Origin of the sequence: Streptomyces sp. NPDC101191 (genome assembly GCF_044767915.1) — a bacterium.
Lineage (GTDB): Bacteria > Actinomycetota > Actinomycetes > Streptomycetales > Streptomycetaceae > Streptomyces.
On record NZ_JBIWOU010000003.1, the window covers coordinates 643,751 to 735,575 of the forward strand.

At 71.0% G+C, this 91,825-nt stretch carries 77 protein-coding genes, 8 tRNA genes, 1 other RNA gene and 2 pseudogenes (1 of these 88 only partly in view); 39 read left to right on the forward strand and 49 right to left on the reverse strand.

What is annotated here, in order from left to right; all coding sequences use genetic code 11:
• On the reverse strand, nucleotides 1-47 hold the beginning of the coding sequence (locus ACIRQF_RS16155) for a type II toxin-antitoxin system VapB family antitoxin (protein WP_003949502.1). It extends 250 nt beyond the left edge of the window; 47 of the gene's 297 nt are visible here — the first part of the coding sequence; it begins with the start codon at nucleotides 45-47; the stop codon falls past the left edge of the window.
• Between the two features lie 95 nt (nucleotides 48-142).
• Between ACIRQF_RS16155 and ACIRQF_RS16160 the strand changes: the two genes are divergently transcribed.
• Nucleotides 143-1,765: a helicase HerA-like domain-containing protein gene (locus ACIRQF_RS16160; RefSeq protein ID WP_404092658.1), complete on the forward strand. Its 1,623-nt coding sequence runs from the start codon at nucleotides 143-145 to the stop codon at nucleotides 1,763-1,765.
• 9 nt (nucleotides 1,766-1,774) lie between these two features.
• On the opposite strand, the gene ACIRQF_RS16165 is transcribed toward ACIRQF_RS16160, so the two are convergent.
• The 5 genes from ACIRQF_RS16165 to ACIRQF_RS16185 all read right to left on the reverse strand — a co-directional run bounded on the left by ACIRQF_RS16165 (nucleotide 1,775) and on the right by ACIRQF_RS16185 (nucleotide 6,600).
• Entirely contained in the window at nucleotides 1,775-3,328 is a 1,554-nt protein-coding gene (locus ACIRQF_RS16165; RefSeq protein ID WP_376627542.1) for a M28 family metallopeptidase, read from the reverse strand.
• Nucleotides 3,329-3,458: 130 nt separating this feature from the next.
• Complete coding sequence (locus ACIRQF_RS16170; protein ID WP_376627544.1) at nucleotides 3,459-4,055, reverse strand: HhH-GPD-type base excision DNA repair protein; 597 nt, start codon at nucleotides 4,053-4,055, stop codon at nucleotides 3,459-3,461.
• Nucleotides 4,056-4,096: 41 nt separating this feature from the next.
• Nucleotides 4,097-5,056, reverse strand: a complete 960-nt coding sequence (gene pip, locus ACIRQF_RS16175) for a prolyl aminopeptidase (RefSeq protein WP_404092661.1) — start codon at nucleotides 5,054-5,056, stop codon at nucleotides 4,097-4,099.
• Nucleotides 5,057-5,066: 10 nt separating this feature from the next.
• Nucleotides 5,067-5,654, reverse strand: coding sequence for an RBBP9/YdeN family alpha/beta hydrolase (locus tag ACIRQF_RS16180; protein WP_404092663.1), 588 nt, complete (start codon nucleotides 5,652-5,654; stop codon nucleotides 5,067-5,069).
• A 280-nt stretch (nucleotides 5,655-5,934) separates the two neighbouring features.
• Nucleotides 5,935-6,600 carry a TetR/AcrR family transcriptional regulator gene (locus tag ACIRQF_RS16185; RefSeq protein WP_404092665.1) on the reverse strand — a complete coding sequence of 222 codons (666 nt, stop codon included), beginning with the start codon at nucleotides 6,598-6,600 and terminating at the stop codon, nucleotides 5,935-5,937.
• 158 nt (nucleotides 6,601-6,758) lie between these two features.
• On the opposite strand from ACIRQF_RS16185, the gene wrbA reads away from it, so the two are divergent.
• Entirely contained in the window at nucleotides 6,759-7,370 is a 612-nt protein-coding gene (wrbA, locus tag ACIRQF_RS16190) for an NAD(P)H:quinone oxidoreductase (protein ID WP_376627552.1), read from the forward strand.
• Between the two features lie 134 nt (nucleotides 7,371-7,504).
• Here wrbA and ACIRQF_RS16195 read toward each other — a convergent pair whose 3' ends face one another.
• Entirely contained in the window at nucleotides 7,505-7,792 is a 288-nt protein-coding gene (locus ACIRQF_RS16195; RefSeq protein WP_376627554.1) for a metal-sensitive transcriptional regulator, read from the reverse strand.
• Nucleotides 7,793-7,863: 71 nt separating this feature from the next.
• Nucleotides 7,864-8,511: a TetR/AcrR family transcriptional regulator gene (locus tag ACIRQF_RS16200; protein WP_404092669.1), complete on the reverse strand. Its 648-nt coding sequence runs from the start codon at nucleotides 8,509-8,511 to the stop codon at nucleotides 7,864-7,866.
• Between the two features lie 97 nt (nucleotides 8,512-8,608).
• Here ACIRQF_RS16200 and ACIRQF_RS16205 point away from each other — a divergent pair, with 97 nt between their 5' ends.
• Entirely contained in the window at nucleotides 8,609-10,036 is a 1,428-nt protein-coding gene (locus ACIRQF_RS16205; protein ID WP_404092671.1) for an MFS transporter, read from the forward strand.
• An 87-nt stretch (nucleotides 10,037-10,123) separates the two neighbouring features.
• On the opposite strand, the gene ACIRQF_RS16210 is transcribed toward ACIRQF_RS16205, so the two are convergent.
• The 4 genes from ACIRQF_RS16210 to ACIRQF_RS16225 all read right to left on the reverse strand — a co-directional run bounded on the left by ACIRQF_RS16210 (nucleotide 10,124) and on the right by ACIRQF_RS16225 (nucleotide 13,453).
• Nucleotides 10,124-10,558: a YciI family protein gene (locus tag ACIRQF_RS16210; protein ID WP_382477546.1), complete on the reverse strand. Its 435-nt coding sequence runs from the start codon at nucleotides 10,556-10,558 to the stop codon at nucleotides 10,124-10,126.
• Between the two features lie 109 nt (nucleotides 10,559-10,667).
• On the reverse strand, nucleotides 10,668-11,438 hold the full coding sequence (locus tag ACIRQF_RS16215; protein ID WP_404092674.1) for an ATP-grasp domain-containing protein: 771 nt from the start codon (nucleotides 11,436-11,438) through the stop codon (nucleotides 10,668-10,670).
• Nucleotides 11,435-12,631 carry a winged helix DNA-binding domain-containing protein gene (locus ACIRQF_RS16220; RefSeq protein WP_404092677.1) on the reverse strand — a complete coding sequence of 399 codons (1,197 nt, stop codon included), beginning with the start codon at nucleotides 12,629-12,631 and terminating at the stop codon, nucleotides 11,435-11,437. The genes ACIRQF_RS16215 and ACIRQF_RS16220 overlap by 4 nt, the downstream gene beginning before the upstream one ends.
• A gap of 15 nt (nucleotides 12,632-12,646) precedes the next feature.
• Nucleotides 12,647-13,453: an alpha/beta fold hydrolase gene (locus tag ACIRQF_RS16225; RefSeq protein ID WP_404092679.1), complete on the reverse strand. Its 807-nt coding sequence runs from the start codon at nucleotides 13,451-13,453 to the stop codon at nucleotides 12,647-12,649.
• Between the two features lie 126 nt (nucleotides 13,454-13,579).
• Here ACIRQF_RS16225 and ACIRQF_RS16230 point away from each other — a divergent pair, with 126 nt between their 5' ends.
• A complete protein-coding gene (locus ACIRQF_RS16230; protein WP_382477699.1) occupies nucleotides 13,580-14,443 on the forward strand; it encodes a helix-turn-helix transcriptional regulator in 864 nt (287 codons plus the stop codon).
• A 42-nt stretch (nucleotides 14,444-14,485) separates the two neighbouring features.
• Here ACIRQF_RS16230 and ACIRQF_RS16235 read toward each other — a convergent pair whose 3' ends face one another.
• The 3 genes from ACIRQF_RS16235 to ACIRQF_RS16245 form a co-directional block, all read right to left on the reverse strand.
• Nucleotides 14,486-15,547, reverse strand: coding sequence for an aldo/keto reductase (locus ACIRQF_RS16235; RefSeq protein ID WP_376627567.1), 1,062 nt, complete (start codon nucleotides 15,545-15,547; stop codon nucleotides 14,486-14,488).
• A gap of 10 nt (nucleotides 15,548-15,557) precedes the next feature.
• On the reverse strand, nucleotides 15,558-16,412 hold the full coding sequence (locus ACIRQF_RS16240; RefSeq protein WP_404092886.1) for an alpha/beta fold hydrolase: 855 nt from the start codon (nucleotides 16,410-16,412) through the stop codon (nucleotides 15,558-15,560).
• A 74-nt stretch (nucleotides 16,413-16,486) separates the two neighbouring features.
• A complete protein-coding gene (locus ACIRQF_RS16245; protein ID WP_382477557.1) occupies nucleotides 16,487-17,464 on the reverse strand; it encodes a DUF5937 family protein in 978 nt (325 codons plus the stop codon).
• 137 nt (nucleotides 17,465-17,601) lie between these two features.
• Between ACIRQF_RS16245 and ACIRQF_RS16250 the strand changes: the two are divergent.
• Nucleotides 17,602-18,621 (forward strand): annotated as a pseudogene (locus tag ACIRQF_RS16250) (MFS transporter); the annotation flags it as partial.
• A 147-nt stretch (nucleotides 18,622-18,768) separates the two neighbouring features.
• On the opposite strand, the gene ACIRQF_RS16255 reads toward ACIRQF_RS16250, so the two are convergent.
• Nucleotides 18,769-18,993 (reverse strand): DUF4287 domain-containing protein, encoded by a 225-nt coding sequence (locus ACIRQF_RS16255; protein ID WP_376627665.1) that lies wholly within the window; start codon nucleotides 18,991-18,993, stop codon nucleotides 18,769-18,771.
• A gap of 370 nt (nucleotides 18,994-19,363) precedes the next feature.
• Complete coding sequence (locus ACIRQF_RS16260) at nucleotides 19,364-19,993, reverse strand: GNAT family N-acetyltransferase (protein ID WP_376627571.1); 630 nt, start codon at nucleotides 19,991-19,993, stop codon at nucleotides 19,364-19,366.
• 152 nt (nucleotides 19,994-20,145) lie between these two features.
• On the opposite strand from ACIRQF_RS16260, the gene ACIRQF_RS16265 reads away from it, so the two are divergent.
• From ACIRQF_RS16265 to ACIRQF_RS16275, 3 genes are all read left to right on the forward strand, one after another.
• The gene (locus ACIRQF_RS16265; RefSeq protein WP_376627573.1) at nucleotides 20,146-20,463 is read left to right on the forward strand and encodes a hypothetical protein; all 318 of its coding nucleotides are present in this window, start codon (nucleotides 20,146-20,148) and stop codon (nucleotides 20,461-20,463) included.
• Between the two features lie 193 nt (nucleotides 20,464-20,656).
• Entirely contained in the window at nucleotides 20,657-22,468 is a 1,812-nt protein-coding gene (locus ACIRQF_RS16270) for a hypothetical protein (protein ID WP_404092684.1), read from the forward strand.
• A gap of 69 nt (nucleotides 22,469-22,537) precedes the next feature.
• On the forward strand, nucleotides 22,538-23,098 hold the full coding sequence (locus ACIRQF_RS16275; RefSeq protein WP_382477562.1) for a hypothetical protein: 561 nt from the start codon (nucleotides 22,538-22,540) through the stop codon (nucleotides 23,096-23,098).
• Nucleotides 23,099-23,107: 9 nt separating this feature from the next.
• Here ACIRQF_RS16275 and ACIRQF_RS16280 read toward each other — a convergent pair whose 3' ends face one another.
• The 4 genes from ACIRQF_RS16280 to ACIRQF_RS16295 form a co-directional block, all read right to left on the reverse strand.
• Nucleotides 23,108-25,276 (reverse strand): protein kinase, encoded by a 2,169-nt coding sequence (locus ACIRQF_RS16280; protein WP_404092688.1) that lies wholly within the window; start codon nucleotides 25,274-25,276, stop codon nucleotides 23,108-23,110.
• A 237-nt stretch (nucleotides 25,277-25,513) separates the two neighbouring features.
• Nucleotides 25,514-26,935, reverse strand: coding sequence for an ATP-binding protein (locus ACIRQF_RS16285; protein ID WP_404092691.1), 1,422 nt, complete (start codon nucleotides 26,933-26,935; stop codon nucleotides 25,514-25,516).
• A 370-nt stretch (nucleotides 26,936-27,305) separates the two neighbouring features.
• Nucleotides 27,306-27,833: an RloB family protein gene (locus ACIRQF_RS16290; protein WP_404092693.1), complete on the reverse strand. Its 528-nt coding sequence runs from the start codon at nucleotides 27,831-27,833 to the stop codon at nucleotides 27,306-27,308.
• A gap of 43 nt (nucleotides 27,834-27,876) precedes the next feature.
• Nucleotides 27,877-29,214 (reverse strand): ATP/GTP-binding protein, encoded by a 1,338-nt coding sequence (locus tag ACIRQF_RS16295; RefSeq protein WP_404092695.1) that lies wholly within the window; start codon nucleotides 29,212-29,214, stop codon nucleotides 27,877-27,879.
• Between the two features lie 347 nt (nucleotides 29,215-29,561).
• Here ACIRQF_RS16295 and ACIRQF_RS16300 point away from each other — a divergent pair, with 347 nt between their 5' ends.
• Nucleotides 29,562-30,404 (forward strand): PE-PGRS family protein, encoded by an 843-nt coding sequence (locus ACIRQF_RS16300; RefSeq protein WP_404092697.1) that lies wholly within the window; start codon nucleotides 29,562-29,564, stop codon nucleotides 30,402-30,404.
• On the opposite strand, the gene ACIRQF_RS16305 is transcribed toward ACIRQF_RS16300, so the two are convergent.
• From ACIRQF_RS16305 to ACIRQF_RS16315, 3 genes are all read right to left on the reverse strand, one after another.
• The gene (locus tag ACIRQF_RS16305) at nucleotides 30,334-32,031 is read right to left on the reverse strand and encodes a PE-PGRS family protein (RefSeq protein ID WP_404092699.1); all 1,698 of its coding nucleotides are present in this window, start codon (nucleotides 32,029-32,031) and stop codon (nucleotides 30,334-30,336) included. The two genes, ACIRQF_RS16300 and ACIRQF_RS16305, sit on opposite strands and share 71 nt — an antisense overlap.
• 149 nt (nucleotides 32,032-32,180) lie before the next feature.
• Complete coding sequence (locus tag ACIRQF_RS16310) at nucleotides 32,181-32,894, reverse strand: creatininase family protein (RefSeq protein WP_404092702.1); 714 nt, start codon at nucleotides 32,892-32,894, stop codon at nucleotides 32,181-32,183.
• Nucleotides 32,895-32,911: 17 nt separating this feature from the next.
• Entirely contained in the window at nucleotides 32,912-34,075 is a 1,164-nt protein-coding gene (locus ACIRQF_RS16315; RefSeq protein ID WP_404092704.1) for a hypothetical protein, read from the reverse strand.
• A 271-nt stretch (nucleotides 34,076-34,346) separates the two neighbouring features.
• Here ACIRQF_RS16315 and ACIRQF_RS16320 point away from each other — a divergent pair, with 271 nt between their 5' ends.
• Genes ACIRQF_RS16320 through ACIRQF_RS16350 form a run of 7 tightly spaced genes read left to right on the forward strand, consistent with a single transcriptional unit; the run spans nucleotide 34,347 to nucleotide 40,938 of the window.
• On the forward strand, nucleotides 34,347-35,597 hold the full coding sequence (locus tag ACIRQF_RS16320; RefSeq protein ID WP_404092706.1) for a methionine adenosyltransferase: 1,251 nt from the start codon (nucleotides 34,347-34,349) through the stop codon (nucleotides 35,595-35,597).
• Nucleotides 35,597-36,523: a phosphotransferase gene (locus tag ACIRQF_RS16325; RefSeq protein ID WP_404092709.1), complete on the forward strand. Its 927-nt coding sequence runs from the start codon at nucleotides 35,597-35,599 to the stop codon at nucleotides 36,521-36,523. Before ACIRQF_RS16320 ends, ACIRQF_RS16325 begins: the two co-directional genes overlap by 1 nt.
• Nucleotides 36,520-37,236, forward strand: coding sequence for a histidine phosphatase family protein (locus ACIRQF_RS16330; RefSeq protein WP_404092712.1), 717 nt, complete (start codon nucleotides 36,520-36,522; stop codon nucleotides 37,234-37,236). Before ACIRQF_RS16325 ends, ACIRQF_RS16330 begins: the two co-directional genes overlap by 4 nt.
• On the forward strand, nucleotides 37,229-38,521 hold the full coding sequence (gene serS / locus ACIRQF_RS16335) for a serine--tRNA ligase (protein WP_404092715.1): 1,293 nt from the start codon (nucleotides 37,229-37,231) through the stop codon (nucleotides 38,519-38,521). The genes ACIRQF_RS16330 and serS overlap by 8 nt, the downstream gene beginning before the upstream one ends.
• A gap of 1 nt (nucleotide 38,522) precedes the next feature.
• Nucleotides 38,523-39,545, forward strand: coding sequence for a glycosyltransferase (locus ACIRQF_RS16340; RefSeq protein WP_404092717.1), 1,023 nt, complete (start codon nucleotides 38,523-38,525; stop codon nucleotides 39,543-39,545).
• Between the two features lie 50 nt (nucleotides 39,546-39,595).
• Nucleotides 39,596-40,537: a hypothetical protein gene (locus ACIRQF_RS16345; protein WP_404092720.1), complete on the forward strand. Its 942-nt coding sequence runs from the start codon at nucleotides 39,596-39,598 to the stop codon at nucleotides 40,535-40,537.
• Nucleotides 40,534-40,938, forward strand: coding sequence for an NUDIX hydrolase (locus ACIRQF_RS16350; RefSeq protein WP_404092722.1), 405 nt, complete (start codon nucleotides 40,534-40,536; stop codon nucleotides 40,936-40,938). Before ACIRQF_RS16345 ends, ACIRQF_RS16350 begins: the two co-directional genes overlap by 4 nt.
• Nucleotides 40,939-40,988: 50 nt before the next feature.
• Here the strand turns inward: ACIRQF_RS16350 and ACIRQF_RS16355 are convergent.
• The 6 genes and pseudogenes from ACIRQF_RS16355 to ACIRQF_RS16380 all read right to left on the reverse strand — a co-directional run bounded on the left by ACIRQF_RS16355 (nucleotide 40,989) and on the right by ACIRQF_RS16380 (nucleotide 48,343).
• Nucleotides 40,989-41,900 (reverse strand): annotated as a pseudogene (locus tag ACIRQF_RS16355) (IS5 family transposase).
• Between the two features lie 434 nt (nucleotides 41,901-42,334).
• Nucleotides 42,335-42,700, reverse strand: a complete 366-nt coding sequence (locus ACIRQF_RS16360) for a hypothetical protein (RefSeq protein WP_404092725.1) — start codon at nucleotides 42,698-42,700, stop codon at nucleotides 42,335-42,337.
• A gap of 115 nt (nucleotides 42,701-42,815) precedes the next feature.
• Complete coding sequence (locus tag ACIRQF_RS16365; protein WP_404092727.1) at nucleotides 42,816-44,534, reverse strand: mobilization protein; 1,719 nt, start codon at nucleotides 44,532-44,534, stop codon at nucleotides 42,816-42,818.
• Nucleotides 44,531-44,872, reverse strand: a complete 342-nt coding sequence (locus tag ACIRQF_RS16370; RefSeq protein WP_404092730.1) for a plasmid mobilization relaxosome protein MobC — start codon at nucleotides 44,870-44,872, stop codon at nucleotides 44,531-44,533. The genes ACIRQF_RS16365 and ACIRQF_RS16370 overlap by 4 nt, the downstream gene beginning before the upstream one ends.
• 324 nt (nucleotides 44,873-45,196) lie before the next feature.
• Entirely contained in the window at nucleotides 45,197-46,573 is a 1,377-nt protein-coding gene (locus tag ACIRQF_RS16375; RefSeq protein WP_404092732.1) for a hypothetical protein, read from the reverse strand.
• A gap of 249 nt (nucleotides 46,574-46,822) precedes the next feature.
• Nucleotides 46,823-48,343, reverse strand: coding sequence for a DnaB-like helicase N-terminal domain-containing protein (locus ACIRQF_RS16380; RefSeq protein ID WP_404092735.1), 1,521 nt, complete (start codon nucleotides 48,341-48,343; stop codon nucleotides 46,823-46,825).
• Nucleotides 48,344-48,665: 322 nt separating this feature from the next.
• On the opposite strand from ACIRQF_RS16380, the gene ACIRQF_RS16385 reads away from it, so the two are divergent.
• The 3 genes from ACIRQF_RS16385 to ACIRQF_RS16395 all read left to right on the forward strand — a co-directional run bounded on the left by ACIRQF_RS16385 (nucleotide 48,666) and on the right by ACIRQF_RS16395 (nucleotide 51,396).
• The gene (locus ACIRQF_RS16385) at nucleotides 48,666-49,160 is read left to right on the forward strand and encodes a helix-turn-helix transcriptional regulator (protein ID WP_150163650.1); all 495 of its coding nucleotides are present in this window, start codon (nucleotides 48,666-48,668) and stop codon (nucleotides 49,158-49,160) included.
• A gap of 176 nt (nucleotides 49,161-49,336) precedes the next feature.
• Nucleotides 49,337-49,633, forward strand: a complete 297-nt coding sequence (locus tag ACIRQF_RS16390; RefSeq protein WP_404092738.1) for a helix-turn-helix domain-containing protein — start codon at nucleotides 49,337-49,339, stop codon at nucleotides 49,631-49,633.
• A complete protein-coding gene (locus tag ACIRQF_RS16395) occupies nucleotides 49,630-51,396 on the forward strand; it encodes a tyrosine-type recombinase/integrase (protein WP_404092740.1) in 1,767 nt (588 codons plus the stop codon). The genes ACIRQF_RS16390 and ACIRQF_RS16395 overlap by 4 nt, the downstream gene beginning before the upstream one ends.
• 93 nt (nucleotides 51,397-51,489) lie before the next feature.
• Here ACIRQF_RS16395 and ACIRQF_RS16400 read toward each other — a convergent pair whose 3' ends face one another.
• The 4 genes from ACIRQF_RS16400 to ACIRQF_RS16415 form a co-directional block, all read right to left on the reverse strand.
• A complete protein-coding gene (locus tag ACIRQF_RS16400; protein WP_404092743.1) occupies nucleotides 51,490-54,564 on the reverse strand; it encodes a type I restriction endonuclease subunit R in 3,075 nt (1,024 codons plus the stop codon).
• A gap of 3 nt (nucleotides 54,565-54,567) precedes the next feature.
• On the reverse strand, nucleotides 54,568-55,752 hold the full coding sequence (locus tag ACIRQF_RS16405; RefSeq protein ID WP_404092746.1) for a restriction endonuclease subunit S: 1,185 nt from the start codon (nucleotides 55,750-55,752) through the stop codon (nucleotides 54,568-54,570).
• On the reverse strand, nucleotides 55,745-57,316 hold the full coding sequence (locus ACIRQF_RS16410; protein ID WP_404092749.1) for an N-6 DNA methylase: 1,572 nt from the start codon (nucleotides 57,314-57,316) through the stop codon (nucleotides 55,745-55,747). The genes ACIRQF_RS16405 and ACIRQF_RS16410 overlap by 8 nt, the downstream gene beginning before the upstream one ends.
• 370 nt (nucleotides 57,317-57,686) lie before the next feature.
• Nucleotides 57,687-57,774, reverse strand: a tRNA-Ser gene (locus ACIRQF_RS16415).
• A 139-nt stretch (nucleotides 57,775-57,913) separates the two neighbouring features.
• On the opposite strand from ACIRQF_RS16415, the gene ffs reads away from it, so the two are divergent.
• The 6 genes from ffs (at nucleotide 57,914) to ACIRQF_RS16445 (ending at nucleotide 66,295) form a co-directional block, all read left to right on the forward strand.
• An RNA gene (gene ffs, locus ACIRQF_RS16420) (signal recognition particle sRNA small type) lies at nucleotides 57,914-58,012 on the forward strand.
• Nucleotides 58,013-58,049: 37 nt separating this feature from the next.
• Nucleotides 58,050-60,185 carry a DNA polymerase III subunit gamma and tau gene (locus tag ACIRQF_RS16425; RefSeq protein WP_404092751.1) on the forward strand — a complete coding sequence of 712 codons (2,136 nt, stop codon included), beginning with the start codon at nucleotides 58,050-58,052 and terminating at the stop codon, nucleotides 60,183-60,185.
• 61 nt (nucleotides 60,186-60,246) lie between these two features.
• A complete protein-coding gene (purD, locus tag ACIRQF_RS16430; protein ID WP_382477613.1) occupies nucleotides 60,247-61,497 on the forward strand; it encodes a phosphoribosylamine--glycine ligase in 1,251 nt (416 codons plus the stop codon).
• A gap of 272 nt (nucleotides 61,498-61,769) precedes the next feature.
• On the forward strand, nucleotides 61,770-63,677 hold the full coding sequence (locus ACIRQF_RS16435; protein ID WP_404092755.1) for a hypothetical protein: 1,908 nt from the start codon (nucleotides 61,770-61,772) through the stop codon (nucleotides 63,675-63,677).
• A 157-nt stretch (nucleotides 63,678-63,834) separates the two neighbouring features.
• Nucleotides 63,835-65,295 (forward strand): N,N-dimethylformamidase beta subunit family domain-containing protein, encoded by a 1,461-nt coding sequence (locus tag ACIRQF_RS16440; protein WP_376637899.1) that lies wholly within the window; start codon nucleotides 63,835-63,837, stop codon nucleotides 65,293-65,295.
• An 88-nt stretch (nucleotides 65,296-65,383) separates the two neighbouring features.
• Nucleotides 65,384-66,295 carry a phosphoribosylaminoimidazolesuccinocarboxamide synthase gene (locus tag ACIRQF_RS16445; protein WP_376637900.1) on the forward strand — a complete coding sequence of 304 codons (912 nt, stop codon included), beginning with the start codon at nucleotides 65,384-65,386 and terminating at the stop codon, nucleotides 66,293-66,295.
• Between the two features lie 43 nt (nucleotides 66,296-66,338).
• Here ACIRQF_RS16445 and ACIRQF_RS16450 read toward each other — a convergent pair.
• The 4 genes from ACIRQF_RS16450 to ACIRQF_RS16465 all read right to left on the reverse strand — a co-directional run bounded on the left by ACIRQF_RS16450 (nucleotide 66,339) and on the right by ACIRQF_RS16465 (nucleotide 67,233).
• Nucleotides 66,339-66,414: transfer RNA gene (locus ACIRQF_RS16450), tRNA-Gly, on the reverse strand.
• Nucleotides 66,415-66,559: 145 nt separating this feature from the next.
• A tRNA-Gly gene (locus ACIRQF_RS16455) sits at nucleotides 66,560-66,632 on the reverse strand.
• A gap of 81 nt (nucleotides 66,633-66,713) precedes the next feature.
• A tRNA-Gly gene (locus tag ACIRQF_RS16460) sits at nucleotides 66,714-66,785 on the reverse strand.
• 100 nt (nucleotides 66,786-66,885) lie between these two features.
• Nucleotides 66,886-67,233: an Lsr2 family protein gene (locus ACIRQF_RS16465; protein WP_376637901.1), complete on the reverse strand. Its 348-nt coding sequence runs from the start codon at nucleotides 67,231-67,233 to the stop codon at nucleotides 66,886-66,888.
• Nucleotides 67,234-67,560: 327 nt separating this feature from the next.
• Here ACIRQF_RS16465 and purS point away from each other — a divergent pair, with 327 nt between their 5' ends.
• Genes purS through purL form a run of 3 tightly spaced genes read left to right on the forward strand, consistent with a single transcriptional unit; the run spans nucleotide 67,561 to nucleotide 70,732 of the window.
• On the forward strand, nucleotides 67,561-67,806 hold the full coding sequence (purS, locus tag ACIRQF_RS16470) for a phosphoribosylformylglycinamidine synthase subunit PurS (RefSeq protein ID WP_009996980.1): 246 nt from the start codon (nucleotides 67,561-67,563) through the stop codon (nucleotides 67,804-67,806).
• Entirely contained in the window at nucleotides 67,803-68,483 is a 681-nt protein-coding gene (gene purQ / locus ACIRQF_RS16475; protein ID WP_225804323.1) for a phosphoribosylformylglycinamidine synthase subunit PurQ, read from the forward strand. Before purS ends, purQ begins: the two co-directional genes overlap by 4 nt.
• Nucleotides 68,483-70,732 (forward strand): phosphoribosylformylglycinamidine synthase subunit PurL, encoded by a 2,250-nt coding sequence (gene purL, locus ACIRQF_RS16480; RefSeq protein WP_382477620.1) that lies wholly within the window; start codon nucleotides 68,483-68,485, stop codon nucleotides 70,730-70,732. The genes purQ and purL overlap by 1 nt, the downstream gene beginning before the upstream one ends.
• A gap of 75 nt (nucleotides 70,733-70,807) precedes the next feature.
• Here the strand turns inward: purL and ACIRQF_RS16485 are convergent, their stop codons facing one another.
• On the reverse strand, nucleotides 70,808-71,218 hold the full coding sequence (locus ACIRQF_RS16485) for a nuclear transport factor 2 family protein (RefSeq protein ID WP_376637903.1): 411 nt from the start codon (nucleotides 71,216-71,218) through the stop codon (nucleotides 70,808-70,810).
• 67 nt (nucleotides 71,219-71,285) lie between these two features.
• On the opposite strand from ACIRQF_RS16485, the gene ACIRQF_RS16490 reads away from it, so the two are divergent.
• Nucleotides 71,286-72,071 carry a sterol carrier family protein gene (locus ACIRQF_RS16490; RefSeq protein WP_404092762.1) on the forward strand — a complete coding sequence of 262 codons (786 nt, stop codon included), beginning with the start codon at nucleotides 71,286-71,288 and terminating at the stop codon, nucleotides 72,069-72,071.
• A 76-nt stretch (nucleotides 72,072-72,147) separates the two neighbouring features.
• Nucleotides 72,148-72,951, forward strand: coding sequence for an META domain-containing protein (locus tag ACIRQF_RS16495; RefSeq protein WP_404092765.1), 804 nt, complete (start codon nucleotides 72,148-72,150; stop codon nucleotides 72,949-72,951).
• Nucleotides 72,952-72,960: 9 nt separating this feature from the next.
• Here ACIRQF_RS16495 and ACIRQF_RS16500 read toward each other — a convergent pair whose 3' ends face one another.
• Together ACIRQF_RS16500 and ACIRQF_RS16505 are read right to left on the reverse strand one after the other, a co-directional pair.
• Complete coding sequence (locus ACIRQF_RS16500; RefSeq protein ID WP_404092767.1) at nucleotides 72,961-74,370, reverse strand: sulfatase; 1,410 nt, start codon at nucleotides 74,368-74,370, stop codon at nucleotides 72,961-72,963.
• Nucleotides 74,371-74,556: 186 nt separating this feature from the next.
• The gene (locus ACIRQF_RS16505) at nucleotides 74,557-74,655 is read right to left on the reverse strand and encodes a putative leader peptide (protein ID WP_376637907.1); all 99 of its coding nucleotides are present in this window, start codon (nucleotides 74,653-74,655) and stop codon (nucleotides 74,557-74,559) included.
• 275 nt (nucleotides 74,656-74,930) lie between these two features.
• Between ACIRQF_RS16505 and purF the strand changes: the two genes are divergently transcribed.
• Together purF and purM are read left to right on the forward strand one after the other, a co-directional pair.
• Nucleotides 74,931-76,457, forward strand: coding sequence for an amidophosphoribosyltransferase (gene purF / locus ACIRQF_RS16510; protein WP_376637908.1), 1,527 nt, complete (start codon nucleotides 74,931-74,933; stop codon nucleotides 76,455-76,457).
• A 44-nt stretch (nucleotides 76,458-76,501) separates the two neighbouring features.
• On the forward strand, nucleotides 76,502-77,587 hold the full coding sequence (purM, locus tag ACIRQF_RS16515) for a phosphoribosylformylglycinamidine cyclo-ligase (RefSeq protein ID WP_389758558.1): 1,086 nt from the start codon (nucleotides 76,502-76,504) through the stop codon (nucleotides 77,585-77,587).
• Nucleotides 77,588-77,776: 189 nt separating this feature from the next.
• Here the strand turns inward: purM and ACIRQF_RS16520 are convergent, their stop codons facing one another.
• Entirely contained in the window at nucleotides 77,777-78,031 is a 255-nt protein-coding gene (locus ACIRQF_RS16520) for a DUF3073 domain-containing protein (RefSeq protein ID WP_376637910.1), read from the reverse strand.
• A 288-nt stretch (nucleotides 78,032-78,319) separates the two neighbouring features.
• Entirely contained in the window at nucleotides 78,320-79,408 is a 1,089-nt protein-coding gene (locus ACIRQF_RS16525; RefSeq protein ID WP_376637911.1) for a Leu/Phe/Val dehydrogenase, read from the reverse strand.
• 154 nt (nucleotides 79,409-79,562) lie between these two features.
• On the opposite strand from ACIRQF_RS16525, the gene ACIRQF_RS16530 reads away from it, so the two are divergent.
• Complete coding sequence (locus ACIRQF_RS16530) at nucleotides 79,563-80,414, forward strand: hypothetical protein (protein WP_376637912.1); 852 nt, start codon at nucleotides 79,563-79,565, stop codon at nucleotides 80,412-80,414.
• A gap of 545 nt (nucleotides 80,415-80,959) precedes the next feature.
• The gene (bldC, locus tag ACIRQF_RS16535; RefSeq protein WP_003949541.1) at nucleotides 80,960-81,166 is read left to right on the forward strand and encodes a developmental transcriptional regulator BldC; all 207 of its coding nucleotides are present in this window, start codon (nucleotides 80,960-80,962) and stop codon (nucleotides 81,164-81,166) included.
• Between the two features lie 410 nt (nucleotides 81,167-81,576).
• On the opposite strand, the gene ACIRQF_RS16540 is transcribed toward bldC, so the two are convergent.
• Nucleotides 81,577-81,653 (reverse strand) — tRNA-Asp (locus ACIRQF_RS16540).
• Nucleotides 81,654-81,737: 84 nt separating this feature from the next.
• Nucleotides 81,738-85,709, reverse strand: a complete 3,972-nt coding sequence (hrpA, locus tag ACIRQF_RS16545) for an ATP-dependent RNA helicase HrpA (protein WP_382477633.1) — start codon at nucleotides 85,707-85,709, stop codon at nucleotides 81,738-81,740.
• Between the two features lie 118 nt (nucleotides 85,710-85,827).
• Between hrpA and ACIRQF_RS16550 the strand changes: the two genes are divergently transcribed.
• The 3 genes from ACIRQF_RS16550 (at nucleotide 85,828) to ACIRQF_RS16560 (ending at nucleotide 87,885) form a co-directional block, all read left to right on the forward strand.
• Nucleotides 85,828-86,214 (forward strand): hypothetical protein, encoded by a 387-nt coding sequence (locus tag ACIRQF_RS16550; protein WP_382477635.1) that lies wholly within the window; start codon nucleotides 85,828-85,830, stop codon nucleotides 86,212-86,214.
• 70 nt (nucleotides 86,215-86,284) lie between these two features.
• Complete coding sequence (locus tag ACIRQF_RS16555; RefSeq protein WP_404092773.1) at nucleotides 86,285-87,049, forward strand: DsbA family protein; 765 nt, start codon at nucleotides 86,285-86,287, stop codon at nucleotides 87,047-87,049.
• Nucleotides 87,046-87,885: a cytochrome c biogenesis CcdA family protein gene (locus ACIRQF_RS16560; RefSeq protein ID WP_376637916.1), complete on the forward strand. Its 840-nt coding sequence runs from the start codon at nucleotides 87,046-87,048 to the stop codon at nucleotides 87,883-87,885. Before ACIRQF_RS16555 ends, ACIRQF_RS16560 begins: the two co-directional genes overlap by 4 nt.
• Nucleotides 87,886-88,149: 264 nt before the next feature.
• On the opposite strand, the gene ACIRQF_RS16565 is transcribed toward ACIRQF_RS16560, so the two are convergent.
• The 4 genes from ACIRQF_RS16565 to ACIRQF_RS16580 all read right to left on the reverse strand — a co-directional run bounded on the left by ACIRQF_RS16565 (nucleotide 88,150) and on the right by ACIRQF_RS16580 (nucleotide 88,912).
• Nucleotides 88,150-88,223, reverse strand: a tRNA-Phe gene (locus ACIRQF_RS16565).
• A 22-nt stretch (nucleotides 88,224-88,245) separates the two neighbouring features.
• Nucleotides 88,246-88,319, reverse strand: a tRNA-Asp gene (locus ACIRQF_RS16570).
• 39 nt (nucleotides 88,320-88,358) lie between these two features.
• Nucleotides 88,359-88,431 (reverse strand) — tRNA-Glu (locus ACIRQF_RS16575).
• 130 nt (nucleotides 88,432-88,561) lie between these two features.
• Nucleotides 88,562-88,912, reverse strand: a complete 351-nt coding sequence (locus ACIRQF_RS16580; protein WP_376637917.1) for a metallopeptidase family protein — start codon at nucleotides 88,910-88,912, stop codon at nucleotides 88,562-88,564.
• 290 nt (nucleotides 88,913-89,202) lie between these two features.
• Between ACIRQF_RS16580 and ACIRQF_RS16585 the strand changes: the two genes are divergently transcribed.
• Together ACIRQF_RS16585 and ACIRQF_RS16590 are read left to right on the forward strand one after the other, a co-directional pair.
• Entirely contained in the window at nucleotides 89,203-89,721 is a 519-nt protein-coding gene (locus tag ACIRQF_RS16585; RefSeq protein WP_404092777.1) for a hypothetical protein, read from the forward strand.
• Between the two features lie 200 nt (nucleotides 89,722-89,921).
• The coding region (locus ACIRQF_RS16590; protein ID WP_404092780.1) for a DEAD/DEAH box helicase at nucleotides 89,922-91,825 on the forward strand (1,904 nt) is incomplete at its 3' end.

Sequence of the window (91,825 nt, forward strand, 5' to 3'; positions counted from 1 at the left end):
CCGTGGTCGGGATACGGCCGGCCGTTTCCGATGCGCTTGAAGATCACACGGAAAGCCTACCGGGCGAGCGGCTCCCGGCGCAGCCACGCGGGCCCGGTGCGAAGCTGGGACAAATCATGCGCGAAGTGGACAGGGGTCCGTCATGAGCGAGAGTGAGCAGCCGTCCGCCGAACCGTGGGCGCGGATCGCGGCCGGGTACGCCTTCGACGGAGCGGCACTCGATCTGGGGGCCCTGCTCTGGGACGGGACCTGTCACCCGGACGCGCCGATCCGCATCCCGCTGCCCATGCTCAACCGCCACGGACTGGTCGCCGGAGCGACCGGCACCGGCAAGACCAAGACCCTCCAGCTGATCGCCGAGCAGCTGTCGGCCCACGGGGTGCCGGTCTTCCTCGCCGACGTCAAGGGCGACGTCTCCGGCGTCTCCGCACCCGGTCAGGACGGCGACAGGGTGCGCGAGCGGGCCGGGCAGGTCGGCCAGGAGTGGACGCCGGCCGGCTTCCCCTGCGAGTTCTACGGGCTCGGCGGCACCGGCGCGGGCATCCCGATCCGGGCCACCGTGACCAGCTTCGGCCCCGTGCTGCTGTCGAAGGTGCTCCAGCTGAACCACACCCAGGAGCAGTCGCTCGGCCTGATCTTCCACTACGCCGACGCCAAGGGCCTGGAGCTGGTCGACCTGAAGGACCTGCGGGCGGTGGTGGCGTTCCTGGTCTCGGACGTCGGCAAGGCCGAGCTGAAGGGCATCGGAGGGCTGTCGACGGTGACGGCGGGGGTGATCCTGCGGTCGATCACGGCCTTCGAGCAGCAGGGTGCGGGCGGCTTCTTCGGGGAGCCGGAGTTCGACACGGGCGAGTTCCTGCGCACGGCGCCCGACGGGCGCGGCCTGGTCTCCGTACTGGAGCTGCCGGCCGTGCAGGACAAGCCGCAGCTGTTCTCGACCTTCCTCATGTGGCTGCTCGCGGACCTGTACGGCGATCTGCCGGAGGTCGGCGACCTCGACAAGCCGAAGCTGGTCTTCTTCTTCGACGAGGCGCATCTGCTCTTCAACGGGGCCTCGAAGGCGTTCCTGGAGGCGGTCACGCAGACGGTGCGGCTGATCCGCTCCAAGGGCGTCGGGGTGTTCTTCGTGACGCAGACCCCGAAGGACGTGCCCTCGGACGTGCTCGCCCAGCTCGGCAACCGGGTGCAGCACGCGCTGCGCGCCTTCACCCCGGACGACGCCAAGGCGCTGAAGGCGACCGTGCGGACCTTCCCGAAGTCGGGGTACGACCTGGAGGAGGTGCTGACCGGGCTCGGCACGGGCGAGGCGGTGGTCACCGTGCTGAGCGAGAAGGGCGCCCCGACCCCGGTGGCGGTGACCCGGCTGAGGGCGCCGCAGTCGCTGATGGGACCGGTTCCGGGGCCCGACCTGGAGGCGGCGGTGAAGGGCTCGCCGCTGTACGGGCGTTACGCGGAGGCGGTGGACCGGGAGTCGGCGTACGAGAAGCTGACGGCCGAGCAGCGGGCGGCGGAGGCGGAGGCGCTGCGCGCGGCCGAGGAGGCCGCGGCGGAGAAGGCGGAGAAGGAGGCGGAGAAGGCGGAGAAGGCGGAGAAGGCGGAGAAGGAGGCGGCGAGGGCTCCCCGGCAGCAGCCGAAGGAGGAGCCCTCGCTCACCGAACAGGTCGTCGGAAGCGGCCTGTTCAAGTCCCTGGCGCGGTCGATCGGCACCCAGCTGGGCCGGGAGATCAGCCGGTCGGTCTTCGGGACCGCGCGCAGGAGGAGGTGACGCGGACGTCTACTGCGTCAGCTCGTCGTGGTCGGCGTGCAGACCGCCGCCGCTGCCCGCGTCGCCGGTGGTCGGGACGAAGGCGACCGGCCGCTTCAGGGAGCTGATGTCGTGGGCGTAGGTGCCCACGGCGTTGGCGATGACGTCGATGTTGACGTCGAAGGCGGCCATGTCGATGTTGTGGATGTCGTCGCCCTTGGCGTGGTAGTTCACGTCGTACGCGACCCCCGCCTCGCCGCCGAACTTCTTGGCCTGGCCCTCGGTCTTGATGCCCTCGGCGCCGGTGAAGGTGCCGCCGGAGGGGATGCCGACCTCGATGAACGGGCCGTAGTCGGAACGGCCGGTGAAGTCGGTGCCCTCGTGCGGGGCCCCGCTCTTGTCCATGAAGTCGTTGATGTCGCGCTCGAGTTGGGCGGATCCCTCGGGGCCGGGGCCCGCGCCGACACCGTCGGAGTTGTCGCCGTCGTAGACGAAGAGTCCGTAGTTCGGCGAGGCGATCATGTCGAAGTTCAGGTAGAGCTTGATCTCCTTCTTGCCGAGGGAGCTCAGGTTGGCCACGTAGTGCTCGGAGCCGAGCAGGCCGTTCTCCTCGGCGGACCACCAGGCGAAGCGGATCTTGTTGCGGACCTTGTCCTTCGACTTGGCGAGCTCCAGGGCGGTCTGGAGGAGACCGGCGGAGCCGGAGCCGTTGTCGTTGATGCCGGGGCCGGCGGTGACGGAGTCGAGGTGGGAGCCGAGCATCACCGTGTTGGCGGCGTTGCCGCCGGGGGTCTCCGCGATGACGTTGTTGGTGGAACGCTTCTCCTGGAGCTGGCGGATCTCGAAGGAGAGGTTCACCGGGCCGGCGGCGAGCTCGGCGGCGAGCTTCTCGCCCTCCTCCTTGGTGACGCCGCCGGTCGGGACCTTCGCGGCGGCCGCGTCGCCGAGGGTGCCGGAGAGGGCGCCGTCGGTGTTGTTGTAGATGATCGCGCCGACGGCACCGGCCGCGGCGGCGTTCTCCTGCTTGGCGGCGAAGGTGCAGCCGCCGCGCTTGACGAGGGCGATCTTGCCGGTGAAGGCGCCGGCGGCGAAGTCGCCCGGCTCGCAGCCGTTGCTGCCGTCGGCGTCGACCGGGGCGGCGGCCAGGGCGGCCTTGATGCCGCCGACCGGCGTCGACTTGGTGTAGGTCATCGCCTTGATCGGCAGGTCGCGCGCGGTGGGCGACAGGACGGCGGCCTTCTCGGCCAGCGTCTGCGTGTACTGGAAGTCGAACTTCTGGTACGTGACGGCGTAGCCGGCCTTCTTCAGCTGCGTGTACACGTAGGCGGCGGAGGCGTCGTGGCCGAGGGAGCCGGCCGCGCGGTGACCGCCGGCCGAGTCGGCTATCGCCTGGAACTTCTGCAGGTGCTTGAAGGCGTCCTGCGCGGTCGTCTCGCGGACCAGCTTCCTGGCCAGCTTTGCGGCGTCTCGGGCCGGCGCCGCCCCGGGGTCGGGAGTGGCGGTGGCGGGCGCGGCGAGCACCAGCGGGGTGGCGAGTGCTGCGGCGGCCAGAACGGCGGCGGCTCTGCGCTGCGATGCGTTCACAGAAGTCCTTCCCGGTTCGTACGTGGTTGAGGGGAAGTTAGCGATCGCCAGGGGATTCTGTGAACACATCTCACACAATTCCTGTCAGGTTGAACAGGATTGGCATCGGGAATTAGCAATTCCCCTTTGTTTAGGGCGATTTCGATGCCTTGGCGGCTTTGGCCGCGGCCTTCATCTCCTGTTTGTGCGCACGCACCTTGGCCAGGGAGTCCGGCCCGGTGATGTCGGCGGCCGAGCGGTAGCAGTCCTTCTCGCCGTACGCGCCGGCCGCCTCCTGCCAGCCCTCGGGTCGCACGCCGTACTGCTTGCCGAGCAGGGCCAGGAAGATCTGCGCCTTCTGCTTCCCGAAGCCCGGCAGCGCCTCCAGCCGGGCGCGCAGCTCCGCGCCCGTGGCGGCGTCGCGCCAGACGGACTCGGCGTCGCCCGCGTACTCGTCGACGAGGAAGCGGCAGAGCTGCTGGATCCGCTTGGCCATGGAGCCGGGGTAGCGGTGCACGGCCGGCTTCTCGGAGAGCAGCGCGGCGAAGGTCTCCGGGTCCTGGGCGGCGATCTCGTGCGCGTCGAGGTCGTCGTGGCCCATGCGGGTCGCGATGGTGTAGGGGCCGGAGAACGCCCACTCCATGGGCACCTGCTGGTCGAGCAGCATGCCGACCAGCGCGGCGAGCGGGGAGCGGCCGAGGAGCTCGTCGGCCTCCGGCTGCTGGGCGAGGTGGATCGCGGGGCTCATGTCACGATCATCCCGCCGGGCGCCCGCCCCCGCCCGGCGGATCACCCTTTCGCGAAACGGTCGAGGGCTTCCAGGACGAGACGCCTCGTCTCGTTGCCGCCCAGGTGCCCGGCGTTCTCCACGACGTGCAGTTCGGCGTCCGGCCAGGCGCGGCCGAGCTCCCAGGCGGTGGTGAGCGGCCCGCCCATGTCGAGCCGGCCGTGGATCAGCACGCCGGGGATGCCGGCGAGCCGGTGCGCGTCCCGGATCAGGGCACCCTCCTCCAGGAAGGCGCCCTGGGAGAAGTAGTGCGAGCAGATGCGGACGAAGCCGAGCCGGGTGTCGTCGACCCGGTCCGTGTACGGGGTGCCCTGGCCCTCCGGCGAGAGGACGGCGTCCTCCCAGGCGCACCAGTCGGCCGCGGCCCGCTCGCGCACGGCGCGGTCGGGGTGGTTCATGCGGGCCGCGTAGGCGCCGAGCAGGTCCTCGGCGTGCTCGACGCCCGCCCGGAAGCGCTCGTGCGCCTCGGGGAAGAAGCGGCCGACGCCCTCGTACAGCCAGGCCGTCTCGGAGCGGCGGGTGGTCGTCACGGCCGCGATCACGATCGCGGTGACCCGCTCGGGGTGCGCCTCGGCGTAGGCCAGGATCAGCGTGGACCCCCAGGACCCGCCGTGGAGCAGCCAGCGGTCGATCCCGAGGTGTTCGCGCAGCCGTTCCATGTCGGCGACGAGGTGGGCGGTGGTGTTGACCGACATGTCGGCGGCGGGGTCGCTCGCGTGCGGGGTGGAGCGCCCGCAGCCGCGCTGGTCGAACTGGACGATCCGGTAGCGCGCCGGGTCGAAGACCCGCCGGGCTCCCGGGGAGGAGCCCGACCCGGGCCCGCCGTGCACCACCAGGGCGGGCCTGCCCTCGGGATTGCCGGCGACGGACCAGTACACGTGGTTGCCGTCGCCGACGTCGAGCAGTCCCTCGGCGTACGGGGCGAGGTCGGGGAAGCGCTGGGGGGAGGTGTCCGTAGGCATCCGCCCGACGCTAGTCGTTGCCGCGTACCCGCGTCGCCGGGTTTTCGCACCACTCCAGGACCGAGTCCCAGGCCCCGTAGCCGTGGTCGGGGTTCAGATGCCCGCCGCCGGGCACCCGGTCCATGTCGAGGCCGAGGGGGGTGCCGTAGTGCACGTCGGCGCCCTCGGGGCAGTACGGGTCGCCGTCGCCGAACACGAGCCGGGCGGGCGTGCGTCCGGCCGGGGTGAGGGGCGGCGTGAGGGCCAGCCCGTCCGCGAACCTCGCGATCTCCGGGATCGACGCGGTCACCGGCGGCGACGGCGGCGCGACGAGCAGCACCCGGCCCGCCGCGGGTGCCCGGCCGGCGGCCACCGCCCGCAGCCACAGCAGTACGCCGAGGCTGTGCGCGAGCACGACGAACTCGGCACCGTCGGCGGGCCGCTCGCCGTGCTTCTCCAGCGCGTCCAGCCAGTCCGCGAGCACGGGGGCGTCCGGCTCCGGCAGCTGGGGATAGCGCACTTCGTGGCCCCGTCCGCGCAGCTCACCGGCGAGCCAGTGCTGCCAGTGGCCGGCAGGGCGGTGGTTCTGGAAGCCGTGGAGGATCAGGAAGGTCGTCATGGGGCTGATCGTGGGGTGTGGCGCCCGTGCGGTGCAGCGTGTCTCAAGGAACGGACGGGGGAGGGGACCGCGGGACGCGGTGCACGTCGTGCTCCGCGAGATCCGGCAGCGGACCCGCTGCCGCGGTGAAGCGCTGGTCGTCCTGCAGCACGAGGAGACCGTGGTGGACCATGGTCGCGCAGACGAGCCGGTCGACGACGGACAGGCTCCGGTGCCGCCCGCGCCGCGCGAGGCGGTACCGCGGGGTTTCGAACCACCGCCACGCGTTCTGCCGTGTCGGTCAGCGTTCCGTGGGGACCTGCAGGCTGAGCAGCTGGCGTATGCCCGCCTTCAGTTCGTCGGCCGACAGGCGCTGTTCCTGGGAGAGGTGGTGCATCAGGCTCGGCGAGAACGGGGCGAGCAGGAGGTGGGCGAGGAGGGGGGCGTTGGCGCCGGGGCGGGCCTGGCCGGCCAGGAGCGTCAGATGGGCGTGCATCGCCAGGTACGCGCCGCTGGTGTAGCGCGCGGTGGGGGCTGCGGTCTGGGCGGCGAGCAGGATCTCGCGCTGCTCGACCACGCGGTCGACGAGCGCGTCGAGGAAGGCGTCGAGGCGCTCTGCGGCGGGGGCGCCCGGGCCGAGCGGCGGCGGGCCGCTCATGTACGCCTCCTGGAACTGGCGCTCCCGGTCGTCGAGCAGGGCCCACAGCAGCTGGGAGACGTCGCCGAAGCGGCGGTAGACGGTGCCGACGCCTATGCCGCTCGCGTGCGCGACCTGGTTCATCGTGACGCACCCGGGGCCCTGTTCGGCCACGATCCGGGCGGCGGCGTCGAGGATCTTGCGCCGGTTGCGGGCCGCGTCGGCGCGCTCCGGGGCGGGGCCGCCGACCGTCGGGAGCAGGCTGAGCAGGGGCTTCGGCGCAGGTGCGTCCGCCGGTCCGGTCCCGGTGCCCGGTTTCCTCGTGCTCATCTCCTGTCGCCTGCCTTTCGCGCGCTACCCCCTTGCGGCCCGTCTCCTCGGTCCGGCCCTGACCTGAGCATACCTGCCCCCCTTGCAAAGCGGATAGATGTCCGCTTACGCTTTCCCCGTTGAAGCGGAAAGTGATCCGGTTTTCAGGAGGGCACGTCATGTCCGTCAAGGTCGCCGTCATCTACTACTCGGCCACGGGGAACGTCCACCAGCTCGCACAGGCCGTCGCCGAGGGTGCCGAGAAGGCCGGCGCCGAGGTCCGGCTCCGCCGGGTGCCCGAGCTCGCCCCCGACACGGCCATCGACGCCAACCCGGCCTGGCGTGCCCACATCGACGCCACCGCCGGTGACGTCGAGATCGCCACCCTCGACGACCTGGAGTGGGCCGACGCCTACGCGCTGGGCTCGCCGACCCGCTTCGGCAACGTCGCCGCCCAGCTGAAGCAGTTCGTCGACACCTCCGGCGGCCTGTGGAACCGGGGCGTCCTCGCCGACAAGCCGGCCACCGCCTTCACCAGCGCGTACAACGTCCACGGCGGCAACGAGTCGACGCTGCTCGCCCTCTACAACACGTTCCACCACTGGGGCTCGGTCATCGTCTCCCCCGGCTACACCGACCAGTCCGTCTACGCGGCCGGCGGCAACCCCTACGGCACCGCCCACCCGGGTGCCAACGGCGCCCCGGACGAGAAGGTCCTCGCCGCGGCCCGGTACCAGGGCCTGCGCCTGACGACGATCGCGAAGCGCCTCAAGGGCCTGGCGGTCGACTGATCCGCCCGCGCCGGGAATTCCGCCGGCGCGCACGGAAACGCCCCCGGGGACATCTCCCCAGGGGCGTTTTCCGTCCGTACGCGGGCGGGCGCGCAGCCTGCGCCGGCCAGGCCGTCTCTTTCGGATCAGGCCGATCAGGCCAGCGACAGGAAGAGCTTCTCCAGCCGGGCCCGCATCTTCTCCGGGTCCTCGCCCGTCGTGCGCCCGTTCTCCATGTCGACGAGGCACTGCTGCAGCCCGGTCGCGATGATCGCGAACCCGGCCCGGTCCAGCGCGCGGGAGGCGGCTGCCAGCTGGGTGACGACCTCCTCGCAGTCGCGACCTTCCTCGATCATGCGGATGACGCCGGATATCTGTCCCTGCGCACGGCGCAGCCGGTTCAGTACGGCCTTCAGCTCCGCGCCGGCGAGCTCCAGTTCCACGACCACTCCTCGAACTTCCGCTTCCCCGTGACGACGGCCGTGACGGGGACCCTCGAGGACCAAGGATGACATCAGCCGGCGGATGCGTACCGCCGGAGGAACATCTCCACCCCGTCCGTGAGGAGCCGCTCGCCGAGGTCGGCGTCGAGCTCCGTCCCGTACTGCTCGAAGACCATCTGCGGGAAGACCAGCAGCGAGTAGAGCTGGAGGACCGCGACCTCCAGGTCGGGGATGTCGAGGAGCCCGCGTTCGGCGAGGGTGCGCAGGGCGTCGGCGACGGCGGGGTGGTGGCCGGCCGGACCGTGCGCGCGCCAGGCGCTGCCGAGCTCGGGGAAGCGGTGCAGTTCGGTGGCGACGAGGGTGCGCAGGGCGCGGCCCTCGCCGTCGTCGCGCACGGCGCGGATCCAGGCGCGGCCGGCCTCGGTGAGGGCGACGGCGAGCTCGCCCGTGCCGGGCCCGGCCTCGGCGAGGCGCCGCAGGTCGGGGCCGCCCTCCCGGTCGTCGTCCAGGGGCTCGTCGAGGGCGCCCGCGACGACGGCGGTGAAGAGGGCCTCCTTGCTGCCGAAGTGGTTGTAGACGGTCACCTTGGAGACGCCGGCCTCGGCGGCGATGGCGTCCATGCCGACGCCGAAGCCCTCGCGGAGGAAGAGGGTGCGGGCGGCCTGCACGATGGCCTGGCGCTTGCGGGCGGCGCGGGCCCCGGTGGGTGCGGTCTTCATGGGCCAACCCTAGGCACGGACTGAACTGAACGGTCGAGTTCACCTTGCCCTTCTTTCCTCCTTCCCTCATAACTGAACTGTCCCGTACAGTTCAGTTATGAGTCCTCACCCGGATGTCCACGTCGCCGCCCCCGCCCGCACCCCCGCTCCCGCGGGCCGCCGGACGGCTCTCGCGCTGCTGTGCACGGCCCAGTTCATGCTGGTCCTCGACGTCACCGTCGTGAACGTGGCGCTGCCCGCCGTCGCCGCCGACCTGCACCTCGGCCGCACCGCCCTGACCTGGGTGGTCACCGCCTACACCCTGTGCTTCGGCGGCCTGATGCTGCTCGGCGGGCGGCTCGCCGACGCGCTCGGCGCCCGCCGCGTCCTGCTCGCCGGACTCGCTCTCTTCACCGCCGCGTCCCTGCTCTGCGGCCTCGCACCGCACGCGACCCTGCTGATCGGCGGCCGGATCGCGCAGGGCGTCGGCGCGGCGCTGCTCTCCCCGGCGGCGCTCGCCCTCGTCACCACCCTCTTCCACGGCCCCGAACGCCCCCGCGCCCTCGGGATCTGGGCGGCCGTCGGCGGCACCGGCTCGGCCGTCGGCGTCCTCCTCGGAGGCGCGCTCACGGACGGCCCCGGCTGGCCGTGGATCTTCTTCCTCAACGTCCCGGTCGGCGCGGCCCTCCTCGCCGCCCTGCCCCGCGTCCTCCCGGCCCGGGCCCCGCACCCCGACCGGCTCGACCTCCCGGGCGCGCTGCTGGTCACCGCCGCGACGGGTTCCCTCGTCTACGGCCTGATCCGCGCGGGCGACACGGGCTGGACCTCGCCCCCGGCCCTGCTGCCCCTCCTCGCCGCCCCCGCCCTCTACGCCCTCTTCCTCGGCGCCGAGAAGGCGAGCGCCGCCCCCCTGATGGACCCGGGGATGCTCGCCCGCCGCCCGGTCGTCGCGGGCTCACTGCTCATGCTGGTCGCGACCGGGCTGCTGATCTCCTTCTTCTTCCTCGGCTCGGTGCTGCTCCAGCACGTCCACCACCTCTCCGCCCTGCGCACCGGCCTGTTCTTCCTGCCGGTCGCCGTCGCCACCGCCCTCGGCGCCCACCTCGGCTCCCGCCTGGTCGCGACGGCCGGCCCCCGCGTCCTGGCGACGGCGGGCACGACCCTGACCGCGCTCGCCCTCCTGCCCCCGGCCCTCCTCCCGGCCGACGCGGGCCCCTGGACCACCCTGTTGCCCTGCCTGACCGTCGCCGCGTCCGGCCTCGGCGCCGTCTTTGTCACGGCCACCACCACCGCCCTCGGCCTGATCGCCCCCCAGGAGGCCGGCCTCGCCTCCGGCATCGTCAACACCAGCCACGAACTCGGCGGCTCCCTCGGCGTGGCCGCCGTCTCCACCGTCGCGGCCCCGGCGCTGGACGGCACGGACCCGGCCGCCTTCACGACGGCCTTCACCCTCCTCACGACCGCGGCCGCCCTGACGGCCCTCCTGACCCCCCTCCTCGTCCCGAAGGGCACCCCCCACCTGACGGGCGGCCCGCACGCGCACTGAGGAGCGACCCGCGCGCGCACCGAACGGGGGGAGGACGCCGGAGAGGACCTGCGCGCGCCAGGTCCTCTCCGCGGGCGCGGGGACCCCTCAGGCCTTCGTGACGCCGCCCGCGTCGCTGCCGCCGCCCTCGTCGATCGCGCGGATCACCACCGGGTAGACGGGGGACCCGGGCGGGGCCGGGCACTGGGCGACGCGGGCGGCGATCTCCGTCACGCGGTCCAGGCTCGCGCAGTCGAGGACCCAGTAGCCGGCCAGGACCTCCTCCGTCTCCCCGTACGGGCCGTCCGTGACGACCGGGCGGCCCTCGGCGTCGGCGGTCACGAACCGGGTCCTCGCGGGCTCGACGAGGCCCTGGGCGTCGACGAGCTCCCCGGTCTCGGCCAGGTCGTCGCTGATCGCGTTCATGTAGGCGAACATCGCCCTGAGGTCCTGCTCGTTCCAGGCCGGGCTGTGGTCCGAGGCCCTGCCGGCCATGGCGTGGTAGTCGGCCTGTGCGCCCTGCACCATCACCAGGTACTTCATGACGATCTCCTTGGGTTCCTCGGGCTCGCGCGGTGGGTGTGTCGGCCTCCGCCGTCCTTTCACAGGAGACGTCGGCGCCGGTGCGCGTTTCCCGACACCTCGCCGCAGGTCACCTTTTCGGGCGGGTCCGGAGGTACGAACGGTCCCGCTCCCCGACCCGGTCGCGCGGGCCCGCGGAGCGCAGCACCACGTCGAGGACCGCCGCCGGGTCGGCCGCGTAGGCGTGCGCGAACCAGGCCATGTTCGCCTCCACCACCGCCCAGCCGCCCCGGTCCGTGCGGCCCACGTCCACCACCACCCCGCTCGGCAGCGAACCGCCCACCGCCGCCAGCAGCCGCTCCCCGAAACGGCGCGCCTCCTCGCTGAGCGGGCCCGGGTCGAGCCGCCCGTACGAGACGTAGCGGCTGCCCGTCCTGACCCGGCCGTCCAGGACGAACAGGCGGTACTCCGCCGCGAACGTCACCGGACCGGAGACCAGCACCGGGGTGTCCGCCGGCAGGCCGTCCGGGAGGGCCGCCCCTTCCGCGTACACCGCCGGCGGGAAGGACTTGTCGCCCGGCGGTTTCACGAACGCCGGTTCCGCGAGGTCCCGGCGGGCGGCGGCGAGGGGCGTCAGCGTGACGCGGCGGCCCGTGAACTCCTCCGGGAGCTCGGCCAGCCAGGCGTCCGGCGGTTCGAGGAGGCCGAGCCCGAGCGGCTCCGCGACCCTGTCCGCGAGCAGCGGGCCGCCGTACCAGTGCACCGCCTCGCCCGGGCGCACCACCCTGTCCGGCGGGCCGTCGAGGACCCGAGCGGCCAGGCCGCGGCGGGCGGCGGCCTCGGCGAGCAGGAGGGCGGTGGAGGTGCGCTGGGCGGATATGAGGAGGACGTCGGCGGTCATGCGCCCGCCGCCAGTTCCCGCTCCAGGGGCGTACGGAAGCGCGGGGTGATGCGGACGTCGCCGACCCAGGCGGCCAGGCGGGCGGCCTCCGTCCGGATCGCCGCCACGGCCTCCTCGCCCACGTCCGTCAGGAGGCGCCAGGTCACCTCGCCGTCCGGGAGCTGCGCCCAGCCGCCGACGACGCGGCCGTTCCACCAGACCGTCGGGCCGATGTTGCCGCTGCGGTCGAAGAGCGCGGGGCGGTGCTCCGGGTCCAGGTACCAGTCACGTGCCTGCCGCCCCATCGGCGTCGGGTCCAGGGCCGGGAGCAGCGCGGCCCAGGGCTCGGCCGGGGCGGCTACGGGTTCGAGGTCGGCCGGCAGGACGTGCCCGACGCCCTCGTCGATCGTGACCCGTCGCGTGCCGAGGGCCGTCAGCGCGCGGCGTACGTCGGTGACCTTCCAGCCCGTCCACCACCTCAAATCGGCCTCCGTCGCCGGCCCGTACGCGGCCAGCCAGTGCCGTACGAGCTCCGCCTGCGCCTCGGCGGCCGGGAGGTCGGGGTGCGGCGGGACGAGCGCCCAGCGGAAGCGGCTCGACGTCCAGCTGCCCTGCGGCCGGCCCCGGGCGATCCGGCCCTCCATGCCGAGAAGGCGCAGGATCCGGCTGGACACCGGCTGCGGGCCCTCCTGGCTGGTCCCCACCCCGTACACGTACTGCGCCCGCAACCGCGGTACCGACGAGCCGAGTTCCGTGCCCGTGGCCTCGCCCCGCTCCGCCAGCTCCGCGAGCACCTGCCGCTCGGTCTCGGCCAGCCACGCCTCGTCGTAGTCGCTGCCCGCCGCCAACTGACGTACCAGCGTCGCGCGTTCGCGGACGGCGGCCGCCGCCGACGACGAGGAGTGGACGGCCGCGGCGAGCGCGGTCGGGACGACGAAGACCGTGTGCCGCATCCCGTGCATCCGGGTCAGCGTGCGGTCCTCGTAGAGCGCCCGCTCGACCTCCGCCACCGGGTCCCGGTCCGCGGTGAGCCGTGCCCCCGCCGCCAGGAACACCGTCGCCGGGTCCGTCGCGTGCAGCGCCACCAGTGAGCCGGCGACCTCCTCGGCCGTCGCCGCCCGCGCCGCCCCGGCCAGGCGGTGCCGTAGCGCGAGCCTGGCCCGGCGCTCCTCCACGCCGATCGTTCTCGTCGTCCCCGTGCTCTTCTCGCTCATGGGCCCAGGATGGCCTCAGAAGGCCAGGAAGTCCGTCACCGTCTTCACGAACTCGTCCTCCTTCTCGAACAGCACGACGTGCCCGGCGTCGATCTCGGCGTACGCGCTGCCGCCGATCGCCGCGGCCAGCTCCCGGCTGTTCTCCACCGGCACCGTCGCGTCCTGCGTGCAGCCGACGACGAGGGTCGGCGCCGCGATCCGCGGCAGCAGCGCCCGGATGTCCACGCCCAGGTCGACGGCGACGTGCCGCAGCGTCCCCGGGGTCGGCGGCATGTTCGGGATCAGCGCCTCGACCTGCTCGCGGCCGATCGCGTTGAGGAAGCCGCGGCTGAACCCGGTCATCGTCACGCTCCGCCCGAAGCCGGCCGGGTCGTGCTCGCCGAGCCGCTGCCAGAGGGTGAAGAGGTTCCGCAGGTACTCGTCGCCGTCCGTGTACGCCCAACCCGCCACCAGGACGAGCCGGTTCACCAGATCCGGGCGGAGCGCGGCGACGGCCGCGGAGACCGGGGCGCCCATGGAGAAGCCCAGCAGGTCAACCGGCCCGGTGCCGGCGTCCTCGATCACGGCGACGACCTGCGCCGCGAGGGCCTCGACGGTCAGCGGCGCGCCGTCGTCGACGGTCCGGTCGGCGCCCGACAGGTCCGGGGTGATGACGGTCCGCCGGTCGGTGAAACGTGGCGCCGTCCCGCCCCAGTTGACGACCGCGCCGCCGGAGCCGGTGCCGTGGACCAGGAGGAGGGCGGGGGACCCCTCGGCGGCGGGCGCGGTGGGGCCCTCGATGTCGTAGTGGACCTGGGCGTTGCCGACGGTGACGGTGGCCATGTCTCTGCTCCTCGGGAGGCCGGGTGGCTGACACCGAGGACTCTGCCGCCGTCCGGAAGCGCCCGGGAGAGCCCTCCGTACCCTGGGATCGGCGGTCCCTGGATGAGCCGGGCGCCCTCCGGCAGGATGATCGTCATGACGATCGACCGCCGCGAACTCGCCGACTTCCTGCGCCGTTGCCGCGAGCGCGTCCGCCCGCAGGACGCGGGTCTGCCGGTCGGCCCGCGCCGCCGCACGCCCGGTCTGCGGCGCGAGGAGGTGGCCCAGCTCGCGGCGATGTCCGCCGACTACTACATCCGCCTGGAGCAGGCCCGCGGCCCGCAGCCCTCCCCGCAGATGCTCGCCGCGCTCGCCCGCGCGCTACGGCTCGGCGGCGACGAGCGCGACCACCTGTACCTGCTGGCCGGCCGGCGCCCGCCCGCCGGGCCCGCCGCCGGCGCCCATGTGGCGCCCGGTCTGCTGCACCTGCTCGACCAGCTGACCGGCACCCCCGCGCAGATCCTCGACGACCTCGGGAACGTCCTCGCCCAGAACGCCATGGCCCGGGCGCTGCTCGGCGGGGTGTGCACGGTCTCGGAGCACGGCCGCAACGTGGTGTGGCGCTGGTTCGCCGACCCGGCCGCGCGCGCCGCGTACCCCGCCGAGGAGCACGCCTACTACAGCCGGCTGCACGTCGCCGACCTGCGCGCCGCCTACGGCCGCCGCGGCGGCGACCCGGCCGTGACGCGGCTCGTCGAGCGCCTGAGCGGGGCGAGCGAGGAGTTCGCCGAGCTGTGGGCCCGCCACGAGGTGGGCGTGCGCCGGCACAGCCGGATGCGGGTGCTGCACCCGGTCGTCGGCCCGGTCGACCTGGACTGCCAGGTGCTGCTCGCCCCGGAGGGCGAGCAGCGACTGGTCCTGTTCACCCCGCCGCCGGGCACGGACACGGGCGAACGCTTCGCGCTCCTCGGAGTGGTGGGCACGGAGCAGTTCGCGACGACCGCGGACTGAGGCGGAGGGCGCCGGACCGCATCCGCGCGCCCCCGCCCCGGTTCAGTCCGCCGCCGCGCGCTCCCCGAGCGGCCGGCGCCGCAGCGCCGGGTCGGTCAGGACGGGCGGCTGCCAGACGCCGTCCGCGCGGTAGAGGTCGGTGCCCGGCGGCACGATCGCGTCGATGCGGTCCAGGACCTCGTCGGTCAGGACCACCGGGGCGCCCTTCATCAGGCCGTCCAGCTGTTCCCTCGTGCGCGGCCCGAGGATCACCGACGTCACGGCCGGGTGCGCCGCGACGAAGGCGATCGCCAGCTCGGGCAGCGTGCAGCCGATCTCGTCGGCGAGCGCCATGAACTGCTCGACGGCGTCGAGCTTGGCCGCGTTGCCCGGCAGTTCGGGGTCGAAGCGGTGCGGGGTGAGTGCGGCCCGCCCGCGGGTGAGGTCGACGGGCCGGCCCTTGCGGTACGTGCCGGTGAGGAAGCCGGAGGCCAGCGGCGCCCAGGTCAGCACGCCCATCCCGTACCGCTGCGCGACCGGCAGGACCGAGGTCTCGACGCCGCGCGCGAGCAGCGAGTACGGGGGCTGCTCGCTGCGGAAGCGGCGCAGCCCGCGCCGCTCGGCGACGGCGTGCGCCTCCACGATCCGCTCGGCGGGGAAGGCCGAGCAGCCGAAGGCGCGGATCTTGCCCTGGGAGACGAGGTCGCCGAGGACGTCGAGGGTCTCCTCGATGTCGGTGCGGTGGTCCGGCCGGTGCACCTGGTAGAGGTCGATCCACTCCGTGCCGAGCCGCTTGAGGCTGTTCTCGACGGCGCGGGTGATCCAACGCCGTGACGTGCCGCCCCGGTTGGGGCCCTCGCCGCCGACCGGGAAGTACACCTTGGTGGCGAGCACGGTCTGCTCGCGCCGGTGAGGGTCGCGCAGCGCCTTGCCGACGATCTCCTCGGACTCGCCCGCCGAGTACATGTCGGCGGTGTCGACGAAGTTGACGCCCTGGTCGAGGGCGGCATGGATGATCCGTACGGAGTCCTGGTGATCGGGGTTTCCGACCGCCCCGAACATCATCGTGCCGAGGCAGTACGTACTGACTTCGATCCCGGTCCCGCCGAGTACCCGATAGCGCATGCGCCGCACCCTAGGGCTTGGAGTCCACTCCAGGGCAAGGGGTACCGGCGAGGAACTCCGTCACCAGGCGGTGGAGGACATCGGGCCGCTCCAGGTGCAGGTCGTGCCCGGTGCCGGGCAGGCAGACGCCGCGCAGCGCGGGGAGCCGCCGGGCCATCCCGTCGTACTCCTCCCCTTCGAGGAAGCCGTGCTGTCCGATCACGGCGAGGACCGGCACGCCGATCGCCGCCCACTCCTCCCACCAGCTCCGCGCGGCGTTCTCGGCCAGCGAGGCGCACATCACCTCGGGGTCGAAGCGGGGCCACAGGCCGTCCTCCCGCCGCTCCAGACCGTCCGCCCAGCCCTCGCCGACGGGCCCGCCGCCGAGATGGGCGACGGCCGCCTCCCGGGACGGGAACGGCACCGGCCAGGCCCGCAGCCAGCCTCCGACGTCCGCCAGCGCCTGCGGGGTGATGCCGCCGGGCCCGGCCTCGACGAGGACGGCGCCGGCGAGGCGGGCGGGGTGGCGCGCGGCGGTGAGGAGGGCGGCGTGGCCGCCGTACGACTGCCCCACGAGCACCGTGTTCCTCAGGCCGAGTCCGTCCAGGACGGCGAGGACGTCGTCGACGTACGCGGTACGCGAGACGTCGGCCGGGTGCCGCTCACTGGCGCCGTGCCCGCGCTGGTCGAGGGCGACGACCCGGTGCCCGTCGGCGTGGAGCAGCCGCGCGAGGGCGTCCCACTCGCCGACGTGTCCGGCGAGCCCGTGGAGCAGGAGGAGCGGCCGGCCGTCCCCTCCCCAGTCGCGCAGGGAGAGGCGCACCCCGTCGCGTACGAGGGTGCGCTCGGTCCAGGCGTACGGGGCCGGGTCGGGGGCGGGCGGTATCCGCGCCGGGGCCTGGGCGGGCGGGACCGGGTCCTGGGCGGGCGGGACCGGGTCCTGGCCGGGCGGGGCGGCGGTCACAGGGTCTCCAGTCGGCGGTCGGCGTGGCTGTCGGGGCAGAGGAGGGCGTCGGCCACGGCCGTGCGGGCGTAGAGCACGGACCGGCCGCTGCGGTGCGCGCTGACCAGGCCCGCGTGCTTCAGGGCGATGAGGTGCTGGGAGACGGCGGCCGCCGACAGGCCCGCCGTCGCGGCGAGCCGGGTGGTCGAGGCGGGGGTGTCCAGCTCGGTGAGGAGCAGCGCGCGCGAACGTCCGATGACGGCGGCGACGGCCTCGGTCGCGGAGCCGGTGGTGCGGGGCTCCCACAGATTGCCGATCCCGCGGGCGGGGTAGGCGAGTTGGGGCGGGTCCGGGGCGACGGAACGGGTCAGCACCTTGGGCCAGGCGAACGCCGACGGGATGAGCAGCAGCCCGGAGCCGGCCTTGTCGCGGGTGAGCGAGCAGGAGCGCCGGACCAGCTTGAGCGTCCCGTCGTCCCACCGTACGGTCTCGTGGAGTTCGCCGAGGACGCGGGCGGAGCCGTGCTCGGCGACCTGCCGGGCACGGTGGAAGACGTCGGCCTCCAGAAGACCGCGGATGCGGGCCCAGTAGGGGGCGAGCGCGAGCTCCCAGTACGTCTCGATCTCGGCGCACAGCCGGTCGAGGTCGATCTCCCCCTCCTCGACGGGCAGTTTGCCGGCGTCGCGGCGGATCAGCCCGGGGGAGGCCGCGCGGATGGCGTCGAGCTCCCCGGTCAGGGTGGGGAAGGGCCCGGTCGGGGTGGGGGTGAGGAAGTCGGCGAGGAAGGTCCCGCCGGGGACCAGTTTCGCGAGCAGCCCGCGGTCGAGCCCGGCCCGTTCGACCCGGGGGCGTACCTGTGCGGCCCAGCGCCGGTGCAGGGGCGGGTCGACGTTGTCCCGGAGCAGACGGAAGCTGGTGACGACCTCCCACATGGGGGACACGGCGAAGCGGGTCTGTGCCAGATCGGCGGCGGAAAAGCTGAGTTCGGACTCCATGCGTCCCCCTGGTGAGCCGCGGTCGGGACGCGACCGGCCGCGGAGCCGACGTGACGGCCGCGGGCGGGACGAGCGTCCGGATTCGGCCTGAGCTTAATCATTGGAGGGCCGTGGGGGCAGGGGCGCAGTCTCGGCGCATGCCCTCCTCCTTCACCGGCCTTCCGGCCACCGTCTGGACCGTCTTCGGCGGCACGATCGTCAACCGCCTCGGCCACATGGTCACCCCGTTCCTGGTGTTCTTCCTCGCCTCGCGCGGGGTCACCGGCACCGACACCTCGTACGTGCTCGGCGCGCTCGGCGCGGGCAACCTCCTCGGCCCGGCCGTCGGCGGCGTCCTCGCCGACCGCCTCGGCCGCCGCCCCACGATGCTCATCGGCCTGGTCGGGGCCGCGGCGGCGCAGGGCGCGCTGTTCGTGGCGCCCGGGGTGTGGACGATGGCCGCGGCCGCGCTGCTGATCAGCGCCGCCGGGACGGTCGTCCCGCCGGCCGCGTACGCGCTGATGGCCGACGCCGTCGACGCCGAACGCCGGCAGCGGGCGTACGCGCTCTTCGGCTGGGGCGTCAACATCGGCACCGCCGTCTCCGGCGTCCTCGGCGGCCTGCTCGCCGCCCACGGCTACTGGCTGCTCTTCGCGGTCGACGCCGGCACGATGCTGGTCTACGCGGGCGTCGTCGTGACCCGCCTGACGGAGCCGCCCCGCGGGCCGCGCCCGGCCGGCGACGGCCTCGGCTACGGCGTCGTCCTCCGCGACCGCCTGGCGATGCTCCTGCTCCCCCTCTACGGCGTGCAGCTCTTCGTCTACTCGCTCACCGAGGTCGCGCTGCCGCTCGCGATCCACGACAGTGGCCTGTCGCCCGCCGTGTACGGCGCGATGGCGGCCGTGAACGCGGTCCTGGTCGTCGCCGTCCAGCCCTTCACCACGGCCCGCCTGGCCCGTCTGCCCCAGATCCCGGTGCAGGCCGCGGGCAGCGCGCTGATCGCCGTCGGCGTCGCCCTCACCGGCGTGGCCGACGGGGTCCTCGCCTTCGGCCTCTCGGTCGTGATCTGGTCCCTGGGCGAGGTGATCGTCGCCGGCATCTCGGCCACGGTCGTCGCCAACCTGGCCCCGGCCCACGCCCGTGGCCGCTACCAGGGCGCGTACAGCTGGACCTGGGGCGTCGCCCGCTTCGGCGCCCTCACCCTCGGCGTCACCGTCTACACCGGCGCCGGCCCGGCCGCGCTCTGGTGGACGGCCCTCGTCGCCGGCCTGACCACCGCGGCCGTCACCCTCACCCTGTCCCGCCGCGTGACCGCGCGCACCGCGCTAGCGGCCGCCGCCGTTCCGGCCGGCGAGGGTGTGGGCCACGAGGGCGTTGGCGTGGCCGTGGCCGAGCCCGTGCTCGGACTTGAGCCAGGAGACGAGCTCCATGTGCGCGGTGAGCGGGGAGGCGTCGATGAGCTCGAACCACTCGGTGACGGGGCGCCCGTACTTCTTCTCGATGGACGGGAAGTAGGCGGCGGGACCCTTGGCGGCGGGGGTGGCGGACATGGGGCGACCTCTTCTCTGCGGGATGCTGCTGAGCGTTGCTGAACGAGCGGACGGCGTGATGCCGTACTGCCGAACCGCCTGAAACCGCCGAGCGGTTCGCGGCGGATCGACCGACGACGACGTGCAAGAGGGCAGACCGGCGCCCCACCGAGAACTCATCGGTGGGGCGCCGGTCTTTTCCGATCTTCTTCGCGGCGGGGGCGCCCGTGTGTACGGGCGGACGGTGCGGACGTGCCGACTGTGCGGCCGGGGCGCGCGCGTGCGGACGTGACGACACGGGACGGCCGGCGCGCCCGTGCGGACGACACGACACGGGACCGACGGGCTGACCGTGCGGACGGCACGACACGCGTCCGCGGGCCGACCGTTCCTAGCGCGCCACGGCGTACCCCGCCAGCCGCTCGCGCAGCCGGTCCCGGCACTCCGGCCACTCCGTGTCCGTCACCGAGAAGATCGCGGAGTCGCGCAGGCGTCCCTCCTCGCCGGGGGCCCAGGAGACCGACCAGTTGCGGAGGACGCCTTCGAAGCGGGCGCCGGTCCGCTCGATCGCGGCGCGTGAGCGGGCGTTGCGGGCGTCGGTCTTCAGGTCGAGGCGGGAGACGTCCCAGACCTCGAAGGCGTGCCGGAACAGCAGGTACTTGGCCTCGGTGTTCACGCCGGTGCCCTGCGCCGACGCGGCCAGCCACGTGAAGCCGACCTCGACCGCCTGGAGCGCGTCGCCGCCGGGTCGCAGCCGCGGGTCCCAAAAGGAGGTGACGCCGACGGCGCGACCGGTGGACTTCCGGATCTGGGCGTACGGCGCGAGCGTGCCCGCCGCGGCGCGGCCGTGCTGGGTGTCGATGTACGCGCCCACCTCGGCGGCCGTCGGCACCCACGTGTACGCGTACGTGCCGCGGTCCTCCGCCACGGCGACCGCGAGGTCCGCCGCGTGCCGGTGGTCGAGCGGCTCCAGGCGGACGAGATCGCCGTCCAGGACCGGCCCCTTGAACGTGAACGTCATCGCCTGCGTACCCTCCCCGTCACGGTCCCCGCGCCGTGGCCCGTGCCACGGCCCCGTGCCGGTCCGCGTGATCGCCCGCAGCCTCCCAGATCACCTCCCGCGTGTCGCGCGATTTCCGCCCCCGGGCCCGTGCCTGCTCCTAGGCTCGGGACGTGACGGAGAACGAGATCAAACTCAAGGCCATCGCCGCTCTCACGGCGCTGCGCGGGGGAGTCGAGGAGAGTCTCGTCTCGGACCTGCTGGGCGAGGTGATCCCCGGTCAGTTCGCCGTGCCGGCCGAGGCGACGGCGGAGGAGGCCGGACTGTCGGTGCTCGCCCAGCTCTCCGATCCGCTGAGCGCCCTCGTCAACGGCTTCATCCTCGCCTTCGACGCCGTCGCCGACGCCCATGACGCCGCCGGCGCGCAGCCGGACACCGAGTCGATCCTCCAGGAACTGGCCCTGCGGCTGGCCAGTGACAACTACGGCTGATCCGCGCCGTCCGCTCCCCGGTCGCGGACGTGGCCCGCGCACTCCACCCGGCCCCGGCACCCGCACTGATCGGGTGAAGGCGAGGTGTCGCTGACGCGTACGCGCCCGGACGCGCCCGCATGGTGAGCGCGTCGGCCGGAGCCGTCGGCGATCCCGCCCGCGGTCCGGCCCCGCCCCCGTGAGAGGAGCGCGTATGTCCGTCAAGGACTCCAGGCCGCCCGGTGACCGCCGCCGGCCCGCCCCCCGAAGAGCCTTCAGGTCCCTTGCGCGACGACCGCTGGCAGCCCTCGCCGCCCTGGCCGCCGGCCTGGTCACGGCCCTCGTGCTGGCCGCCCCGTCGTCCCCCGCGTACGCCGACGGCGCGAGCGGACGGCGGGACATCCGCACGGGGCCGCCGGGCACCGTCCTGACCTGGGGGAGCAACAGCTTCGGCCAGCTCGGGGACGGCAACACCACGGGGGACAGCCCCGTCCCCGGACGGGTCTGCGGGAACGTCACCTGCACCGCGCCGCTGGACAAGGTCGTGCAGGTCGCGGCCGGTGACGGCCACAGCATCGCGCTGCTGGACGACGGCACCGTCGTCGGCTGGGGCAACAACGCGAGCGGCCAGCTCGGTGACGGGACCCGGACGAGCCGGCTCACGCCCGTCCACGTGTGCGCCGTCGGCGAGCCTGCGCCGTGCGCGTCGGTCCTGACCGACGTGGTGGCCGTCGCGGTCGGCGACATCCACAGTTTCGCCGTACTCAGGGACGGGACCGTCGTCGCCTGGGGGAGCAACGCCGTCGGCCGGCTCGGCGACGGCACGTTCACGGACCGGCTCTCGCCGGTGCACGTCTGCGCCCCGATGGCGGTCGCGCCGTGCACCTCGTACCTGAGCCACGTCACCCGGATCGCCGCGGGCTTCCAGCACTCCCTCGCGGTGCGTTCCGACGGCAGCGTCGTGACCTGGGGCAACAACAGCAACGGGCAGCTCGGCAACGGCACTCTGGTGAACTGGAACGTCCCGGGAGTCATCAACGTGACCGGCGCCGTCTCCGCTGCGGCCGGGCAGTTCCACAGCGTCGTGGCCCGGGCGGACGGCTCCGTGGTGACCTTCGGCTTCGGGGACGCCCTCGGCAACGGCACCGGGGGCCAGACGACGGAGCCCGTACAGGTCTGCGCGGTCGGGCAGACCGCGCCCTGCGCCTCCTTCCTGACCGCGGTGAAGGCGGTGGCCGCCGGTGACCAGCACAGCCTCGCCGTCCGCTCCGACGGCACCGTCGTCTCCTGGGGCGTCAACGGTCTGGGGCAGCTCGGCGACGGCACCACCACCGCCCGGTCCGTCCCGGTCCAGGTCTGCGCGCCGGAGGGCTGCGTGACCAAGCTGACCGGTGTCGCCGCGGTCGCCGCGGGCATCACCGGCCACCACAGCGTCGCCCTGCGCTCCGACGGCACCGTCCAGGCCTGGGGGAACAACGTGTCCGGCCAGCTCGGGGACGGCACCAAGGTCAACCGCCTCATCCCGGTCCGGGTCTGCGCCGCCGGCCAGACCGCGCCGTGCGGCCGCCTCCTGGAGGGCGTCAGCTCGATCGGCGCCGGCTTCGGCCACACCGTCGCCGTGTCCCGCCCGCTCGCCGACCTGGCCACGTCGATCTCGGCGAGCCCGGAACCGGTCGCGAACGGCGGCACCCTCACGTACACGATCCGGGTCCACAACTACGGCCCGACCTCGGCGGAGAACGTGGTCCTCACCGACCACCTGCCCGGCAGCCTCCGCTACGCGAGCGCCACTCCGTCCACGGGCTACTGCGACACCCCGCCGACCGGGACGAACGACACGGTGATCTGCCACTTCGGCACCCTCGGCCGGGGCGGCGCCGCGACGGTCACGCTCGGGGTGAAGGTGCGCACGCCGGTGCCGACGACCGGGGGCGCCGGTGTCTCGAACGGGGTCTCCGCCCAGAGCGACACCCCCGACCCCAACCCGGGCAACAACGCGGCCGGCCTCACCACTCCGGTGAGCTGATCACCCCGTAGGGGTGTTCACCGGTGCGCCTGCGTGAACGGGCACGGTGCGGCTGCCGAGGATGCGCCCATGCGCCTTTCCCCCTTCCTGTCGCGCCGTGCCCTGGTGCCGTTCGCGGCCGCCGTCGCCCTGCTGGCCACCGGCGTCTCCTCGGTGGCCGCGGCCACCGAGGCCTGCGGTTCGGTCATCACGGCCCCGCTCGCCCCGCCGGCCCCCGCCGACGAGCCCTGTCCCAGCACGGACCCGGTCGTGTGCCGGATCCGCGTGATGCCGATGGACGAGAAGGTGGAGGCCCAGCGGACCCGGATCCGCTACCACGACCTCCTGGAGGCCATGCACCGCACGGAGGCGGACATGCGGGCGGCGGGCGCCACCGAGGAGGAGGTCGCCCGCGAGCTGGTCGACATGCGCAACCAGGCCAAGGAGATCACCCGGGCCGGGATGACCCCCGAGGAGGTCCGGATCCTGGAGGAGCGCAACCAGGCCAAGTACGGCAACCCCCTGGGCCCGACGGCGGACCAGCTGTACGCGAAGTACGGCTCCTGGGAGCAGGTCGCGGCCGCGGCGATGCGCACGAGCTACGCGGTCGACCGCGAACTGAGCCTGGAGTACCGCCCCTGCCCGGTCTGACCGGTCGCGTCAGCCCTTCCTCCGGAGCGTCATGAAGCTGCCCGGATTGGTCAGGTCCATGGTGTACAGGAGGCCGCCGTCCTCCAGCGTCCTGACCAGGGGGTAGGTCACGTCGCCGACGACGCACTTCTCGTCGGGCGAGGACCCGGTCACCCGGGACGCGTAGGTGACCTTGCCCTGGTCGGCATCGGTGAGCGTCCACGCGCCTTCGCACCAGGTGCCGCTCTTCGGCGTCTCGACGCGGATCCTGCTCTTCTCCTGGCTCGGCGCGGACTGGACGAGGGTGAGGGTGACGGTGGTGACGCCCCCGTCGGCGTCCTTGCTCTCGCCGACCCACGTCCCGAGGAACTTCGCGGGGATGATGCCCGCCCCCGAGCCCGCGCCGGGGGTGGGGCTGTCGTCGTCCGGATCGGAACTGCCCGTCGCCTTGGGGGTCTTCGACGCCGGGGCGGGCGTCGTGCCGCCTCCGCTCGGGGTGCTCCGCCCGGGGGTCTTCGCGCCGTCGTCCCGCTGGTCCTTGCGCAGCTGCTCGAACAGCAGGTACCCGCCGCCCACCACCAGCACGCCGGCCAGCAGGGCCGCCAGAGCCACGTACCTCCGCCGGCCGCGGGGCCGCTGCGGGCGCGGTGCGTGATCCGGTAGCGGCGGCGCCGGGACCGGGGCCGGGGTGTACGGCCCGAGGGGCACGACGGGGCCGAGGGGGCCGCCGTCCGCCGGGCCGGCGGGTCCTCCGCCCGCCGGGCCGAAACCGGGCAGGGCGGCCGGCCCGAACCCGGGAACCGCGCCCGCACCGGGAACGGCGGGCACGTCGGGAGCGCCGTAGGTGGCAACGACGGGGCCCCCGGCCGGAGCCCGGGACCCGGCCGCCGACTCCGTGACGGGCGCAGCAGCCTCATCCCCCACGTCCGCCCCCATCGCGGCCGACCCCTCCCCGGTCTCCGGCTCCGAGGTCTGAGGCTTCGCGGTCTCCGGCTCCGAGGTCTGAGGCTTCGCGGTCTCCGGCTCCGAGGTCTGAGGCTTCGCGGTCTCCGGCTCCGAGGTCTGAGGCTTCGCGGCCTGCGGCTCCGAGGTCTGCTGCTCCGATGCCCGCGGCTTCCCGGCCTCCGGAGCCCCGGTCTCCGCCTCCCCGGCGGAAGCCGGCTCCGAGGCCTCCGGCGCCCCGCCCTCCGCCTCCCCGGCGGAAGCCGGCTCCGAGGCCTCCCGCGCCCCGGCCTCCAGCTCCCCTGCGGAAGCCGGCTCCGAGGCCTTCGGCTCCGGGGTCCCGGCCTTCGGCTCCCCCTCCAGGTCCAGCAGCTGTACGGCACTGCGCCCGACCGCCGCCGCCAGCGGCCCCGGGAGCCAGTCCCCGTGTCCCGGCCGGGCGGTGGCGGCCTCGTCGCCGTCCAGCTGTTCCCGAAGCCGTCCGGGCGCGGGGCGGGCGGACGGATCCTTGGCCAGGCAGTCACGGACGAGGGAGTGCAGCGGGCCGGTCAGTCCGGAGAGGTCGGGCTCCTCGTGCAGCACCCGGTAGAGGAGGACGGGCGCGCTCACCCCGGAGCCGAACGGCATCGTGCCCGTGGCGGCGTACGCGAGCACCGCGCCGAGCGAGAAGACGTCGCTGGCCGGCCCGGCGGGCAGCCCGTTCGCCTGCTCCGGCGACATGAAGCCCGGCGAGCCGAAGATCTGGCCGGACCGGGTGAGCCCGGTGGTGGCGTCCAGTGCGCGGGTGATGCCGAAGTCGATCAGCCGCGGCCCGTCCAGGGTCAGCAGCACGTTCGACGGCTTGACGTCCCGGTGCACCAGCCCGAGGCCGTGCACGTGGGAGAGCGCCTCGGCGAGGCTGACGCCGAGGGTGCGCACGGCCGGCTCGGGCAGGGGCCCGAACTCCTGCACGGCGGCGGTGAGCGAGGGCCCGGCGATGTAGCCGGTGGCCACCCAGAGGTGCTCGCCCTCGGTGTCGGCGTCCAAAACGGGTGCCGTCCAGGCCCCGCCGACCCGGCGGGCGGCGGACACCTCCTGACGGAACCGGGCCCGGAACTCGGGGTTCTCGGTCAGCTCGTGACGGACCACCTTGACGGCGACGGTCCGCCCGCCCGGGGTGCGGCCGAGGTAGACCCGGCCCATCCCGCCCGCCCCCAGCCGCCGCAGCAACCGGTACTCGCCCACCTGCCGCGGATCGTCCGCTGCCAGCGGCTGCATGCCCCCACGCTCCCCCCGCGCCCGGCGCGGCCGTCCCCGTTTCACGTGCCCCGAGCAGACGCTAGCCGCCCGGGACCGTCCGTGGGACCGGTTAGCGATCACCCGTGGCATCTGGGGCCGGCTGCACTCGGCTTCGCCGAACTACCGGTTCTTCTGCTCGCAGCCCGTGACGATGGCGCGCAGCTCGGCGGTGCAAGTGAAGTCGCCGCGGTGGTGCATCCACAGGAGCCGGCCTGCTCAAGTCCTGCGCCAGGCGCCGAGCAGTTCTCCGGGTCCGTACGCCGCCTGGAGCCCGGAACAGGTGGTCCCGTTGCGCGAGACCGCCACGAGCGGAACCGGCTCGTCGGTGATCGCGGCCCGGTGCTTCTGCAGCGCGGCCAGGTCGTGGTTGTCGAACGCGGAGTTCTCCAGCCACTTGACCGAGCCGAGAAAGAGCAGCTCCTTGGCCACCGGCTGCCGGTCGGCGCCCACCAGGTCGATCTCGACGTCGTTGCCGCGCGTCCAGTAGCCGCCGATCGCGGGGGCGGCCGGCAGGAGCCGGTCCGGCAGGAGACGGGCGAGGGATTCCCGGACGAGGGGTTCGATCGCCCGCCCACGCCAGCTCGTCCACTGCTCCTTGATCCGGCTCAGCGTGAGATCTCCCCGCATCCGCTCGATCTCCGCCATGTGCGGATCCAGAAACGCGAGCCAGAACCGTAGGTACGGATCGGCCACGCGGTAGCGGCGTTCCTTCGACGGTCTCAGCGAGAGGGGCAGTTCGGCTGCCACCACCCGCTTCTCGGTCAGGACGTCCGTGGCTCGGGTGAGAGTGGTGTGGGCGATGCCGCCCGCTGCCCGAGCGATGTTGGTGAAGGTGCGCTCGCCGCTTCCGATGGCCCGTAGGACCTCCCTGCTCATCGCCTGCGGTGGGAACTCCGCGGCCAGTGACCGCTCGGCGGAGACGAGCAGCGCGGAGATCGGGTTGTCGAGCGAGTCGCGGAGGAACTCCCAGACGTCGGCTCCGGGCCGCCACTCCGCGCAGATCAGCGGAAGTCCGCCGGTGATCAGGGCGGCGTCGAAGGCCGCGGCCGGCTCGAGGCCGAGCATCTCGCCGATGTCGGCCGGGTTCAGCGGCCCCACGACCATCTCCCGGCCCCGCTGGTGGAAGGGCCGGTCGTAGCTGTCCAGCGCCTCCATCATCGACAGGTCGGAGCCGACGAGGAGGAGGAGGACGGGTTTGCGGCTGAGCAGGCGGTCCCAAGCCCGCTGCAGCATGCCCTCGAAGGCGTCGATGCGGTCCATCAGGTACGGAATCTCGTCCATGACGACCACGCTCGGCCTGTCGTCGGGAAGGATCTCGGCGAGCAGCCTGAATGCAGCGTTCCACTGCTCCGGTGTCTCCTCCGAGAACAGCTGCCGCCCCGGGAGGGTGGACCTGGCGACGGCGTCGAGCAACTCCGTCAGTTCGTCCTGCGCCGTGCCGCCCGCCGCGGTGAAGAAGAGGTACGGCGCCTCGGTGCGCCGGAGAAACTCCTCGACGAGGCTGGACTTGCCGACCCGCCTCCGCCCGCGCATGAGGATGCACTGCCCCGGCTTCGCCGAGCCGACGGCGTCCTGGACCGACCTCAGGGCGCTGCCGAGCACCTTCAGCTCGCGGTCCCGTCCGATGAAACGCCGCATGGAAGCCTCCCGCGAGAGATGGTATCGGCAGAGATACTATCGCCGCCGATACCATTCTTCGAAGCTCAGGCGAGGGATCCCGCGCTGCGGGAGGAGCCGCCCGGGAGAAACCGCCGGGAAACGTCGAAGGGCCCCACCGCGAACGGTGGGGCCCTTCGACAACGTGCCCGGTGAGGCACTGGCGGAGGATACGAGATTCGAACTCGTGAGGGGTTGCCCCCAACACGCTTTCCAAATGTTCGTACGGGGGTCCAGCGGAGGTCGTACGTGTCCTGACCTGCGGCGGAGCGTTCAGGTTGCCCCTGTCCGGACGGGGCCGGACGAGGACGAATGAGACCAAGACTGAGACCAGGGGTGGTCTCCGTGGGGTCTACTCATTCTCACCGGCGATGGCGATGGCCAGGCGCCACATTCCGGTTGCTGGGTTTGTCCTGTGCTCGTTTCCCTCTTGAGCCAAGGTGCGTGCACGCTCGACTGCCTCGCCCCAGTGGTCGCTGTAGTCGCGATCAAATGCGACACCTTTGTCGGAGGGCACGTCAACGAATCGCTGCAGCAGTTGCTTGACGGCGCGGTAGTCGCGCGTCCAGCTGCGATGGTCGGTGTGATGTAGCAGGAGCCAGATCTCGAAGCACGGGTTCGACACCACGAGTTCGACGTCGTTCGCAGAGGCATAGCGCATCGCCTGGTCGAGGTCTTGGTACTCGTCCACGTCAACCACGCACCAAATCTGGTCAAACCCCCCACTGGGGCCACCCCAGCGATTGGCCGCGTACTCAACGACCTGGAGAGGCGATCCGGGTTTCTTGGTGACCCGCAGCGAGAGGTTGGGGCGCTTGAACTTGGCTTTGAAGCCGTTGAGGTAGTCGTACTCTGTGGTCTCAGCGCCGCAAACGACCATCAGCTGGTCGGCGCTGTCCCTGGTGTCCGTGGCGCGGGCTAGGTCAGTATCGCGACTCGGCCGGCGTGGCTTCGATCTGCCGCTCGGCTTGGGTGTCCTGGCCAGTCCCCCCACCCCTCCTCAGTACAGCCTGGGCAAAGCTCTCGTCGATGAATGGAACACCACCGTAGCTTCCCCCTAGGTACCTGCGCTCCCTGTTCTCTTCCTTCCGTGGCTTGAACTCGGCCAGTGAGTAGAGCGAGCTCTCGCCGAACTCGTTCTTCTCCACGAACCACACCTGGTCGCGCTTGAGGATGTCCTCGCCATCTCGCCGCCCAAGGAGGCTTGCATCGTGGGTCGTGAAGATCAGCTGGGCACCTTGCGGGTTCGTCTGTGGATTCTGGAAGAGGCTGATGAGCCGTGCTGTCAGGAGGGAGTGGAGGCTTGCGTCGATCTCGTCGACTACGAAAGTCCCGCCTCTGCGCAGGACTCCGAGGAAGCGAGGAGCCTGCTCTAGGAGGGTCCGTGTTCCCGCGGACTCATCGTGTAGCTCCATCTGCACCATGCCGTTGCGTCCGCGATGTCCCACCCACGGGCGCATAGCCTCGCGAGGGCCCTCATCCTCCAGCTCACGCAATAGCCGTGCTGGTATCCGAGATCCGAAGCGCCGACGCAGACCCTCTTCGTCCATCAAGACGCGTTCCATGCCACAGCCTTCGATACCAAGGTCTGCAGCACGGAGAAGATCCATGATCTCGGGGTAGCGGTCAGCGTCCTCGAGTGCCCTCATCGCGGACAGTCCAAGTGGGCGCCTGTCGTTCGTGCCGCGGAACTGTAGTTGCCTAGCGAACCAGTCGTACACAGGCCGGAAGTCCTGTTGCTTCGAACGGGCAGCTAGAGACAGAAAGAGGACGTTCGATTCGGTGATGCTCTCCACGAGAGCCAGCTGTCCTGATGACTGCGAAGCGCCAGGTTCAACCTCGTCGCCTTCACGCGAAAACAACTGGCGCTTCTTGCCCTTGGGGTAGCTATCGAGCCACTCCTCGACGACGCGGTCGTCATCCACGCCGAATCCGTACGTGTAGCGAACATTGTCAAGCAGCAGGTCTGCGATAAACCACGAAGGTTCGCTCTTGGCCTCATCGTCCAAGAGGAACGGATAGCGGTCGATGCCGCCGCCTGGCTCCGCATCTCGGTGGGAGGAAACCACCATGCGGGCCATGTACTGCAGCGCGTCAACAAGGTTCGACTTGCCCGAAGCGTTGGCTCCGAAGATCCCCACGACGGGCACGGCACTCCATGCCGTGTCTTCGGGACGGTCGGCGTCGTAGACGGGATGAAGGTTGAGCTGCTGCTCATGCCGGATGGAGCGATGGTTCGCCACACGGAAACTCAGCAGCATGGCCGTGCACCTCCCCGTGGTGTCAAGTGATCAGTTGCGCTGGTCCCGCTGTCTGCCAGTAAACCGCGCCAACAAGCCTCTGGCAACGTGAATGGTGGATGAGATGCCGATTCGCGCAGGAAACTAGCGGGGGCTCGCTCGGTCGGCTTCCCGCGTTGGAGTGACACGGCTGTGGCAGGGAACGCATCCCGGCAGTTGATCACGAGGAGGTCCCTGGATCCTTGCCCACGGTTTCGTGGACGCCGAGAACCCGACCGGAGCAGCTTGCGAGCTCTGGGGGCCCGGATCCGCCTACTGGTTTGGCAATCGTCGGGCCATGGGATCGTCGAACCTGGCTCAATAGCCCCATGGAGATGGGTGAGCACTGGGCCTACCGAGCGAGGCCGAAGGAGCTGGGCGGCCCGGTTCGTCGGGTCGAGATCGTACGGGTAGGTGGTCGTGGCCGGGCTGATTGGCTTCATGTGCGGTTCCTCGACGGTGACGACGCCGGACTGCAGGAGTGGGTCGATGCGGCTTCCCTCGTGGCGCGCTGGGAGGACGTCGAGGCGTTCCGCGCGGACGACGCGAGCGAGCTCGCTCTGGCCGAGGCGTCGCGGCACGTGCGGGGGAGTGCCGACTTCGAGGCTGCACGGTTGATCCTCGGGTTCGTCCGTCCGAAGAGCAAGCTGCGGCTGCGGCGCAGTGTCGCGGACGCAGGGATCCTGGAGATGGGCAGTCTCGACGGCAGCGCTCCCGTTGTCGGTATGGATCCCACGGAGCTGCGAGGCGATCCGATGGTCTACGAGAACCGCTACGGCAGGTGCCTGGCAGGGTGGTCGGTCACCGAGCGCATTGCCCGCCTCGTGGCCGGCCGTCTTGCCGAGGACATCCTTCCGGAGGTGGACCGCAGGCAGCAGGCCGTCGACCAGGAGCGCACGCAGTCCTCCTGGTACTCCTACAGCCGCCGGGACGACCGCAAGCTGGATGCGGAAGCGGCCGTCCTGCGGACCGTCCGGGAGTGGTGTGGTCAGGACAAGGCCGAGCGTTACGACGAACTGGTCGCCCTGCGCGAGGAGGTCGTCCGGCTCGGGAAGCTCGTGGAGAAGTCGGTGAAGGCCCTACGCGACCGCGGGCACGGCGTCATCGCCTCCACCATTGAGCGCGACCTTGGGGTCCATATCTCCAGCCTTGGTCCAGACGTTCGTCGGTGAAGCCGCGCCACCGCTCCGGCTCCGGCTTGGGCGGTTCGGCCTCCGCCTTGGGTTCTTCCTGCTTCGGAGGCTTCTCTTTCTCCGGCCGCTGCGGGTGCCAGCCGTCGAGGAAGGGCCTTAGCTGGTCGTTCGTGGGTTCCGCGTGGAGGCTGTGGCCGGTCAGGCTCCTGCCAGCCACGGTCGGGTCGAGCCGGTCGGCCTCCGCCTTCCCCCACGTAGCCCACTCGCGCAGCCGCTCGGCTTCGTGGGTGTCGTCCGAGGCGGAGGCAGCCTCGTCGAGCGCGGCGCAGAAGGCCCGCATCTCCCCTGCGGTCCGCCACTGCGCCAGCGCGGCGCCGAACCGGTCGACCCGTACGGTGTCCACCGCCTTGATCGTCGCGACGCTGACCGCCGCTTCCCACTTCCGCTGCGTGCGCTCCTTCTTCTCCGCCTCCCGCCGGCGGTGTTCCTCTTCTTCCTTGGCCTCTCGTAGGCGGCGTTCTTCCTCCTGCCGTTCCCGCTCCTCACGCTGACGCTGCTGTTCCGCCTCCCGCGCCAGCCGGGCCTGCTCTTCTTCCTCCGCGCGGGCCTTCAGTGCTCGGAGGACGGCGTCGATCTGGTCCTCCAACGGCTTCTTGGCGGTGTCGGACCATTCCTTCTTCCAGCCGTAGCGGTATCCGTAGCTGTACCCCGAGCCTTGGCTCACCTGCAGTTCCAGTTCTCCGGACGGCTCGAACCGGTGCGCCGGGGTGACCCGCTGCCAGTCATACGTCCGTCGGCCCGGCTGCGTGGGCACGTATCGGACTTGCTCCTGTCGTTCTTTGAAGTTGATCTCGTACGTCCTGCCGTGGACCGTGAGCAGCGGCCTCGGCTGCCTGCGCTTCTTCGACACCGCGATCTCGCCGTGCCGTGCGAGGGCCTGCTCGGCGAGGAGCCGAAGGAGGGTGAGCACCCGTGGGAGTATCTCGTCCGAGATCTCGAAGGCGCTGTGGTCTGCGGTGACCGCCGCGATCACGTCCTCGACGTCGGTGATCACTCGGCTGCGTGCCAGGCGGATCCGGTTCCATTCGGTGTCGTCCTCGCCCGTCACCCGGAGCAGGCCGAGGAAGAAGTCTCCCTTCGCCCGCCCGCTGTACTTCAGGTGGTAGCCGTCCGGGGCACACTGCCGCGCTGCGTCGAACGCCCGGCGATAGCGGGCCCGCTGTTCATCGCTAGGGTCGGGGATTCGAAGGAACCGGCCAGCCTTCTGTACCTCTGCGATCAAAGCCGCGCCGATTTCCGCCGGTGACTGCCGTGGCGGCTTCGCAGGGCGCGCGGGCGCCGGCTTCGTCTCGGGCGGGGGCGCCACCCGCTGACGGGGAGGTGTCGTGGCCTCCGGCTTCGGCTCGGCGCCTACCGGTCGCTGCTTGCGCGGGGCTGGCTCGGGCCGGTCCGGGTGGTGGCCGTGTTCCAGGTAGAAGCGACCGTCATCGGTGATCTCTGCCTGCCACCTCCCACCATGCCTGGGCATGGTGATGAGGCCCCGACTCTTGAGAGCACGGGCAGTGATGGCGAGTTCCGGGCTCGCGGAGGTGACGGGATCCGTTCCCTCTGCGATCCGGGTGAGCATGGCTAACTGTCGATCGTTGAGCGGCGACCATCGGTACATGGTGACCGTCGTACCGGTCCCACCAAGCGCCTACAACCAGAATGGCGATGTTCCCGCATTCTGCTGCCGAGCGTCTCCAGGATCGGACGGGCCGGCCCCACGCTCCCGTGCTCGCGGCCACGCGCAGGCTGTGCCCCGTGCCTCCTGGGTCAGCTCGGTCGGCAGAGCACATCGAAGTGTGCTGAGAAGCTCGATCGCAGGCTTTCCAGGACGGCCTTCCCCTTCGCAGCCGTGGCGAGCGAGGGGAAGCCGATCACCCCAGACTGCGTGTACTCGGCCATTCCCTGGACCAGGAGGAAGGGCCGCTGCCTGCTGTCGTGGTCCGCGTCGGCGTAGCCCTCGCGGACGAGCTCGGGAGCGGCGTGGAGCAGGATCGACGTCTCGATCTCGCCGGCGTGCATGTCCGCGTGCCTGTCGGACTCGAGGCCGCCGTACTCGCGGGCACGGTCCCAGTCGGGGCCGAGAGGGAAGAGGGAGACCGCCGGGCCGTCGACGTTGGCTTCCTGGACCACGTTCGACAGGACGTAGTTCCCGCCGTGGCCATTGACGATCACCAGCTTGTGGATGCCCGAGCGGGCGAGTGAGGCGCGGATGTCGTCGATCACGGCGTACAGGGTCCTGGCGCTGATGCTGACGGTGCCGGGGAACGTCGCGTGCTCGTGGCTGCACGCGACGGTGATGGGCGGGAGGAGGTGGACGGGGTAGGCGGCGGTGATCTCCTGGGCGATGACGCATGCGATCGCCGTGTCGGTGATCAATGGGAGGTACGTGCCATGCTGCTCGAAGGAGCCGACTGGGAGCACGGCGAGGCGGGGCTGCAGCTCCTGGACATCGGTGCTCGTGGCGGTCGGCAGCAAGTTCACGGCTCTCCCTCGGTCGACTAGGGAACGACCTGCTTGGTCAGGTCTAACTCCCTGTTGAGTTCCGAAACTTCCACCAGTTTGCGCCAGCGCGCAAGACGCGGTTGAAGCCGGTACAACTCGCCGAGGATCCTTGTGGAGCCCGTTCGTTGCGCGATGCCGAGGGCTTGTTCAGCGGCCCGGTGCGCGCCTTCCACGTCCTCCAGGATTGCGTTGGCCGTGGCGAGCCGGGCGAGACACAGCCCTCGGTCCCGCTCCTGCACGGCAGGCCAGTGCCGCAGACTCTTCTCGTACGTCACGACGGCTTGCTCGGGGCGCTCCAGGCGTACCTGGCAGTTGGCCGCTTCCATCTCGATGTACGAGACCGTGCAGTAGAAGGCCAGATCGTCATCGTCGCCTCTGTCGGCCGCCACGAGAGCCTGTTCGATGGCCCGCTCGGACTCGGCGGCCTCTCCGAGGCTCGCCTTGCTGTTCGCGAGCTGGCGAAGTACGACGGCGTGGACGCGAGGCGACAGCTCGGAGGCGTACCGGAGGGCAGCGAGAGCGAGGCCGGCGCCGTGGCCGGCGTGGCCCGCTTCCGTGGCGATGTTGCTGCGGCGCTGGAGCATGTACGCGATCACCATCGGATCGCCCAACTCTTGGGCGTACTCCATCGCCAGCCTGGTCCAGCGCATGGCGTCGTCGGTGCGGCCGGTGTCCTGGTGAAGCCAGCCGAGGAACTCCGCGTACCGTGCCCCCACGCGCAGGACCTCCTGCCGCAGCGGACCGTACGCCTCGCGACACATTTGCTCGATGAGGGGCATCTGGCTGCTCACCGGGGCCAGGAGGAACTGCGGGCCGACAAACGGTTCGGCCTGTGCGTGCTGCTGGAGCACCGAGGTGAGGTAGCTGAGCATCTCCGGGTTCACCGGCATCGGGGTCCGGCTCACCGCTGCTGTCGGTGTTGGCAGCAGCATGCTCGGTGTCGTGGCGACGCTCGTGCTGGTGGATGCGAAGCCGAGCTCTTCGTCCGTCGCCTCGTACACCTCCCGGAAGAGCGGTCGGTGGTCCGGACTCACGGGGCGTCGGCCGTTCTCGTACATCGAGATGAGCGTCTTCCAGCTCGTTGATGCCGGTGACTGTGCTCCCAGGCGCTGGGCCGCGGCCATCAACGCGTCGATTAGCTCGCCCTGCGTCCAGCCCATGTCCAGCCTGGCCTGCTGGAGTCTGCTCTTCGCCCCCATCGTTCCCCCGATGTTCGTCGCAGTGCCCCGCTCAATGATGGGCCAAGAGCCCGCCTCACGTGGGGAGTTAACAGTTAACTGCGCAATCCGTTAACCCTGTCCACTGACCGATGGCTGCGTCTCCGGCTTACTTTCCTCAGCGCCGCGGTGGTGGGCTCCGCTCCCGAGGCGTGCCTCGCTTACACGCCTTCGCAGTGCTCCGTCATCTTCCGACCCGAAACGAGGGATCCTGATGTCCCGAACGAGCACGATTCTCGGCAACACCCAGCTCGTGGTCGACACCGGCATGGCCAAGCCGGACGCGACGACCATCGTGGAGCGCAAGGGCCTCGGCCACCCCGACACCCTCGCCGACCACCTCGCCGAGCGGCTGTCCCGCGCGTACAGCCGCTACACCGTCGAACGCTTCGGTGCGGTGTTGCACCACAACTTCGACAAGCTCGCCCTTCTCGGCGGCGCGAGCGAAGTCCGCTACGGCGCCGGCCGGATGACCGCCCCGGTCAGGGTCCTCGTCAACGGGCGTGCCGCGCCCATGTGCGGCGGCGAGCGGATCCCCGTGGAGGAGATCGTGGAGGCCGAGGTGCGGGCGTTCTTCGCCCGTCGGCTTCCCGAGGTCTCGGACCACCTGGACATCACCTTCAACATCACCAGCAACTCCAGCCCCGGTGCCGTCCTCACGGGCGACGAGGTGCCCGACCGGACGCGGTGGTTCAACCCGCGATCGATCGAGGACCTGCGGGAGCGGCGGGTGCGACTGTCCAATGACACGTCGTTGGGAACGGGCTGGGCGCCGGAGAACGTCTTCGAGTCGTTCGTGCGCGATCTGGTCGACCACTTCTCCGGCGAGAGCGACTTCACCCTCTCGCACGCGTGGTGCGGATCGGACGTGAAGCTCATGGGCTACTGGGACGGTGAGCAGGCGGACATCGTCCTCTGTGTCCCGCAGAAGTCGCGGCTCGTCGCTAGCCGCGCGGAGTACGTGCGGAACACCGAGAGTGTCCTCGCCGAGTGCCACCGGCTGGCCGGCCTCCGGCTGCCCGGAGTCGAGACCCGCTTCCGGCTCAACGCGCGCGACGTGCCGGAGAAGGACGAGCTGTACCTCACGTACACCGGCAGCTCGATCGAGTCGGGCGACGAGGGCGTCGTGGGCCGCGGCAACCGCGTCAACGGCCTCATCACGCCCCTGCGGCCGATGAACCTGGAGGGTGCCAACGGCAAGAACCCCGTCTACCACGTGGGCAAGCTCTACAACATCGCCGCCCGCCGGCTCGCCGAGCGGCTTCACGAGGCGACGGATGGCCACGCCGAGGTTCACCTGGTGAGCACGACCGGGCAGCGACTCGACCAGCCGTGGCGCGTTCTTGTCCGTCTGTCGTCCCCGGACGTCGAGGTGGACAAGGTGCAGGCACTGGTGGCGGAGGCCCTGGACGAGTTCCCGGCGCTGACCGACGAGCTGGTCTCCGACGGGATCGTGCTGAGCTGATGGAGAAGCGGACGCTCGGCGAGGTCTCCGAGGAATGCCGCCGGCGGCTGGTCACGCACTACGGCCCGGGAGTCGCCGGCTGGCTCGACGCCGTGCCCAGGCTGATGGAGCGCGCGGCGGAGCGCTGGAAGCTCACACTCGGGACGTACCACGACGCCGGACACGCCTCAGTGGTCGTGACGGCCGGAACCCTCGACGGACGTCCGCTGCTTCTGAAGGCGTGGGTTGATCCCGCCCGCTTTTACGATGAGGTCACCGCCTTACGTCTATGGGCGGGCGGGCCGACGGCGGGCGTCGTCGAGGCGGCGGACGACCTGGCCGTGGCGGCCCTGGAGATGATCGGAGGTCGCCCCGGCGGTGGTGAGCGACCGCCTCGCGAGCTTCCCACCGTGGCCGCCGCCCTCCAGGGCCTCCATACCTTCGGTCGCCGTCGGCGCCGGCTGCGTGAGCTTCCTTCCCTGACCGCGTATCTCCACCAGGAGGTACGCCCTCGGGTGCGGCGCCGACTGCAATCGGTTGACGTCGGCCCGTGGCAGGAGCACGTCGACGCGGCCCTCCCGGCCCTCGTGACCCTGGAGGAGGACTCCGCTCGGTCCACCGTCGTGCACGCGGATCTCTACCGAGAGAACGTCCTCTTCGACTGGCTGGGCCACCCCCGCCTGATCGATCCCCTTCCGATGGTGGGCGACGCGGCCTTCGACTGGGCCTTCTGGACCGTGTACTACGACCTCGGGCACGGCACGGACGCCCGCTTGGCCGTCGCCGCCCGGATCTCCCGCGTTCCCGTGCCCGTCCTCGCGCCATGGTGCAGGGCCCTGGCCCTGGACGGCCTGCTCTTCTATCTCGACACCGGTGATCCGCGCGCTCCGAGGATGGCCGACGTCCTCGCATGGCTGTCGGCGCCGACCCCAAGGAGCCGATCATGACGACGTACGTTCTCCGCCACGGACAGACCAACTACAGCCGGCGCTACCTCGTCAACGGCGATCCGACCAAACCCATCCGCCTGAGCGAGGAAGGCCGCAGGTCGCTGAACAAGGGATGGAGCAGCTTGCCCCTCCACAGCGTGAAAACGTGGCTGGCCAGCGAATTCCCCCGCGCCCAGCAGACTGCCAATCTGCTGATGGGAGTCCCCGGGCCCGAACTGATCACCGATCCTCGATTGAACGAACTCGACTACGGGGAATTCGAGGGAGGCCCGTTCCTGGAGTACGCCGTCTGGCTCGACGGCCACGGCGCCCATGAGCGCCCGCCCGGCGGGAGCGAGTCGCAGCGTGAGGGCATCCGCAGGATGCTCACCGGGGTGCTCGCGACCCTGGATCACCCCGGTCCACGCGTCCTGGTGGCCCACGGGCTGCTGGTCTCGGTGCTCCTGTGGCACCGTGACCGGGCTCCCGGCGAGGCCATGCCCCTGTTCTTTCCGGAAGCGCCTTACGTCGAGCCCTTCACGATCCCGGACATGGAGCTGCCGGAATTCATCGCAACGCTGATGAACGATCTTGAAACTGGCGTTCAGGACCGCACCGGCGGCATCGGTGACTGGGGGGTATTCCGGAACGGGGACGGCTCGGCGGTTGCTACCGTCGATTCCGTATCCCCATCCCACTCGCAGGATCAGAAGGATCTTCCTCATGCATGATGCCCGCGCCCTGATCGACATGGGTGCCGACGCGGTTCGTCGGCTCGCTCGTCGCGGTTACTCCCTGGACCTGTCCGAGCTGGAGTCCCTCCAGTCTCGTCGCAACCAGAACATCCGCTCGGCCGACGAGCTGCGGGCAGAGTCCAAGCGAGTGGCGAGCGAGGTCCAGCAGACGGCCAAGCAGGGCGGCGACATCAGCAAGCTCAAGGAGCGCGCCCGCGAGATTAAGGACCAGGTCCGCGACATCGAGGCCGGCCAGGAGGAGATCGAGGCCCAGCTGCGCGACCTGCTCCTGAGCATCCCGAACCTGCCGGACGACTCGGCCCCCGACGGCGACTCCGAGGAGTTCGCCGTCGAGATCCGGCGCGTGGGCACGCCGCCCACGTTCACGTTCGAGCCGAAGGACCACGTCGATCTCGGCGAGGCCACCGGCATCCTCGACTTCGGTAGGGCGACCAAGCTGTCCGGGCCGCGCTTCGCGGTCTCGCGCGGCGCCGGCGCCGCCCTGGAGCGGGCACTGGCCACGCTCTTCCTCGACATCCACACCCGTCGCCACGGGTACACCGAGTACGTGGTCCCCTACCTGGTCACCCGCAAGACCATGACCGGTACCGGACAGCTCCCGAAGTTCGAGGAGGACCTGTTCAAGACCGGCGTCGCCGACCGCGAGCTCTTTCTCATCCCGACGGCCGAGGTCCCGCTGACCAACCTCTACGCCGACGAGATCATCCCTCCGGCCGAGCTGCCGGTGGCCATGACCGCCCACACCCCGTGCTTCCGCTCGGAGGCTGGCTCGTACGGGCGGGACACTCGCGGTCTGATCCGCCAGCACCAGTTCGCCAAGGTCGAGATGGTCAAGATCGTCGACCCGGAGACGGCGGACGCCGAGCTGGAGACGATGGTCGGCCACGCCGAGGCGTGCCTCAAGGAACTCGGCCTCGCCTACCGGGTCATCAAGCTGCCCGCCGGTGACACCGGCTTCTCCGCCCAGCTCACGTACGACATCGAGGTCTGGATCCCGAGCCAGAACACGTACCGCGAGATCTCCTCGGTCTCCAACTTCGGCACCTTCCAGGCCCGCCGGGCGAACATCCGGACCCGAGGCGAAGACGGCAAGCCCAAGCTCGTCGCCACCCTCAACGGCTCCGGCCTGCCCGTCGGCCGCACGCTGGCCGCGCTCCTCGAACAGTGCCAGCAGGAGGACGGCTCGCTCGTCCTTCCCGAATCCCTCTTCCCGTACCTCGGCTTCCGCCGGATCAAGGCGGACGGAACACCGGAGGCATAACGTGCCCGTCGGCGTCTGCGATTTCCCTGGTAGCTACGCCTTTCCCCCCGCCGGCTACGGCGGGATCGAACGATGGCTGTGGGCGGTCGCCGTAGGCGCCCGGGCCGCAGGCGCCGACGTACACCTCCTCGGGCCGGGCTGGCTCGCGGACCTGGAGAACGACTGGGTCCGCAAGCCGGTCCGCCTGGAGGACATCACCCTCGGATCGCTCGCCGAGCGCGACGTCCGCGACACCAAGTACGACCTCCTGGTCGTCGGGCACGAGTACCCCTCGCTGCCCGCCTGGACCCGCACCTGGAATGCGCTGGACTGCGACGTCGCCACCTTCCAGCACTCCCCGGTCTTCCAGCACGCCACCACCGCCTTCGACGGCAGGCGTTCCCGGCTGTACTGCTACTCGCCCGAGATGATCGAGCGGTACGCGGACCACCGGCCGATCCCCGAGCTGGCCGTGCACCTTGGCCTCGACGAGGAGGAACCGCCGGCGACCGCCGGACGCGACCTCGTCTGGCTTGGCCGCGTCGACGCAGAGAAGGCCCCTCACCTGGCGGTCCGCGCCGCCCAGATCCTCGGCCGCCGCATTCGCGTCGTCGGCCCGGTATTCGACCACGACTACGTCCAGAGCCACGCCCGTCTCTTCGACGCGGACCACGTCGAGTGGATCGGCGAACTTGGAGGGCCGGCCAAGACGGCCGCCATCCGCGACGCCTCCGTATTCGTCTATACCTACGCCCGCACGTACGTGGAAGCTGGCGCCGCCGTCTTCGGCGAGTCCCTCCGCGCCGGCACCCCCATGGCTGCGCTTACCTGGCGCACGGGCACTTGCGCCGAGGCGGCCCTGTGCGACCAGACGGGCGCCATCACCGTCGTCGACCCGGACGAGGACGACGAGACCGCGGCCCAGCGACTCGCGCTCGCTATTGAGCAGGCGGAGACCCTCGACCACCGGCAGGTTCAGGAGATCGGCCAGCACCGCTTTGACCCCGCCCGGCACTTCCTGGCGATGGCGTCCCGGTCGTGCTGACCGGCACAGCTCGTACGACCGGAGACGCACTGGCCTCGCGGATACCCTCCGTGCTCCGCAGGTCGTTATCCCACTCGCAGTGGGAGTTCACCATCGACGGCCCTCACGTCGACATCCGACACCAGCGGCGAGGCACCCCGTACCGCCCGCCACGTCGGCCGCCCTCGTGGAGAGAACTCCTCCGCAGCCTGGAGACCGCCTTCGCCCACGTCGGAGCTCCACGCGACGACTGTCTCCCGCTCCGCTGGGGGCGCGACACAGAACTGACCATCTCGGCGATCCAGGCCCTCGACCCGCTCCTCAAGGATGGAAGACCCCAGACGTACCGCCGAGGCTTCCTCCCCCAACCGGTTGTCCGCCTCACCGGTGAACGCGATACCGCCGGCGACCTCTGCGACGGCTTCCTGACCTCCTTCGTCAACGTCTCCCGCGTCCAACCCGTAGGAGGACTTGACGCGTACGGCGCGATTCTCGACGGCTGGTTTTCCGTCCTCTCCCAACTCGGCTTCCACGCCCGCCACCTGAGTGTCCACGGGACCCTGACCCCCTGGCGCCGGCGCGAGGTGGAGGGCATCACACTGCACTTCCGCCACCTCGGGCTCGACCTCGGCGACATCGTCCTGCTGTGGAACGCCGAGGACCCGACCCGCATGGCCGTAGACCTGGGAACCGGACTGGAACGCCTCGCCTGGGCACGCACCCAGCAACGCTGGCACGAGCTGATCTACGGAGACTTCGCCGACACGGCGCCACCCACCACGCTGGACGCCATCCGTACTGCGACGCTCCTCCTCGGCAGCGGGATCACCCCCGCGCCCCGCGGGGCCGGGGGTGTCACCCGGAGGGTCATAGGCACGATCGACCCCGAAGCGGTACGCCTCGGGGTCAGCGCCTTAGTTCGCGCGGCACACGGCTACTGGTCACTCGTCGGTGCCCTACGTGCTCCGTGGCCGCAGATCGCTTGTGCCATCGAGGAAGAGGTACGCAGATGAGGGAAGGCGGCCAGCGGCCCATCGCCGCAGCCATCGTGGTGCATCAAGGACGCGTGCTCATGGTGCGGCGACGGGTAAGCGAGGGCGAGCTCTCCTGGCAGTTCCCGGCCGGAGAGGTCGAGCCGGGTGAGTCTCGCGAGGACGCCGCCGTGCGGGAGACCCAGGAGGAGACCGGCCTGGACGTGGTCGTTGTGAAGCTGCTTGGCGAGCGGGTTCACCCGAAGACGGGCCGGTTGATGTCGTACACAGCCTGCGAGGTGGTGGGCGGCATTGCTCACGTCTCGGACACCGAGGAGCTGGCCGAGCTTGCTTGGGTCGCCCACCGCGAGATTCCGAAGTACGTGCCGTACGGGTTGTTCGAGCCGGTGCAGCAACACCTCGATGTGGTCCTGCACCTCTGACGAAGGTCATTGAGTGCGCCGGAGGGACCTGCGAGTCGATGCGGTGTCCGCTAGGCAGTGTCTGACAAATGATCACGAGCTGGTTTCGCGGAGCCAGAGGATCAGCGAGGCCAGAACGACTCCGGCACGGTAGCGGTCGGCGAGCTTGTCGAATCTGGTCGCGATCGCGCGGAACTGCTTGAGGCGTGCGAAGCATCGTTCGACCACGTTGCGCTCGCGGTAGACCTCCTCGTCGAAGGCGGGCGGCCGGCCGCCGAGGCGCCCTCGGCGCCGGCGGTTGGCCGCTTGATCGCGACGCTCGGGGATCGTGACGGCGATGCCGCGGCTCCGCAGCAGGCGCCGGATCGCCCGGCTGGAGTAGGCCTTTTCGCCCAGGACTCGGGTCGGTGTCCTGCGCGGGCGGCCGGTGCCGACTCTCGGAACGCGGATCCCGTCGAGGACCTGGCCGAAGGCGGTGGCGTCGTTGACGTTGCCGGGCGTGAGCACGATGGACAGGGGCAGGCCCCGGCCGTCGACGGCGAGGTGGACCTTGGTGGTCAGCCCGCCTCGGGACCGGCCGAGGGCCTGGCGCGTCTGCGAGCGGCCCGGATCTTCCAGTTCGTCCCCGTCTGCGGCCCCTTTTTGCGGGCGCCGGCCGCGTGCTGGTGGGCCCGGTTGATCGTGGAGTCGACGGCGACGGTCCACTCCACCCGGCCCACCGCGTCGTCGCGGACCTGGACATGTTCCAGCAGCTTCGCCCAGGTCCCATCCGCTTCCCAGCGGGCGAACCGCTCGTAGACGGTCTGCCAGGGTCCGTACCGCTCGGGCAGATCGCGCCACGGAGCCCCGGTCCGCAGCCGCCACAGCACCCCGTTGACCACCTGCCGGTGATCACGCCACGGACGACCACGTCCATCCACCCGCGGCAACAGGGGCTCTATTCGCTCCCACGCCGCTTCCGTCAACTCGCCTCGACCTGCCACAAGATCAATGATCAGAGTGCTCGTGCTCGGACTCGCGCGCGGGGTCCGTCATGAAACGGCTCAGCCGGTAGATGGTCGGCACCCCCAGGCGTCCGCACAGGGTGTCGATCCGGATCATCGACCCGTCGACTCCTGCTTCCCGAAGACGGCGCAACCTCGTACGCATCTCCGCCTGGTCCTGAGTCTCAACGACGACTTCCCACTGTCCCGCGTCCGGCGCGGTGCGAGCAGCAAGCCGCTGCCGCGCGTCCTCTTGCCGCCGCCTTCTTTTCCCCTGTCCTGGCACCGGCCCAGAATTGCTGGCTGGCGTCAGGACGGCAAGGCAATTGGACCGAACACGCACACGCTCGGTGATCATTTGTCAGACAGGCCCTAGCGGGGAAGTCTCCCAGCCGCTGGCCGCTGGTTACTACGTGAGCGCCTTGCCTGTGTGCTCAGTCCTCACGCGGGCGGAAGCCGTCGGCGCCCGCAGCGACGATAGTGACCAACCGGTCGTAGTCGATGAGGTCCTCGTCGGTCATGAGGGCGGCGAGAGCTTTGTGGTGCTGGACGGCGTACTTGAGCAGGAGCTCGGCCAGTACGAGCGAGGCTGCCTCCGCCTCCGCTCCAGCCTCAGGGTTGTGGACGTGGACGCCGGCGGCCTGGAGTTCTTCGAGGGTGGCGTCATCGGCGAGGGCCTGTTCCTCGTCGGTGAAGGGGCGTCCGTCGAGGTGGCGGAAGGTGCGGGTACCCGACGGTCGGTTGAAGTCCGTGTCGAACAGCAGGGCCATGACGTGGGGGCGAGGGGTGGATGCGGGCATAGGGGTTCTCCTCAAAAGGGGCGGGGGTGGGTGCCGATGTGCCCATGATCTGGAGAATCCCCGGTTAGCCTAACCGGGGATTGTCGGTTACCTTTTGCGGCTCGGTTTTCGCGGTTCAGCGTCGTCGTGGGGAAGCATTCGCGGGCCTGGTCCCGGTTTGCGCGGTCCGTCCCGGCGAGGCGACCGCGTGCTTGCCGGTGGCGCGCTGGCCCTGGGCGTTTTGGGGATCCGCAGGGAGGTTGGTTATCCGGCGTAGCCGCCACACGAGTACATCGCTCATGCGTTCCGCTGTGTCCAGTTCCCGTTGGGCGACAGCCTGTGTGAGCAGGGTGGTGGGGTCGTAGCCGGCGCTCTGCGTCTCGGCGAGTGTGGCTGCGAGGGCGGGCCAGCCGGGTTCGGCGAGGATTCGGCCAGCCAGTTCGGGCAGGGCCTGGTGTACGGCGGTGGCGTGGTGGCGTTGCCAGGATGGAGCCAGGCGAGCGCCCCGATGGTGGAGCAGGGCCAAGGGCTGGGTAGCGGCGGCCTGGTAGGCGGCGCGCAGGTGTTCGGCGGCCTGGTGGGCGGCCTCGGCCTGCTGGGCATGCTGCTTCTTGGCGTGCCAGTGTGCGGTGGCGGTGATCAGGAAGAACAGCATGTCGAGCGCCATGGCCGTGGTGGCGCCGTCCTCGCCTCGGCCGAGGGCCGGGCCGCTACGGACGAGGTCGAGGGCGGCTCGGCGCAGGGCGCTGTCGTGACCGCGTGCGGCGCGGATGTGGGACCGGGAAGCGCGTTCGAACGAGGTGGCTGCTGCCTGGAGTTCGTTGCGGGTGTGGGCGGCGGAGGTCTGGGCGAGGGCGTCGAGGACTTCGCCGGTGGCGGCGATCTGCGCGGCGATGACGCCGTCGTCGCCGTGGTCGATGACGAGCAGGGCCTGCCAGGCGGCGGCACTGGCGCGCCGGCGTGCGGACGCGGGACCGGTCACTGACGGCAGGGCCGGGTGCTGGGTGGGGTCGTCCGAGGTCTTGGTCCAGCGGTCGCGGATGCGGGGCAGGGAGAGGTCCGGGGCGAGCTTGGAGCCGGAGTAGATGACGGGCTCGCCCTTGGCGTTGCGGTCGCCGGGCAGGGCGACGGTGTAGCCGAGGGTGTCGCCCGACGGCGCGACGCGTCGCCGGATGAGCAGACCTGCCGCTGCGAGGCGGTCGAAGAACTCCTCCTCGCTCGCCGCTCCGGCCATCGAGCGGCGGACCGCCTCGCGTAGTTCCTCGCGCGGAGTGCGCTGCAGGCCACGGCGGTCGGCCTTGTGACGCTCGGCGCTGGTGGGCCGCTTGGCGGCAGTGCCATCGCCCGGCGTGACCCGGCACAGGCCGTAGTCGGCCTCGATGGCGCGGGCCTCGGCCTGGGCGCGGCGGGCCTCGTTGTGCAGGCGGGGCCGCCGGCCGTCCTCGCGGACCAGGGTGGCGATGATGTGGATGTGGTCGTCGGCGTGCCGGACAGCGGCCCACCGGCAGGCGGCATCGTCGCCGACGGGGGCGATGCCGGTGGCGGCCACCATGCGGCGGGCGATGGCTGTCCAGTCGTCGTCGGACAGGATCGGGTCTTCAGGGCTGGCGCGTACGGACAGGTGCCACACGTGCTTCTCGGGTCGCCGCCCGGCGGGCAGGGCGTTGACGGGCTGGTCGAGCAGCCGCTGCAGCTGCCCGTAGGTGGCCTGCGGGTCGCGGCCGGGGTCGGGGGTGAGCGGGTCGAAGGCGGCCACCAGATGGGGGTCGGTGTGCTCCTCGTGGGAGCCGGGGCCGTACAGGTAGCGGATCAGGCCGATCGTCGCGCTGCCGCGCTTGTGGATGCGGGGGATCACGCCGGGGCACCGCCGTCCCGGTGGGCGAGCAGGGCATCGGCGGCCTCCTCCATGCGACGGGCCGCGCTCAGGACGGCCTGGGCGGTGGCGTCGAGGTGGGGTGCATCGGCACCGGAGTTGAGGGCCTTGGCGACCTGGTTGAACAGGCCGTGTATTCGACCCAGGTGTCGGCGGGCGGCGAACACCTCGTCGATGACTTCCCGTTCGGTGGCGATCTCGGCGGCGGTGCGGGTTAGGTCGCGGGCGGCCTTGTCGACGGCGTAGGCGAGGAAGGCAGCGTTGGTCATCTGGCACTGGACGGCTGCGTCGGTGAAGCGCTTGTACTCGGCGTCGTTCATGCGGCAGCTGGGCTGGTGCAGGCGCTTGCGGGGCTTCGGCTGACGGGCGCGCTGACGCCGCCGCGAAAGGGACTCGGTCTGCCGTCCCCCTCCTGGCTGCGGTCCGCCCTCGGTCGCAGCCTGCCGGTCGGGCGCCCCCTGGCGCAGGACCGGTCCCGCCACCCCTGGGGCGGGAACCCCGGGAGCATTGCTCCCGGGACAACTTGCTCCGCCTATTGCTGGGGTGGTGATCGGCTGGTGCTGGGGAGTGGTGGGTTCGTGGTGGGGGTCGTGCACTGGATCTCCGTCTCAGGTCATTGCTGTGGTGAGTTGCGGTTTCGGGGATCAGGCATCTGTGCGCGTGGCCCCGAGTTGGGACTTGAATGCGCGGACGACTCGGCCTGCGTCGTTGCTGGCGACGCTGTAGCCGGCGTCGCGCACGGCGTCCTCCACTCGGTCGCGTCCGACGCTGCCGGTCTCCTCGTACATGCGGCGGGCGAACTGGAGGATGACTTCGTCGGAGGCACTGGACTTGCGACCGGACCGCTTCGGCTTCGGCGTGGGGCGCTTGGCTGGTGGGGTGTGTGAGCCGCTGCCCGTGGATGGCGGAACGGCCTCTTGCGGGCGGGCTGCCCGATTCGGGCGGGCTGTCGTTTTCGGGCCGGAGCTGGCGGTGGGATCCGGGCGGGCAGATCGGACCCGGGCGCCCGGGTGGGATTCCTCGTCGCCCGGATCTGATGGGTGCGGGCGACGGCGGTCTTCTGCCCGCCCGTCCCCGCCCGCCCGCTCGTCGGTGTCTGCCCGGGAGTGGTCGGGCTGTGCTGCGGGCGGGCTGACGGGCTGCCCGGCCAGCGGGGTCCAGCGCCCAGGCAGGTCGATGGTGGCCAGGGCAGCTGCTTGGCGGCGGGTGGCGAGCTGGCGCAGCAGCTGCTCGTTGCGGAGCGGGTCGGCGTCGATGCCGGAGCGGGCGAGGGCCTTGGACAGGCGACGCACGGTGCGCCGGCCCGCCCGTTCGGTGCGCTGCTCGGGCGTCATCTCGGCGAGGCGGGCGGCCAGAGCGACGGCCCGGTGCGTAGCCCGGTCGTGGATGATCTGGGCGGCGCCCTGGTCCTGTTCGACGATCCCCAGGCGGGCGAGCAGCCGTTCGCGGGCCTGTCGCGTGAGGACGGCGGCCAGCCCGCGGGAGGCGGCGTCGGGGGTCCGGTGGCGGAGCTCGATGCCCATGGCCAGATGCCACAGCACGGCGGCCATCACCGGGCCGGTGAAGGCACGCACGGTGCCGCCGACGGGGCCGGCCTCAGCGTAGGCGGGGATGGTCTGCGTGGCGGTGATTACCCAGACCAGGACTCCCGGCAGGCCGGCTGCCTGCCTTGGCCCGTGCAGGTTCTGGCGGGCCATCAGGGCCATCGAGAACAGGGCGAGCTCGGCGGCGGCGAACATCGCGGTGCGCTCAGCGGTGTTGCGCATGTCGAGGTAGTGGGCGGCGAACCGCCAGCTGGTGTCCGCGCTGTAGGCGGTGCACACGAGTGCCGCCACGGTCGCTGTGACGACGGCGGCCGAGAGGCGCCGCTTCCGATCGCGGGTGTGGTGTTGGCTGCGTCGAGCCTTCAGGCTCGCGAGCAGTGCGCCGGCGGCGACGGCCAGGACGGCCACGGGCAGGAGTGGACCGTCGGTGGACGGGAGCGAAGCGGTGGCGAGCATGTCGGTTATGGCAGGGGACATGTACGGGGCTACTCCGGGGAGAGTGAGGAGGCGATCACGACGTTCACGGGTGGGGGCGTACACGCGGGCCCCCTTCTAAAGGGGGGCCCGCGCGTGATCGCTTGGGTGCGTGTACGCCGTGGACGGTCGCGTGATCGCTCTACCTGCGGTTTTGCGGTGAGCGTGTGCGCTGTGAGCGGTTCACGGCGGTCTGCGGGCGGGAGGGCCGCGTGTACGGTCGCGTGAACGCTTTCGGGTGTCGGTGCAGGTTCAGCCGACAGCGGTGAGGTGGCGGGCGGAGGCGTAATAGCGGGCCTGCTGGCCGCCTCCGGCTCCTCCGGCGGTGCCGTCGGCCTTGGTGGCCAGGCCGCTGTCGACGAGGCGGCTGAGGTGGCGTCGCGCCTTCTCGATGTCGGCTCGTTCGGGGTCACCGCCGCCGATGAGGATGATCGCCAGGTCGCGTGCGGTCAGCCCGTTGGGGGCGTTGCGCAGCAGGGCAGCTGGGTCCTTGGTGGGGTCGACGGTGGTAGTGCCACGCACGTGATCGTGGGTGACGTCCAGGGGGCCGACTTCACCGGTGGAGGTCTTGAGGTGGTGCAGGGTGACGGCGGGGTCGCCTGCCCGGCCGGTGACGAACAGGACGCTGCCCGCGCCGGAGGTAAACCAGGTGGAGCCGTAGACCTGGTCCAGGCTGGGGCGCTGGCCGCGCGGTGTGTCGGCCGTGGCCTTCCGCTGGTGGTGCAGCTCCATGATCTCCACGCCGTTGCGAATGGCGCGCATGCGGGCGTTGTGGAAGGCGACCGCGAGACTGTCGTCGACCATCGTGCTGACCGCGTCCTTGAGGCTGTCGATCACGATGGTGTCGGCCTGGTGGGCGGCGGCGAGGTCGGCGAGGAGGTCGGGCTCCTTGTCGAGGGTGGCGGGCAGCGGGCCCTCCCAGACCACGAGCCGCTCGCGCAGGATCTTCTCGTCGGTGGGGAAGACGCGGCGGGCCATGGCCTTGGCGATCTGCTTGGGGCGGTCCATCGCCAGGTAGAGCACGCGCCTGCTGGGGGCGACGGGCATCTCCAGGACGGTCTCCTGCAGACCGATGCGGGCGAAGATCACCTGATGGGCCAGGGTCGTCTTGCCGACGCCCGGAGCGCCGACGATCATCAGGCTCTCGCCGGAGGCCCAGACGGTCTTCTCGCGGGTGCCCCACAGGGGCTCGGTGTCCGCGCCGCTCTCTTTGACGAACGACCATCCGTTGGTGGCGAAGCGGGACAGCCGTCCCTGTCCCGAGGCGAGTGCGCGCTCGCGTTCGGCGCGTACTTCTGCTTCGACCTCGCTGCGGATCGCCTCGGGATCAGCGCCGGGTTCCTGGGCCCGCTGGAGGGTCCGTACAGCGGAGGTCATCAGGCGGCGTAGGTCGGCCTTCGCGCGGACGATCTCCGCGTGGTGCTCGGCGCTGCCGGTGCCGTAGGGCGCGTCGGCGAGCTGGAACACATAGGTGGGACCGCCGACCCGTTGCAGATCGCCTTGCTGCTGGAGCAGTTCGGTGAGGACGATCGGGTCGGTCGGCTTGTCCTCGCGGTGCTGGGTGAGGAGCGCGCGCCAGATGGTCTCGTGGGCGGGCCGGTAGAAGGCGTCGTCGCCGAGGACGGGCCGGGCCGCGTCGATGACGTCGGCTTTGTGCATGCAGGCGCCAAGGACCGCGCGCTCGGCGTCCAGGTTGAACGGAGGTTCCGTCGGGGTGGGACCTTCGTCGAAGCGGGATGGCGTCTGGGATGGCAGGGTCGTACCCTGGGTCACGGAGCTCCTCATCCGGCAGGCCATTACGGGGCGGCAACCCCGGCCTCCGGTTTCGATCGTTCAGGGATGGATGGTTGTGCGGTGGAGCCTCTACTTCGGCCCCGGTGTTCGTAGCACCGGGGCCGCTTGCGTGTGCGGATCCGTCCGCCGCTGTACGGCGGACTACGACCATAGCCGAGATTTTCGGCAGCGCAACGCCTTGCATTTCACTCCGCAACGATGTTTAGTTGTGGATGCTGGCCCCAGTGGACCCGTTGTCGTGTGAAGGGAGGTGCGAGTGAGCGGTGAGGAAGGTGCGGAGCGCGCCGGCCCCGGTCGTCCGATGCCGGAGGAGCACGTCGCCGCACGCATCAAGCTGGAGCGCGAGGTCCGCGGTTGGAGCACAGTGAAGCTCGCCGAGGAGATGGCCGCCGTCGGCCATCCGATCAACCAGTCGGCGATCTGGCGCATCGAGAGCGGCAAACCCCGTCGCAGGGTCAACCTCGACGAGGCGCTCGGCTTCTGCAAGGTTTTCGACATCACCATGCAGGACCTGACGGGGCCGCCAGGAGAGCTGGCCACGCCCCGCATTCGCGAGCTTGCCCGTGAGTACGTCCAGATGACGCGCGAGTACCACCAACTGCGAGCGGCGATCGACCGGAACCAGATGCACCTGCACGAGATCGACATGGAACTCAATGCATACGGGGACAAGGGCCCCGAGCAGAGAGGACAGGTCGACGAACTCCTCCGCCTCGAAGAACGGGCCCTGCAGAGGAGCCTGCACCCATCACGGGCGCACCTGCGAAACCAGGGGCAGCCACCCACTGGCGAATAGTCGGCCGCTGCCCCCTCACGGCGCTACGAACGCCGAGAACCAGAACCCCTATGTTCGGCGACCTCCGTCGCCGACAATCATCCACCGACCCATCCATCCCTGAACGACGCCACCGGCCAGGCCGACGGGAGTTGCCGCTCCCGCGACGCCGCGATGCCGGCGGGAGGAGTACCCCCATGCCGCAGCCCGCGCTGCCCATTTCCCAGATAGCCCACCTCCTGGACGTCCCCGAAGACGCCCTGCGCACTTTGATGGTCGAGCGGCGATCCGCCGGCGACACGACCCTGGTCGCCCTCACCGTCACCGAGGCAGCTCGCCGGATTGGCATCGGCCGCACCAAGCTGTACGAGTACGTCTCCTCCGGCGAGATCGCCTCCGTCAAGATCGGCAGCTTGCGCCGCATCCCAGCGGAGGCGGTGAACGACTTCCTGGCCCGCCGACTGTCGGCGTCCGACTTCGGGGCCGCCGCGTGACGCGAGCCTCCGTACCGAAGTCCCGCCAGCCCAACGGCGCCTCGTCCATCTACCTCGGCACGGACGGCCGCTGGCACGGCCGCGTCACCGTCGGCGTCAAGGACGACGGCACCCCGGACCGGCGCCACGTCAGCCGCAAGACCCGCGCCGAGGTCACCAAGGTCGTCCGCGACCTGGAGCGGCAGCGCGACAAGGGCGCCGTCCGCAAGGCTGGCCAGCCCTGGACCGTGAAGACCTGGCTCACCCACTGGGTCGAGAACATCGCCACCGCGCACGTCTCGGAGAACACCATCGACGGCTACCGCGTCGCGGTGAACCACCACCTCATCCCCGGCCTGGGCGCCCATCGCCTGGAGAAGCTCGAACCCGAGCACCTGGAGCGCTTCTACAAGAAGATGCAGGACAATGGCAGCGCCGCCGGCACCGCCCACCAGGCTCACCGCACGATCCGCACGGCGCTGAACGAGGCCGTGCGCCGCAAGCACCTCACGGCGAACCCGGCCTCCATCGCTAAGGCCCCCAAGGTCGAAGAGGAGGAGGTCGAGCCGTACACGGTCGAGGAGGTCCAGCGCCTCCTCGCCGAGGCCGCCAAGCACCGCAACACCGCCCGCTGGGTCATCGCGCTCGCCCTCGGCCTGCGCCAGGGCGAGGTCCTCGGCATGCAGTGGGACGACGTCGACTTCGCCCTCGGCGTCATCCGCGTACGCCGTGGCCGGCTGCGGCCCCGCTACAAGCACGGCTGCGGCGACCGCTGCGGACGCAAGCCCGGCTACTGCCCCCAGAAGATCAACACCCGCCGCGAGACGAAGAACGCCAAGTCCCGCGCCGGCCAGCGGCCCATCGGCGTCCCCGAAGAGCTGCTCCAGCTCCTGCGCCGACACAAGGGGGATCAGGCCCGTGAGCGAACCGTGGCCCGCGACCTCTGGACGGAGAAGGGGTACGTCTTCACCTCGCCCACCGGCGAGCCCCTGAACCCGAACACCGATTACCACAAATGGAAGGAGCTCCTGAAAGCCGCCGGCGTCCGCGACGCCCGCCTCCACGACGCCCGCCACACCGCGGCGACAGTCCTGCTCATCCTCGGTGTCTCCGACGCGGTCGTCGACGCCATCATGGGCTGGGAGCCCGGCAAGTCCGCCCGGATGCGTCGCCGCTACCAGCACCTGACCAGCCGCGTCCTCAAGGACACCGCAGCCAAGGTCGGTGGCCTCCTGTGGGGTACGGACGAGACCGCGGGAAGTGCTGCGCCGGAAGCCAGCCGGAGTCCCGTCCCTGCCGAGCTGGTGGTCCACGTTGCTCGCCTCGGCGATCGGCGCGTGCCCTTCCTCCACCGGGAGCACGCGGACGCGGTCGTCGCCCGGTGGATCGAGGATTGGCCCGACCACACGACCGAGGTCGAGGAATGGGACCGCTGGCGCTGGGAGCACCAGGGCCCCAGCGGCGCGAGCGCCATCCGCGACCGTGTACCGGAGCGGGCCGTGGTCTTCCACGCCCGAGCCGTCTTCCTCCCCGGCGGGGAACGCGCGGCGACCGGGGTCCCGGAGCAGTGGTCGGTGCCGGCCTGGGACTTCGAGACCGACCGCTACACCGGCCGCGCCTCGGCCTGGCGCACGGCCCGGCGGCCCGGCACGGGCCAAGAGGTCGAGGCCCAGGTGCGAGGCACAGACAAGGCCGCCGTAGAAGCTGCCTTCGCCGAAGCGTGTGCACAGGCTGTGGACCGCGCCCGGAACCCGGGGAAGTACGGCGACACCGACGACTGGTAGGGCTCTGGAATACCGCCCACCAGGGCGTGCATCAAGCCCACGCAGTGTGACGAGGCCCGGCACCCGCATGGGTGCCGGGCCTCGTCACGTTCGTCAGTCGACGAGGTAGTGGGCCTCGATGTAGGCGACGGTGGAGTCGTACGGTTCCCCGACCGGCTTCAACATGTACCGGCGGAAGACCGCGGCGGTGGCGCGCCGGGCGCCCCGATTGCGGGCGTCCGCGTTGTCCCATGCCTGGGCGAGGGTGCGAGTGACTACCTGGTCGATCTCTTCGGCCAGGTTCCTCTCCGTGACCGTGAGTCCAGACGGCGCGTGATCGAGGATGATCCGTGACAGCACACCCACATGGTCGTCGTCGAGCACGACTGCTTCGTCAGGGTGCTTCTCGGCGTTCACGATGGCGCGGGCGATCCGGAGTGCCTCGGACAGGAACTCCAGAGCGTCCTGTGCGTTCTGGATGATCCGGTCCCGCAGTTGCTTGATCCGCTCCGCAAGGGCCGTGTACTTCGCGGACCCAGGTTCGACGCCCTTGTCGAGGGCGGCCTTGATGTTGTCCAGGATTTCCGCCGCGGATGGCGGCCTCTTGTCCTCGCCGCCGTCCTTGGTGGACTTGGGGCGGACGAGGGTCAGCAGCTCCTTGAGTATGGCGATGCCCTGGGCGTCCAGGACGAGGGCCTCCTCCTGGGAGGCGACCACGGAGAAGGAGTGGACGTGGGCGTTGATGATCTCCAGGACCATCGGCCCCAGCTCGGCCAGCCGTTCCTTCCTCTCCTCGTCGGACGACTTCTTGAACAGGGTCGTGTAGACGGATCCGAACAGCGCGAAGCCGTCCCGATACTTGGCAACCCGCTTGTCGGTGTTGATGAGCGGGTACAGGCGGGCCAGGAGTCGGTAGTCCTTGGAGAACACCTCGGCGGCGCCCGGGTTGGAGTCCAGGAAAACGTTGATGGCTCGCACGGACTCGTATCCGTGGACCGCGAGGTCCAGGTCGTCCACGTCTACGAAGAGGTCTTCGATCCGGGCGAAGACGGTGCGGAACTCGGCGACCAGCTCAGACAGGTCAGTGACGAACCCGCCCCCCTTGCCGGCCCCCGTCGCGGTGGGGTCGACAACGGCCCGCTGGACTTCTTCGGCCAGGCCGATGTAGTCGACGACCACGCCCGAGGTCTTCACGAACCCGGTCGGGGACACCCAGGTGCGGTTCGGACGGGTGATCGTCTGGAACAAGGTGTGGGCCTTCAGCGGCTTGTCCAGGTACAGGACGCCCTCGTTGGGGGCGTCGAACCCAGTCATCAGCTTCGCGGTCACCACCAGGAAGCACAGCGGGTCGTCGGCGGCGAGGAACCGGCGCTTCTGCTCCTCCTCCTCGGTCTCCGAGAGCTGGTACGGCCGCATAGCGGGGTCTTCGTCCTTGGAGTCCGAGACGGAGATATTCACCTCGGCGGTGATCCGCTCATGCTTCCCGACCTCGGCGAGCACCTGCGACGCCTCGAAGCCCGCCAGCAGCTCGTTGATCTTGTCCGTGTACGCCACGGCCAGCTCGCGGTTGAAGGCGACGACCTGGGCTTTGAGGCCGTTGCGGTACGCGCCGGCCAGGTAGTGGTCCACGATGTCCTGGCAGACCGCGTGGATGCGGTTGGGATTGGCGAACACCGAGGTGAGCCGCCCGAACTTGCGGGACAGGATTTCACGGTCGGGATCGTCGAGGTCGAAGTCGTCTGCGAACTGGTCGAACTCGGCCTGCAACGCCTGGTCATCTATCTCGAACGAGACGGGGCGCGGGTCCAGCATGACCGGGACGGTCGCCTCATCCAGCAGAGACCGGGACACCGAGTAACGGTGCAGCACCCTGCCCGGGTCGGCCTCCTCACCGAAGAGGGCGAAGGTGTCGGTGGCGAGGTTTCTGATGGGGGTGCCGGTCATGCCGAAGAACTTCGCCTTCGGCAGCGCTGCGCGCATCTGGCCGGCCAGGGACTTCGACTTGGCGGACTGGGTGCGGTGTGCCTCGTCGACCAGCACGATGATGTTGTCTCGGGTGGACAGGTTCTTGCCGGCGTCGGCGAACTTGTGGACGGTCGTGGAGATGACGCCGCGTACATCGTCGGCCAGCAGGGCACGCAGTTCGGCGCTGGTTGCGGGCTGGTGGAAGTAGGCGTCCCCCATCGCGGAGGTGAACACGCCGGAGGTCTGCCGAACGAGCTGGGTCCGGTCCGAGAGCAGGATGATCGTGGGTGACTCGGTTCGTGTGTCGGCCAGCAGCAGCGAGGCGGCGAACACCATCAGCAGCGTCTTGCCGGACCCCTGGTGGTGCCAGACCAGTCCCTTCGTCCCGCCCTCCAGGACCCGATCGTGGATCAGGTGCGCGGCCTCCATCTGCGGGTAGCGGGGAAGGTACTTCTTGTCCACCCCTCCCCCGGAGGTGTCGAAGAGGGCGAAGTTGGCGAGCATGTCCAGGACGGTCGCCGGGTTGAGCAGCAGCTGGACGGAACGCTGTACGTCGGCCTGCCCGGACAGCTTCTCGTCGTCGGCGGTGGACCGGAATGGCTGCCACAGGTTTGTGGGGGCGCCGACGGCACCGAACCGCAGCTTCAGTCCGTCGGAGGCGACGGCGAAGACGTTGGGGGTGAAGAACCACGGGTACTCGGTCGCGTACACGTTGTTGATCTCGCGGGCGGCGTCGGCCCATGCAGACTTCGAGGTCGGTGATTTCACCTCGACCACTACCAGAGGCAGGCCGTTGACCCAGTACACGAGGTCGAAACGGCGGGAGGTCTTGCCGGGGACGGTTATGGTCACCTCGTCGGACACGACGAGCGTGTTGGTGGCCGGGTGTTCTAAGTCGATGACCTTCAGGGCGTGCCACACGCCGTCGGCATCCCGGAACTCCTTATGCCCGCGCAACAGGCGCAGCACCTGCTCGTTGGCCCGTACCAGCCCGCCTTCGACGGCGTTGACCGTGGCGACAATCTCGTCGACCACGCCGTCCACGTCGAATCCGTCGATCACCCCAGGGTTTAACCGGATGATGGCATCCCGCAGTTGGCTGACGACTACCGTCTGCGTGGTCTCACGCTGTAGCGACCTGCCCCCTGTGAAGTCCCAGCCCATCGGAAGGGACCACTGGATCATCAGGTTCTGGAACTCGCGTTCCCGAATGCCCTTCGCCACGGCTCAGACCTCCAACTCGGGGGATTCGATGTCGATGGTGCGGTTCAGGAGCCCCGACAGCAGCTCTGCACGAGCGCGACGCAGTCCGTCGGCCTCAGCTCGGATTGCGGCAATCTGTCCCTCGATCGCATCCAGGGCCTCTGCTGCTCGTTCCTGCTCGGGGCGGGACGGGATGGGAAGCGACACGGACAGGAGTTGGTCGGGATTGAGGCGCTTACGGCGCTGCACGGTTCCGACGACCCTGCTCTGCATCTCAGCCCATAGTCGGGGTGTCCGGCAGACGTGCCTCATCCACTCAGGGGCGACATCGCCGCCGAGGGTGAAAGTCGGGAACTCGTTGCTCGCCACGAAGCCGTCGAACTCCGCAGGAACCACCGTGATCGGTCCCTCCCAGGCAGTCAGCTTCCGCATCACTACCTGATTCTCCCGAAGGACGTTCATCGCGGTGTACTCGGTATCTGCCCCGTCGAACTCGTCCTTGTCTACAAGACCTTTGCCGGCGTTGAGCACTCCAGCAAGGCGGTATGTCGTTCCCGCTTGCATGGGGGTTCGTACGACATCGAGGGCCATCACGTCGTCAAGGAGACGAGACTCTGCTTCATTGCCGTCAGCAGTGCACCAGAGCAGAGATGTTGCCGCCCGGGACACGCTGTGTAGCGCTCCTGCCTCCGTGTCGAGTGCGGCAATTTGCTCGTCCACCGCGCTGATGACCTCTACGATTCGATCTTGCACCGGGATAGGCGGCAGGGCGATCCGGAAGGCTGTAAGGATCTGCTTGTTGATGTTGCGCTGGGTGGCGCCTCTGGCCATCTTGTCCAGGTGTCCCTCGTGAGCGTTTATCCAGAGGAACAGGTATTCCGCTGACACCTGTTTTCCGACAACGCCACGGGCGATCGCTTGGTTTGTCGCCATGGGAATCTGAGCGATTGCCGAACGACCTACCGACCCATACATCGAGACGAGCACTGAGCCTTCGGGGGCTACCTTCTTCGTGCCGCCGATGGAGTCCAGTCCAGCCTGGGTGATGCATTTGGTCGTCTCATTGAGTGGGCGGTTCTGAATGTCACTGATGATTGCCCACGGGATGTCCCCGCCGTCATAATACGACCGGTTTGTTGCCTTCGGAGTACCTCCTGCTGACCAGTCGGCCACCGCCCCGAGTGTCGTCTCAACCCACTGCTCATTCATCAAAGCCCTCGATCCCAGCGGATGCGAGGACGGCGAGCATGCGCTGCTCGGTCTTCTGGCGCTCTGCTCGGGCGATGTTGTAGGTGTCGATGAGGGTGCCGAGGTCTTCCTGTTCGGTGGCGGCCTGCTGGACGTACCGCCCGATGTTGAGGTCGTACCCGCTCGCAGCGATCTCCGAGGTAGGTACGAATCGCGCCGCGAGCGCTCCATCGCCTTCCAGGTCGATCGGGTTGCCGTCGAGATCGAACTTCGAGTGGTAGGTGGCTACCACATCGGCGATGTCCACCTCGGACAAGATGTTGCGGTTCTTAGCCTTGGTGAACCGCTTGGACGCGTCGATGAACAGCACCCCGCCCCGGCGCTCCTCGGGCTTGGTGCCAAGGGCGCGGAATACGAGGATGCAGGTCGGGATGGCGGTCGAGTAGAAGAGGTTCGCCGGCAGGCCGATTACGGCTTCCAGGAGGTCGTCGTCGAGGACACGTCTGCGGATGGCTGCTTCCTGGCCCCCGCGGAAGAGGACACCGTGGGGAAGGACGACGCCGGCACGGCCCTTCTTCGGGTCCATGCTTGCGATCATGTGTTGCACAAACGCCCAGTCCGCTGTCGACTGCGGGGCGACCCCGCCGATGGCACGGGGGTCCTTGGTCCAGGGCTTCCACTTCAGGCTGTAGGGCGGGTTGGCGAGGATCACATCGAACTGCGCGACCGTGCCGTCCGGCTTAGTGAAGCGCGGGTCCTTCAGAGTGTCGCCGACCTCGACTTTGAACTGGGTGAGGTTGTGCATGAAGAGGTTCATGCGTGCCACACCCGCAGTGTCCGGTACGGACTCCTGCCCGTGCAGCTTGAGGGTGTAGCCCCGCCCACCGTGGGCCTTCAGCAGGCTCGCGGAGGCGATGAGCATGCCGCCCGACCCGCAGGTTGGGTCGTACACCGACTCGAAGCTCTTGGGCTCCAGGACCTCGACGATCAGCTCGACGACCTCGCGCGGAGTGAAGAACTGGCCAGCGCGAGTGCCAGACCCGTCGGAGAACCGCTTCAGCAGGTATTCGTACGCTCCACCGAGCACGTCATGGGACATGTTGCCCTCGTGCATCTTTGGAGCGCGGTCCATCGCTTGCATGACCGCCGCCAACACCTCTCCCGCCAACACCTCTTCGGAGGCCCAGGTCATGGATCCGAACAGGCGGGAGAATTTGGCAGGGTTGGCCGTCTCGATGGCCTGCAGGGATGCCCGGACCCGCTGACCCAGGCCGGGCTGGGTGACGGTGGCCAGGATGGACGACCAGGAGGCACGGCGCTCGGCGACGGTGCCAGGGTGGATGGAGGGGATCTTGAACGTCTGGTAGGTGCGGTACTCGACCTCGTCGGCTTCCTCGGCTGAGAGGCCGAGGCCCTCGTTCTCCTCGAGGAAGGTCTGGTGGTTGTGCTCCCAGGTGTCCGACAGGTACTTCCAGAACATCAGAGGGAAGACGACCGAGGAGTACTGCGCTTCGGGCATCGCCACGCGCAGCTCGTCGGCTGCGTCCCACAACCTGTTCTCGATCTCCTGCTGGGTCACTGCCATCAGTCGGGGGTGTCCTTGCTCGTGTCTGGGTGGCGGTCTAGAAGTCGCGGAGTCTCCGCTGGGCATCCTATTTGGGCCCTCTGGCAATGAGGCTGTGGTTGACCTCTCTGCTGGCCGATTCAAGGGGCTGGCTCGAGTCGGTGCGGCTCGCACGTTGCCGTCGAGCCTCAGGTTGGCCGCCCAGGACGATCTTGATCTCGACGGGGCCGACCTCAGGGCCTTGGTGACCTGATCATCGGCAGAGCAGCCGAGCCGTCCGTGAAAGTCCACGGCTGTCCGCCCCGCGCAACTGAGACCAAAACTGAGACCACGGAACGACGAAGGTCCCGGCCGCTGTGCGGTCGGGACCTTCGTACGCCCTGCTGGGCGCTGGCGGAGGATACGAGATTCGAACTCGTGAGGGGTTGCCCCCAACACGCTTTCCAAGCGTGCGCCCTAGGCCTCTAGGCGAATCCTCCGTGGAGAACATTACATGACCGGAGAGGGTGCTCGCGCACACCGTTCGGGGCGGGGGCCGGCGAAGGGTGCAGGTCGAGGAGGCGGGACGCGTGGGGGGAGGAGGGGGGACGGGCGGGGGCCGGGATCGGGTACTCTGGGCGCAGCCCCTCACGTGGCGCTATCTGACTGAACTCCCCCAGGGCCGGAAGGCAGCAAGGGTAGGTCGGCTCTGGCGGGTGCGTGGGGGGCGCTTTGCGTTCCCGGGTTGTCAGTGGGCGCCTATAACCTCGTATACGTGTCGTCTCTCGCGCTGTACCGCCGCTACCGCCCCGAGTCCTTCGCCGAGGTCATCGGGCAGGAGCATGTCACCGACCCGCTGCAGCAGGCGCTGCGGAACAACCGGGTCAATCACGCGTACCTGTTCAGCGGGCCCCGCGGCTGTGGCAAGACGACCAGTGCGCGGATCCTCGCCCGCTGCCTGAACTGTGAGAAGGGCCCCACTCCCACCCCCTGCGGCGAGTGCCAGTCCTGCCGGGACCTCGCGCGCAACGGGCCGGGGTCGATCGACGTCATCGAGATCGACGCGGCCTCGCACGGTGGTGTGGACGACGCCCGTGACCTGCGGGAGAAGGCCTTCTTCGGGCCCGCCTCCAGCCGCTACAAGATCTACATCATCGACGAGGCGCACATGGTCACCTCGGCGGGCTTCAACGCCCTGCTGAAGGTGGTCGAGGAGCCGCCGGAGCACCTCAAGTTCATCTTCGCGACGACCGAGCCCGAGAAGGTCATCGGCACCATCCGGTCGCGGACGCACCACTACCCCTTCCGGCTCGTCCCGCCCGGCACCCTGCGGGACTATCTGGGCGAGGTCTGCGGCCGCGAGGGCATCCCGGTCGAGGACGGCGTTCTTCCGCTGGTCGTCCGGGCCGGCGCCGGGTCCGTGCGTGACTCGATGTCGGTGATGGACCAGCTGCTCGCCGGCGCCACGGAGGCCGGTGTGACGTACGCCATGGCCACCTCGCTCCTCGGTTATACGGACGGGTCCCTGCTCGACTCCGTGGTGGACGCCTTCGCGGCCGGCGACGGTGCCGCCGCCTTCGAGGTCGTCGACCGCGTGGTCGAGGGTGGCAACGACCCCCGGCGCTTCGTCGCGGACCTCCTGGAGCGGCTGCGCGACCTGGTGATCCTCGCGGCCGTGCCCGACGCCGCGGAGAAGGGGCTCGTCGACGCCCCCGTCGACGTCATCGAACGCATGCAGGCGCAGGCGTCCGTCTTCGGCGCCGCCGAGCTCAGCCGCGCCGCCGACCTCGTCAACGCCGGTCTCACGGAGATGCGTGGCGCCACCTCGCCGCGGCTCCAGCTGGAGCTCATCTGCGCCCGCGTGCTGCTGCCCGGCGCCTTCGACGACGAGCGCTCCCTCCAGGCCCGTCTGGACCGGTTGGAGCGCGGCGCCGCCGCCGCGCCCCCGGCCGCCGTCTTCACCACGACCTCTCCCGCTCCCCAGATGGGGTACGCGCCCGGGCCCGACGCCCACGTCCCGCCGCCGGCCCCCGCGCCGACGCCCGCCCCTGCCCCCGCGCAGGAGGCCCCCGCGCCCCAGCCGGCCCCCGCGCCGGCCGCCCCCGCTCCCGCCGCCCAGCCGCAGCCCGGCGCCTGGCCCGGGGCCGCGCGGCCCGGTGGCGGCGGGCCCGGCGCCTGGCCCGGTGCCTCGGCCCCGGCGGCCACCCCGCAGCCGCAGGTTCCCGCCCCGCAGGCCCCCGCGCCCCAGGCCGCCCCGGCGGCCGGCGGCTCCGGGAGCATGGCGGCGGGCGCCGCCCAGGTGCGCAACATGTGGCCGCAGATCCTTGAGGCGGTCAAGAACCGCCGCCGTTTCACCTGGATCCTGCTCTCGCAGAACGCGCAGGTCGCGGGCTTCGACGGCACCACCCTCCAGATCGGCTTCCTCAACGCGGGCGCCCGGGACAACTTCGCGAGCAGCGGCAGCGAGGACGTCCTGAAGGCGGCCCTCGGCGAGCAGTTCAACGTGCACTGGCGGATCGAGGCGATCATCGACCCCTCGGGCGGCGCCAACCCGCCCCCGGCCGCCGGCGGCTTCTCCGGCGGTGGCGGCGGTGGCTTCGGCGGTGGCGGTGGCGGCTTCGGCGGTGGTGGCCGGCCGGCCGCGCCCGCCCCGGCCCCCGCGTACGCGCCCGCCCCGGCCCCCGCGACGTCGCAGCCCGCCCCGCAGGCCGCCGCGCCCGCTCCGGCGCCGGCCCCCGCTCCCGTACAGGCGCCGGCCGCCGCGCCCGCCCCCCAGCCGCCGCCGGTCGCGCCCGAGGACGACGTGCCGGAGGAGGACGACCCGGACCTCGTGGACTCCGCCCTCTCCGGCCACGAGCTCATCGTGCGCGAGCTCGGCGCCACGGTCCTGGAGGAATACACCAACGAGTAGGAGCGTCTCGCTCGGTGGCCCGCACAAGGGGCATCCCGTCCCGCGGGCTACCCTGGCTGGCGTGAAGGTCCTCGTCATCGGCGGCGGCGCCCGCGAACACGCCCTGTGCCGCTCCCTCTCCCTCGATCCCGACGTCACCGCTCTGCACTGCGCGCCCGGCAACGCCGGAATCGCCGAGGTCGCCGAGCTCCATCCCGTCGACCAGCTCGACGGCGCCGCCGTCGCCGCTCTCGCCGGCGAGCTCGGCGCCGACCTGGTCGTCGTCGGCCCGGAGGCACCGCTCGTCGCCGGCGTCGCCGACGCCGTCCGCGCGGCCGGCATCCCGGCCTTCGGCCCCTCGCAGGAGGCGGCACAGCTGGAGGGCTCCAAGGCCTTCGCCAAGGACGTCATGGCCGGCGCCGGTGTGCCCACCGCGCGCAGCTACGTCTGCACCACTCCGGAGGAGATCGACGAGGCGCTGGACGCCTTCGGCGCTCCGTACGTCGTCAAGGACGACGGTCTCGCGGCCGGCAAGGGCGTCGTGGTGACCACGGACGTCGACGAGGCCCGGGCGCACGCCCTGGCCTGCGACCGGGTCGTCATCGAGGAGTTCCTCGACGGCCCCGAGGTCTCCCTCTTCGCCGTCACCGACGGCACCACCGTCATCCCGCTGCAGCCCGCGCAGGACTTCAAGCGCGCGCTCGACGGCGACGAGGGCCCGAACACCGGCGGCATGGGCGCCTACTCGCCGCTGCCGTGGGCCGACCCGAAGCTGGTCGAGGAGGTCCTCGCGACCGTCCTGCAGCCCACCGTGGACGAGCTGCGCCGTCGCGGCACCCCGTTCTCCGGTCTGCTCTACGCGGGTCTGGCCATCACCGGCCGCGGCATCAGGGTCATCGAGTTCAACGCCCGCTTCGGCGACCCCGAGACCCAGGTCGTGCTCGCCCGGCTGCAGACCCCGCTGGCCGGACTGCTGCTGCACTCGGCCCGGGGCACCCTCGCCGACCAGGCCCCGCTCGTCTGGCGCGACGAGGCGGCCGTCACCGTGGTCGTCGCCTCGCACAACTACCCGGGCACCCCGCGCACCGGCGACCCGATCGAGGGCCTGGCGGAGGTCGCGGAGAAGGACGCGCCGCACGCCTACGTACTCCACGCCGGTACGAAGCGGGACGGCGACGCCGTCGTGAGCGCGGGCGGCCGGGTGCTGTCGGTGACCGCCACCGGTTCGGACCTGACCGAGGCCCGAGAGCGCGCCTACGCGGCGGTCGGCCGTATCCGTCTTGACGGTGCGCAGCACCGTACGGACATCGCCGAGAAGGCCGCCCGGGGCTGACGCCCGGCGCCTTCAGGGCGCGGTCGTGCAGTGAAGCGCACGGCCGCGCCGACGTCATCACCTTTGCCCAAAGCCATTCCATCGGGTGACGGCTCGGCCATCTGGATGACGCCCGCCGATGCCCCAACTAGGGTGCGGCGAAGGCGTTCCCGGTGAGTTCCGGGTGTGCTCCGGCACTTGGCCCACCGACCTTGCGATGTCGGTGGCGGGTGCCACAGTGGGGGAGTGAGCAACACCGCCACGGGCAGTCCCGGACAGGGCAGGAGGGGGTGATGTACGGCGTGACCGGCACCGGTACCGCACTCGGAGAAGAGCTCGGTGCGCGCGCCGCGCGCACCCGGGCCCTCGCCGTGCTCCGCGTGCGCGGCAGGGCCCTCGGCCTCGCGGTCCTCCCCGCCGCCGTCGCCGTCGTCCTCTACGCGGGCGGCGTCACCGACCACTTCACCGGCCCCGGCTGGGACACCGCCCGCTGGGTGGTGACCGTCCTCGCCGTGATCGTGCTGCTGGTGGCGGCCGCCGTCGCCCTGGTCGTGGCGCGCTCCCGGCCGGCCATGACGCCGACGGTGGAGCTCGCCGAGAGCTCGGCCCCCGACCTCTACCGGATGGTGCGCGACCTCGCCGACCGGCTCGGCGTCCCCGCGCCCTCCGCGATAGCCCTCACGCCGGACTGCGACAGCTGGCTGGAGGACCGCTCGCACCCGGCGCACGCCCGGCACCAGGGCCACCACGGGGCCGGGGAGGCCCCCGTCCTGGTCATCGGCTCCCCGTTCCTGTGGTGGATGCGGGTCGGCGAGCTGCGCGCCGTGCTCGCCCCCGTCGTCGCCGGCACCGGCCCGGCGGCGCACCCGGACATAGCGGCGGCCCGGCGTTTCGTCCGCGGTCTCGACGCGGCGGTTGCGGTGCCCCGGCAGCCCGGCCTTGACCCGGTCCGCAGGTTCGGTGCGGCCGGCGTGGGCCGGCTGGCCGCGATCCTTCTGAAGGGCTGCCGCGGTCACGCGGCCGAGATGGAGCGGGGCGTCGCGGCGGCCGGCTCCGAGCGGGCCCAGGCCGTCGACTACGGCGTACGGATCGTCGCCCAGGAGCAGGTCGGCCTCGCCTACGCGGGCTGGGACCGGCTGCTCACCCGGGTCGCGCTGCCCGCCTGGCGGATGGGCCGCTGGCCTGCCCGCCTCGACGCGGGCGTGGTCTCCGCGCTCACCGAGCTCTCCCGCCGCGACCGCCTCGCCGACGGCTTCACGTCCCGCCTCGGCGAGCGCCCCGCCTGCGACCTCCTGGAGCAGCCGGGCGCGGTCGACGAGGCCACCTCCCTGCTGGCCGCCCGCCTCTTCCACGGCGCCCCGGCCGAGCCGGGCGCCGACTGGGCCCCGGTGGAGTGGAGCGAGTACGCGGAGGAGGTCGTGGACCGCACCTGGCGCAGCGACGCGTCCCGCCTCCACCAGGTCCTCGACCGCCTCGGCCCGACGTCCGCCCGGCCGCCGGGCACGCCCGTCGCCCGGGATGCCGACGCGGCCGCCGGGCCCGCGCCCGCCGAGAGCACCCCGTCCCCGGCCTCGGGCGACCGGACCCCCGGGCCGGTACACGAGGCAGCCGCCGCTCCCACCCCGGCGGGAAGCACCCCCGAGCCCGCCGACGGGACCCCCGCGGGAACCACCGCCGACCCCGTAGACGGGACCCCCGCGGGAAGCACCCCCGACCCCGCCGACGGCATCACGGCCCCGGTGCGCGAGAGCGCCGCCGAGCCGGCCTCCGGCGCCCCCACCCTCTCCCGCGTCATGGCGCACCTCACCGCCCCGCAGACCGGCGGCGGCGCCGCGGCCGACGCCCTCGCCGCCGCGCTCACCGCGCAGGCGGCCCGCGAGGAGGGGCTGCGGCCGGCGGTGCCCGCGGCCGAGGGACCGGACGGGCCGCTGCCGCTGTTCCCGCTGCAGCCGCCGCGCAGCGGGCGGGACCTGCTGGCCGACCACGTGACGGCGATGGTGTGCTGTGCGGCGGTCGACACGGCCGAGGCCGCGCCGGGCCTCGACTGGCTGGACGGGCCGGCCCTGTTCGTCCGGGGCGAGCGGAGCACGGATCTGGCCGGCGCCGTCCTGGCGCTCGTCGAGGACGGCGATCCGGATCCCCTGCGCGCCTGGCTGGCCAGGACCGGGGTCCGACCGGAGAAGCCCGTACGCCTGGTCTGAGGCGGCCCGCCCCGGAGGACCGCCTTCCACTCCCGTCAATTCACGACGAAGGGTGACGGAGTGCGTGCGTTATGTGATGTGCTGGAGACCGGCACTGACAGAGGCAGTATCCAGAGGCACTGACCGGCCGACCGGGGGAGTCGAGGGAGGGCGCGGCATGGGGGCGGAGCAGATCAGGCGGTGGGAATCGGGCGCGCTCGCCCATGCGGTCTCGGACCCCTTCGGCCAGGGCCCGCTGCCCTGGCTGCGCGGTTCGGAGAACTACTTCGACGACACCGGCCAGATGGTTCCCTGGTACGCGGACGAGACCCTGGCCCGCGGCGGCACGGGCGGTCCCCGCACGGCCGACGACGTGCACGGCCAGATCAAGGGCTTCGTGTCGAACGGCGCCGTCGCGCCCGGTGAGGCGATCGACTTCCACGTCACCGTGGACCCGCCGCAGCAGTTCTCGGTCGACATCTACCGCATCGGGCACTACGGCGGTGACGGCGCCGCCAAGATCACCACGAGCCCGCGGCTGTCCGGGATCGTCCAGCCGGCCCCGCTGACCGCCGACCGGACCGTGTCCTGCCATCACTGGTGGCAGTCCTGGCGGTTGCAGGTCCCGTCGTACTGGTCGATCGGCGCGTACGTCGCCGTGCTCACCACTGCCGACGGCTACCGCTCCCACATCCCCTTCACGGTCCGCGACAGCCACCCGGCGGACCTGCTGCTCGTCCTGCCGGACGTGACCTGGCAGGCGTACAACCTCTATCCGGAGGACGGCCGCACCGGCGCCAGCCTCTACCACGCGTGGGACGAGGAGGGCCGGCTGCTCGGCGAGGAGGACGCGGCGGTGACCGTGTCCTTCGACCGTCCGTACGCGGGCGCGGGCCTGCCGCTGCACGTGGGTCACGCCTACGACTTCATCCGCTGGGCCGAGCGCTACGGCTACGACCTGGCGTACGCGGAGACCCGCGACCTGCACGCGGGCCGGGTCGACCCGAGCCGCTACCGGGGCCTGGTCTTCCCCGGTCACGACGAGTACTGGTCGGTGCCCATGCGCCGTACGGTCGAGCTCGCCCGCGACCAGGGCACCTCGCTGGTCTTCCTCTCCGCCAACACCATGTACTGGCAGGTGGAGCTCGCCCCGTCCCCGTCCGGTGCGCCGGACCGGCTCCTCACCTGCCGCAAGCGCCGGGGCCCGGGCCGCGCCGCGCTCTGGCGGGAGGTCGACCGGCCCGAGCAGCAGCTGCTCGGCATCCAGTACGCGGGCCGGGTGCCCGAACCGCACCCGATGGTCGTACGGAACGCGGACCACTGGCTCTGGGAGGCCACCGGCGCCGGCGAGGGCGACGAGGTTCCCGGCCTGGTCGCGGGCGAGGCCGACCGCTACTTCCCGCGCACCGCGCTGCCCGAGCACCAGGGCCGCATCCTGCTCTCCCACTCGCCGTACCGGGACGGCGAAGGGTCCCTGCGGCACCAGGAGACGAGCCTCTACCGGGCCCCGTCCGGCGCCTGGGTCTTCGCCTCGGGCACCTTCGCCTGGTCGCCCGCGCTCGACCGGCCCGGCCATGTGGACACTCGCATCCAGCGCGCCACCGCGAACCTCCTCGACCGCATCTGCAAGAGGGACTGAGCGGGGGGTCACAGGGCCCGGCGCCCGGCTCCGCCCGGATGTGCGAGAGAATCGGACACGCTCCTGGATCAACCTACGCGGAGGAACCGTGTCCGGATTCGTAGAAAAGCCCGAGCCCGTCCAGGTCCCGGGCCTGACCCATCTCCACACGGGCAAGGTTCGCGACCTGTACCGCAACGAGGCGGGCGACCTCGTCATGGTGGCGAGCGACCGCCTGTCCGCGTACGACTGGGTGCTGCCGACCGAGATCCCCGACAAGGGGCGGGTGCTGACCCAGCTCTCGCTGTGGTGGTTCGACCGGCTCTCCGACCTGGTCCCCCACCACGTCCTGTCGACCGAGGTCCCGGCGGGCGCTCCTGCCGACTGGGCGGGCCGGACCCTGATCTGCAAGTCCCTGAACATGGTCCCGGTCGAGTGCGTCGCCCGCGGCTACCTCACCGGCTCCGGCCTCCTGGAGTACGACGAGTCCCGCACGGTCTGCGGTCTCGCGCTGCCCGAGGGCCTGGTCGACGGCTCGGAGCTGCCCGCCCCGATCTTCACCCCGGCGACGAAGGCCGCCGTCGGCGACCACGACGAGAACGTGTCCTACGAGGAGGTCGCCCGCCAGGTGGGTGCGGAGACCGCCGCCCTGCTGCGCCAGACGACCCTCGCCGTCTACTCCCGCGCCCGTGACATCGCGCGCGATCGCGGGATCATCCTCGCGGACACGAAGTTCGAGCTCGGCTTCGAGAGCACCCCGGAGGGCGAGCGCCTGGTCCTCGCGGACGAGGTCCTCACCCCGGACTCCTCCCGCTTCTGGCCGGCCGCCGAGTGGCAGCCGGGTCGCGCCCAGCCGTCGTACGACAAGCAGATCGTGCGGAACTGGCTGACGTCGCCGGCCTCCGGCTGGGACCGCAAGAGCGAGCAGCCGCCGCCGGCCCTGCCGGATGAGGTCGTGGAGAAGACTCGCGGCAGGTACATCGAGGCCTTCGAGCTGCTGACCGGCAACGCCTGGTCCTAGGGAACGAGAAAGCCCCCGGTCGATTCGACCGGGGGCTTCTTCATGGAGCGGACGACGAGATTCGAACTCGCGACCCTCACCTTGGCAAGGTGATGCTCTACCAACTGAGCCACGTCCGCATGCGCCGTAGCGCGCTGCTAACTATACACAGGATGGCGGGTGCCGATGCCACGGTTTTCCGGGCTGTGGACTGTGGCTGTGACCACACTCCGTGGGAGTACGACGAAGGCCCCGGTTCCTGAGAACCGGGGCCTTCGCTCCCTGAGCGGACGACGAGATTCGAACTCGCGACCCTCACCTTGGCAAGGTGATGCTCTACCAACTGAGCCACGTCCGCATTGCTCCCGACCGGCTTTCACCGGGCGGTGCGAGCACCACTGTACCTGAAGCACCGGAGTGCTCGGTAATCGCGATGCAGAGCGGGTGACAGGAATTGCACACTGCGCCTTCCCCCTGGAAGGGGGCTGTTCTGCTACTGAACTACACCCGCACGCTGCGTGAGGTCCGGCCCTGCGGCCTCGCCCCTCGGCGTGTTCCAGACTCTAGCGGATCAAGGGGGGTGCAAGGCAAATCGGCTCGGGCCCGCGGTGTCAGCTCGCGGCGAGGAAGGCCTCGTAGACCCGCTTGGGGATCCGGCCCCTGGTGGGCACGTCCATCTTGTTGGACTGGGCCCAGGCGCGGACCGCCGCCGGATCGGGCGCGAGCACGGTGTGCTTCTGCGCGGCCGGGGCGCCCTTCGGCCCGGAACCGGCCGCAGGCCTGGCGCTCAGCTTCCGGCCGGCCGCCAGGTAGGGGGCGAGGGCCTTGCGCAGTTTCTTTGCATTGGCGGGATTCAGGTCGATCTCGTACGTCTTCCCGTCCAGGCCGAACGCGACCGTTTCCGCCGCCTCTCCGCCGTCGATGTCGTCGAAGAGAGTGACCACCACACGCTGTGCCACGGATATCGGTCCTTTCCTGCGGAGGGCCGGTTGTTTCGGCGGGTTCACCGCTCTGACGTGCGGTGATGCCGAGACGACGGCGCTCCGGGGGCAACGCTGTGCTCGTTGGAGTTGCTCTGCATTCCCTTTGTACAGCGACCGGTCCCGCATTGTGAAGCCCAGTCAATTGTTTCCGCGTGTCTCGGTCGGCAGGTGATATTCCGCTTGAATTCACCGGCCCGATGTGCGGGGGTGTTTTGTAGGATCCTTCAGACTTCTACCCGCGTAGAATTTGGAGGCAGGTACGCTGAAGGAACCGCCCACGCAACACCACCACCGGGAGTGCCAGTGGCACGCGTCGTAGTCGACGTCATGCTCAAGCCGGAGATCCTCGACCCGCAGGGGCAGGCGGTGCAGCGTGCACTGCCCCGCCTCGGGTTCGACGGCATCGCCGACGTCCGCCAGGGGAAGCGCTTCGAGCTCGAGGTGGAGGGACCGGTCGACGAGGCCGCCCTCGCCCGCATCCATGAGATGGCCGAAACCTTCCTTGCCAACACCGTGATCGAGGACTTCATCGTGAAGGTGGAGTCGTGACCGCACGCATCGGCGTCGTCACGTTCCCCGGAACGCTCGACGACCAGGACGCGCTGCGCGCCGCCCGCCTCGCGGGCGCCGAGCCGGTCTCGCTCTGGCACCGCGACAAGGACCTCAAGCAGGTCGACGCGGTGGTCCTCGCGGGCGGCTTCTCCTACGGCGACTATCTGCGGGCCGGAGCCATCTCCCGCTTCTCGCCGGTGATGGAGACGATCATCGAGCAGGCGAAGGCGGGCATGCCCGTCCTCGGCATCTGCAACGGCTTCCAGATCCTCACGGAGGCCCACCTGCTGCCCGGCGCCATGCTGCGCAACAACCACCTCCACTTCATCTGCCGCGACCAGAAGCTGCGGGTGGAGAACGCGGAGACCGCCTGGACCTCGGACTACACCGAGGGCCAGGAGATCGAGGTCCCGCTCAAGAACATGGACGGCCGGTACGTCGCCGACGAGCGCACGCTCGACGAGCTGGAGGCCGAGGGGCGGGTGGCCTTCCGCTACCTGGACATGAACCCCAACGGCTCGCTGCGCGACATCGCGGGCATCACCAACGCCGCGGGCAACGTGGTCGGCCTCATGCCGCACCCCGAGCACGCCGTCGAGCCGCTGGTCGGCACCGGCAAGACCGACGGGCTCGGTTTCTTCACCTCGATCCTCAAGAAGCTGGTCAACGCCTGATGACTCTGGACACGGTCAAGCACGCGACCGAGACGCCCGACGTCGAGCAGCCCTGGAAGGAACTCGGCCTCAAGGAAGACGAGTACGCGCGCATCCGCGAGATCCTCGACCGCCGGCCCACCGGCGCCGAGCTCGCCATGTACTCCGTCATGTGGTCCGAGCACTGCTCCTACAAGAGCAGCAAGGTCCACCTGAAGCAGTTCGGCGAGAAGGCCCCGGAGAACGACGCCATGCTCGTCGGCATCGGCGAGAACGCGGGCGTCGTCGACGTCGGCCAGGGCTACGCGGTCACCTTCAAGGTCGAGTCGCACAACCACCCCAGCTACATCGAGCCCTACCAGGGCGCGGCCACCGGCGTCGGCGGCATCGTCCGCGACATCCTCGCCATGGGCGCCCGCCCGGTCGCCGTGGTCGACCCGCTGCGCTTCGGCGCCGCCGACCACCCCGACACCAAGCGCGTGCTGCCCGGCGTCGTCGCCGGCATCGGCGGCTACGGCAACTGCCTGGGCCTGCCCAACATCGGCGGCGAGGTCGTCTTCGACTCCTGCTACCAGGGCAACCCGCTGGTCAACGCCGGCTGCATCGGCGTCATGAAGCACGAGGACATCCACCTCGCCAAGGCCGCCGGCCCCGGCAACAAGGTCATCCTCTACGGTGCCCGCACCGGTGGCGACGGCATCGGCGGCGTCTCGGTCCTCGCGTCCGAGACCTTCGACGACTCCAAGCCCACCAAGCGCCCGGCGGTCCAGGTCGGCGACCCGTTCCAGGAGAAGCTCCTCATCGAGTGCACCCTGGAGATCTTCCAGGAGAAGCTGGTCGCGGGCATCCAGGACCTCGGCGGCGCCGGCCTGTCCTGCGCCACCTCCGAGCTGGCCTCGGCCGGCTCCGGCGGCATGCGGGTCGAGCTGGACACCGTGCCGCTGCGCGACGCGACGCTCTCGCCCGAGGAGATCCTCATGAGCGAGTCGCAGGAGCGCATGTGCGCGATCGTCGAGCCGCAGCACGTCGACCGCTTCATGGAGATCTGCGAGAAGTGGGACGTCACCGCCACCGTCATCGGTGAGGTCACGGACGGCGACCACCTGGAGATCTTCTGGCACGGCGAGCTCATCGTGGACGTGCCCCCGGGCACCGTCGCCCACGAGGGCCCGACCTACCACCGGCCGTTCGCGCGCCCGGACTGGCAGGACGCCCTCCAGGCCGACGACGCCGGCAAGCTGGCCCGTCCGCAGAACGGCGCCGAGCTGAAGGACCAGGTCCTGAAGCTGGTCGGCTCCCCGAACCAGGCCTCCAAGGCGTGGATCACCGACCAGTACGACCGCTTCGTCCAGGGCAACACCGTGCTCGCCCAGCCCGAGGACGCCGGCATGGTCCGGATCGACGAGGAGTCGAACCTGGGCGTGGCCATGGCGACCGACGGCAACGGCCGGTACGCCAAGCTCGACCCGTACACCGGTGCGCAGCTCGCGCTGGCGGAGGCGTACCGCAACGTCGCCGCCTCCGGCGCCAAGCCGCTCGCGATCTCGGACTGCCTGAACTTCGGTTCGCCCGAGGACCCGGCCGTGATGTGGCAGTTCGCCGAGGCCACCCGTGGTCTCGCGGACGGCTGCCTGCAGCTGGGCACCCCGGTCACCGGCGGCAACGTGTCGCTGTACAACCAGACCGGTGACGTGGCCATCCACCCGACGCCCGTCGTGGCCGTCCTCGGTGTGATCGACGACGTCAACCGCCGCACCCCGATCGCCTTCGCGGAAGAGGGCCAGCTCCTCTACCTGCTCGGCGACACCAAGGAGGAGTTCGGCGGGTCCGCCTGGTCCGAGGTGATCCACCAGCACCTCGGCGGCATGCCGCCGGCCGTGGACCTCGACCGGGAGAAGCTGCTCGGCGAGATCCTGATCTCGGCCTCCCGCGACGGCATGATCGACGCGGCCCACGACCTGTCCGACGGCGGTCTGGTCCAGGCGGTCGTCGAGTCCTGCCTGCGCGGCGGCAACGGCGCGCGCCTGGTCGTGCCCGAGGGCCTCGACGCCTTCACCTTCCTCTTCAGCGAGTCGGCCGGCCGTGCGGTCGTGGCCGTCCCGCGCAGCGAGGAGCTCCGCTTCACCGACATGTGCGGTGCGCGGGGTCTGCCGGCGACCCGCATCGGTGTCGTCGACGGCGACGCGGTCGACGTGCAGGGCGAGTTCAGCGCCTCCCTGGAGGAGCTGCGCACCGTGCACGAGGCGACGATCCCGGGCCTGCTGGCCTGATCGGGTCCCGTACGCGTACGGACCGAGCCCCCGCCCTTCCCGGGCGGGGGCTCTTCCGTGCGGTGACGGCCCGGGTCAGTCGTCGAGCGAGTAGAAGGCGTCGAGCTCCGCGATGTCCTCGACGCACTCGTCGATGTCGGAGACCTTGCCGCCGATGATCGTGAAGAAGAGGGCGCCCGGCATCTCGATGCCCCGGTCACCGTGCTCGGCGAACCACTTGTGGCTCGCGATGGCGTGACCGCGCCCGTCGACGCAGATGCTGCCGAGTTCGATGCGCATGCTGCCACCGGTGTACTCGGCCATCGCCCCGTACATGGCCAGGATGTTGTCCCGGCCCTTGAAGTGCCCGCCGAACCGGGTGCTCCCGGGTGCGTGGTGGGTACAGTCGCTGGTCATCATGGAGGACAACCCCTCCATGTCACCTTTCATGAACGCTTCGTAGCCCTGGCGCACCAGGACGGCATCGGGGTGCTCGTGATGGGTCATGGTCCCGGCACTGCCTTTCGATGAGGGGATGTCCCCCTCCCTCAAGTCTCGGGGCTAGCCTCAGCCCATGCCACCCGCCAAGAAGCGCACCCGCAGCTACGACTCCGCCAAGATCCGCGCCGCCGTCCTCGCCCAGTTCGGGCACGTACGGGACGCGGTGCTCGCGCTGCCGGCAGAGGCGCTCGACGGGCCGACCCGGCTCGGCGCGTGGACGGTGCGGGACCTGGCCGCGCACCTCGCGTGGATGGTCGGCAGCGTGCCGCAGCTGCTGGCCGCACCGGAGCCCGCGAAGCAGGAACTCGCGCTGCTGGAATGGCCGTTCGCGACCTCCGCCGCCGCCGAGCGGATCGACGAGCACACCCGGGGACTCGACTCCGCGGATCTCGCGGCCCTGTACGGGCGGACCGCCGAGGCGTACGAGCAGGTGCCGGCCGCCGCCGACACCCGGCTGCTGCCGGTGAGCCTCGGCGCGATGACCCTCGCCGACTTCCTCGTCACGCGGACCGTCGAACTCGTCGTCCACACCGACGACCTGAACGCGGCGACCGGGCTGGAGATCCCCTACGACCGGCAGGCGCTCGCCGCCTGCACCCGGCTGCTGGCCGACGCCCTGGCGGCGAAGGCCCCGGGCGGCGCGGTGGAGGTGCGGGTGCCGCCGTTCGCGGTGGTGCAGTGTGTCGAGGGGCCGAGGCACACCCGCGGCACCCCGCCGAACGTGGTCGAGACGGACCCGCTGACCTGGGTCAGGCTCGCGACCGGCCGGGCCGCCTGGGCCACGGAGCTGGACGCGGCCCGGGTGCGGGCGAGCGGGGAACGCGCGGACCTCGCGGGCCTGCTCCCCCTCATGGGCTGACCCGGCACCGGCACCGGCCGGGGAAGCGGACCGTGAGGCACCGGAACCGTACGGCGGCGGCGTCCGTCCCACCTGCATGCAGAAGCCGCGCACACTCGCCGCCGCCCTCGCCGTCTCCGCCCTCGTCCTGCTCTCCGCGTGCGGTACGGAGCAGGGCGCGGCTCCAGGGGCCGGCGCCGACACCCCCGATCTGCCCGTCCAGGGCAGCAACTGGACGATCGCCGCGGTCACGCTCGACGGCACCCGCTCGATGGCCCCGCCCGGGGCGCACCTGGAGATCGACGGTAAGGGGCGCGCCCAGGGCGACAGCGGATGCAACCACTTCGGGGCCACCGTCGCCGTGCACGGCGACACCCTCACGGTCTCCCCGCAGGAGGTCACCGAGATCGGCTGCCCGGCCGACCGGCAGCGGTTCGAACGGGCCCTGCTCAAGGCCTTCAGCGGCGAGCTGGAGGGGCGGCTGAAGGACAAGGCGCTCACCCTCACCTCGGCCGACGGCCGCAAGGGCGTGGAGCTGACCGCCGAGTCCGACGCCCCGCTCGTCGGCACGACGTGGACGGTGGACGCGCTGCTCGACGGTGCCACCGCCGGCTCGCTGCCCGCCGGCTCCGAGGGCAAGGCGAAGCTGACCTTCGGCAAGGACGGGCGGCTCACCGGCAGCCTCGGCTGCAACCGGGTCACGGCCCCCGCGAAGATCACCGACAGGACGATCACCCTGGGCACGATCGCGACCACCCGCATGATGTGCACGGGCCCGCAGATGGAGCTCGAGACCAAGCTGTACGACGCCCTCGACGGCCCGCTCACCTACCGCCTGGTCCACCGCACCCTGACCGTCACCGACAGCGACGGCCAGGGCTTCACCGCCCAGGCCGGCTAGCCCGGGCCGTCAGCCGCCGTAGGGGAGCAGTCCGGCGTCCGTCCGCTCCCAGGCGGCCTTCAGCTCGGCCAGCCGTTGCTTCTCGTACGGGGCCCGGTCGGCCTGTTCGCGGGCGTCCTCGGTGAGGTGGAAGAGCTGGTCGCGGCCGCTCTTGCCCCGGTAGTACTTCCAGTCGCCGCGGCGCAGCGCCCGCTCGCCGCGCACCCGCCAGAACAGGTCGCGCTCGGCGACCTTCTCGCCGCGCAGGAGGTGCCCGGCGAGGCTGGTGCCGTCGAGGGGGTAGGCGGGATGGGGCCGGGCGCCGCCGATGTCGAGGAGGGTGGCCGTCCAGTCGGGGGAGTAGACGGGCAGGTCGCTGGCCTGGCCACCGTCGATGCGGGCGGGCCAGCGCAGGATCGACGGGACCCGGATGCCGCCCTCCTGGAGGGAGCCCTTGTTGCCGGCGAGCGGCCAGTTGTAGGAGAAGCGTTCGCCGCCGTTGTCGCTGCCGAAGAAGACGAGGGTGTCGCGCTCGCGGCCGGCCCGCGCGAGGGCGGCGAGCACCTTCCCGACGGAGCGGTCGAGGTCCTCGACCATCTCCTTGTACTTCTCTATCGAGCCGCCGTCCTGGTGCCACAGGGCGGAGCGGTCGCCGGCCTTGATCCGCCGGACGATCTCGGCGCTGGTCTCCTCGTCGCCGTCGGCGATCCAGGGCCAGTGGGGGGTGGTGAAGTTGAGGTTGAGCAGGAACGGGCGGTCGTGGGGGCGGCTCACGTACTCGCTCGCCCGCTCGGTGAGGATGCGGGTGTAGTAGCGCAGGTCCTTGTAGGTGGCGTCGCCTTCGTAGAGGTCGTACTCGCCGCCGAGGCCGAGCTTGGAGTAGTACTCCAGGGCGCCGCCGAAGTTTCCGAAGAACTCGTCCCAGCCGGAGCGGGTGGGCGAGTAGTCGGGCAGGTAGCCGCAGTGCCACTTGCCGATGAGCGCGGTGCTGTACCCGGCGTCGCGCAGCAGCGAGGCGAGCGTGGGGTGGGTGGGCTCCAGGCCGACCGACGTGTCGGCGATGGGCTCGGCGAGGCCGCCTCGGGTGCGTCCGGGGTAGCGGCCGGTGTACAGGCTGAAGCGGGTGGGGGAGCAGGTGGCCGAGCCGGAGTAGGCGTCGGTGAAGCGGACGCCCTGGCGGGCGAGCCGGTCCAGGTGCGGGGTGCGGATGTGCGGGGAGCCGTAGGAGGAGAGGTCGGCCCAGCCGAGGTCGTCGCCGAGGATGAAGAGGATGTTGGGCCGGGGCGCGTGGCGCCCGGTGGCGGCCCGGAAGGGCCGCTCCCCGGGGGAGGCGGAGGCCGGGGCGGCGGAGGCGGTGGGCGCCGCGGCGCCGAGGGCGACTCCGGCGGCGGCGCCGGCGGCGGCACCGCCGAGGGCACGCCGGGACAGGGGTGTGGACATACGGGTCTCCTGGTGGAACGCATCGTGGAACGCCGGAGCGAGGCCGCGTGGCCGGAGGAAGCCGGCGAGGGCCGCAGCGATCCGGTGTGGAAGCCGGTGGGGGCCGGAGCGATCCGGCGTGGCCGGAGGGAGCCGGCGGGGGATGCCTGTGCGAGGCGGCGCGAAGACCTGGAACAGAGGTTCCGGTCAGCCGCGGCGACAGATCGCGCTCGCGACACGGGCCAGGTCCACGTGTCGGCGCGCCACAAGGGTGACCGAGAGGTCGAGGTCGCTGACGGGCTGCATGATCGGGAAGCCTGGCGGAGGGTGCGGGAGGTGTCAACGACCGTCCCGCACCGTGGACTCCGTCACATCCCGACCGTTCGCCCCGTACCGTACGAGCGTCCGCTCGGGACGGTCCTGATCATGGCTACCGGTCAGTAACCCTTGCGCCCCTTGCTTTGTGGGCTCCGACAAGGATCGAAGGATCAGTTCGTGCGATCCTACGAGCGCCGGGAAGGGCCTATCACGCCTCGTCCGCGAATTCGGACCGATGGTCGATCTCGCCTACACTCGGTGGCGTGCCACGTGGTGACGGACGACTCAACCACGACCTGCTCCCCGGTGAGAAGGGCCCCCAGGACGCCTGCGGCGTTTTCGGAGTCTGGGCTCCCGGCGAAGAGGTCGCAAAGCTCTCGTACTTCGGGCTCTACGCCCTCCAGCATCGGGGCCAGGAATCCGCGGGAATCGCGGTCAGCAACGGCTCCCAGATCCTCGTCTTCAAGGACATGGGACTGGTGTCCCAGGTCTTCGACGAGACCTCTCTCGGTTCCCTCCAGGGTCATATCGCGGTCGGTCACGCCCGCTACTCGACCACCGGGGCCTCCGTGTGGGAGAACGCTCAGCCGACCTTCCGGGCGACCGCCCACGGCTCGATCGCGCTCGGCCACAACGGCAACCTGGTGAACACGGCCCAGCTGGCCGAGATGGTCGCGGACCTCCCCAAGAAGGAGGGGCGCACCACTCAGGTCGCCGCCACCAACGACACCGACCTGGTCACCGCGCTGCTCGCGGGCCAGGTGGACGAGGACGGCACGCCGCTCACCATCGAGCAGGCTGCCGCGAAGGTCCTCCCCGACGTCCGGGGCGCCTTCTCCCTCGTCTTCATGAACGAGCACACGCTCTACGCCGCCCGTGACCCGCAGGGCATCCGCCCGCTGGTGCTCGGCCGGCTGGAGCGCGGCTGGGTGGTCGCCTCCGAGTCCGCCGCCCTCGACATCTGCGGCGCGACCTTCGTCCGCGAGGTCGAGCCGGGCGAGCTGATCGCGATCGACGAGAACGGCATCCGCACCTCTCGATTCGCAGAAGCGAAGCCCAAGGGCTGTGTCTTCGAGTACGTGTACCTGGCTCGCCCGGACACCGACATCGCCGGCCGGAACGTGTACCTCTCCCGCGTGGAGATGGGCCGCCGGCTCGCCAAGGAGGCCCCTGTCGAGGCCGACCTGGTGATAGCGACGCCGGAGTCGGGGACCCCGGCCGCCATCGGCTACGCGGAGGCCTCCGGCATCCCGTTCGGCGCCGGCCTGGTGAAGAACGCGTACGTCGGCCGGACCTTCATCCAGCCCTCGCAGACCATCCGCCAGCTGGGCATCCGGCTGAAGCTGAACCCCCTCAAGGAAGTCATCAAGGGCAAGCGCCTGGTGGTCGTCGACGACTCGATCGTCCGCGGCAACACCCAGCGCGCGCTGGTCCGGATGCTCCGCGAGGCCGGCGCCGCCGAGGTCCACATCCGGATCTCCTCCCCGCCGGTGAAGTGGCCCTGCTTCTTCGGCATCGACTTCGCCACCCGCGCGGAGCTGATCGCCAACGGCATGTCGGTCGAAGAGATCGGCAAGTCGCTCGGGGCGGACTCGCTCTCGTACATCTCCCTCGACGGGATGATCGAGGCGACCACCATCCAGAAGCCCAACCTGTGCCGCGCCTGCTTCGACGGCGAGTACCCGATGGAGCTTCCGGACCCGGAGCTGCTCGGCAAGCAGCTCCTGGAGACCGAGCTGGCCGCCGGCCCCGCCGCCACCGCGGCCGCCGACGCCCTGCGCCGCCCGTAAGACCCCGCTGCAACCGCAGTACGACGACACGAAAGTTCCCAGCCATGCCTGAGACCACTGGTGCCAGCTACGCGGCTGCATCCAGCTACAAAGCAGCAGGTGTCGACATCGAGGCGGGCGACCGCGCCGTCGAGCTCATGAAGGAGTGGGTGAAGAAGACGCAGCGCCCCGAGGTCCTCGGTGGCCTCGGGGGCTTCGCCGGCCTCTTCGACGCCTCCGCCCTCAAGCGCTACGAGCGCCCGCTGCTCGCCTCGGCCACCGACGGCGTCGGCACGAAGGTCGACATCGCCCGCCAGATGGGCGTGTACGACACGATCGGCCACGACCTGGTCGCCATGGTCATGGACGACATCGTCGTCTGCGGTGCCGAGCCGCTCTTCATGACCGACTACATCTGCGTCGGCAAGGTGCACCCCGAGCGGGTCGCCGCCATCGTGAAGGGCATCGCCGAGGGCTGCGTCCTGGCGGGCTGCGCGCTCGTCGGCGGCGAGACGGCGGAGCACCCGGGCCTCCTCGGTCCGGACGACTTCGACGTCGCGGGCGCGGGCACGGGTGTCGTCGAGTACGACCGCCTGCTCGGCGCGGATCGCATCCGTACGGGGGACGCGGTCATCGCCATGGCGTCCTCCGGTCTTCACTCCAACGGGTACTCGCTCGTCCGCCACGTGGTGTTCGACCGCGCCGGCATGACCCTCGACCAGCAGGTCGAGGAGTTCGGCCGGACCCTGGGCGAGGAGCTCCTGGAGCCCACCAAGATCTACTCGCTCGACTGTCTGGCGCTCACCCGGACCACCGACGTGCACGCCTTCAGCCACATCACGGGTGGTGGCCTCGCCGCCAACCTGGCTCGGGTGATCCCGGACGGTCTGCACGCGGTGGTCGACCGGTCGACCTGGGCCCCGGGCGCCGTCTTCGACCTGGTCGGCAAGGCCGGGCAGGTCGAGCGCCTGGAGCTGGAGAAGACCCTGAACATGGGCGTCGGCATGATGGCCGTGGTCCCCGCCGACTCGGTGGACGCCGCCCTGGCGACGCTCGCCGACCGGGGTGTCGAGTCCTGGGTGGCCGGTGAGATCACCGAGCGCGGCGATCACTCGACCGGCGCAGAGCTGATCGGCGACTACGCGAAGTAAACCGGAGAAAGCCACGAAGGAGCATTCCCGTTCGGGGTGCTCCTTCGTCGCATCCGCCGAAGGTCTCGCGCGCGGGGCACCCGGGGCACCCGGGGCACCCCGGAAAGGCCCGCCGCCGCCCGCCAGCGGCTCCGGACAGCGCAGAAACCCGGTCCGGGTACTCCGGACCGGGTTTCGGTGTTCAGAAGGTCAAGCGCGACGCTGAGTGGACGCCGGACCGGACTCGCCGTCCTCGTCCTCGTCGTCCGTGTTGTAGAGATCCGCGTACTGCGCGTACGGGTCGTCTTCCTCGTCGTCGTCCTCGAACGGCTCGCCATTCGGCGGCTGGCTCGAAGTCGATGCGCCCAGCTCATTGGCCAGACGCGACAGGTCAGTCCCGCCGCTGCTGTACTTCAGCTGGCGGGCGACCTTGGTCTGCTTGGCCTTTGCCCGGCCGCGCCCCATGGCTCGACCCCCTCGGTGACGGGGCTCTTTGGCCCCAGAGTCTTGACACGCGTTCATGGTCCGGAACGGGCTCTCAAAGAGAGACCGGTCCGTAGGGCTTCAACGGTACCTGTTTCCGTCGGTCTACGGTACGCCGCGCGCATCACATACCCCGGTACAGAACCATCGAGGTGCCCCGTCCTCGCTGGTCAGTCGCGATTTTAACCTCTTCTAGAGGTCCGACCCGCCGATCGGCGTGAGCGAAGTCTCGCGAATCGCTCCCCGAACGGCGGGCCGCCCCCGCCCGGCTCAGGCCCGACGGGCCTCGGCCATGCGCTGCTCGGCGATCCGGTCGGCCGCGGCGGCCGGCGGAATGCCGTCCGCCTTCGCACGTGCGAAGATCTCCAGGGTGGTGTCGAAGATCTTCGTGGCCTTCACCTTGCAGCGGTCGAAGTCGAAGCCGTGCAGCTCGTCGGCGACCTGGATCACGCCGCCGGCGTTCACCACGTAGTCAGGGGCGTAGAGGATCCCGCGCTCGACGAGGTCCTTCTCGATGCCCGGGTGGGCGAGCTGGTTGTTGGCCGCGCCGCAGACGATGCGGGCGGTGATGAAGGGGACGGTCTCCTCGTTCAGGGCGCCGCCCAGCGCGCAGGGCGCGTAGATGTCGAGGCCCTCGACGCGGATCAGCGCCGCGGTGTCGGCGACGACGGTGACCTGCGGGTGCTTCTCGGTGATCCGGCGCACCGACTCCTCGCGCACATCGGTGATCACGACCTCGGCGCCGTCCTCCAGGAGGTGCTCGACCAGGTAGTGGCCGACCTTGCCGACGCCGGCGACGCCGACCTTGCGGCCGCGCAGGGAGGGGTCGCCCCACAGGGTCTGCGCGGAGGCGCGCATGCCCTGGAAGACGCCGAAGGCGGTGAGGACGGAGGAGTCGCCGGCGCCGCCGTTCTCGGGGGAGCGGCCGGTGGTCCACCGGTTCGTCCGGGCCACGACGTCCATGTCGGCGACGTAGGTGCCGACGTCGCAGGCCGTGACGTAGCGGCCGCCGAGGGAGGCCACGAAGCGCCCGTAGGCGAGGAGGAGTTCCTCGCTCTTGATCTGCTCCGGGTCGCCGATGATGACGGCCTTGCCGCCGCCGTGGTCGAGACCGGCCATGGCGTTCTTGTACGACATTCCGCGGGAGAGGTTCAGCGCGTCGGCGACGGCCTCGGCCTCGGTGGCGTACGGGTAGAAGCGGGTGCCGCCGAGGGCGGGGCCCAGGGCGGTGTTGTGGAGGGCGATGACGGCCTTGAGGCCGGTGGCGCGGTCCTGGCACAGCACGACTTGCTCGTGGCCCCCCTGCTCCGAGTGGAACAGGGTGTGCAGTACGTCAGGAACGCCGGTCACATCGGTCACGGTGGTGACTCCCAAGTACGAAGCGGCGGAAGGTCCCCCCTGCGGGTGGGGGTGGGACCTGGTCGGCAGAAGGGTAAGTCCTACCTGGCCGTAGCAGGGGCGCAGTGCTCAGGATCACCCCCTTCAGGATGACCCGCGTGGAAGGATTCACGACATGTCGGTCCCTTCGTCGGTGTTCGTCCCCTATGCCTCCTATCTGCGGGTGTACGAGCCGCTGGCCGCGTTCCCGGAGCCGGAGCGGGGGCACTGGTCCCGCTACGCGTGCCGGCCGGACACCCCGGGCGTGCAGGAGGAACTGCGGCGTTCGCTGGCCGACTTGGTGTCGGTGCCGCCGGTTCCGGTGCCGGTGCACGAGAGCGGTGACGCGTTCGTGGTGACGGTGGACGGGGTGGTCCTGGTCTGTCCGTGGCGGACCCGGCTGCGCGGCTGGCTGGCCCTGGAGGAGCTGGTGGGCGGGACGCTGCCGGGCCCGGTCCTGGACGCGATGCTGCCGCCGGTCGTACGGGAGCAGGTGGCGGCGGACCACGAGCGCTGGCTGGAGCGGAACCCGGACGCGCGGCCGTGGATCCGCAGCTCGGTGTGGCGGGTGCCGCTGAGCTGGTTCGCGGTGTTCTCGGACGAGGAGCGGGAGTACGCGCCGGGGGACCTGGCCGCGGGGGAGGTGCCGGTGCTGCGCTACCGGACGCCGATGGTGCAGGCGCGGCGGCGGCTGGCGCGGGCCCTGAAGGCGCTGCGGGGGGCGATCGCCGAGGGGCCGATGACCGAGAGCCTGGTCGGGGTGGGCCGCTGGCTGGAGGAGTTCCATCCGCGGGCGCTGGTGGAGCTGGACTACGGCGGCCTGGTGCACGCGGTCGGCGCGGAGACGCTGGCGGCGGACCGGTCGGCGGCGGACGTGGCCGAGGGGATCGCGGCGCTCCGGGACGGCGACGGCGAGGGCGCGGAGGAGGCCTACGGGCGTCTCGCGGAGCGGTGGCGGGCGATCCGCAACCTGCAGTTCGCCAACTGACCATCGACAGGACATGTCCATCTGATGTAAATGATCTTCATCGCTGGACACATGTTCGGTTGTTTGGTGTGCTCTCGTGAGGCCGGTGGTGAAGGTGGGGCAGGACGTAGGTCCCGATCCGGGCCTTTGACTCAAGGGTGACGGACAGCACTTAACGCACCCTTGCGCCCATCACCCACCCTCGTGCCAAAATAGGACAAGGAGTCCGGGGAGGGTTCCTTCCGTCCAAGTAAGGGCGGAACGCTCAGCATTGCACTCTATGGGGGGTCTGAGGACTCCTGATCGCTCTGTGACTGATCGTCACAGGGGCGTGACTGTCCGTTATGGCATGGTCCATCGACTTCCGCCGCTGATGAACACCTGCGAGGGCAATTCCATCGGTTTGGCCGACGTGGCTGGACGGATGGTGTAGTTGTAGTGCCGAGGACAAGCCGTTCGTCCTATAACCGACTCGGCCCGCTTCTGCCATTTCGGGCAACGCGGGTCAAGGTGCAGAATTTAGAGGAAAGAACCGAGATGGTTCGGTTCTCCCGAGGAGGCCGCTCATGACCGCTCGCACCCCTGATGCCGAGCCGCTGCTGACCCCTGCCGAGGTTGCCACGATGTTCCGCGTGGACCCGAAGACGGTGACCCGTTGGGCGAAGGCAGGCAAGCTCACGTCCATCCGCACCCTGGGTGGGCACCGCCGGTATCGCGAGGCCGAGGTCCGCGCCCTGCTGGCGGGTATCCCGCAGCAGCGCAGCGAGGCCTGAGGCGTACGCGAGACCCTGTAACACCCCGCTTCACCGGGCACGTTCCGGGTCCCCCAACCCGGTTCGCCCACCCCAAGCACTGCCGGCCGGTCCCTGCCCCAACAGGCTCTCGGTCATCGATCGCACTGGACTCCGCCGGGTCCGGTGCGATCTTTTTTGTGCCCCTGTGGGCCCGCTCCCAGGCCGTGCAATTGCACATATTAAATCGGGGTGATGTAGGGAGGGTGTAAGTGAGCCACCTTCTGAAACGGATTCAGTGACTCCCGTCACACCGTCAAACCGTTGCCCCAGAACAGCCTTCCACCCCCGGAAGGGTCACCGTCCCGCCGTTGGTCACCCCTTGGTGGGACCTTCGTCCTTCGATGGGCGCAACGCAAGAAGGCCCGCACCGAACGGTGCGGGCCTTCCACTGGCGATCCTGACGGGACTTGAACCCGCGACCTCCACCTTGACAGGGTGGCGAGCTAACCAACTGCTCCACAGGACCTTCGCAGCCTCTGTTGCTTGGCTGCGAGGAAAACTGTACAGCAGGTCAGCGGTCTGGTCGAACTCACCGACGGCGAGGGTCCCGCTACGGCGCCGCCGCGTCGATCGCCTTCACGATCCGCTTGTCCGACACCGGATACGCCGTCCCCAGCGCGTGCGCGAAGTAGCTCACCCGCAGCTCCTCGATCATCCAGCGGATGTCCGTGACCGAGGCCGGCACCGGGCGCCCCTTCGGGAGCTGCTCGAGCAGCCAGGCGTACTCGTCCAGCATCTCGTGCACCTTCTCCATGCGGGTGGTGTCCCGCTGCACGCCCGTCGGCATCTGCTGCAGCCGCCGGTCCGCCGCGACCAGGTAGCGCATCAGGTCCGGCAGCCGCTTCAGGCCCGTACGGGTGACGAAGCCGGCCGGCATCAGCCAGGACAGCTGCTCGCGCACGTCCTGCAGGTTCGGCAGCAGGGCGGGGCTGCTCGCGGTCTTCAGGCGCCGCTCGCAGGCCTGCCAGGCCGCCAGGACCTGCTGCACCTGGCCCACCGTCCGGATCGTCAGCTCGACGAGGTCGGCGCGGACCTTGTCGTACAGCTTCCGGAAGGACTCCTCGTCCCACACGGGGCCGCCGTGGTCCGCGATCAGCCGGTCGGCCGCGGCGGTCGCGCAGTCGTCGAACAGGGCCTGGATCGAGCCGTGCGGATTCGCCGACAGGGCCAGCTTCTGCTGGTTGGTCAGCTTGTCCGAGGCGAACTTCGCCGGGTTCACCGGGATGTTCAGCATGATCAGCTTCCGGGTGCCCCGCCACATCGCCTGCGCCTGCTCGGCCTCCGAGTCGAAGAGCCGTACGGCCACGGTGTCGCCCTCGTCCACCAGCGCCGGGTACGCCTTGACGGGCTGCCCGGCCCGCCGGGTCTCGAAGACCTTGGTGAGCGTGCCGATCGTCCAGTCCTTGAGCCCCGTACGCTCCAGGGACGGCCCGGAGCCGTCCGGGCCCGCCGTTGCCGCCTTGGCGGCCTGGGAGAGCGCCTGACGGGCCTTGGGGCGCAGCTGGAGGCGCAGCGCCTCCAGGTCCTTGTCCTCGGCCAGCTTGCGGCGCCGCTCGTCGACGATCCGGAAGGTCACCTTGAGGTGCTCGGGCACCTTCGCCCAGTCGAAGTCCTCCGCCGTGACGGGGACCCCGACCATCCGCTGCAGCTCGCGGGCGAGCGCCGTCGGCAGCGGCTCCTGCACCGGCACGACGGAGTCGAGGAAGCGGCCCGCGAAGTTCGGCGCGGGCACGTAGTGGCGGCGGATCGGCTTGGGCAGGGAGCGGATGAGCTCGGTGACGACCTCCTCGCGCAGCCCCGGGATCTGCCAGTCGAAGCCCTCGTCGGTGACCTGGTTCAGCACCTGGAGCGGGACGTGGACGGTCACGCCGTCGGCGTCCGCCCCCGGCTCGAACTGGTAGGTCACCCGGAACTTCAGCGCGCCCTGCCGCCACGAGTCGGGGTAGTCGTCCTTGGTGACCGCCCCCGCCTTCTCGTTGATGAGCATCTCGCGCTCGAAGTCGAGGTACTCCGGCTCCTCGTGGCGCTTGTGCTTCCACCACGAGTCGAAGTGCGCGCCGGACACGACGTGTTCCGGCACCCGCTTGTCGTAGAAGTCGAAGAGCGTCTCGTCGTCGACCAGGATGTCCCGGCGCCGGGCCCGGTGCTCCAGCTCCTCGACCTCGGTCAGGAGCTTGCGGTTGTCGGCGAAGAACTTGTGGTGGGTGCGCCAGTCGCCCTCGACGAGCGCGTTGCGGATGAACAGGTCGCGGGAGACCTCGGGGTCGATCCGGCCGTAGTTCACCTTGCGGTCGGCGACGATCGGCACGCCGTACAGCGTGACCTTCTCGAAGGCGACGACGGCGGCCTGGTCCTTCTCCCAGTGCGGCTCGCTGTACGTCTTCTTCACCAGGTGCTGGGCCAGCGGCTCGACCCACTCGGGCTCGATCCGGGCGTTCACCCGGGCCCAGAGCCGGGAGGTCTCGACCAGCTCGGCGGACATGACCATCCGCGGGGGCTTCTTGAAGAGGCCCGAGCCGGGGAAGATCGCGAACTTGGCGCCGCGGGCACCCAGGTACTCGTTCCGCGTGCCCTCCCGCTTGCCGTCCTTGCCGCCGTCCTTGGACTCCTTGACGTCCTTGAGACCGATGTGGCTGAGGAGGCCGGCGAGCAGGGACACGTGGACGGACTGCTCGGGCGCGTCCTCCTCGTTGAGGTGGATGCCCATCTGCTTGGCGACCGTGCGCAGCTGGCTGTAGATGTCCTGCCACTCGCGGATGCGGAGGAAGTTCAGGTACTCCTGCTTGCACATCCGGCGGAAGGAGCTGGAGCCGCGCTCCTTCTGCTGCTCGCGCACGTAGCGCCACAGGTTCAGGAAGGCGAGGAAGTCGCTCGTCTCGTCCTTGAAGCGGGCGTGCAGCTGGTCGGCCTGCGCCTGCTTCTCGGCCGGCCGCTCGCGCGGGTCCTGGATGGACAGCGCCGCCGCGATCACCATGACCTCGCGGACGCAGCCGTTCCGGTCGGCTTCCAGGACCATGCGGGCGAGCCGCGGGTCGACCGGGAGCTGGGACAGCTTGCGTCCCTGCTGCGTGAGCCGCTTCTTGGGGTCCTTCTGGGCCGGGTCCAGCGCGCCGAGCTCCTGGAGGAGCTGGACGCCGTCCCGGATGTTGCGGTGGTCCGGCGGGTCGATGAAGGGGAACTTCTCGATGTCGCCGAGGCCGGCCGCGGTCATCTGGAGGATGACGGAGGCCAGGTTCGTCCGGAGGATCTCGGCGTCCGTGAACTCCGGCCGGGTGAGGAAGTCGTCCTCGGAGTAGAGCCGGATGCAGATGCCGTCCGACGTACGGCCGCAGCGGCCCTTGCGCTGGTTGGCGCTGGCCTGGCTGACCGGCTCGATCGGGAGGCGCTGCACCTTGGTGCGGTGCGAGTAGCGCGAGATGCGGGCGGTACCCGGATCGATCACGTACTTGATGCCGGGAACGGTCAGCGAGGTCTCGGCGACGTTCGTGGCGAGCACGATCCGGCGGCCGGAGTGCGCCTGGAAGACCCGGTGCTGCTCGGCGTGGGACAGCCGGGCGTACAGCGGCAGGATCTCCGTGTCGAAGAGCTTCTTCTTGAGCAGGGCGTCCGCCGTGTCGCGGATCTCCCGCTCGCCGGAGAGGAAGACCAGGACGTCGCCGGGCCCCTCCTTCCGGAGCTCGTCGACGGCGTCGCAGATCGCGGTGATCTGGTCCCGGTCCGCTTCCTCGGAGTCCTCCTCCAGGAGCGGCCGGTAGCGCACCTCGACCGGATACGTGCGGCCGGAGACCTCGACGATCGGGGCCTCGCCGAAGTGACGCGAGAAGCGCTCCGGGTCGATGGTCGCGGAGGTGATCACGACCTTCAGATCAGGGCGCTTCGGCAGGAGCTGGGCCAGATAGCCGAGCAGGAAGTCGATGTTGAGGGACCGCTCGTGGGCCTCGTCGATGATGATCGTGTCGTAGGCGCGGAGCTCGCGGTCCGTCTGGATCTCGGCGAGCAGGATGCCGTCCGTCATCAGCTTGACGAAGGTCTCGTCGGGGTTGACCTGGTCCGTGAAGCGGACCTTCCAGCCGACCGCCTCGCCGAGCGGGGTCCGCAGCTCCTCCGCCACGCGCTCCGCGACCGTGCGGGCGGCGATCCGGCGGGGCTGGGTGTGCCCGATCATGCCCCGGACGCCGCGGCCCAGCTCCAGACAGATCTTCGGGATCTGCGTCGTCTTGCCGGAGCCGGTCTCGCCGGCGACGATCACGACCTGGTGGTCGCGTATCGCCTCGGCGATCTCGTCCTTCTTCTGCGAGACGGGCAGCTGTTCGGGATAGGTGACGGGCGGCACGAGGGCCGCGCGCGCCTCGACGCGCTCCTTGGCCTTGCCGGCCTCGGCGGCGATCTCGTCCAGGACGGCCGCGCGGGCCTCGGGCTTGCGGATGCGGCGGGCGCCTTCGAGACGGCGGCCGAGCCGGTGGGAGTCCCGCAGCGAGACCTCGGCCAGGACGGACTGGAGGGCGGCGAAGGAAGTAGACATACGGAACCCAGGATCGCACCTGCGGACGAGAAGCGGCGAACCGATTTACGAGGGCGGCGCGGCGCCCATGCGTAGTATTTCGGGCACACCGCCCGGCACCGTCGCGAAAGGTTTCCGCATGTCCCGCACCCTCCGCGTGACGGCGGTGTTCGCCGCACTGGCGGGGCTGGTGCTGGGCCTGCTGGTCTGCGGGACGACGACGGCCGCCGCGGCGGCCCCGGGCACGGTGGCGAGCGCGCCGGCCGGTGGCCCGGGCACGGTGGCGAGCGCGCCGGCCGGTGGCCCGGGCTGTGACCAGGGCCACGGCGACGGGGAAGGGGCCACGGCCCCCGCCGTACCGCCCCGCCCGCACGGCTTCGCAGAGCTGCTCACCGCCCTCGCGGGGGAGCGGAGCTCCTGCGCCGGATGGGGCGCGGACCAGGACGCCGCCGACGCGCCGCCGGGTCCCGCGCCGCCGGAGCCCGTGTCGCCGTCCCCCGTGGAGCTGTCGATCCTGAGGGTCTAGGCCGGACACGCCGCGCACGGTCCGTCCCCTTTCCTCCTCTTTTCTCCTCCGTCCTCAGGAGCGCTTCCGCATGCCCAAGTCCAAGCCCGTGGTGATCGTCGCCGGGGTGGCCCTCGCGGCCACGCTGCTCGGCGTCGTCTCGTACGCCACCACCAAGCCGTCCTCGCCCTCCGGCTCCTCCGTGGCCGAGGTCTCCGCGGACCCCTCCGCCGGGGTCTACCCCGAGCTGGAGGCCTACGCCCGCCGCGACGCGAAGGACGGGCTGGCCCTCGGCCGCGCCGACGCGCCGGTCGTCCTGATCGAGTACGCCGACTTCAAGTGCGGCTACTGCGGCAAGTTCGCCCGGGACACCGAGCCCGCCCTGGTCAAGAAGTACGTGGAGGCCGGCACCCTGCGCATCGAGTGGCGGAACTTCCCGATCTTCGGCGAGGAGTCCGAGGCGGCCGCCCGCGCCTCCTGGGCGGCCGGGCGGCAGGGCCGGTTCTGGGAGTTCCACAAGGCCGCGTACGCGCCGGGCGCCAAGGAGAAGGGCTTCGGCAAGGAGCGCCTGACCGCCCTCGCGAAGGAGGCCGGTGTCGCCGACCTCGCCCGCTTCACCCGGGACGCCGACAGCGCCGCGGCCCGGGAGGCGGTGAGCAGGGACCAGGAGCAGGGCTACGCCCTCGGCGCCACCTCGACGCCGTCCTTCCTGGTCAACGGCCGCCCGATCGCGGGCGCCCAGCCGATGGAGACCTTCACGGACGCCATCGAGGCGGCGGCCGGGGCGGCGAAGGCCGCCGGGTCCAAGGCGGCGGGACCGGGCCCGGACGGGGAGTCGGCCGGGGCCGCGCGATGACCTCCGGGATCGGCTACTTCGCCGCCTTCCTCGGCGGTCTGCTCGCCCTCCTCAGCCCGTGCAGCGCCCTGCTGCTCCCGGCCTTCTTCGCGTACTCCGTCGACACCCGCGCCCGGCTGGTCGCCCGGACCGGGATCTTCTACGCGGGCCTGGCCACCACCCTCGTCCCGCTGGGCGCGGCCGGCTCCTTCGCCGGCCGCCTCTTCTACGGCCACCGGGACCTCCTGGTGGCCGTGGGCGGCTGGCTGATCGTGGCCCTCGGGGTGCTGCAGATCCTCGGCCTGGGCTTCGCGTCCCGCCGACTCGCCGAGGCGAGCGGCCGGATCCGCCCCACGACCGCCTTCTCGGTCTACGCCCTGGGCCTGGTCTACGGCCTCGCCGGCTTCTGCGCGGGCCCCATCCTGGGCAGCGTCCTGACGGTGGCGGCGCTCAGCGGCAGCCCGGCCTACGGCGGGTTGCTCCTCGCCGTGTACGCGCTCGGCATGGCCGTCCCGCTCTTCCTGCTCGCGGTGCTCTGGGAGCGTTACGACCTGGGCCGGCGCCGCTGGCTGCGCGGCCGGCCGATCCGCCTGGGCCGCTTCGAGCTGCACTCGACCTCGCTGCTCTCGGGCCTCTTCTTCGTCGCCCTCGGCACCCTCTTCCTGGCCTTCGACGGCACCACGGCCCTGCCCGGGCTGCTCTCGGTCGACGACTCCTTCGCCGTCGAGGAGCGGGTGGGCGCCCTGGGCCGCGCGGTCCCGGACTGGGCGCTGCTCGTGGCCGTGGTGGCGGTCGTGGCGGCGGCACTCGCGTGGCGCGGGCGCCGCGGCCGGGAGCGGCAGCGGGCGGAGGAGTAGCAGGCCGGAGGGGCCCCGCCGAGTAGGGCATGGCCGGCCGCGCGGGAGCGGCCGGCCGGGGAAGGATCCGGTCGGCCGGGAAGGATCCGGTCGGCCGACGAGGGGATCCGGGCCGCCGCGAAGACGGCGGCCGCCACGGAGCGGGGCGGCGGGGCAGAAACGCGAACGGCAGAAACGCGAACCGGGCAGAACGGGAGGCCGGGCAGAACCGGGAGGCCGGGCAACGCAGAAGGCCCCGTTCTCGCGAACGGGGCCTTCTCCTTGTGGCTGGGGCCGGGGTCGAACCGGCGACCTATCGCTTTTCAGGCGATCGCTCGTACCAACTGAGCTACCCAGCCACGAGATCGTTTCCGATCTCGGCGATCCTGACGGGACTTGAACCCGCGACCTCCACCTTGACAGGGTGGCGAGCTAACCAACTGCTCCACAGGACCATATGGTGTGCGAGAACAAGTCTCGCACAGGGTTGTGCGTGCCCCCAACGGGATTCGAACCCGTGCTACCGCCTTGAAAGGGCGGCGTCCTGGGCCACTAGACGATGAGGGCTAAGGGCCCGCCTGGGCGCTTCTCAGCGCGTCGGGGACGTGAGAAGCATATGGGATGCCGGCCGGTATCGCCAAAACGGTTTCCCGGCGGGGCTGTGGCGGGCTCGCGGCGGGCTTTCCGAGGAGGCGCGTCAGCCCCAGCCGAGCTCGTGCAGGCGTTCGTCGTCGATGCCGAAGTGGTGGGCGATCTCGTGGACCACGGTCACGGCCACCTCGTGGATCACGTCCTCCGCCGTCTCGCAGTAGCGGAGGGTCGGACCCATGTAGATCGAGATGCGGTCCGGGAGGACGCCGGCGTACCACTCCCCGCGTTCGGTGAGCGGCGTTCCCTCGTACAGGCCGAGGAGTTCCGGGTCCGAGGGGTCCGGTTCGTCCTCGACGAACACCGCCACGTTGTCCATCACCCGGGTGAGCTCGGGCGGGATCGTGTCCAGGGCCTGGGACACCAGTTCTTCGAACGTGTCGCGCGTCATCTCCAGCACAAGGCCATTGTCCGGTGCCGGGGCGGTGAACCGCAGCGGCATGGGAGTGGCGATCGCGTGAGGGTGGTGACCCTTCCCGCTGCGCCGGGCCTCCGCGGCCGAGTTCGACAGGGGCACGGAGGGCGTGTCCCCGGTGGCACGAAGGGAGTTGGGCAGGGCGACGCGTTCGGACCGCGTCCCGTTCCTGCCGCTCCCGTCCTGGAGGTGCCTCCGTGCGCCATTTGCCCACCCCTGTGAGATGGGCCGCCACCGCGCTGGCGGTCGCCGCCTGTGCGGGTCTGAGCGGCTGTATGAGTGTCGGCGACGACGGGGCGAGGCCGGCGCCCAGCAGCTCCGCGGGGAAGCGCGGCGCGGCGGGCGGCTCCGGCGAGGACGGCGGGCTCTCCGGTTCGCACGGCGGGGGCGGCTTCGACCGTACGGGGCAGAGCCGGCCCGACCCCGACGGCGAGGACGAAGGGACCCCCGTGCCGAGCGGCTCGGCGTCCGTCACGGCGAAACCCTCCGACGCGGCGGGCCCGGCCGGCCCGGGCGGCGCGCCGAAGCCACAACAGCCGCCGGACGGCGTGGACGGCGGGGCGGGTGGTGCGGCCGGGGGGACCGGCGGCGCCACGACCCCTCCGGTCGACCCGCCCGAGCCGAGTCCGACGCAGGAGCCGACGCCGACCCAGGAGCCGACGCCCGAGCCGACGGTCACCGAGTCGCCCACGACGACGCCCGGCGCGGACACCCACATGGGTGCCATGCGGGCCGCGGAGGGGCCTGACAGGACGACGGAGCCGGAGGCATCACCGCAGGCCGGGCCGGTGTGACGCAGCTCGGTTTGCCTTGGGTGGGGGAGAGTGCGTATGGTGGTAGATCGTTTGATCCCATTTGCCCGGCGCCACGACCGAAGAGCGCCGTGACTGGCGCGTACTCTCCCTTGCCGTGGCTGACCGCATTGAGGCGGTCGTAGTGCGAAACACGGAGTTGACGGGCGCGTGCCGAGACTCCGGAAGGTTTCGCATTTCGCATGTCCATTTTCAGTTCTGATCACGCTGTCCTGCCCGAGAACGACGAGATCGTCGCCGACGCCGTCGAGGCCGTCGAAGCCGCAGACGTCGTCGAGGCCGACGAGACCCCCGCCGACGAGACCCCCGAGATCACCTTCGGTGACCTGGGTCTCCCCGAGGGCGTCGTGCGCAAGCTCGCCCAGAACGGCGTGACCACCCCCTTCCCGATCCAGGCCGCGACCATCCCGGACGCCCTGGCCGGCAAGGACATCCTCGGCCGTGGCCGTACCGGCTCCGGCAAGACCCTCTCCTTCGGTCTGCCGCTCCTCGCCACCCTGGCGGAGGGCCGCACCGAGAAGAAGAAGCCCCGCGGCGTCATCCTCACCCCGACCCGTGAGCTCGCGATGCAGGTCGCGGACGCCCTCCAGCCGTACGGCGACGTGCTCGGCCTCAAGATGAAGGTCGTCTGCGGCGGTACGTCGATGGGCAACCAGATCTACGCGCTGGAGCGCGGCGTCGACATCCTCGTCGCCACCCCGGGCCGTCTCCGCGACATCATCAACCGCGGCGCCTGCTCCCTGGAGCAGGTCCAGATCGCCGTCCTCGACGAGGCCGACCAGATGGCCGACCTGGGCTTCCTGCCCGAGGTCACCGAGCTGCTCGACCAGGTTCCGGTCGGCGGCCAGCGCCTGCTCTTCTCCGCCACGCTGGAGAACGAGATCGACAGCCTGGTCAAGCGCTACCTGGTGGACCCGATCACGCACGAGGTCGACCCGTCCGCCGGCGCCGTCACCACGATGACCCACCACGTCCTGGTCGTGAAGCCCAAGGACAAGGCCCCGGTCACCGCCGCCATCGCCGCCCGCAAGGGCCGCACGATCATCTTCGTGCGCACCCAGCTGGGTGCCGACCGCATCGCCGAGCAGCTCCGTGACTCCGGTGTGAAGGCCGACGCGCTGCACGGCGGCATGACCCAGGGCGCCCGTACCCGCACCCTCGCCGACTTCAAGGACGGCTACGTCAACGCGCTCGTCGCCACCGACGTCGCCGCCCGAGGCATCCACGTCGACGGCATCGACCTGGTCCTCAACGTGGACCCGGCCGGCGACCACAAGGACTACCTGCACCGCTCGGGCCGTACCGCCCGTGCCGGCCGCTCCGGTGTCGTGGTCTCCCTGGCCCTGCCGCACCAGCGCCGCCAGATCTTCCGCCTGATGGAGGACGCGGGCGTCGACGCCTCGCGCCACATCGTCGGCGGGGCCGGCGCGTTCGACCCCGAGGTCGCCGAGATCACCGGCGCCCGCTCCCTCACCGAGGTCCAGGCCGACTCCGCGAACAACTCGGCCAAGCAGGCCGAGCGCGAGGTCGCCGATCTGACCAAGCAGCTGGAGCGCCTGCAGCGCCGTGCCGTCGAGCTTCGCGAGGAGGCCGACCGCCTGGTGGCCCGCGCCGCCCGCGAGCGCGGTGAGGACCCGGAGGCCGCCGTCGCCGAGGTGACCGAGGCCGCCGAGGCCGAGGTCGCCGCCGCTGCCGCGGTGGTCGAGGAGCCGGTGCGCGAGGAGCGCCGCGACTTCGACCGTCGTGACGACCGCGGTGGCTTCCGTCGCGACAACGACCGTCGTGACGACCGTGGCGGCTTCCGTCGCGACAACGACCGTCGTGACGACCGTGGTGGCTTCCGCCGCGACAACGAGCGTCCGTCGGGCGGCTTCCGCCGGGACAACGACCGTCCGTCCGGTGGCTTCCGTCGTGACGACCGTCCGTCGGGTGGCTTCAACCGCGACAACGACCGTGGTGGCTTCCGTCGGGACAACGACCGTCCGTCGGGCGGCTTCCGTCGTGACGACCGTCCGTCGGGTGGCTTCAACCGCGACAACGACCGTGGTGGCTTCCGTCGGGACAACGACCGTCCGTCGGGCGGCTT

Bases quoted from the DNA above. Each gene is read 5' to 3' on its own strand.
- ACIRQF_RS16160 (WP_404092658.1), top strand. From the start codon at position 143: ATGAGCGAGAGTGAGCAGCCGTCCGCCGAACCGTGGGCGCGGATCGCG.
- ACIRQF_RS16170 (WP_376627544.1), bottom strand. From the start codon at position 4,055: ATGAGCCCCGCGATCCACCTCGCCCAGCAGCCGGAGGCCGACGAGCTC.
- pip (WP_404092661.1), bottom strand. From the start codon at position 5,056: ATGCCTACGGACACCTCCCCCCAGCGCTTCCCCGACCTCGCCCCGTAC.
- ACIRQF_RS16180 (WP_404092663.1), bottom strand. From the start codon at position 5,654: ATGACGACCTTCCTGATCCTCCACGGCTTCCAGAACCACCGCCCTGCC.
- ACIRQF_RS16185 (WP_404092665.1), bottom strand. From the start codon at position 6,600: ATGAGCACGAGGAAACCGGGCACCGGGACCGGACCGGCGGACGCACCT.
- wrbA (WP_376627552.1), top strand. From the start codon at position 6,759: ATGTCCGTCAAGGTCGCCGTCATCTACTACTCGGCCACGGGGAACGTC.
- ACIRQF_RS16200 (WP_404092669.1), bottom strand. From the start codon at position 8,511: ATGAAGACCGCACCCACCGGGGCCCGCGCCGCCCGCAAGCGCCAGGCC.
- ACIRQF_RS16205 (WP_404092671.1), top strand. From the start codon at position 8,609: ATGAGTCCTCACCCGGATGTCCACGTCGCCGCCCCCGCCCGCACCCCC.
- ACIRQF_RS16210 (WP_382477546.1), bottom strand. From the start codon at position 10,558: ATGAAGTACCTGGTGATGGTGCAGGGCGCACAGGCCGACTACCACGCC.
- ACIRQF_RS16215 (WP_404092674.1), bottom strand. From the start codon at position 11,438: ATGACCGCCGACGTCCTCCTCATATCCGCCCAGCGCACCTCCACCGCC.
- ACIRQF_RS16220 (WP_404092677.1), bottom strand. From the start codon at position 12,631: ATGAGCGAGAAGAGCACGGGGACGACGAGAACGATCGGCGTGGAGGAG.
- ACIRQF_RS16225 (WP_404092679.1), bottom strand. From the start codon at position 13,453: ATGGCCACCGTCACCGTCGGCAACGCCCAGGTCCACTACGACATCGAG.
- ACIRQF_RS16230 (WP_382477699.1), top strand. From the start codon at position 13,580: ATGATCGTCATGACGATCGACCGCCGCGAACTCGCCGACTTCCTGCGC.
- ACIRQF_RS16235 (WP_376627567.1), bottom strand. From the start codon at position 15,547: ATGCGCTATCGGGTACTCGGCGGGACCGGGATCGAAGTCAGTACGTAC.
- ACIRQF_RS16245 (WP_382477557.1), bottom strand. From the start codon at position 17,464: ATGGAGTCCGAACTCAGCTTTTCCGCCGCCGATCTGGCACAGACCCGC.
- ACIRQF_RS16255 (WP_376627665.1), bottom strand. From the start codon at position 18,993: ATGTCCGCCACCCCCGCCGCCAAGGGTCCCGCCGCCTACTTCCCGTCC.
- ACIRQF_RS16260 (WP_376627571.1), bottom strand. From the start codon at position 19,993: ATGACGTTCACGTTCAAGGGGCCGGTCCTGGACGGCGATCTCGTCCGC.
- ACIRQF_RS16270 (WP_404092684.1), top strand. From the start codon at position 20,657: ATGTCCGTCAAGGACTCCAGGCCGCCCGGTGACCGCCGCCGGCCCGCC.
- ACIRQF_RS16275 (WP_382477562.1), top strand. From the start codon at position 22,538: ATGCGCCTTTCCCCCTTCCTGTCGCGCCGTGCCCTGGTGCCGTTCGCG.
- ACIRQF_RS16280 (WP_404092688.1), bottom strand. From the start codon at position 25,276: ATGCAGCCGCTGGCAGCGGACGATCCGCGGCAGGTGGGCGAGTACCGG.
- ACIRQF_RS16285 (WP_404092691.1), bottom strand. From the start codon at position 26,935: ATGCGGCGTTTCATCGGACGGGACCGCGAGCTGAAGGTGCTCGGCAGC.
- ACIRQF_RS16290 (WP_404092693.1), bottom strand. From the start codon at position 27,833: ATGGTCGTTTGCGGCGCTGAGACCACAGAGTACGACTACCTCAACGGC.
- ACIRQF_RS16295 (WP_404092695.1), bottom strand. From the start codon at position 29,214: ATGCTGCTGAGTTTCCGTGTGGCGAACCATCGCTCCATCCGGCATGAG.
- ACIRQF_RS16300 (WP_404092697.1), top strand. From the start codon at position 29,562: ATGGAGATGGGTGAGCACTGGGCCTACCGAGCGAGGCCGAAGGAGCTG.
- ACIRQF_RS16305 (WP_404092699.1), bottom strand. From the start codon at position 32,031: ATGTACCGATGGTCGCCGCTCAACGATCGACAGTTAGCCATGCTCACC.
- ACIRQF_RS16315 (WP_404092704.1), bottom strand. From the start codon at position 34,075: ATGGGCTGGACGCAGGGCGAGCTAATCGACGCGTTGATGGCCGCGGCC.
- ACIRQF_RS16320 (WP_404092706.1), top strand. From the start codon at position 34,347: ATGTCCCGAACGAGCACGATTCTCGGCAACACCCAGCTCGTGGTCGAC.
- ACIRQF_RS16325 (WP_404092709.1), top strand. From the start codon at position 35,597: ATGGAGAAGCGGACGCTCGGCGAGGTCTCCGAGGAATGCCGCCGGCGG.
- ACIRQF_RS16330 (WP_404092712.1), top strand. From the start codon at position 36,520: ATGACGACGTACGTTCTCCGCCACGGACAGACCAACTACAGCCGGCGC.
- serS (WP_404092715.1), top strand. From the start codon at position 37,229: ATGCATGATGCCCGCGCCCTGATCGACATGGGTGCCGACGCGGTTCGT.
- ACIRQF_RS16350 (WP_404092722.1), top strand. From the start codon at position 40,534: ATGAGGGAAGGCGGCCAGCGGCCCATCGCCGCAGCCATCGTGGTGCAT.
- ACIRQF_RS16360 (WP_404092725.1), bottom strand. From the start codon at position 42,700: ATGCCCGCATCCACCCCTCGCCCCCACGTCATGGCCCTGCTGTTCGAC.
- ACIRQF_RS16370 (WP_404092730.1), bottom strand. From the start codon at position 44,872: ATGAACGACGCCGAGTACAAGCGCTTCACCGACGCAGCCGTCCAGTGC.
- ACIRQF_RS16375 (WP_404092732.1), bottom strand. From the start codon at position 46,573: ATGTCCCCTGCCATAACCGACATGCTCGCCACCGCTTCGCTCCCGTCC.
- ACIRQF_RS16385 (WP_150163650.1), top strand. From the start codon at position 48,666: ATGCCGGAGGAGCACGTCGCCGCACGCATCAAGCTGGAGCGCGAGGTC.
- ACIRQF_RS16390 (WP_404092738.1), top strand. From the start codon at position 49,337: ATGCCGCAGCCCGCGCTGCCCATTTCCCAGATAGCCCACCTCCTGGAC.
- ACIRQF_RS16405 (WP_404092746.1), bottom strand. From the start codon at position 55,752: ATGAATGAGCAGTGGGTTGAGACGACACTCGGGGCGGTGGCCGACTGG.
- ACIRQF_RS16410 (WP_404092749.1), bottom strand. From the start codon at position 57,316: ATGGCAGTGACCCAGCAGGAGATCGAGAACAGGTTGTGGGACGCAGCC.
- ACIRQF_RS16435 (WP_404092755.1), top strand. From the start codon at position 61,770: ATGTACGGCGTGACCGGCACCGGTACCGCACTCGGAGAAGAGCTCGGT.
- ACIRQF_RS16440 (WP_376637899.1), top strand. From the start codon at position 63,835: ATGGGGGCGGAGCAGATCAGGCGGTGGGAATCGGGCGCGCTCGCCCAT.
- purL (WP_382477620.1), top strand. From the start codon at position 68,483: ATGACTCTGGACACGGTCAAGCACGCGACCGAGACGCCCGACGTCGAG.
- ACIRQF_RS16485 (WP_376637903.1), bottom strand. From the start codon at position 71,218: ATGACCCATCACGAGCACCCCGATGCCGTCCTGGTGCGCCAGGGCTAC.
- ACIRQF_RS16490 (WP_404092762.1), top strand. From the start codon at position 71,286: ATGCCACCCGCCAAGAAGCGCACCCGCAGCTACGACTCCGCCAAGATC.
- ACIRQF_RS16495 (WP_404092765.1), top strand. From the start codon at position 72,148: ATGCAGAAGCCGCGCACACTCGCCGCCGCCCTCGCCGTCTCCGCCCTC.
- ACIRQF_RS16500 (WP_404092767.1), bottom strand. From the start codon at position 74,370: ATGTCCACACCCCTGTCCCGGCGTGCCCTCGGCGGTGCCGCCGCCGGC.
- ACIRQF_RS16505 (WP_376637907.1), bottom strand. From the start codon at position 74,655: ATGCAGCCCGTCAGCGACCTCGACCTCTCGGTCACCCTTGTGGCGCGC.
- purM (WP_389758558.1), top strand. From the start codon at position 76,502: ATGCCTGAGACCACTGGTGCCAGCTACGCGGCTGCATCCAGCTACAAA.
- ACIRQF_RS16520 (WP_376637910.1), bottom strand. From the start codon at position 78,031: ATGGGGCGCGGCCGGGCAAAGGCCAAGCAGACCAAGGTCGCCCGCCAG.
- ACIRQF_RS16530 (WP_376637912.1), top strand. From the start codon at position 79,563: ATGTCGGTCCCTTCGTCGGTGTTCGTCCCCTATGCCTCCTATCTGCGG.
- bldC (WP_003949541.1), top strand. From the start codon at position 80,960: ATGACCGCTCGCACCCCTGATGCCGAGCCGCTGCTGACCCCTGCCGAG.
- hrpA (WP_382477633.1), bottom strand. From the start codon at position 85,709: ATGTCTACTTCCTTCGCCGCCCTCCAGTCCGTCCTGGCCGAGGTCTCG.
- ACIRQF_RS16550 (WP_382477635.1), top strand. From the start codon at position 85,828: ATGTCCCGCACCCTCCGCGTGACGGCGGTGTTCGCCGCACTGGCGGGG.
- ACIRQF_RS16555 (WP_404092773.1), top strand. From the start codon at position 86,285: ATGCCCAAGTCCAAGCCCGTGGTGATCGTCGCCGGGGTGGCCCTCGCG.
- ACIRQF_RS16560 (WP_376637916.1), top strand. From the start codon at position 87,046: ATGACCTCCGGGATCGGCTACTTCGCCGCCTTCCTCGGCGGTCTGCTC.
- ACIRQF_RS16585 (WP_404092777.1), top strand. From the start codon at position 89,203: ATGAGTGTCGGCGACGACGGGGCGAGGCCGGCGCCCAGCAGCTCCGCG.